At 70.8% G+C, this 115343-nt stretch carries 88 protein-coding genes and 1 tRNA gene (2 of these 89 running past the window's edge); 40 read left to right on the forward strand and 49 right to left on the reverse strand.

What is annotated here, in order from left to right:
- The 5 genes from RUR49_RS20600 to RUR49_RS20620 form a co-directional block, all read right to left on the reverse strand.
- Positions 1-1069: the 5' end (the start) of an aerobic carbon-monoxide dehydrogenase large subunit gene (locus tag RUR49_RS20600; RefSeq protein WP_409148308.1), read on the reverse strand. The gene continues 1352 nt to the left of window position 1, outside the view; 1069 of the gene's 2421 nt are visible here — the first part of the coding sequence; the start codon lies at positions 1067-1069; its stop codon lies beyond the left edge, outside the window.
- Complete coding sequence (locus RUR49_RS20605) at positions 1066-1560, reverse strand: (2Fe-2S)-binding protein (protein ID WP_409148309.1); 495 nt, start codon at positions 1558-1560, stop codon at positions 1066-1068. Before RUR49_RS20605 ends, RUR49_RS20600 begins: the two co-directional genes overlap by 4 nt.
- A 73-nt stretch (positions 1561-1633) precedes the next feature.
- Positions 1634-2503 carry an FAD binding domain-containing protein gene (locus RUR49_RS20610; RefSeq protein ID WP_409148310.1) on the reverse strand — a complete coding sequence of 290 codons (870 nt, stop codon included), beginning with the start codon at positions 2501-2503 and terminating at the stop codon, positions 1634-1636.
- Positions 2504-2880: 377 nt separating this feature from the next.
- Positions 2881-4197 carry an MHYT domain-containing protein gene (locus RUR49_RS20615; protein WP_409148311.1) on the reverse strand — a complete coding sequence of 439 codons (1317 nt, stop codon included), beginning with the start codon at positions 4195-4197 and terminating at the stop codon, positions 2881-2883.
- Between the two features lie 79 nt (positions 4198-4276).
- Positions 4277-5161: a helix-turn-helix domain-containing protein gene (locus RUR49_RS20620; protein WP_409148312.1), complete on the reverse strand. Its 885-nt coding sequence runs from the start codon at positions 5159-5161 to the stop codon at positions 4277-4279.
- A 231-nt stretch (positions 5162-5392) separates the two neighbouring features.
- Between RUR49_RS20620 and RUR49_RS20625 the strand changes: the two genes are divergently transcribed.
- The 4 genes from RUR49_RS20625 (at position 5393) to RUR49_RS20640 (ending at position 9875) form a co-directional block, all read left to right on the forward strand.
- Complete coding sequence (locus RUR49_RS20625; protein ID WP_409148313.1) at positions 5393-7027, forward strand: flavin-containing monooxygenase; 1635 nt, start codon at positions 5393-5395, stop codon at positions 7025-7027.
- A 79-nt stretch (positions 7028-7106) separates the two neighbouring features.
- Positions 7107-8312, forward strand: a complete 1206-nt coding sequence (locus tag RUR49_RS20630; protein ID WP_409148314.1) for a serine hydrolase domain-containing protein — start codon at positions 7107-7109, stop codon at positions 8310-8312.
- A gap of 369 nt (positions 8313-8681) precedes the next feature.
- Entirely contained in the window at positions 8682-9047 is a 366-nt protein-coding gene (locus tag RUR49_RS20635; protein WP_409148315.1) for a DUF423 domain-containing protein, read from the forward strand.
- A gap of 381 nt (positions 9048-9428) precedes the next feature.
- Positions 9429-9875: a helix-turn-helix transcriptional regulator gene (locus RUR49_RS20640; RefSeq protein ID WP_409148316.1), complete on the forward strand. Its 447-nt coding sequence runs from the start codon at positions 9429-9431 to the stop codon at positions 9873-9875.
- Positions 9876-9878: 3 nt separating this feature from the next.
- On the opposite strand, the gene RUR49_RS20645 is transcribed toward RUR49_RS20640, so the two are convergent.
- The 8 genes from RUR49_RS20645 to RUR49_RS20680 form a co-directional block, all read right to left on the reverse strand.
- A complete protein-coding gene (locus tag RUR49_RS20645) occupies positions 9879-10634 on the reverse strand; it encodes an MBL fold metallo-hydrolase (RefSeq protein ID WP_409148317.1) in 756 nt (251 codons plus the stop codon).
- On the reverse strand, positions 10631-11713 hold the full coding sequence (locus tag RUR49_RS20650) for an ABC transporter ATP-binding protein (RefSeq protein WP_409148318.1): 1083 nt from the start codon (positions 11711-11713) through the stop codon (positions 10631-10633). The genes RUR49_RS20645 and RUR49_RS20650 overlap by 4 nt, the downstream gene beginning before the upstream one ends.
- Positions 11710-12507, reverse strand: coding sequence for an ABC transporter permease (locus tag RUR49_RS20655; RefSeq protein WP_409148319.1), 798 nt, complete (start codon positions 12505-12507; stop codon positions 11710-11712). Before RUR49_RS20655 ends, RUR49_RS20650 begins: the two co-directional genes overlap by 4 nt.
- Positions 12507-12701, reverse strand: coding sequence for a hypothetical protein (locus RUR49_RS20660; RefSeq protein ID WP_409148320.1), 195 nt, complete (start codon positions 12699-12701; stop codon positions 12507-12509). Before RUR49_RS20660 ends, RUR49_RS20655 begins: the two co-directional genes overlap by 1 nt.
- Before the next feature lie 71 nt (positions 12702-12772).
- Positions 12773-13636 (reverse strand): ABC transporter permease, encoded by an 864-nt coding sequence (locus RUR49_RS20665; RefSeq protein WP_409148321.1) that lies wholly within the window; start codon positions 13634-13636, stop codon positions 12773-12775.
- 28 nt (positions 13637-13664) lie between these two features.
- A complete protein-coding gene (locus RUR49_RS20670; protein ID WP_409148322.1) occupies positions 13665-14720 on the reverse strand; it encodes a PotD/PotF family extracellular solute-binding protein in 1056 nt (351 codons plus the stop codon).
- A 141-nt stretch (positions 14721-14861) separates the two neighbouring features.
- Entirely contained in the window at positions 14862-15329 is a 468-nt protein-coding gene (locus RUR49_RS20675) for a RidA family protein (protein WP_409148323.1), read from the reverse strand.
- A gap of 182 nt (positions 15330-15511) precedes the next feature.
- On the reverse strand, positions 15512-16663 hold the full coding sequence (locus RUR49_RS20680) for an MFS transporter (RefSeq protein ID WP_409148324.1): 1152 nt from the start codon (positions 16661-16663) through the stop codon (positions 15512-15514).
- A gap of 93 nt (positions 16664-16756) precedes the next feature.
- On the opposite strand from RUR49_RS20680, the gene RUR49_RS20685 reads away from it, so the two are divergent.
- A complete protein-coding gene (locus tag RUR49_RS20685) occupies positions 16757-17647 on the forward strand; it encodes an aldose 1-epimerase family protein (protein ID WP_409148325.1) in 891 nt (296 codons plus the stop codon).
- Positions 17648-17667: 20 nt separating this feature from the next.
- Here the strand turns inward: RUR49_RS20685 and RUR49_RS20690 are convergent, their stop codons facing one another.
- The gene (locus RUR49_RS20690; protein ID WP_409148326.1) at positions 17668-18963 is read right to left on the reverse strand and encodes a DNA polymerase IV; all 1296 of its coding nucleotides are present in this window, start codon (positions 18961-18963) and stop codon (positions 17668-17670) included.
- Between the two features lie 398 nt (positions 18964-19361).
- Between RUR49_RS20690 and RUR49_RS20695 the strand changes: the two genes are divergently transcribed.
- Positions 19362-19976, forward strand: coding sequence for a carboxymuconolactone decarboxylase family protein (locus RUR49_RS20695; RefSeq protein WP_409148327.1), 615 nt, complete (start codon positions 19362-19364; stop codon positions 19974-19976).
- 164 nt (positions 19977-20140) lie between these two features.
- On the opposite strand, the gene RUR49_RS20700 is transcribed toward RUR49_RS20695, so the two are convergent.
- Entirely contained in the window at positions 20141-21181 is a 1041-nt protein-coding gene (locus RUR49_RS20700) for a glutamine synthetase beta-grasp domain-containing protein (RefSeq protein WP_409148328.1), read from the reverse strand.
- 518 nt (positions 21182-21699) lie between these two features.
- On the opposite strand from RUR49_RS20700, the gene RUR49_RS20705 reads away from it, so the two are divergent.
- The gene (locus RUR49_RS20705; protein WP_409148329.1) at positions 21700-21909 is read left to right on the forward strand and encodes a DUF2735 domain-containing protein; all 210 of its coding nucleotides are present in this window, start codon (positions 21700-21702) and stop codon (positions 21907-21909) included.
- Positions 21910-22074: 165 nt separating this feature from the next.
- On the opposite strand, the gene RUR49_RS20710 is transcribed toward RUR49_RS20705, so the two are convergent.
- The 14 genes from RUR49_RS20710 to RUR49_RS20775 all read right to left on the reverse strand — a co-directional run bounded on the left by RUR49_RS20710 (position 22075) and on the right by RUR49_RS20775 (position 46182).
- The gene (locus RUR49_RS20710; RefSeq protein WP_409148330.1) at positions 22075-23364 is read right to left on the reverse strand and encodes an MgtC/SapB family protein; all 1290 of its coding nucleotides are present in this window, start codon (positions 23362-23364) and stop codon (positions 22075-22077) included.
- 3 nt (positions 23365-23367) lie between these two features.
- Complete coding sequence (locus RUR49_RS20715; protein WP_409148331.1) at positions 23368-24888, reverse strand: malonate--CoA ligase; 1521 nt, start codon at positions 24886-24888, stop codon at positions 23368-23370.
- Positions 24889-24908: 20 nt separating this feature from the next.
- Positions 24909-26018, reverse strand: coding sequence for an alginate O-acetyltransferase AlgX-related protein (locus tag RUR49_RS20720; protein ID WP_409148332.1), 1110 nt, complete (start codon positions 26016-26018; stop codon positions 24909-24911).
- The gene (locus RUR49_RS20725) at positions 25984-27453 is read right to left on the reverse strand and encodes an MBOAT family O-acyltransferase (protein ID WP_409148333.1); all 1470 of its coding nucleotides are present in this window, start codon (positions 27451-27453) and stop codon (positions 25984-25986) included. The genes RUR49_RS20720 and RUR49_RS20725 overlap by 35 nt, the downstream gene beginning before the upstream one ends.
- 27 nt (positions 27454-27480) lie before the next feature.
- Positions 27481-30489, reverse strand: a complete 3009-nt coding sequence (locus tag RUR49_RS20730; protein WP_409148334.1) for a tetratricopeptide repeat protein — start codon at positions 30487-30489, stop codon at positions 27481-27483.
- Positions 30486-31625: an alginate lyase family protein gene (locus tag RUR49_RS20735; protein WP_409148335.1), complete on the reverse strand. Its 1140-nt coding sequence runs from the start codon at positions 31623-31625 to the stop codon at positions 30486-30488. Before RUR49_RS20735 ends, RUR49_RS20730 begins: the two co-directional genes overlap by 4 nt.
- A gap of 10 nt (positions 31626-31635) precedes the next feature.
- Positions 31636-35469, reverse strand: coding sequence for a right-handed parallel beta-helix repeat-containing protein (locus tag RUR49_RS20740; RefSeq protein WP_409148336.1), 3834 nt, complete (start codon positions 35467-35469; stop codon positions 31636-31638).
- Between the two features lie 59 nt (positions 35470-35528).
- Entirely contained in the window at positions 35529-36605 is a 1077-nt protein-coding gene (locus tag RUR49_RS20745; RefSeq protein WP_409148337.1) for a PilZ domain-containing protein, read from the reverse strand.
- 142 nt (positions 36606-36747) lie between these two features.
- Positions 36748-38301: a glycosyltransferase gene (locus RUR49_RS20750; protein ID WP_409148338.1), complete on the reverse strand. Its 1554-nt coding sequence runs from the start codon at positions 38299-38301 to the stop codon at positions 36748-36750.
- Positions 38282-39595 (reverse strand): nucleotide sugar dehydrogenase, encoded by a 1314-nt coding sequence (locus RUR49_RS20755; protein ID WP_409148339.1) that lies wholly within the window; start codon positions 39593-39595, stop codon positions 38282-38284. Before RUR49_RS20755 ends, RUR49_RS20750 begins: the two co-directional genes overlap by 20 nt.
- Positions 39596-39828: 233 nt before the next feature.
- Entirely contained in the window at positions 39829-41238 is a 1410-nt protein-coding gene (locus RUR49_RS20760; protein ID WP_409148340.1) for a tetratricopeptide repeat protein, read from the reverse strand.
- Complete coding sequence (locus RUR49_RS20765; RefSeq protein WP_409148341.1) at positions 41235-44105, reverse strand: tetratricopeptide repeat protein; 2871 nt, start codon at positions 44103-44105, stop codon at positions 41235-41237. The genes RUR49_RS20760 and RUR49_RS20765 overlap by 4 nt, the downstream gene beginning before the upstream one ends.
- A complete protein-coding gene (locus RUR49_RS20770; protein ID WP_409148342.1) occupies positions 44102-44758 on the reverse strand; it encodes an alginate O-acetyltransferase AlgF in 657 nt (218 codons plus the stop codon). Before RUR49_RS20770 ends, RUR49_RS20765 begins: the two co-directional genes overlap by 4 nt.
- Entirely contained in the window at positions 44758-46182 is a 1425-nt protein-coding gene (locus tag RUR49_RS20775) for an alginate O-acetyltransferase AlgX-related protein (protein ID WP_409148343.1), read from the reverse strand. Before RUR49_RS20775 ends, RUR49_RS20770 begins: the two co-directional genes overlap by 1 nt.
- Before the next feature lie 224 nt (positions 46183-46406).
- Between RUR49_RS20775 and RUR49_RS20780 the strand changes: the two genes are divergently transcribed.
- Entirely contained in the window at positions 46407-47579 is a 1173-nt protein-coding gene (locus RUR49_RS20780; RefSeq protein WP_409148344.1) for a porin, read from the forward strand.
- A 123-nt stretch (positions 47580-47702) separates the two neighbouring features.
- Entirely contained in the window at positions 47703-49028 is a 1326-nt protein-coding gene (locus RUR49_RS20785) for an alpha/beta hydrolase (RefSeq protein ID WP_409148345.1), read from the forward strand.
- Here RUR49_RS20785 and RUR49_RS20790 read toward each other — a convergent pair.
- The 4 genes from RUR49_RS20790 to RUR49_RS20805 are packed head-to-tail and all read right to left on the reverse strand — an operon-like array spanning position 48960 to position 52933.
- Complete coding sequence (locus RUR49_RS20790; RefSeq protein ID WP_409148346.1) at positions 48960-49889, reverse strand: metal ABC transporter permease; 930 nt, start codon at positions 49887-49889, stop codon at positions 48960-48962. The two genes, RUR49_RS20785 and RUR49_RS20790, sit on opposite strands and share 69 nt — an antisense overlap.
- Positions 49886-51106 carry a metal ABC transporter permease gene (locus RUR49_RS20795; RefSeq protein WP_409148347.1) on the reverse strand — a complete coding sequence of 407 codons (1221 nt, stop codon included), beginning with the start codon at positions 51104-51106 and terminating at the stop codon, positions 49886-49888. The genes RUR49_RS20790 and RUR49_RS20795 overlap by 4 nt, the downstream gene beginning before the upstream one ends.
- A 10-nt stretch (positions 51107-51116) precedes the next feature.
- Entirely contained in the window at positions 51117-51947 is an 831-nt protein-coding gene (locus tag RUR49_RS20800) for a metal ABC transporter ATP-binding protein (RefSeq protein WP_409148348.1), read from the reverse strand.
- 11 nt (positions 51948-51958) lie between these two features.
- Positions 51959-52933, reverse strand: a complete 975-nt coding sequence (locus tag RUR49_RS20805) for a metal ABC transporter solute-binding protein, Zn/Mn family (RefSeq protein WP_409148349.1) — start codon at positions 52931-52933, stop codon at positions 51959-51961.
- Between the two features lie 187 nt (positions 52934-53120).
- On the opposite strand from RUR49_RS20805, the gene recO reads away from it, so the two are divergent.
- The 3 genes from recO to RUR49_RS20820 all read left to right on the forward strand — a co-directional run bounded on the left by recO (position 53121) and on the right by RUR49_RS20820 (position 56109).
- Positions 53121-53867 (forward strand): DNA repair protein RecO, encoded by a 747-nt coding sequence (gene recO / locus RUR49_RS20810; protein WP_409148457.1) that lies wholly within the window; start codon positions 53121-53123, stop codon positions 53865-53867.
- 150 nt (positions 53868-54017) lie between these two features.
- Positions 54018-55145 carry an NAD(P)/FAD-dependent oxidoreductase gene (locus RUR49_RS20815; protein ID WP_409148350.1) on the forward strand — a complete coding sequence of 376 codons (1128 nt, stop codon included), beginning with the start codon at positions 54018-54020 and terminating at the stop codon, positions 55143-55145.
- A 139-nt stretch (positions 55146-55284) separates the two neighbouring features.
- A complete protein-coding gene (locus tag RUR49_RS20820) occupies positions 55285-56109 on the forward strand; it encodes a chromate resistance protein ChrB domain-containing protein (RefSeq protein WP_409148351.1) in 825 nt (274 codons plus the stop codon).
- Positions 56110-56233: 124 nt separating this feature from the next.
- Here the strand turns inward: RUR49_RS20820 and RUR49_RS20825 are convergent, their stop codons facing one another.
- Positions 56234-56515, reverse strand: a complete 282-nt coding sequence (locus RUR49_RS20825) for a hypothetical protein (protein ID WP_409148352.1) — start codon at positions 56513-56515, stop codon at positions 56234-56236.
- A 176-nt stretch (positions 56516-56691) separates the two neighbouring features.
- On the opposite strand from RUR49_RS20825, the gene parC reads away from it, so the two are divergent.
- A complete protein-coding gene (gene parC / locus RUR49_RS20830) occupies positions 56692-58935 on the forward strand; it encodes a DNA topoisomerase IV subunit A (protein ID WP_409148353.1) in 2244 nt (747 codons plus the stop codon).
- Positions 58936-58943: 8 nt separating this feature from the next.
- Here parC and RUR49_RS20835 read toward each other — a convergent pair whose 3' ends face one another.
- The gene (locus tag RUR49_RS20835; RefSeq protein WP_409148354.1) at positions 58944-59450 is read right to left on the reverse strand and encodes a DUF2199 domain-containing protein; all 507 of its coding nucleotides are present in this window, start codon (positions 59448-59450) and stop codon (positions 58944-58946) included.
- A gap of 231 nt (positions 59451-59681) precedes the next feature.
- On the opposite strand from RUR49_RS20835, the gene RUR49_RS20840 reads away from it, so the two are divergent.
- The 3 genes from RUR49_RS20840 to RUR49_RS20850 are packed head-to-tail and all read left to right on the forward strand — an operon-like array spanning position 59682 to position 61786.
- Positions 59682-60014 carry a helix-turn-helix transcriptional regulator gene (locus RUR49_RS20840; protein WP_409148355.1) on the forward strand — a complete coding sequence of 111 codons (333 nt, stop codon included), beginning with the start codon at positions 59682-59684 and terminating at the stop codon, positions 60012-60014.
- The gene (locus RUR49_RS20845) at positions 60004-61287 is read left to right on the forward strand and encodes a type II toxin-antitoxin system HipA family toxin (protein ID WP_409148356.1); all 1284 of its coding nucleotides are present in this window, start codon (positions 60004-60006) and stop codon (positions 61285-61287) included. The genes RUR49_RS20840 and RUR49_RS20845 overlap by 11 nt, the downstream gene beginning before the upstream one ends.
- 31 nt (positions 61288-61318) lie before the next feature.
- Entirely contained in the window at positions 61319-61786 is a 468-nt protein-coding gene (locus RUR49_RS20850) for a hypothetical protein (protein WP_409148357.1), read from the forward strand.
- 116 nt (positions 61787-61902) lie between these two features.
- Here RUR49_RS20850 and RUR49_RS20855 read toward each other — a convergent pair whose 3' ends face one another.
- The gene (locus RUR49_RS20855; RefSeq protein WP_409148358.1) at positions 61903-62289 is read right to left on the reverse strand and encodes a YciI family protein; all 387 of its coding nucleotides are present in this window, start codon (positions 62287-62289) and stop codon (positions 61903-61905) included.
- Between the two features lie 179 nt (positions 62290-62468).
- On the opposite strand from RUR49_RS20855, the gene RUR49_RS20860 reads away from it, so the two are divergent.
- Positions 62469-63641, forward strand: a complete 1173-nt coding sequence (locus tag RUR49_RS20860; RefSeq protein WP_409148359.1) for a TauD/TfdA family dioxygenase — start codon at positions 62469-62471, stop codon at positions 63639-63641.
- Positions 63638-64225 carry an HD domain-containing protein gene (locus tag RUR49_RS20865; protein WP_409148360.1) on the forward strand — a complete coding sequence of 196 codons (588 nt, stop codon included), beginning with the start codon at positions 63638-63640 and terminating at the stop codon, positions 64223-64225. The genes RUR49_RS20860 and RUR49_RS20865 overlap by 4 nt, the downstream gene beginning before the upstream one ends.
- 16 nt (positions 64226-64241) lie before the next feature.
- Here the strand turns inward: RUR49_RS20865 and RUR49_RS20870 are convergent, their stop codons facing one another.
- Together RUR49_RS20870 and RUR49_RS20875 are read right to left on the reverse strand one after the other, a co-directional pair.
- Entirely contained in the window at positions 64242-65183 is a 942-nt protein-coding gene (locus RUR49_RS20870) for a response regulator (protein WP_409148361.1), read from the reverse strand.
- Positions 65176-68595, reverse strand: coding sequence for an ATP-binding protein (locus RUR49_RS20875; RefSeq protein WP_409148362.1), 3420 nt, complete (start codon positions 68593-68595; stop codon positions 65176-65178). The genes RUR49_RS20870 and RUR49_RS20875 overlap by 8 nt, the downstream gene beginning before the upstream one ends.
- A 298-nt stretch (positions 68596-68893) precedes the next feature.
- Here RUR49_RS20875 and urtA point away from each other — a divergent pair, with 298 nt between their 5' ends.
- The 5 genes from urtA (at position 68894) to urtE (ending at position 74589) form a co-directional block, all read left to right on the forward strand.
- Positions 68894-70177 carry an urea ABC transporter substrate-binding protein gene (gene urtA, locus RUR49_RS20880; protein ID WP_409148458.1) on the forward strand — a complete coding sequence of 428 codons (1284 nt, stop codon included), beginning with the start codon at positions 68894-68896 and terminating at the stop codon, positions 70175-70177.
- Between the two features lie 159 nt (positions 70178-70336).
- A complete protein-coding gene (gene urtB, locus RUR49_RS20885) occupies positions 70337-71959 on the forward strand; it encodes an urea ABC transporter permease subunit UrtB (RefSeq protein ID WP_409148363.1) in 1623 nt (540 codons plus the stop codon).
- A complete protein-coding gene (urtC, locus tag RUR49_RS20890; protein ID WP_409148364.1) occupies positions 71956-73116 on the forward strand; it encodes an urea ABC transporter permease subunit UrtC in 1161 nt (386 codons plus the stop codon). The genes urtB and urtC overlap by 4 nt, the downstream gene beginning before the upstream one ends.
- A gap of 5 nt (positions 73117-73121) precedes the next feature.
- On the forward strand, positions 73122-73883 hold the full coding sequence (gene urtD / locus RUR49_RS20895) for an urea ABC transporter ATP-binding protein UrtD (RefSeq protein WP_409148365.1): 762 nt from the start codon (positions 73122-73124) through the stop codon (positions 73881-73883).
- Between the two features lie 4 nt (positions 73884-73887).
- Positions 73888-74589: an urea ABC transporter ATP-binding subunit UrtE gene (gene urtE / locus RUR49_RS20900; protein ID WP_409148366.1), complete on the forward strand. Its 702-nt coding sequence runs from the start codon at positions 73888-73890 to the stop codon at positions 74587-74589.
- Between the two features lie 21 nt (positions 74590-74610).
- Here the strand turns inward: urtE and RUR49_RS20905 are convergent, their stop codons facing one another.
- Positions 74611-75600 (reverse strand): radical SAM protein, encoded by a 990-nt coding sequence (locus tag RUR49_RS20905; RefSeq protein ID WP_409148367.1) that lies wholly within the window; start codon positions 75598-75600, stop codon positions 74611-74613.
- 229 nt (positions 75601-75829) lie between these two features.
- Here RUR49_RS20905 and RUR49_RS20910 point away from each other — a divergent pair, with 229 nt between their 5' ends.
- On the forward strand, positions 75830-77404 hold the full coding sequence (locus RUR49_RS20910; RefSeq protein ID WP_409148368.1) for an FAD-dependent monooxygenase: 1575 nt from the start codon (positions 75830-75832) through the stop codon (positions 77402-77404).
- A gap of 46 nt (positions 77405-77450) precedes the next feature.
- Here RUR49_RS20910 and RUR49_RS20915 read toward each other — a convergent pair whose 3' ends face one another.
- A complete protein-coding gene (locus RUR49_RS20915; protein ID WP_409148369.1) occupies positions 77451-79103 on the reverse strand; it encodes an alpha/beta hydrolase in 1653 nt (550 codons plus the stop codon).
- Positions 79104-79331: 228 nt separating this feature from the next.
- Here RUR49_RS20915 and RUR49_RS20920 point away from each other — a divergent pair, with 228 nt between their 5' ends.
- Positions 79332-80600 carry a methyl-accepting chemotaxis protein gene (locus tag RUR49_RS20920; protein ID WP_409148370.1) on the forward strand — a complete coding sequence of 423 codons (1269 nt, stop codon included), beginning with the start codon at positions 79332-79334 and terminating at the stop codon, positions 80598-80600.
- A gap of 55 nt (positions 80601-80655) precedes the next feature.
- Here the strand turns inward: RUR49_RS20920 and RUR49_RS20925 are convergent, their stop codons facing one another.
- The 7 genes from RUR49_RS20925 to RUR49_RS20955 all read right to left on the reverse strand — a co-directional run bounded on the left by RUR49_RS20925 (position 80656) and on the right by RUR49_RS20955 (position 87465).
- Entirely contained in the window at positions 80656-82248 is a 1593-nt protein-coding gene (locus tag RUR49_RS20925) for an amidohydrolase (protein WP_409148371.1), read from the reverse strand.
- Between the two features lie 119 nt (positions 82249-82367).
- On the reverse strand, positions 82368-84062 hold the full coding sequence (locus RUR49_RS20930) for a B12-binding domain-containing radical SAM protein (protein WP_409148372.1): 1695 nt from the start codon (positions 84060-84062) through the stop codon (positions 82368-82370).
- A 92-nt stretch (positions 84063-84154) separates the two neighbouring features.
- Positions 84155-84898: a 2OG-Fe(II) oxygenase gene (locus tag RUR49_RS20935; RefSeq protein ID WP_409148373.1), complete on the reverse strand. Its 744-nt coding sequence runs from the start codon at positions 84896-84898 to the stop codon at positions 84155-84157.
- Positions 84895-85959 carry a bifunctional DNA-binding transcriptional regulator/O6-methylguanine-DNA methyltransferase Ada gene (gene ada, locus RUR49_RS20940; RefSeq protein WP_409148459.1) on the reverse strand — a complete coding sequence of 355 codons (1065 nt, stop codon included), beginning with the start codon at positions 85957-85959 and terminating at the stop codon, positions 84895-84897. The genes RUR49_RS20935 and ada overlap by 4 nt, the downstream gene beginning before the upstream one ends.
- 173 nt (positions 85960-86132) lie before the next feature.
- Positions 86133-86444, reverse strand: a complete 312-nt coding sequence (locus RUR49_RS20945; RefSeq protein WP_409148374.1) for a hypothetical protein — start codon at positions 86442-86444, stop codon at positions 86133-86135.
- Between the two features lie 343 nt (positions 86445-86787).
- Positions 86788-87081, reverse strand: coding sequence for a hypothetical protein (locus RUR49_RS20950; RefSeq protein WP_409148375.1), 294 nt, complete (start codon positions 87079-87081; stop codon positions 86788-86790).
- 310 nt (positions 87082-87391) lie between these two features.
- Positions 87392-87465 (reverse strand) — tRNA-Cys (locus RUR49_RS20955).
- Positions 87466-87808: 343 nt separating this feature from the next.
- Here RUR49_RS20955 and RUR49_RS20960 point away from each other — a divergent pair.
- Together RUR49_RS20960 and RUR49_RS20965 are read left to right on the forward strand one after the other, a co-directional pair.
- Positions 87809-89902, forward strand: a complete 2094-nt coding sequence (locus RUR49_RS20960) for a putative bifunctional diguanylate cyclase/phosphodiesterase (protein ID WP_409148376.1) — start codon at positions 87809-87811, stop codon at positions 89900-89902.
- Between the two features lie 155 nt (positions 89903-90057).
- Positions 90058-91542, forward strand: a complete 1485-nt coding sequence (locus RUR49_RS20965; protein ID WP_409148377.1) for an amidase — start codon at positions 90058-90060, stop codon at positions 91540-91542.
- A gap of 24 nt (positions 91543-91566) precedes the next feature.
- Here the strand turns inward: RUR49_RS20965 and RUR49_RS20970 are convergent, their stop codons facing one another.
- Positions 91567-92373, reverse strand: coding sequence for a glutathione S-transferase family protein (locus RUR49_RS20970; RefSeq protein WP_409148378.1), 807 nt, complete (start codon positions 92371-92373; stop codon positions 91567-91569).
- 169 nt (positions 92374-92542) lie between these two features.
- Here RUR49_RS20970 and nanR point away from each other — a divergent pair, with 169 nt between their 5' ends.
- The 13 genes from nanR (at position 92543) to RUR49_RS21035 (ending at position 111177) form a co-directional block, all read left to right on the forward strand.
- The gene (gene nanR, locus RUR49_RS20975; protein ID WP_409148379.1) at positions 92543-93253 is read left to right on the forward strand and encodes a transcriptional regulator NanR; all 711 of its coding nucleotides are present in this window, start codon (positions 92543-92545) and stop codon (positions 93251-93253) included.
- Positions 93250-93555: a putative quinol monooxygenase gene (locus RUR49_RS20980; RefSeq protein WP_409148380.1), complete on the forward strand. Its 306-nt coding sequence runs from the start codon at positions 93250-93252 to the stop codon at positions 93553-93555. The genes nanR and RUR49_RS20980 overlap by 4 nt, the downstream gene beginning before the upstream one ends.
- Before the next feature lie 59 nt (positions 93556-93614).
- Positions 93615-94553 (forward strand): HpcH/HpaI aldolase family protein, encoded by a 939-nt coding sequence (locus RUR49_RS20985; RefSeq protein WP_409148381.1) that lies wholly within the window; start codon positions 93615-93617, stop codon positions 94551-94553.
- Complete coding sequence (locus RUR49_RS20990) at positions 94550-95599, forward strand: NAD(P)-dependent oxidoreductase (protein WP_409148382.1); 1050 nt, start codon at positions 94550-94552, stop codon at positions 95597-95599. Before RUR49_RS20985 ends, RUR49_RS20990 begins: the two co-directional genes overlap by 4 nt.
- 201 nt (positions 95600-95800) lie before the next feature.
- The gene (locus RUR49_RS20995; RefSeq protein WP_409148383.1) at positions 95801-97459 is read left to right on the forward strand and encodes an extracellular solute-binding protein; all 1659 of its coding nucleotides are present in this window, start codon (positions 95801-95803) and stop codon (positions 97457-97459) included.
- Positions 97460-97586: 127 nt separating this feature from the next.
- Complete coding sequence (locus RUR49_RS21000; protein ID WP_409148384.1) at positions 97587-98531, forward strand: carbohydrate ABC transporter permease; 945 nt, start codon at positions 97587-97589, stop codon at positions 98529-98531.
- A complete protein-coding gene (locus RUR49_RS21005) occupies positions 98531-99388 on the forward strand; it encodes a carbohydrate ABC transporter permease (protein WP_409148385.1) in 858 nt (285 codons plus the stop codon). Before RUR49_RS21000 ends, RUR49_RS21005 begins: the two co-directional genes overlap by 1 nt.
- A gap of 30 nt (positions 99389-99418) precedes the next feature.
- The gene (locus tag RUR49_RS21010; protein ID WP_409148386.1) at positions 99419-100519 is read left to right on the forward strand and encodes an ABC transporter ATP-binding protein; all 1101 of its coding nucleotides are present in this window, start codon (positions 99419-99421) and stop codon (positions 100517-100519) included.
- Between the two features lie 11 nt (positions 100520-100530).
- A complete protein-coding gene (locus RUR49_RS21015) occupies positions 100531-102489 on the forward strand; it encodes a hypothetical protein (RefSeq protein WP_409148387.1) in 1959 nt (652 codons plus the stop codon).
- A 347-nt stretch (positions 102490-102836) separates the two neighbouring features.
- Positions 102837-104933 (forward strand): glycogen debranching protein GlgX, encoded by a 2097-nt coding sequence (glgX, locus tag RUR49_RS21020; protein WP_409148388.1) that lies wholly within the window; start codon positions 102837-102839, stop codon positions 104931-104933.
- On the forward strand, positions 104930-107584 hold the full coding sequence (gene treY / locus RUR49_RS21025; protein WP_409148389.1) for a malto-oligosyltrehalose synthase: 2655 nt from the start codon (positions 104930-104932) through the stop codon (positions 107582-107584). The genes glgX and treY overlap by 4 nt, the downstream gene beginning before the upstream one ends.
- A 102-nt stretch (positions 107585-107686) precedes the next feature.
- Complete coding sequence (treZ, locus tag RUR49_RS21030; RefSeq protein ID WP_409148390.1) at positions 107687-109582, forward strand: malto-oligosyltrehalose trehalohydrolase; 1896 nt, start codon at positions 107687-107689, stop codon at positions 109580-109582.
- Positions 109579-111177: an alpha-amylase family glycosyl hydrolase gene (locus RUR49_RS21035; protein WP_409148391.1), complete on the forward strand. Its 1599-nt coding sequence runs from the start codon at positions 109579-109581 to the stop codon at positions 111175-111177. The genes treZ and RUR49_RS21035 overlap by 4 nt, the downstream gene beginning before the upstream one ends.
- An 88-nt stretch (positions 111178-111265) precedes the next feature.
- On the opposite strand, the gene RUR49_RS21040 is transcribed toward RUR49_RS21035, so the two are convergent.
- Positions 111266-115343: the 3' portion of a hypothetical protein gene (locus tag RUR49_RS21040; protein ID WP_409148392.1), read on the reverse strand. It continues 3749 nt past the right edge of the window; only the last 4078 of its 7827 coding nucleotides appear in the window; its start codon lies off the right edge, out of view — the gene reads right to left on this strand; the stop codon is at positions 111266-111268.

Genomic DNA, 115343 nt, shown 5'->3' on the forward strand with positions numbered 1-115343 from the left:
TACAGATCGAGAAGAAGCCGGCCGGATACTTGGTCGGGTCGGCGCAGGCGTCGAAGGCGCCGTGGTCGGCGAGCACGTGGCAGTCGAGCGCCGTGATGCGGCCGTCCTTGGTGGCGCCGATGCGGCCGCGCATGTGGTAGTCGCGGGCGAACGCCGTGGTCGACAGGTTCTCGATGCGGTCCTCGACCCACTTCACCGGCTTGCCGGTGACGATCGAGGCGACGATCGCGCAGATGTAGCCGGGATAGACGCCGACCTTGTTGCCGAAGCCGCCGCCGATGTCCGGCGAGACGATGCGGATGTTGTGCTCGGGGATGCCGGAGATGAGGGACGCGACGGTGCGTACCGCGTGCGGCGCCTGGAAGGTGCCCCAGACGGTCAGCTTGCCGTTGATCTTGTCCATCGAGGCGACGCAGCCGCAGGTCTCGAGCGGGCAGGGGTGGACGCGCTGGTAGGTGATCAGTTCCTCGGCCACCACCTCGGCGGCGGCAAGCGCCGCGTGGGTGGCGTCCTTGTCGCCGACGGTCCAGGTGAAGATGTGGTTGTGGTGGTTGCGCGGGCCGTGGGCGCCGGTTGTCTTGCCGGCGAGGTCCTCGCGCAGCACCGGCGCGTCGGCATCCATCGCCTTGAACGGGTCGACGAGGGCGGGAAGCTCCTCGTACTCGACCTCGACGAGCTCCACCGCGTCGGCCGCGACGTAGCGGTCGTCGGCGACGACGAAGGCGACCTCCTGATTCTGGTAGAGCACCTTCTCCTCGGCCAGCACCGCCTGCACGTCGCCGGCGAGCGTCGGCATGTAGTGCAGGCCGAGCGGCTTGAGGTCGGCGGCGGTGAGCACGGCGATGACGCCCGGCAGCGCCTTGGCGGCCTCGGCGTTGATCGACTTGATGCGGGCGTGGCCGTAGGGCGAGCGGACGAAGTCGCCGTAGAGCATGCCCGGCATCTTCATGTCGTCGACATAGCGGCCCTTGCCTTGCGTGAAGCGGGCGTCCTCGACGCGCTTGCGGGAGGAGCCGAGGCCCTGCAGCTTCTCGGCGCGCTCGATCGGGGTGGGGACGGGCGCGTTCATTCGGCGGCCTCCTTGACGGCGGAGAGCTCGTGGGCGGCGGCGAGCACCGCCTTGACGATGTTCTGGTAGCCCGTGCAGCGGCAGAGGTTGCCGGAGATGCCGTAGCGCACCTCCTCCTCGGTCGGGTTCGGGTTCTCCTGCAGGAGCCGCCAGGCGCGGGTGATCATGCCCGGCGTGCAGAAGCCGCACTGCAGGCCGTGGTGCTGGCGGAAGGCCTCCTGCAGCGCGTGCAGCGTGCCGTCGGCGTGGGCGATGCCTTCGATGGTGACGATGTCGGCGCCGTTCGCCTGGGCGACGAACATGGTGCAGGACTTCACCGACTTGCCGTCTAGGTCGATCGTGCAGGCGCCGCAGTGGCTGGTCTCGCAGCCGATGTGCGGGCCGGTGAGTTCGAGGTTCTCGCGCAGGAAGTGGATGAGGAGCGTGCGCGGCTCGGCGAGCGCCTCGACGGCGCGGCCGTTGACCGTCAGCTTGACGTGCATCTTGCCCATCGGGCGGTTCCTCCCGGGTATCGTTGCTTCTTGTGTCGGGCGCTCAGCCGCTGGGGCGAGCGTTCGCGTTCGTTCAGCCGCTGGCGCGTTCGCTTGCGATGGCGATGGCGCGGCGGACCATCTGGCCGGCGACCTTGGTGCGGAAGCGCGCCGGCCCGCGCCCGTCGCTCGACGGCCGCGTGATCGCCTCGGCGGCCGCGACGGCGCGGTCGATGGTGGCGGCGTCGAGCGTGCTGCCGACGAGGATGCGCGCGGCCTCCTCGGCATAGAGCGGCGTGTCGGCGACGTTGGTGAGCGCGATCGAGGCGAAGGTGCAGCGCTCGCCGGAGCGCGTCAGCAGAACGGCGGCTGCGGCGGTGGCGTAGTCGCCGATCTTGCGCTTCTGCTTGACGTAGGCCGAGCCGTGGCCGGTCGGCGGGCGCGGGATGCGGATGGCGGTGAGGATGCGGCCGTCGCCGAGTGCGGTGAAGTAGGCCGCCTGGTAGAAGCCTTTGGCGCAGAGCTCCTCGCTGCCGTCTGGACCCTGGACGACGAAGCTCGCGTCGAGCGCCATCATCACGGCCGGCATGTCGTTGCCGGGGTCGCCGTTGGCGACATTGCCGCCGACGGTGCCGCAGTTGCGGATCTGCGGGTCGGCGATCTGCAGCGCCGTCTCGCGCAGGATCGGACAAATGCGGGCGAGGCTCTCGTCGGCGATCAACTCCGCCTGGGTGACCAGCGCGCCGATCAGCGTGGTGCCGCCGTCGTCGCGGATGCCGGCCTTCAGCTCGGCGACGTCGCGCAGGTCGATGAGGTGCTGCGGGTTGGCCATCCTGAGCTTCATCATCGGGATGAGGCTGTGGCCGCCGGCGACCACCCGGCCCTCGTCGCCATATTTGGCGACCAGCGACAAGGCTTCGGCCACCGACGCGGGCCGGTGATAGTCGAACGATGCGGGGATCATCCCGTCCTCCTCAGCGCTTCCTCGGTGCGCACCCCTTTCTCGACCGGCGACGGCGGAGGGGCGCTGCGTGGAGAAAGTCTAAGAGAGGCGGGCGGCACGGCATCCGACGTGCGTTTGAATGTCAGCGGGCGTGCACGAAATGCGGTCTCATTGCACGAAATGCGGAGGCGGATCGGCCGTCGGCGCGGCGGCCGTCTGGCCGGAATCGCGGCGCCGCGGCGGGTTCTCGACGCGGCGTCACGCGCGCGGTGGCCGTCGGCGGCCCGTCCTCACGCGGAGGCAGGGACCACCCATCGGGCGGATCGAAATGGGGGGCGCGGTCGGTCGGGCGGGCGCGTCCGGGGGAGGAGCGCGGCGGGCGACGCGGGCCTTGCGCCTCACTCCATGCCGAGCAGGCGGCGGATGTCGGCGACGCGGGTGCGGCTGACGGGGACACGGCTCTCGTCGCTCTCGCCGATCAGGCAGAACGCCTTGTCGCCGTCGCGCGAGAAGCCGGTGACGTGGGCGATGTTGACGAGATGCGAGCGGTGGGTGCGCACGAAGCGCTCCGCGTCGACCAGTGTCTCCAACTTGGAGATCGACCACGGGCAGAACAACTCGCTGTCGCCGCGCCGGAGCCAGGTGTAGTGGCCGTCGGCACGGATCGCCGAGACGTCGTCCAGCGCCACGAAGCGGACGGTGTTGTTGAGCTCGTAGGGCAGGCGCCCGGGCGTCGGAGGCGGCGTGGGCTGGGTCGACCGTGCCTCCACCGCCGTCTCGGTGCGGGCCGCGGTTGCGACCCCGCCGACGCCGGCCTCCGGCGTCGGGGTTACCCGCGCCGGCTGGGCGAACGGCGATGCCGTGGCTTCAACGTCACTGGTGCGATGGGCGATGTTGCTGGCTGGGGCGGCGGGGGGCGATGCCCGGCCGACCCCGGCGGTGGCGAGCCCACGCGGCATCGCCGGCGGAGCGCCGCCACCCGACCCGGCGGCGGCCATCGCTGGTGCCTCACCGAGCGGCAGGGCGGTGAGCAGGAACAGCCCGCAGATGACGAAGGCGGCGACCGCCACGATCATCGCCAGCACGCCGCCCGTCAGCGTTGGCTCGGAGATCGGCACGATCTCGGTCAGGAGCGAGAAGCGCGTGTAGATCATCGCCGAATAGTGCATGGCGGAGATCGCGAGCCCGAGCGCCACCGCGCCGAGGGCGAGATGGGCGTGCGGGCGCTCCCGGTAGGCGAGCCAGAAGGCGCCGATCGAGGCGCCGATCGCGATCATCGTCGAGATGACGTACCCCTCCGGCGCGAACAGCGGCATGCAGGTCCCGCCGATCGCCGACATGCCGACATAGTGCATCGAGACGATGCCGAGGCCGGTCATCGTGCCGGCGGCGACGAGGCGGCCGGGGGAGGGCTCGCCGGCGTGCAGCGCGATCAGCCCGAGGCCGGTGATCAGGATGGCGATCAGTACGGAGCCGAGGGTTCGGAGGGCGTCGTACTCGATCGGCACCGGCAGGCTGACGGCGAGCATCGCCACGAAGTGCATCGACCAGATGCCGCCGCCGAGCGCCACCGCCGCCTTGGCGATCTCGATCTTCTGGCGGTGGGCGGACAGCGCGGCGATGCCGGTGGTGACGCGCAAGCCGGTGTACGCCGCCATCACGGCGACGAGCACCGAGGCGACCACCAGCGTCGGATCGTAGGCGACCGGCAACATGGGGCGATTCTAAAGTCGGAGAGGGCGAGCGCAAGCCCGTCCCGTCCCGGAGGAGGCGGCGACGCCGGTCGTGGTGGGGCTATTCCGCCCGCGACTGCCGGAAGGCGGCCGGCGTCACGCCGTAGCGGCGGGCGAACATGCGGGTGAGGTGCGCCTGGTCGCAGAAGCCGCACGCCGCCGCGACCTGCTTGGCCGGCAGGTCCGTCTCCTCAAGCAGGCGGCGGGCGTGCTCAAGGCGCCGCTCGGTGACGTAGGCATAAGGCGCCATGCCGGTGGTGCGGCGGAACTGCCGGGCGAAGGTGCCGGCGCTCATGTTGAGCTCGGCGGCGATCTCGCCGAGGTCGAGCGTGCGGCCGAGGTTCTCCTCGATGAAGGCGCGGGCGCGCTCGCCATGGACGGCCGCGAGCTTGCCGCGCCCCTGGGTCTCGCGCAGGCGCACCGAGGCGTACTTGCGCAACAAGTGGATGACGAGCTGGCGGCCAATGCTCTCCACATAGAGGCCGGCGCCGAACTCCGGGCTGCGAGCCTCGGCGGCGATGGTGTCGATGGCGGCCGTCACGATCGGGTCGTCGGTCCGCAGGATGTCGCCGAACATCACCTCGGCGACGCCGCGGCCGGTGACCTCGGCGGCGATGCCGGCGACGAAGGCTTCGGTGAGGTAGAGGTGGGTGACGGTGACGTCCTCGGTCCAGTGCCAGTGCGACACCTGCGAGCGGGTGAGCAGCGACACCGTTCCCGGTCCGCAGACGGCGCGCGACCAGCGGCCTTCGAAGCGGCGCTGCATCGGCGTGACGCCGACGCGGTAGGAGACGAGCATGAAGTCGCGCATCGCCGGGACCATGACGTCCTGGCCCCGGTAGCCGTAGGTGCGCAAGCCCACGCCCTTCCAGCCGAGACCGTCGCTGCGGGCGAGGATCTGGCCGGGCACGTAGTCGGGCAGGTTCTCCGGTGAGCAAAGCGTCATCGGGCGTCCCTCCGCCGCCGGTCTGTCGCCGACGTGCCCGGATATGGTAGCGCGCGGGTGGCCCGGCGGCAACGAAACCGCAGGTGGCGGCAGGCGCCTGCGGACGCAGTTCGCCCGGAACGTTCAAGCTTTCGACGCGATCGTTCAAGGCAACGCGGCGATCCTTCAAGCTTAGGTGCCGGTGGCGATCCACCCTTCCCGCATAAGAAATGTCAGGGGAGGAGATCCACCATGAATGCCGTGACCGAGACCCGTGCCGCCGCGAAGGACGGCGTCGAACAGCTGGACGCACTGGTGATCGGCGCGGGCGTCGCCGGGCTCTACCAGCTGTACCAGCTGCGCAAGCAGGGCCTGAAAGTGCGCGCCTACGACAACGCCTCCGGCCCCGGCGGAACATGGTTCTGGAACCGCTATCCGGGCGCCAAGTTCGATTCCGAGTCCTACATCTACCAGTACCTGTTCGACGAGGATCTCTATCGCAACTGGACGTGGAGCTGCCGCTTTCCCGGCCAGGCGGAGATCGAGCGCTGGCTCACCTATGTCTGTGACACCCTCGATCTGCGCAAGGACATCCAGTTCGACACGACGATCGTCAGCGCCCACTGGAACGACGACACGCGCCGCTGGCGGGTGACGACGGACACCGGCGCGGTGATCGACACCACCTTCCTCGTCACCTGCTGCGGCATGCTGTCGGCGCCGCTGGAGAAGGTCTTCGAGGGGCAGGAGAGCTTCAAGGGCGAGATCTTCCACACCTCGCGCTGGCCGCGCGGCGGGGTGGAACTCGCCGGCAAGCGCGTCGGCGTTGTCGGCGTCGGCGCCACCGGCATCCAGGTGATCCAGACGATCGCCGACACCGTCGGCCACCTCACCGTCTTCGTGCGCACGCCCCAGTACGTGCTGCCGATGAAGAACCCGGCCTTCGACGCGAAGGGCGATGTCTACAAGAAGCGCTTCGAGGAACTGCGCGAGGTGCTGCCGCGCACCTTCACCGGCTTCGAATACGACTTCGGCCCGTCGTGGGCGGAGCTTTCGCCGGCCGAGCGCCGGGCGCGGCTCGAGGACATCCACGCCGACGGCTCGCTGAAGCTCTGGCTCGCCGCCTTCGCGGAGATCTTCTTCTTCGAGGACATCAACCAGGAGGTCTCCGATTTCGTCCGCGAGAAGATGCGCGAGCGTCTCGTCGACGAGGAGCTGTGCGACCTGCTGATTCCGAAGGACTACGGCTTCGGCACCCACCGCGTGCCGCTCGAGATGGGCTACCTCGAGGTCTACCGCCGGCCGAACGTCACCGCCGTCAATTGCCGGGACGTGCCGATCGCCCGCGTGCTGCCGGAGGGCATCGAGATGTCCGACGGCACGGTGCACGAGCTCGACGTCATCATCCTCGCCACCGGCTTCGACGCCGGCACCGGGGCGCTGACGCGCATCGACATCCGCGGCCGCGACGGCATCTCGATGAAGGAGGAATGGGGCAAGGACATCCGCACCATGATGGGGCTGCAGGTGCACGGCTTCCCCAACCTCTTCACCACCGCCGTGCCGCTCGCCCCCTCGGCGGCGCTCTGCAACATGACGACCTGCCTGCAGCAGCAGACCGAGTGGATCGCCGACTGCATTCAGTACATGCGCGCGAACGGCAAGACGGTGTGCGAGGCGACCGCTGAGGCCGAGGCGGCCTGGGTCGCCCATCACGACGAGACGGCGAACGCGACGCTGATCTCGAAGACCGACAGCTGGTATCTCGGCTCCAACATCCCCGGAAAGCCGCGACGGGTGCTATCCTATACGGGCGGCGTCGGCACCTACCGGCAGAAGTGCGCCGAGGTGGCCGAAGCCGGCTACACGGGCTTTGCCATGCAATGACTCGACGCCCGGCCGCGCGAAACGCCGGGACACCAAGAACAATAGCCGCCAACGACACAAGACCCGTGGGAGGGACGAGATGAACACCAGTGGATGGACTGCCGGCTTCGATGCCGTGCTGGACGGCGTGACGGGCGGCGAGATGGCCGCGCGCGTGCCGGGGGTGGTGGCGATGGTCACCGACGGCAAGGAGAACGTCTACGAAGGCGCGCGCGGCGTGCGCAGCCTCGCAACCAATGAGCCGATGACCACCGACTCGGTCTTCGCCATCTTCTCGACGACGAAGGCGATCGGCGGCACGGCGGTGATGCAGTGCGTCGAGGAAGGCCTCCTCGACCTCGACGCGCCGGCCAAGGACTACGCCCCGGCGATCGGCGAGCTCAAGGTGCTCGAGGGCTTCGACGCCGACGGCAAGCCGCGGCTCAGGGCGCCGAAGTCCGACATCACGACGCGCCAGCTGATGCTGCACACCGCAGGCTTCGGCTACGACTTCTTCAACGAGAACTACTTGAGGATGGCGACCGAGCACGGCCAGCCGTCGGTCGTGACCTGCAGCCACGCCTCGCTGCGCACGCCGCTGCTCTTCGACCCCGGCGAGAAGTGGGAGTACGGCACCAACATCGACTGGGCGGGCCAGGTGGTCGAGGGCATCCGCGGCAAGCGGCTGTCGGCGGTGCTGCAGGAGCGGGTGTTCGCGCCGCTCGGCATCACCGACATGGCCTTCACCCGCACCCCCGACATGAAGGCGCGCACCGCGGCGATCCACGCCCGCGGCGCCGACGGCTCGCTGACGCCGCTCGACTTCGCGCTGCCGGACGACCCGGAAGTCGACATGGCCGGCCACGGCCTCTACGCCTCGGTCGGCGAATACATGAAGTTCATCCGCATGTGGCTGAACGACGGAGCCGGGCCGCACGGTCGCGTGCTGAAGAAGGAGACGGTGGAGCAGGCGATCAAGAACGGCCTGCAGCCGCACCAGAAGGTCGTCATGCTGCCGGGCGTCATCCCGTCGCTGTCGAACGACGCGGAGTTCTTCCCCGGCCTGAAGAAGAGCTGGTCCTACACCTTCATGGTCAACGACGAGGAGGCCCCGACCGGCCGCCCGCCGGGCGCCATCGGCTGGGCGGGGCTCGCCAACCTCTTCTACTGGATCGACCGCAAGAACGGCTTCGGCGGCTTCTGGGCGACCCAGATCCTGCCCTTCGGCGACCCGGTGTCGTTCGGCGGCTACGTCGACTTCGAGACGGCCTTCTACCGCCAGATGAGCCAGGCGAAGGCGGCGTGAGGGGGCTTTCCCTCCCCCCTTGCGGGGGAGGTGGCCGGCAAAGCCGGCCGGAGGGGGCCGCCGCGCGCGAGCGCGGCGGTACGACGTCAGAGATTGCTGCACCGTCGCCCGCCGTCGGCTGACGCCGCCGGCGGCCCTCCCCGGTCCGCCTGCGGCGGCCCGACCCTCCCACAGGGGGAGGGTGGGGTGCGCTCCTTTGATGTCGCGGTTCCTCCTCAGTTCGGGCAGATCGATCGAAGTCCTTCTCCCGGCGCGGCGGGGAGAAGGGGGAGTGCGCGGCGCGCGGCGCGACCCTCCATCAAGGGGAGAGTGCGTCGCCGCTGTCTTGGCCTATAGCTTGCGCGCCGTGCCACCCGGAGCGCCTCACCCATGCCCGCCACCCGCATCCTCCTCTTCCTCGCCGGCCTCGCTGGGGCGGCTGGTGTCGCGCTTGCGGCCGCCGCGGCGCATATGGGCGGGGCGGGGCTCGAGACGGCGGCGATGTTCCTGATCCTGCATGCCGCCGCCCTCGTCGGCGTCACGGCCCTCGCCGCCGGCGCGCCGGGGACGCTCTTCGCCCGCGTCTCGCTGATCGGCGGCTTCGTCCTCCTCGCCGGTCTCGTCCTTTTCTCCGGCGACCTCACTGCCCGCGTGTTCCTCGATGACCGGCTGTTCCCGATGGCGGCGCCGACCGGCGGCTCGCTTCTCATCGCGGGCTGGCTGGTGCTGGCGATCTCGGCCGCCTTCCGGCGCTGAGGGGGTACCAAGGGTCATTCCGGGCCACGGCGTCGTTCGCGCGATCAGCCGCCCCGGCGACACTCTCCCGACCCCTTCCGGCCGCCCCTTCGACGCCGCTCGCCAGCGTGGGCAGCGCCACCGCCGGCAAACTCTCCGGTCGTTCCTAACCGCTACGCTCCTCCCGGAAATCGCCGGAAGCTTCCGGCGACTTCCGGCGGAAGCGAATGCGCCGGCGCGCCGCGGACGCTAGCAAGGTCGGGTGGGACGTTCGAGAGGCGCCACGGCGCCGATCGAGTCGCTTTTTGCGCCACGTCCCACGCCGCGCCGCGCACACCGCGCTGGCGGGCCTGCCGGGCGCCCCGGGTTTGAGGGGGCGCCGCAGCGAGAGGATGTTGCGCCATGACGTTGATTTTCGAGACCGCGATTGCGGGGGAGGGGCGCCGGGCGCCGGGTTCGCCGGCCGAGCGCGCCGATGTCGTTTTCTCCACCGACGTCAGCGCCGTGCGCTGCGACGCCGCCCTGGTGGCGGTCGCCCGCCGGCACCTGCTCGCCGACCTGCGCGAGCCGCCGACCGTTGCCCGGCTCGCCCGTCGGCTCGGCGTCGGCGTGCGGCGGCTTTCCTCTGCCTTCCGGATCGTGCTCGGGCGCGGCGTCAGCGATGTCGTCCGCGAGGCGCGGCTCGAGGCCGCCCGCCGGGCGATCGAGACGCGCAACGCGCCCCTGAAGCAGATCGCCTGGGAAGTCGGCTACGGCGACGTGACGAATTTCATCCACGCCTTCCGCAACCGCTTCGGCGCACCGCCGCGGCGATTCCAGAAGACGGCGCCGCGCCGCCTCGCGGCGTAAGGCTCAGCCGGCGCGCTCCTTCTCGTCGAGCCAGGCGCGGATGAGGGCGCGGTAGCGCGCCCCGTCGAAGCTCGGGAAGTGGCCGCCGTGCACGATCCGCACGTCGAGGTCGAGGAGCCGCTTCATCGAGGCGAGATAGTCGGCGGCGTTGGCGTGATAGGTGTCCTCGATCAGCGGGCCGTCATAGAGGATGTCGCCGGAGAACAGGATGCGCCTCGCCTTCTCGTAGAGCGCGATGCCGCCCGGCGAGTGGCCCGGCGTGTGGATGACCTCGAAGTGCCGGTCGCCGAGGTCGACGATGTTGCCATCCTCCAGGAGCCGCGTCGCCGGCGCCGCCTTAACCGCGTACTCCGTCGACGAATAGGGCAGCGGCGGCAGGGCGGTGAAGATGTCGTCGGTCACGTAGGGGTCGGCGAGCGTGTTGGCGCGCGTCGGGTGCGCCAGCAGGTCGGCTTCGGCGCGGTGGACGCAGCGGTCCTCGAACTCGTGGTGGCAGCCGATGTGGTCGAAGTGGGTGTGGCTCGCCACCGCCACGCAGCGCTTCTCGGTGACGACGGGCACGTGGGCGCGCAGGCTGACGACGCCCATGCCGCTGTCGACCAGCATGTCGCGGTCGCGGCCGCGCACGTGCCAGAGGTTGCAGCGGTAGAACTCCTCGATGTGCGGCTCGCGGATGAAGGTGACGTCGTCGCCGACGCGATCGACGGCCCACCAGTCGGCGGCGGCGATGCGGGGCTTGGCTTGCGGCTTGTCGGTCATGCGGTCTCCGGCAGGGCGACGACGCCGCGCGGGTCGAGGGCGAGGGCAACGCTCTCGCCCGCCCGGCCGGCGAACGCCTGCGGCAGGTGGGCGACCAGCGTCAGGTCGGCCGCCATCGCCGGCCGGAGCCGGCAGCGGTGGTGGGTGCCGAAGAAGGCGATGTCCAGGATCTCCGCCGGCCCGATCGCCACCGCGCCCGAGACGGCGCCCTCGATCGAAAGGTGCTCGGGGCGCACCGCGAGGCGCACCCTGGCGCCGGCGGTGCGGCCGGCGCGCGCGGCTTCGGCCAGCACGACGGTGCCGAGCGGCGTCTCGGCGATGACGAGGCCGCCACTCGCCGCCCCGATCATCGCGGGCACGAGGTTCACCTCGCCCATGAAGGAGGCCGAGAACAGCGACTTCGGGCGGAGATAGATCTCCTCCGGCGGGCCGCGGTCCTCGATGCGCCCCTTGTTCATCACGACGATCAGGTCGGCGATCGCCATCGCCTCCTCCTGGTCGTGGGTGACGTGCACGAAGGTGGTGCCGACGCGGCGCTGGATCGCCTTCAACTCCTCCTGCATCTGCCGGCGAAGCTTCAGGTCCAGCGCCCCGAGCGGCTCGTCGAGGAGGAGCACGTCGGGCTCGACCGCCAGCGCCCGGGCGAGTGCGACGCGCTGGCGCTGGCCGCCGGAGAGCTCGTGCGGCTTCTTGGTCGCCGCCTCCTTCAGCCCGACGAGGTCGAGGAAACCCAAGGCCCGCTTGTCCTGCTCCGTCCGGCCGACGCCGCGCATCCGCAAGCCGAAGCCGACGTTGGCGAGAAGCGTCATGTGCGGGAAGAGGGCGTAGTCCTGGAACATCGTCGTCGTCGGCCGCTTCGCCGGGGCGACGCGCGTGACGTCGCGCCCGCCGATCGAGACGGTGCCGGCGGTCGGCGTCAGAAAGCCGCCGAGGATCGAGAGCAGCGTCGTCTTCCCGCAGCCAGAGGGGCCGAGCAGCACGGCGTAGTCGCCGGCGGGGATGGCGAGGTCGACGCCGTCGAGCGCCGTGAAGGCGTCGAAGCGGTGGGTGATGGCGGTGAGCGCCACATCGGCCGTCATGGGCGTGCGCTCCGGGCGGCGGCCTTGCGGAAGACGAGGAGCTCGAGCGCCAGCACGAGCACGATCGAGCCGAGGAAGACGATGCTGCCGACGGCGTTGGTCTTCGGGTTGAGGCCGGAGCGCAGGAGGCTCCAGATCTCGACCGGCAGCGTCACGTCGAAGCGCGACAGGAGGAAGGCGATCAGGAACTCGTCCCACGAGAAGGTGACGGAGAGGAAGAAGGCGGCGGCGATGCCCGGCGCCAGCATCGGCGCGGTGACGAGCGCCATCACCTGGAAGTCGTTCGCGCCGAGATCGCGGGCGGCGCGCTCGACGTTGACCTGATGCTCACCCATCTGGGCATACAGGATGGCGAAGCAGAGCGGCAAATTGAGCACCACGTGGCCGATGCCGACCGTCAGCAGCGAGCGCGACACGCCGATCATGTTGAAGGAGATCAGCAGGCCGAGGCCGATGATCAGCGTGCTGACGGTGAGCGGCGCCGTCAGCATCGCCCGCGCCAGTCCGCTGCCGCGCGGCCGGAAGCGGGCGAGGCCGTAGGCGGCGAGGAAGCCGAGCAGGCACGCGACCGCCGACGAGACGAGGGCCACGACGAGCGAATTGAGGAGCGCCGAGGTCAGCTTGCCGTCGGCGAAGACCTGCCCGTACCACTGCAGTGACGGGCCGTTGAACGGCGGGATCGGGAACCGCCCGCCCTGGAACGAGAACAGCACCAGCACGACGACCGGCAGGTAGATGAAGCCGTAGAGGGCGGCGGCGTAAAGGGCGGAGAGGGCGGTCGAGGGGCGGGGCATCAGGAGGCTCGCTGGTAGCCGAGCGGAATCCAGATGTCGCGCCGCGTCACGACCCCCATGTTCGGAAGGACGTGGCTCGGATCGAGCGCACGAACGTCGACGTCCTCGATCACCGTCTCCACGTCGAGTGATTGGTCGCCGACTACATGCGTCTGTAGAAGGATAAGGGCGTCGTCGAGGTCGAACGCCGTCACCCCGCATCCCATTCGCAGCCCGGCAAACTGGTCAGCATTCCTGAGGTGAATCCAGTATCTCCGCAGCATCCTCACGCCCTCTCGAGCTTGAGGAAGCGCGCGCAGGCGACGTAGACGAGCGTGACGACCGCCATCAGGATCATCGACAAGGCGGCGGCGGTCGGGAAGTCGGCGCTGCGGCCGATCTGCAGCATGATCACCTGCGGCAGCAGGAGCTCGTTGTTGCCGCCGAGGATCTGCGGCGTGACGTAGTCGCCGATCGCCAGCACGAAGGTGAGGAAGGCGCCGACCATGATGCCGGGCAGCGTCAGCGGCAGCACCACGTGGACGAAGGTCTGGACCGCGTTCGCTCCCAAGTCCGCGGCGGCGCGGCGGTAGTTCGGCGAGAGCTGCACGAGGTTCGCGTAGATCGTCAGCGTCAGCAGCATGACGAAGAAGTGGACGAAGCCGATGACGGTCGCCGTCCGCGTCGCCGAGATCTCGAGCGGCTCGGCGATCAGGCCGAGACCCATGAGCGTCTGGTTGACGACGCCGTTCTTCGACAGCACCAGCAGCCATGAATAGGAGCGCACGACGTAGGACGTCCAGAACGGCAGGATCGCCAAGAGCAGCGCCAGCCGCTGCCAGCGCCGCGGCACCTTCTCGGCGATGATGAAGGCGAGCGGATAGGCGAGCACGACCGAGATCACCGTGACCAGCACGGTGACCTCGAGCGAGTTTGCCAGCGCCTCGACGAAGTGGGGCTTCGCCAGGAACGCCGCGTAGTTGTCGAGCGACCAGTCGCGGACGATGTCGGTGCCGACGCGCTTCCACAGGCTCGCCACCGCCATCACCGCGAACGGCACGGCGAAGAAGGCGAGTGTCCAGAGCAGCGCCGGCGCCACGAAAGCCCAGGCGCGCAAACGCGCGCGCGCCCGGGAAGCCGCCGTCGTCATGTCCGGAAGGGCCGCCGCAGCGCGGCCGTCACTGCTGCAGGAACTCGGTCCAGACGTCCTGCAGCTTGGCGTCGAGCTCGGCGCTCGGCGCCGGATAGAGCTGGGCGCGCTTCAGGTATTCCGGCTGCTCGTCCCAGCGCAGCGCCGCCTTCTGGGCGTCGGTCAGGTGCTCGCCCGCCTTGGCGTTCGCCGGCATCGCCCAGTAGCAGGAGGATGTGGCGAGCCGCGCCTGGCCCTCGGGGCTCAGGATGTACTGGACGAACTTCAGCGCGAGATCCTGCTTCTTGGAATCGGCGAAGACGCCGATCGACTGCGACCAGCGCACGCCGCCCTGCTCCGGCAGCACCCAGTCGAGCGCCGGGTTCTCGGCCGACAGCCCCGCCGTCACCCACTCGCCGCCGCCGACGAGCACGTCGACCTCGCCGGTGGCGATCGCCGTCTGGCTGGAGACGACCTCGCCGACCTGCTTCGCCTGCGCCTTCATCGCGAACAGCTTCTCGCGGATCGCCGGGATGTCGGCCTCCGTCAGCTCAGCGGTCTGCTTGCCGAGGCCCACCGCCACCATGCCGATCACCGGCAGGTAGTAGTCATAGACGGCGATCTTGCCCTTGTACTTGTCGCTCCAGATCACCGACATGTCGGTCATGTCGGCGGGGTCGACCTTCTCCTTGTTGTAGGAGATGGTGTTGTAGCCGAACTTCTCGGTGACGGCGTAGGTCTTGCCGTCGATGGTCTGCTGCTCGGCCATCACCACTTCGGGGAAGATGTCGGCGGTCGGCAGCGCGCCCTCCGGCAGCGGCGCCAGGATGCCGGCGGCGGCGACGCGCGGTACGTCGACCCCGTCCACCACCAGCACGTCCCACTCACCCGGCTGCGACTGCTCGATCAGGGACAGCGCCGTGCCGGTGCCCTCGTATTCCTTCAGGTTCACCTTGACGTCGTTGGCCTTTTCGAACGGCTCGATCAGCGCCGGGTCGGTGTGGTCGCACCAGACGAGGGCGTTCAGCTCCTCGGTCGCCGAGGCGGAGGTGGCGAAGAGGGCGGCGAAGGCGACGCCGGCGGCGAGCGTGGTGCGGAAGGTCATCGTGGAGCGTCCCCTTGGATGGTCGTGGCGGCCGTGGTCGCCCGATCATAGGGCGCCCGCGGCGAAGCGCGACCCCCATGCAAGAAGAGGTCCGGGGAGGGGGCGGCCGCGCACCCGAAGGCGCGCGGCCGGTCGTCTGAGCTACTGCGGCGCGGCGACGGCGGCGACGACGTCGACCTCGAACATCATGCCCGGGCGGGCGAGCGCCACCACCTGCAGGAAGGTGTGCGGCGGCAGCGGGATGCCGTCGAACGTCTCCTTGCGGCAGTCGCGCATCTCCTCGCGGTAACGCACGTCGGTGACGTAGGAGGTCGCCTTGACGATGTCGGAGAGCGTCGCGCCGTTCGCCTCTAGCGCCCTCTTCACCTTGCCCCAGGCCATCCGGCACTGCTCGAGGAAGTTGTCCTTGTGGGCGATCGACCCGTCCTCGGGGACTTCGGAGCCGACGCCGGCGAGGTAGATCATCTTCGCCGGGCCAGTGATGACGACGGCCTCGGAGAAGGCCCCCTTGGCGAACTCGCTGTAGTTGAAGTTCTCCTTCTTGAACTCCTGCGCGACGGCGGGCGTGGCGGCGAGGGCCGCGGCGACGGCGAGTGCTGCAAGACGCATGGCGTGTTTTCCTTTTTGGGAAGGGCACGTCCCCGCCCGGAACGGGCGGTGGCGCAGGAGCGGGACCCCTCAGAAGCGGTCCCGGCCGGCGGGGGCCGGCACCCGTATTATGGTCTGCAGCCCGGTCGCAGGGACAATGCTCCCAAGCGCAACGCAGCGTTCCACCCGCGGCGTCGACGGCCTCAGCGCGTCGCCGCGCGCGCCGACAGCGCGACGCCCACCAGCGCCACGGACAGGCAGACGAACGCCACCGTCAGGCTGGTCGCCTCGGCGAAGAAGCCGATGAAGGCCGGGCCGGCCAGCACGCCCGCGTAGCCCATGGTGGTGATCGCCGCCACCGCGAGGCTCGGCGGCATCGAGGTGTGGTTGCCGGCCGCCGTGAACAGCACCGGCACGATGTTCGCCGCCCCGAGGCCGACGAGGCCGAAGCCGGCGACGGCGACGGGCACGCTCGGGGCGAAGGTGGCGACGAGGTAGCCGGCGGCGGACAAAAGCCCGCCGAAGAGCAGCACCCGCCGCCCGCCGACGCGGGAGACGAAGGCATCACCGGTGAGCCGGCCGATCGTCATGGTGACGGAGAAGGCGGCGTAGCCGATGCCGGCGATCGTCGGTTCGACATCGCGGACGCTGACGAGGAACACCGCGCTCCAGTCGAGAACGGCTCCCTCGGTCAGGAACATGATGAAGCAGAGCACGCCGACGAACAGCACGAAGCCGCGCGGGAGCACGAACAGCGGCCCGCCGCTGTGGCCGCCATAGGGCAACAGGTGCCGCCAGGCGAGCACGAGGAGGGTGATCGCCAGCACGGCGACGAAGATGCCGACCGAGACCGGTGGCAGCCCGAGCGCCAGCAGCCCGACCGCGCCGCCCGCCCCGACGATGCCGCCGACGCTGAAGAGGCCGTGGAAGCCCGACATCATGGCGCGGCCGCTCGCCTTCTCGACGATCACCGCCTGGATGTTGATGGCGACGTCGACCATGCCGAGCCCGGCGCCGAAGACCGCGAGCGCGAGGGCGAGCAGGTAGACGTTCTCCGTCGAGGCGAGCACCGGCGCCGCAGCGGCGAGCGCCAGCGTTCCGCAGGTGATGACGAGCCGGCAGCCGAAGCGCGCCGCGAGCGGTCCCGTCGGCAGCATCCCCGCGATCGAGCCCACCCCGAGGCAGAGCAGCACGAGGCCGAGCCCGGCGTCGTCGAGGCCGGTGCGGGCCTTGGCGAACGGCACGAGCGGCGCCCAGGAGGAGAGCGTGAAGCCGGCGATCAGGAAGCCCACGCGGGTCGCCATCTGGGCGGCGCGGCCGGGCGTCGCCGGGACGACGGGGAGGGGAGCGTTCATGCGGGGAGGTGTCGTTCCGGTGGGTCGGGAGGGTGCCGTTGCACTGTCGTCTGCCGCGTATAGGCTCTCCCGGTCGGCATCGGGAGAGCGCGCATGGCGGAAGCCGTTCAATTCACGATCGCATCGGAAACAATCCGCGCCACGCTGACGCCGCTCGGGGCAGAGATGGTGCGCCTCGAGGGCGGCGGCCGCGACCTGCAGTGGGACGGCGATCCGGCGGTCTGGAACGGCCGGGCGCCGCTCCTGTTCCCGATCGTCGGCGCCCTCGCCGGCGGCCGCTACCGCCTCGGCGACGAGACCTTTGCGCTGCCCCGCCACGGCTTCGCCCGCCGGAGCCTCTTCGAGGTGGTCGAGCAGGGGGCGCGCCGGGCGGCGTTCCGCCTTGCCGCGAGCGAGGCGACCCGCGCCGTCTATCCCTTCGACTTCGCCCTTGTCGTCACCTATGCCGTCGAGGGGGCGGCGCTGTCGGTCGACGTGTCGATCGAGAACCACGGAGCGGGGCCGATGCCGGCGAGCTTCGGCTTCCACCCGGCCTTCCGCTGGCCGCTGCCGTTCCGGCAGGGTCGCGCCGATCACGCGATCCGCTTCGAGCATGAGGAGCCCGAGCCGATCCGCCGCCTCGATGCCGATGGGTGCCTGACGCCGCGGGGGATCCCGTCGCCGGTGGTCGGACGCACGCTCGCGCTGCGCGACGAGCTGTTCGCCGAGGATGCCATCGTCTTCGACCGGCCGGCGAGCCGCCGCGTCGTCTACGGCGCACCCGGCGCGCCGGCGATCGCGGTGTCCTTCCCGGCGATGCCGCACCTCGGCATCTGGTCGAAGGGCGGCGGCGCCGGCTTCATCTGCATCGAGCCCTGGCAGGGCTACGCCGATCCCGTGGGCTTCACGGGCACGCTGTTCGAGAAGCCGGGCATCGTCGTCGTAGCACCCGGGGAAAAGCACGCCTGCGGCATGCGGATCGAGCTTTTGCCGCAGTTCGGCTGAGGCCGGAGGCGCCAGTCCGCTCAGCGTTTCCGCCGCTCGCCCTCGAAGGTCAGCCCGAGGGCGACGGCCTCGTTGCCGAACTTCGCGCGGATCTTGTCCATCGCCTGCTCGGCCTTGGCGCGCTTGGCGCCGCCCACGTCGACGAGATCGGCCGGGTCGGCCGCCGTCGGCGCCTCGAGCTCGGAGACGCCGACGCCGATCAGCCGGTAGGGCCGCCCCGGCGGCTCGCGCGACAGCAGGTCGACGGCGGTGCGGTGGATGCGGTCGGCGAGCATCGTCGGGTCTGAGAGCTGGCGCGAGCGGGTGACGAGGCGGAAGTCCGGCGTCTTCAGCTTCAGGGTCACCGTGCGGCCCGAGACTTCCGCCGCCTTCATCCGTCGCGCCACCTTCTCGGCGAGGCGCCGGAGCCAGGCGGAAAGGTCGTGGGCGTCGGAAATGTCGGTGTCGAAGGTGGTCTCGGCCGAGACGGACTTGCGCACCCCTTCCGGGTTCACCGCCCGGTCGTCCTCCCCCCGGGCGAGCTTGCGCAGGCGGACACCGTAGGCGCCGACGAGGCGCATCAGGTCGGCGGTGTCGCGCACCGCGATGTCGCCGCAAGTCTCAAGCCCGGCCGAGGACAGCCGCGCCGCTGCGGCCTTGCCGATGCCGGGCAGGATCGACGCCGGCTTGCCGGCGAGGAAGGCGACGGCCTCCGCTTTGCCGATCACCGAGAAGCCGCGCGGCTTGTCGAGGTCGGAGGCGATCTTGGCGAGAAGCTTGTTCGGCGCGAGCCCGACGGAGATCGTCACGCCGATCTCCCGCTCCACCCGCCGGGCGAAGGCGGCGAGCGTGCCGGCCGGCGTCATGCCGTGGATGCCTTCCGTGCCGGAGAGATCGAGGAAGGCCTCGTCGATCGAGATCGGCTCGACCAGCGGCGTCAGCGCCTGCATCAGCGTGCGCACCTGACGCCCGACGGCGGCGTATTTCGCCATATCCGGCTTGATGACGACCGCATCCGGGCACAGCGCCTTCGCCTTGAACATCGGCATCGCCGAGCGCACGCCATAGACGCGGGCGAGGTAGCAGCACGTCGCCACCACCCCGCGCCGCCCGCCGCCGACGATCAGCGGCTTGTCGTTGAGGCTCGGATCGTCGCGCTTCTCGATCGTCGCATAGAAGGCGTCGCAGTCGACGTGGGCGATCGAGAGCTGGTCCAGCTCGGCATGGGCGACGAGCCGCGGCGAGCCGCAGTCGGCGCAGCGCAGGAACCGCCCCGCAGCCGCACGCCGCCCGCCGCAGTCACGGCAGAGGACGGGAAGGGGGGCGGGATCGGGCATGGATTCGGCGCCGGTTGGGCGGGAGGAGTGTAGCGCCGAGCGGGGTGCGGCGCACGGCGACGCATCTGAAATCACCGGGAGATCCGAAACGGGCCGGCGCGCACCCCCTCCCCCCTCGTGGGGGAGGTGGCCGGCGAAGCCGGCCGGAGGGGGCCGCCGCGCGAACGCGCGGCGGTACGGCGCCTGAGACTGACGAACCGCCGCACCGCCGGCGGCTTCGCCGCCGGTGGCCCTCCCCGGTCCGCTTCGCGGCCCTACCCTCCCGCAGGGGGAGGGTGGGTGCACTGCGGCAGGGGAGGGACGAAGGGCGCCTGTCAGACAACCCGAACGATCCCGATTGCCCGCTCCCACCCCACGCCGCTACCTTCTCGCCACAACACAAAAGCCGGAGGACCCCCATGGACCAGCGCACCCTGCCGACGCCGCGGCTCGCGCCGCTGCCGCCCGAGCACACGCCGGAACTCGCGGCGCACTTCGCCGCGTCGAAGAGGACGATGGGCTTCGTCCCGAACAGCCATCTGATCATGCAGCGCAAGCCGGCGATCCTGAAGGCGTTCGGCGATCTGGCGCGGGCGATCTGGGACCCGGCCGGCGAGGTCGGCGTGCCGTTCAAGCGGCTGATCGCCCACGTCGCCAGCCGCTCCGCCGGCTGCCAGTACTGCATGGCCCACACGGCCGAGCGCGCCGCCGACCTCGGCGTCTCCGAGGAGAAACTCGAGGCGCTGTGGGACTACCAGACGAGCCCGCTCTACACGCCGGCCGAGCGCGCCGCCCTCGATGTCGCGGTCGCCGCCGGCTGCGTGCCGAACGCCGTCACCGACGCGATGTTCGACGAACTGAAGCGCCACTACGGCGAGGAGGAGATCGTCGAGATCGTCGCAGTGATCTCCCTGTTCGGCTTCCTCAACCGCTGGAACGATACGCTGGCGACACCGCTCGAGGAGGCGCCGACCGCCTATGGCGAGGCGCACCTCGCCACCCACGGCTGGGATGCTGGCAAGCACAGGCGCTGAGCGTCCGCGCGGCGGACCACCCGCTCAGGCAGGTGTGCCGAGACAATGGGACGAGACGCCCGGTGCCGACCGCGAGATGGGCACCAAACGGGACGCCAAAAGGTGAGGGGCGCCGCGTCGGCCGACGCGGCGCCCCTCTCGCTTCGGGAGGAAGCGCGGACTTGTCAGGCGGCGACGGAGGCCTTCTCGCCGGTCGGGACTTCCGAGATCGTCTTCAGCACCTGCGAGGCGATCTGGTAGGGGTCGCCCTGGGAGTTCGGACGGCGATCCTCGAGATAGCCGCGGTAGCCGTTCTTGATGAACGAGTGCGGCACGCGGATCGAGGCGCCACGGTCGGCGACGCCGTAGCTGAAGGCGTTCCACGGCGCCGTCTCGTGCTTGCCGGTCAGGCGCATGTGGTTGTCCGGACCATAGACCTCGATGTGGGCCATCAGGTTCTTCTCGAACTGCGCCATCAGCGCCTCGAAATACTCCTTGCCGCCGACGTCGCGGAGGTAAGTCGTCGAGAAGTTGCAGTGCATGCCCGAGCCGTTCCAGTCGGTGTCGCCGAGCGGCTTGCAGTGGAACTCGATGTCGACGCCGTACTTCTCCGTCAGGCGGAGCAGCAGGTAGCGCGCCATCCAGACCTCGTCGGCGGCCCGCTTCGAGCCCTTGCCGAAGATCTGGAACTCCCACTGGCCCTTCGCCACCTCGGCGTTGATGCCCTCGTGGTTGATGCCGGCGGCGAGGCAGAGCTCGAGGTGCTCCTCGACGATGGTGCGGGCGACGTCGCCGACGTTCTTGTAGCCGACGCCGGTGTAGTACGGGCCCTGCGGGGCCGGGTAGCCGTGCTCCGGGAAGCCGAGCGGGCGGCCGTCCTTGTAGAAGAAGTACTCCTGCTCGAAGCCGAACCAGGCGCCCTCGTCGTCGAGGATGGTGGCGCGGGCGTTCGTCGCGTGCGGGGTGACGCCGTCGGGCATCATCACTTCGCACATGACGAGCGCGCCGTTGGTGCGGGCCGGGTCGGGATAGACGGCGACCGGCTTCAGCACGCAGTCGGAGCTGCGGCCCTCGGCCTGCATCGTCGAGGAACCGTCGAAGCCCCACAGCGGCAGCTGCTCGAGCGTCGGGAAGGACTCGAATTCCTTGATCTGCGTCTTGCCACGCAGGTTCGGGGTCGGCGTGTAGCCGTCCAACCAGATGTACTCGAGCTTGTATTTCGTCATGATGGCTCCTCTCGACATCGGACGCTGCGGTTGACCGATCGTGTCTCCCGCCCGGGGTCCCGTCCCCGGCCGGCGCGGCCTCCGGCGTTCCGCTCGCCCGCGGAATGAAGCATCGGGCGTGCCAATTCCCGGGCAGCCGGACGAGGTGCGTCAGTCCGCCACCGCCTCCCAAGCCTCCGGACGGCGACGCCGCGCTGTTCACGGCCGGCGGACAGAGGACAGGTCCCGCCTACGAAATGAGCGACCACCGATCGGCCGGAGCCTATTTCTGCGGCACCCTTTGCGGTCCGGCCGGGCAGAATCTGGCAGGGATGCTGGAGAACGGGGCAATCTCTATTCTGCGCAAAATGTATGCAGACTGTGCTTTTTTGCTAGGCAAGCAAGCCTCGGGGAACACATATGGAGGAGTGGAGTTGCAGTCTCCGGCAGTGACTCGCCGGACCCATGCGGGCAATCCGCCGCGCCTCCTCCCCTGGGAGACCGCGGAGGGACCCGCCGAGACGGACGTGAGAGAGACCATGAGCAACCTGACCGGCCGCGCGTCGGCCACCATTCACCAGTTCCCCGCCGGCGGACGAGCCGGCGTGGCGCGCTTCGGCGGCGTTCGGGAAAACGGCGAGGCGAACGTCGCCCGGCTGTTCCCGCCGGTCGCCGTCGTCGAGTTCGGCAGCGGCTGGTACCATCAGGCCGCCATCGAGGCGGCGACGGACCCCGCCCGCAAGCACTGACGGCAGCGCAGGCGTGGCTCCGGGCGAGCCTTGCTGCCTGAATGCCGGGTACTCCCGGCCGCCTGATTTCTGTGCGACGGCTGCCTGTTGTGTGGGCAGCGGGCGATGATCGGGGCAGTTCAGGCAGCGAACCGAACTCGTGCGGGAAGGCTGGTGTCCGCGCCGTCAGCCGGCCGATGCCGCTCCGAAGCAGGCTCCGCCCGGGCAGGCGAGCATCGCCGCGCCGCCGACCGCGAGCCCGATCGCCGTCGCCACTGCAAGCGTCACCGCCAGCCGCGCGGTGCCGGCGGTTGCCGCCAGCACCACCTTCACCCCGGAATTGACGGCGGCGGCGATCGCGATCGCGAGCGTCGCCGTCCCCACATCGATGGTGCCGCCGGCCAGCCGCGCCATCGACAGCGTGATGGCGTCGACGTCGGCCAGTCCCGAGGCAGCAGCCACGACGAAGGTGCCGGCCGCGCCGACCCAGTCGTTGACGATCGTCGCCCCCGCCATCACCACCGCCACGAAGGCCGAGAACTTGAGCACGGTGGCGAGCTCGAAGGGGTTCTCGAGCCTCAGCCCGGCCTGCCTGGCGCTGTCGCCGCCGCGGCGCACCAGGGCGAAGCCGATCACCAGGAAGGCGAGCGTCGCGCCGATCACCGGCGGCGCCAGCGACGGCAGCAGCGCCGGCTGCACGGCGCCGGCGATCACGGCCACGCGCACGAGCATCACCGCACCCGCGAGCAGGATGCCGCCGGCGAGCAGCGTCTCGCCGCCGCCGGCCGCCTTCGACATCCGCGCCAGCGTCAGCGTCGTCGCGGTGGAGGAGGCGAGGCCGCCGGCGAGGCCCGCCACGGCGATGCCGGCCCGGTCGCCGACGAGCTTCACCGCCCAGTAGCCCGCGAACGACACTGCCGCCATCAGGATGGCGAACAGCCAGATCTCGCTCGGATTGACGGCGCCCCACGGATCGATCGGCCGATCAGGCAGGATCGGCAGCAGCAGAAACGTCATCGCGAGCAGGATCAGCCCGGCGCGGATCTCCACCCACGACAGCGCCCCCACCCAGCGGTGCAGCGGCTGCTTCAGGGCGAGCAGCGCCGTCATCGCCACGGCGCCGGCCACCGCCACCGTGAGGTCGCCCAGCACCGCATAGGCACCGAGCGCGAAGGTCAGGATGCCGGCGACGACGCCGGTGACGCTGAAATTGTTGTCGCGTGACGCTTCGAGGAAGTGGAAGGCGGTGAAGGCGGCGGTGTAGGCGAGCGCCATCAAGCCGAGCGTCACCGGGGCCGTCACCAGCGTCAGCGCTGCTGCGATACCGCCGAGCAGGCCCGAGAGCGCGAAGGTGCGCAGCCCGGCGGTGCGCTCGCCTTCCGCCTCGGCGCGAAGCTGCCAGCCGCGCTCGATCCCGACCAGGAGGCCGATCGCCAGCGCGACCCCGAGCCTCTGGAAGAGATCGAACACGTCCACCGTCTATGCCCCCTGCGGCTCGTAGAGGGTGGCGTAGGCGTCGCGCAGGGCCTTCTTCTGCACCTTGCCCATGGCGTTGCGCGGCAGCGCGTCGACGAAGATCACCCGTTTCGGCTGCTTGAAGCGGGCGAGCCGGCCCTCCAGCGCATTGCGGATCGCCGCCTCGTCGAGGCTCGCGCCCTTTGACAGGACGACGACGGCGGTGACGCCCTCGCCGAAGTCGGGATGCGGCAGACCGATGACGGCGCTCTCGGCGACGCCGGGGATCTGGTCGATCTCGTCCTCGACCTCCTTCGGATAGACATTGTAGCCGCCGGAGATCACGAGGTCCTTGCCGCGCCCGACGATCGAGACGTAGCCGCGCGCGTCGATCACGCCGAGGTCGCCGGTGATGAAGAAGCCGTCGGGGCGGAAGTCCTCCTTCGTCTTGTCGGGCATGCGCCAGTAGCCCCTGAAGACGTTCGGTCCCTTCACCTCGATCATGCCGATCTCACCCGATGCGACGGGGGCGCCGCTCTCCTGGTCGACGACACGCAGCTCCACGCCCGGCAGCGGGAACCCGACGGTGCCGGGGATGCGGTCGCCGTCATAGGGGTTGGAGGTGTTCATGTTGGTCTCGGTCATGCCGTAGCGCTCGAGGATGGCGTGTCCCGTCAGCGCCTCGAAGCGACGGTGCGTCTCGGCCAGCAGCGGCGCCGAGCCGGAGACGAACAGGCGCATGTGCTTCGTCGCCTCCTGCGTCAGCCCGGCGTGCTCGACAAGGCGGACATAGAAGGTCGGTACCCCCATCATCGATGTTGCCCGCGGCATCAGGCGGAGGATCTCGTCGGCGTCGAACTTCGGCAGGAACAGCATCGTGCCGGCGGTCAAAAGGCTGACGTTGGTGGCGACGAACAGGCCGTGGGTGTGGAAGATCGGCAAAGCGTGGATGAGCACGTCGTCGGGCCCGAACCGCCACAGCGCGGCGAGCGCCAGCGCGTTCGACGTCAGGTTGTCGTGGGAGAGCATCGCCCCCTTGGAGCGGCCGGTGGTGCCGGAGGTGTAGAGGATCGCCGCGAGGTCGTCGGGTCCGCGTTCCACATCGGCGAACAGCGCCGGCTGCGCAGCGGCGAGGTCGGCGAGGCTGCCGCCGCCGTGCTCGTCGAGCGTCTCGATCTCGGCGCCGTAGCGCGATGCGAGCAGGCCGACCGGCTCGGCGCGGGCCGGGTCGCAGACGATCAGCTTCGGCTCGGCGTCGCCGACGAAGTACTCGACCTCGGCGAGCGTGTAGGCGGTGTTGAGTGGCAGGAAGATCGCGCCGGCGCGCACCGTGCCGAGATAGAGCGCAATCGCCTCCGGGCTCTTCTCCACCTGCACCAGCACGCGGTCGCCGGGTGCCACGCCGCGGGCAATGAGCGCGCCGGCGAAACGAGCCGCCATCGCATCGAGCTCGCCGTAGGAGATGACACGGCCGGCGGGCGTCTCGATCGCCGCCTTGGCGAGGTCCGGCATGCGGCCGCGGACGAGATTGTAGAGGTGGTTCATCGGCGCTCCCTAGGCCCTTCTCATTGTCCGGTGAGCGCTGGGGAGAGCTCGCCGGCGTAGTCGTCGAGATAACGTACCGGAATTTCCCAGACGACGAGTTTCGGCGGCGCTTCGCCGGCCGTTTCGGCCAGATAGTCGGCCATGGGCTGGAACGGCCCGCCTGCCTCTTTCGCAAAATTCTGCACGTCCGCCTGCAGCGCGATCTTCAGCGCCGCCTCGAACGAGAAGCGCGGGTCGGCGCTGTAGCTCGTCCCGACCAGCGCCACGGGGGCCGTGGCGGGGCCGCCGAAGAGGGCGTCGGCGTCGACGTCGCCGACGGCGAAGATCGGGGCGAGCGTGTCCGGCGGGGGCAGGCGACCGGCGAAGGGGGCGCGGACATAGCGCATCAGGTCGCCGACGTGCTCCGTCGCCGCCTGCGACTGGGCGGTGAACGGCGTATCGGGCAGATCGACGAGACCGGCCGCTGCCTCCGCCACGGCCCCGGCAGCGCGAAGCGCGCCAGCCGACGTCCAGTGCGTGTCGTTGGTCAGGAACGAGGTGCTCGGCGCCAGCGCCGCGGCGAGGTCCGGCACGGCGATGCCGGCGGCGGTCAGCGCCGCGCGGGCCCGCTCGGTCCGGCTGCGGGGCTCGTCGGGCAGGGGGAACCGCACGGCCTCGCCACCCAGCAGGGCCTTCGGCGGCACCAGGGCGACGACGAGCGCGACGCCGCGCGCCGACAGCAGCCGCGCGACACCCTCGATCGCTTCGACCGCCGCATCGGTGCGCGCGGGCGAGCCTGCGTCAGTCTCGTACTCCTCGCGGCTGAACAGCCAGCCATCGTTGCCGACGACGACGCCTGGACGCCCTTCCTCGAACAGCGCCCACGACAGCGAGCCGAACAGCTCGATGCCGGTGTCGCGGAACGGCAGCGCCTCGTCATAGGCCCGGTCGATCGCCGCCGTCGCCTCGCCGTCGAGCCACTCGGCCGACGTGAAGCTCGACGGCCGCGGCGCCGCGCCCGAGGCCACGAAGGCGAGGTTCACCCACGCGCCGACGGCCAGCGAGGCGGCGAAGCCGAGGAGGGCGATGGCGTGGCGGGCTCTCAGCGCATCCTCCTCAGAACTGGAAATACAGGAACGGCGAATAGGCATCCGCCGAGAGCTTCAGCACCGAGGCCGCCGCCAGCACCACCAGCGCCAGCGAGGCCAGCGCCGCCCGCCGGAAGCCGCCGGCGCCAGCCGCCCAGAAGCGCTTCGTCAGCCTCGGCTCGATGAAGACGATGGCGACGCCGATCGCCAGCACCATCAGGTCGAAGCGGGCGAGGCGCCAGTCGGCGTCCGGCGACAAAGCGATGCCGTTCAGCCCGATCATGCCGCCATAGAGCCCGAAGGCGGAGGCGACGTCTGGCGCCCGGAACATCACCCAGCCGATGACGACGAACAGCAGCGTCAGCGGCAGCGCGATCGCCCGCGGCCACGGGCTGCGGTCACCGGCGCCGCGATGCTGGTCGGCCGTCTCGCCGGCCACCGCGACGCGCCGGCCGGCTCGCGCGCCGAGCAGCCGCTCGATCGCCAGCAGCGCCCCATGCCAGGCGCCCCAGATCAGGAACGTCCAGTTGGCGCCATGCCAGAAGCCGCCGAGAACCATCGTCACGAACAGGTTGAAATAGGTGCGCAGCGGCCCTTTCCGGCTGCCGCCGAGCGGGATGTAGAGATAGTCGCGCAGCCACAAGGACAGGCTGATGTGCCAGCGCCGCCAGAACTCGGTGATCGAGCGGCTGACATAGGGGAAGTGGAAGTTGCGCACGAGCCGGAAGCCGATCATCAGCCCGAGCCCGACGGCCATGTCGCTGTAGCCGGAGAAGTCGAAGTAAAGCTGCACCGTGAAGGCGACCGCTGCCAGCCAGGCGTCCATCAGGCTCGGCGCGGCGAGCGGGAACAGCCCGTCGGCGATCGGCGCGACGCTGTCGGCGATCAGCACCTTCTTGGCGAGCCCGATCATGAACAGCGTGCAGCCGGCGGAGAACTTCGCGACCGTGTGGCTGCGCCGGGTGATCTGGGCGGCGAGGTCCTTGTAGCGCATCACCGGGCCGGCGATGAGGTGCGGGAACAAGGCGAGGAAGGCCGCGAAGTCGACGAAGCTCTCGGCCGGCTCGGCGTCCTTGCGGTAGATGTCGACCATGTAGCTGATCGACTCGAAGACGAAGAACGACACGCCGATCGGCAGGATGACGTTCAGCACGAAGAACGACGTCGCCGGATCGAGGCCGAAGGCCTCGGCGAAACTGACGGCGAAGAAGCCGTAATATTTGAAGTACGCCAGCACCGCGAGGCTGCCGGCGACGCCGATCGCGGTGCGCCTGAGCGCCGAGCGCGGGTCCGGGGCGGCGGCGATCGCTGCGCCGAAGCCATAGGTCCACACCGTCACGGCGGCATAAAGCGCCAGGAAGTCGACCCGCCACCACGCATAGAACGCCCACGAGCCGATGGTGATGACGAGCGAGCGGGCACGCACCGGGACGGCGTAGTAGACCGCCAGGAACAGCGGCAGGAAGACGAACAGGAAGACGGCGGACGAGAAGACCACGTCTGTCTCCGCCCGTCGCCGCGGGCGTCAGTTCGCGACGGCTGCGGGCGCCGACACCGGCGACGCGGTCGCCGATGCGGGGGCCGCGGCCTGGTCGGCACTCGGCACGGACAGCCCGCGCTGGCGGGCCCGTACGCGCCAGCGCTCGGCGCGCGCCGGGTCGATGCTCTCGTCGGTGCGGGCGATCTCGACAAGGCGCGCCAGCGCGTCGTCGTTGGTCTCCGCCGCTCGCTCGAGCCACAGGATCGCCCGCGCCTGGTCGACCGCGACACCGAAGCCCTCGGCGTGGATCTCGTAGAGCTTCATCATCGCCTCGGCGACGCCGGCCTCGGCGGCGCGCTCGAGCAGGCGGATGCCCTCGGCGGTGTTGCGCGTCACGCCGTAGCCCGACAGGAAGGCGCGCGCGAGCTCGAGGTCGCCCTCGCGGTTGCCCGCCTCGGCGGCGCGCGAGAAGGCGACGACCGCGCGCTCCGGGTCGATCTCGCCGCCGAAGCCGGAGAGGTAGAAGCGCCCGAGGTCGACATAGGCGCCGTCGATGCCGCGCGACACCGCCAGAAGCAGCAGCCGCCGCGCCTCGGCCGGGTCGCGTGCCACGCCCGAGCCCTCCGTGTAGGCGGCGGCGAGCGCGGTCAGCGCCGAGGCGCTGCCGGCATCGGCGGCCTTGCGGAAGTACTCGACAGAGAGCGGCAGGTCCTGGGCGGTGCCGCGGCCGTAGCGATAGGCGCGGGCGAGTGCGCCGAGGGCCCGCGCCGAGCCGGGCTCGAACTCCACCGCCTTCTGGTAGAGCGCGAACGCGCGCGCCTGGGCGGCCGGGTCCGGGCCCTGCTTCTCGTAGGCCGAGGCGATGTCGATCAGTGCGTCGGTGACGCCGAGCCGCGCCGCCTCGATCGCCAGTTCCTCGGCGCGGGCGTCGTCGCGGGCGACGCCCCGCCCGTCGCGATAGGCCTGCGACAGGGCGGCGGCGGCAGGTCCGGAGCCACCCTCGGCGAGCGCCTGCAGGGTGGCGAGGCCCTTCTGCGTCGCCTCGATGCGGCCGAGCTCGAGGAGCGCCACCGCGACCGCGATCCGCCCCTGCGCGGACGCCCCGCCGAGCGCCTCGGCGCGGGCGAGATAGGCCTCGGCCGCGTCGACGTCGCGCGGTCCGGTGGTTCCCGACAGGCTGATGAGGGCGAGCTCGACCAGCGCGTCGGGCTGTCCGGTCGCGGCGGCGGCCTCGAGGGCTGCGACCGCCTCGTCGGTGCGGCCGGCGGCGACGAGGGCCTTCGCCAGCCGGTTGGGGGCTTCCGGCACGCCCTTTTCGACGGCCGCGCGCAGCACCCGCTCGGCCTCCGCCGGAGCGGGCGTGTCGCCGAAGGCGCCGGCATAGAAGTCGGCCAAAAGCAGCGGCGCCTTGGTGTCGCCCGCGCGCACCGCCTCCTCGAGGAGCGCGCGCGCCTCGTCCGGGTCGCGCTGCACCGGCCCGCCGCGCATCAAGAGCCGCCCGAGCTTCAGCTTCGCCGAGGGGCTGCCGCGCCCGGCCGCCTCGCGGTAGAGCCCGACGGCCTGCTCGACGTCGACCGTGCCGCCTTCGCCGGACACCAGGATGTCGGCGTTGCGCAGCAGCGCCCCCGTCGAGCGCTCGACCGCGAGCGCCGCCCCGTAGAGCTGCCCGGCTTCCTGGGGCGAAGGGGCCACGAAACGGCCCTGGCGCAGGAAGTCGCCGAGGGTCAGCATCGCCTGCGGGTTGCCGGCCTCCGCCGCCCGGCGCAGCCATGAGACCGCCTGGGCACCGTCCACCGGCACACCGCCGAGTTCGGCCCGGTCGGCCAGGAAGGCGCCGTAGCCGGCCATCCCCTCGATGTTGCCGCGCTCCGCCGCCGCCTTCAGGAGGCCGGCGATCTCGCCCGACAGCGCATCGGCGACGAGCAGGCCCTGGGCCGCGCGGGCAACGGAGAGCGCGTTCGTCAGCGACGGCTCGGAGACCTCGATGGCGCGGCCGACCATCTCGCGCGCCTTGGCGAGGTCGAGCGGCTCGCCGCGGCCGGTCTCGTACATGCGGGCGGCGACCAGGAAGGCGCGATGGTCCTCGACCTCCAGCGCGAAGGCGAGCCAGGCCTTCGCGGCCGCCTCGTCGACGCCCATCGGGCCCTGGTCGAGGAAGTCCTCGGCGAGCCGGATCGCCGACAAGGTCGAGCCGGACCAGGCGGCCTCCTCGAGCACCTGCCGCGCCTCGACCGGGTTGGGCGGCCCGAGCGCCGTCGACAGCAACAGGTCGGCAAGCCGCAGCGCCCCCTTGCCGCTCCCGAGCGCGAAGGCGCGACGGTAGTTCTCGGCCGCCTTCTCGGCATCGACCGGCAGGCCGACCCCGTCGCGCAGGACGTCGCCATAGGCGACGAGCAGGTCGCGCGAGCGCGGCGCAAAGAGATCGAACAGCACCACGCCGGCGCCGACGAGGTCGCGGCCGGCGGTGGTCTCGAGGCCGACGATGCCGGCGAGCGCGAAGGCCGCCGGCGCGTACTGCAGCCGGGTCGCCAGCCGGTAATACTCCTCCGCCTCGCCGACGCGCTCGGCGCCGCCGAGGCCGAGCTGCAGGTCGAAACCGGTGAGATAGGCCCCCTTGCCATAGCCGAGGCGGGCGGCGCGCTCGAGGAGGTCGAGGCCACGGTCGATGTCCTCGCGGCCGCCGTTGAAGCCGCCCTCGCCGGCGAGCATGATCTCGGCGAGGTGCGAGGCCGCCGACGGCCAGATCGGCGAGGGCGCCTTCAGCCCCGCCTCGAAGGCGGCGCGGGCGCCGGCGGGGTCGGGCTTGCGCAGCGGATTTTCCGGCGACACCAGCGTGCCGTCGATGAGGATCTCGCCGAGTTCGAGCAGCGCCTCCGGCGTCTTGTCGTTGACGAGGGTGTCGAGCTGCGCCTTCTCCGACTGGTAGCGCTCGCGCACCCAGCCGAGCCGCGCCTCGCTGTCGGCGGTCTGCGCCAGTGCGGTCAGCGGTAGCGTGGGCAGGGCCATGAGGGCGCAGAGCGCCACCATCGCCACCCGGTGCGCCAGCGGGCTCATTCCTGCGCCCAGAAGCACGTGGCGTTCCCCCCGACATATTCGTCGATCAGCGGCCGCTCGGCGGCGGTGCGGCTGTCGAAGCGGAGCGCGATCAGCCGGCGCGGCGCCGTGCGCGGCGGCAGCAGCCGCACCGCCTCGACGAAGGCCATGTAGTTGCGGCCATGCCCCCGCTCCGCCAGGAAGCCGAGATCCTGGGTGTGGAAGTCGGCGCTCGGCCCGGGGATGACGTTGGCGGCGGCGTAGGTCGCGGTCAGCGCGGGGCTCGCGAGGCCGTTCGTCAGGTAGGACAGCACGAGGTCGAAGCCGCGGCCCTCGACGCTCGCGCCATAGAGATCGTCGCCGTGGGCGCGCGCGATCTCCGCCATGACGACGAGGCTCGTGAGGGCGTGCCGGGTATACCAGAGGGCGCGCGCGCCGCGCCGCGCTTCGAGCGGCAGGCTGCCGTCGTCGCGCGCGTCGGCGAGTGCGGTGCGGTAGCGCTCGATGCCCTGGCGGTAGAGGGCGTCGTCGCCGGTGAGCGCCCCCCAGGCCATCAGCACGCTGTCGGCGAGATAGCGGTGGTTATTGTGGTCGACGTCGCCGTCGAAGGTTCGGTCGACGCGCGGCACCAGATCGGCGAGCCAGTCGTCGATGCGCGTGCGCTCGGCGTCGGCGAGCCCCGGCCGGACAATGGCGTAGGCGACGATCGTCGGCAGCAGCGTGCGCTTCAGCGCGTAGTAGGGATCGTGGCTCACCGGTGTCGCGGCGAGCGCGTCCGCCTCCGCCCAGCGCGTCAGCAGGCGCACGAGGTCGGCGGCCGACGCCTGGTCGCCGGCGAGCGCCCGGCCGCCGAGCACCATCACCGCCCACGAGAACGGTGCCGAGCGGTTGTCCGAGCCGTAGCCGTCGGTCGGCTCCAGCGCCGAGAGCGGCGGCAGGTCCGCCCACGCCGGATCGCGGGCGATCGCCAGGCACGCCTCGCGGGCGGCGGCGCGGTCGGGGCGGGCGAGCTCGGCCGCCCGCACCGCCGGATCGAAATAGACAATGCCGGGCGGCGAGACGGCCGCTGCCGGCGTGCTCGTGACGACCGCGGCGAGCGCCGCGGCGGCCGCGAGCCGCGCGGTGCGGCGGAGGAGGGAGGAGGGGCGGTCGGTCATGGCGCGCCCCTCAGTTCGACGGCTCGTCGGCGGCGGGCGAGGCCTGGTCCTCGCTCGGCGCGGCACTGCCTGCGGGCTTCGGCACGGAGGCGAGGAAGGCGTCGTGCTGCAGCGAGCCCTCGACGTCCGTGCAGTCGCCGGCGGCCGCCGGATCGAAGACGGTGTCGGCGTCATCGCCGGGCAGGAAGCCGCGGTCGCGCAGCGTGCACGCCGCCTCCGGCTTGCGCGGCCGGCACTTCGCCGCGATGCGGACGCCGCTCTTGCCGTTGTGCTGCAGGATCGGCGTCGTCGCCTTGGCGATGTCGCCGCGGAAGATGCGGTTGCGGTGGTTGGTGAAGACGTTGCCGGACAGGCTCGCCACGGTGACGCCGCGCAAGGTCGCGCCGATCGAATTGGCGTCGAGCGTGTTGCCCTCGGCGACGAAGCTCGTCACCGGCACGTAGGGGTCGAGTTCGAAGTCGCGCGTCTCGCCGGCCGCCGAGCCGGCGAGGTCGGCGATGTAGGCGTCGATGCCGGAGCCGCCGTTGTCGGCGATGCGGTTGGCATAGAGCGCCACGTCCCAACTGTTTCGGATGCGGATGCCGGACCGCGCGTTGTCGAAGAAGTCGTTCGCCATCACGAGGTTGCAGGAGCTCTCGAAGAAGGTCAGCCCGTCCTGCCGGTTGTCGAAGGCGGTGTTGGCGTAGACGATGTTCGAGACGGAATCGCGGTCGAGCATGATGCCCGAACCGGCATTGTCGAAGCTGATGTTGCCGATGAGGTAGGAGAAGTCGACCTCGCGCGAGATGATCAGGCCGTGCTTCTTGATCGTGCCGTAGATGGTGTTGAAGGCGATGCGCAGATCCTGCGAGCGGTCGTGCGGATCGATGCCGTAGATGACGTTGTCGCGGTACTCGTTGCCGATGACGTCCACGCCCACGGCTTCATAGGAATAGAAGCCGTAGTAGGCGTTCTGGAACGAGTTATCGACGACGATGCCCGTCGGCGGCTTCGGGGCCGACTGCGTCGCCACCAGGTCCGACGGTCCGGCGGTGAACGAGAGCCCGTAGCCCTTGCCGGCGGGGTAGCCGATCGAGACGATCGTCGAGCCGCCCAGGAAGAGGCGCGAGTCGCTCCAGCCGACGATGAATGGGCGGAAGACGCGGCCGCGGTCGCTGTCCCAGTGGTCCGGACCGCCGGCGCTTTCGGAATAGGCGACGAGCCGCGTGTCGAGGACGTAGAGCGTGCCGGCGACGACGAGATAGGCGCCGGTGTCGCTGCCGAGGCGCATCTCGGCGAACTCCTCGCCACTGACGATCAAGGTCGCGTCGCGGCCGACGAGGATCGGCTGGCGGAACAGGATGCGGTCACCGTCCTCGTGCACGGCGTCCCAGCGGCCGTCGGCGACGAGCTGGTCGCGCACCTGCGAGAGCGTGAAGACGCCGCCGTCGACGTTGATGAAGTTGGGGTTGAGGTCGCCCTGCACGCCGACCTGGATCGACTGCCCCTCGGCGTTCGCCTCCTGCAGGAACTTGAAGTTGAACTTGCTGTAGCGGAGCATCGTCATCTCGACGTCGCCGCGCCGCTGGGACGGCGGCGCCTTGCCGAGCTCCTTGGCGGCGATCAGCGGGTTGTCGTCGACCGCGCCGACCTCGACGCCGCGGGCGCCGGCGCCATCGGGCGCCGGCACCCTGGCGCGCAGTCCGGAGACGTCGACGCCGTCCAGGTCCGGCAGCGGAAACGCCGTCACGCTCGCCAGGCGACCGCCGCCCTCCAGACTCGCGATCATCAACCGCGGGTCTTCCTCGACCGGCGTGGCCGTGGCCGGCGGCGGTGGCGGCGGTGGATCGGCTGCGTCGGCGGGACGGGCGAGCGCGCCGATGCCGTCGAGGGTGCGCGCCTGGTGCTCGGCGATCCGCCGCAGGGCCGCGACGCGGATGGAGTCGCTCACGAGTTCGCGTGCCGCCGCGAGGCCGCCGACGAGATCGCCGTCCCTGGCGCGCCGGACGGCGACGTCGGCCAGCGCGGTTTCGCGGGCGGCGGGGTCGGAGAGCGTCGCGGCCGCGGCGAGCGCGGCCTCGAGGTCGCCGGTGGCGACCCGGCGCGCCACCGTAGCCGCAACGACGCGGTCGAGGTCGTCGGCCTCGGTGATCTGGGCGGCGAGGGCGTCGGCGCGATCGAACGTTCCCGCCTCGACGAGGGCGATGGCGAGATCGCCGAGGATGGCGTTGCGGACGCCTCCGTCCGACGTCTGCAGCGCGAGCGTGCGCGCCCGCTCGAAGGCTTCCTCCGCCGCGGGCCGGCCTTCGCGACCGGCGGCGGCGTGGATCTCCAGCAGGGTGGCGGCCCTGTCACGCGGGTCGCTCATCGCGCCTGCGGCGGCGAGCGCCTCGGCGTCCTCGCCCCCCTTGGCCCGCGCGGTGGCGATGGCGGCGAGCGCGCGGTCGCGGTCGCCCGGAGCCGTCACCTCGTTGAGGAGACCGGTGGCGCCGGCGACGTCGCCGCCCCGGGCGCGCTGGCGGGCGATGGCGGCGATCGGTGCGGAGCGGTCGTCGGGGGCCGTCAGCGTCCGCACCATGGCGAGCGCCGCCTCCGGATCGCCGCGGTCGGCGGTCGCCTTGGCGATGGCGGAGCGGATGCGGTCGCGATCCGGGCCAGCCGGCAGCGACGCGGCGACGGCCTCGGCGCCGGCGGTGTCGTGGACGGCGAACTTGCGGCCGACCGTCACCAGCACGGACGTGCGCCGCGCCGGGTCCTCGACGCCCTCGGCGGCGAACACCGCCTGCCGCAGCGCGCCGAGGGCGGCCGTCTCGTAGCCGCCCGCGCGGAGCTGGTCGGCGACCGCGACGAGGGCGCGGGCCCGGTCGGCGCCGTCGAGGACGAGACCGGCGCGATCGAGGGCCTTCAGGCCCCGGCCGCGATCGAGGGCGTCGTCGATGATCCCGCCGAGGAGGTCGTCCTGTTCGGAGCGGTCGTCGACGGAGGCCGCGATGGCGAGCGCCGCATCACCCTCGCCGGCGGCGAGCGCTGCTGCGAGGAAGCGCTGGCGCAGCGCCGTCGCCGCGGCGTCGTCGGAGGGAAGGACGGTGGCGACGAGGCGCTCCACCGCCGGCCAGAGCGCGCCGGCCTCCAGGCGCGCCACCGCATCTGCGGCGGTGGGCGCGGCGTCGCCGGCATCGGCCGGGCGTACGATCGCGCGCACGATGCCGGCGCGGGCGCGTGCGTCCGGCACGGAGCCGAGCAGCGTGCGCAGGTAGCGGCGCGATTGCTGCGGCGGGAAGGCGGCGACGCGCTCCGACACCGCCCGGAAGGCGGCGATGCGGTCGTCGCCGTCGATCGCCTGCGCCGTCTCGATCGCCCGGCCGACGATGCCGGCCGCGCGGTCGACGTGGCCGCCGGCCGCGGCGGCGTCGGCGAGGAGGAGCCAGCCGGCCGTCTGCCGCGCCGGGTCGGCGATGTCGAGCACGAGGTCGATCGCGACGATCTCTTCATGCGGCTCGCCGCCGCTCATCGCGGCGAGGTGGTGCTCGAGCGCCAGCATGAGCACCACGTCGGCGAGGATGCCCTCCTCGGCGAGCTCGGTGCGCACGGCGCGGGCGGTGGTCGACTGCGTCGCCGCGAGCCGGCGCATCGTTTCCGCCAGGCCATCGAGGGCGGCGGCGCGGCGGATGGCGTCCGGCTCCGACAGGGCGGCGACGTAGGCGGTGCGGATCGTCTCGGCGGTGGGGACGGCAGCCGAGAACGGCTGCGGCGCCTGGGCGGAGGCCGGGAAGGGGAGGAGCAGCGGCACGACCGGGGCGGCCGCGAGCGCGATGAGCGCCGCGAGCCCCGTCGTCGCCAGCCGTCTCCCGAGCCTCGTCGCCATCCGTTCCTCCCTGCGGGCGGCGCCGGCCCGATCGAGAGGCCGACGGAACCGCCGCGGTCTCAGTCGAAGACGCGGCCGATCAGCGACGCGCCGAAGCTGTCGAAGCGCAGCCGCACCGGCGCGCCGTACCAGTCGAGCGGGATCTCCCGGCCCGGATCAAAGGCGACGACCGAGGCGGTCGCGGCCGAGCCCGGCAGCCCGGCGACGCCGAGAGCCCGCGGCGGATGGTCGGTGAGGTTGACCTCCGTCGTCGTGCCGTCGGCGAATTCCAGGCGTGCCACGGTGCCCTCGCGGATGCGGATCAGCGTGTCCTCGTCGACGACCGCGCGAACGAACGGCTTCGCGCCGACGAGTGCCGCCCGCAGCACCGGCGAGCCTTCCGTCACCGTCGAGCCGACCGGCAGCAGCCGCTCGACCACCGGGCAGGCGCACTTCGCTTCGACGAACACCTCACGCTGGCCCCAGTCGCGCACGGCCACGGCCGGGGCGCCGGGGATCAGCTCTGCGCCTTCCGTCACCACCTCGAGCTGGCCGGAGACCGGCGCGGCGATGGTGATGGTGTCGATGCTGATCGCCGCCGAGAGGGCGCGCGAGATGAACAGCCGCTCGTAGACGGCGGTGACGACGAAGCCGCCCAGTGCCAGCGTCGCGATCGCGATGGCGCCGTAGCTCAGCACCGGCCTGAGGCGCTCCATCAGGCGCCCGGCCGCCGTCTGCGGTTCGCTGCGCTTCGGCACCGTGCGCGGCACGGCGGCATGGCTGCGCGCGGTGACGTCGAGGATGTCGCCGAGCGAGACGATCTCGCCGGAGAGGAAGGCGTCGATGATGTAGCGCAGCACGGCGATCTGGCGCTGCGAGGTGTTGACGAACTTGAAGCCGATGCGGCCCTTGCCGGCGTCGACGTTGCGCACCTCGCCCTGGATCGGCAGGACGATGTCGTATTCCTCGAGCGGGAAGACGAGGCGGAACGACAGCACCCGCCTGAGGCTGATGTCCATGCCCGGCGCGTGGATGGCGAAGCCGCCGACCGACCAGTCGATGACGTCGAAGCTCTGGTCGCCGAACTGGCACTGCACCGGCAGGCGGTAGCGCGTGTGCTGACGCTGGACTTCCGACTCGTGAACGATCGCAGCCATCACATTCCCCATGTCCCGGTGCACGGCGGGCGGATCGCCCCGACCGCCGCCACCGACTTCGCGCGCCGCGAGCCCGCCCGCGCCGCTCCCACCCCCGCCGCCCCACCGGCGGGGGTGTCGTCCGCTTCGTTTCCCGGCGCCGTCACGACCACATCTCCGGCCACTCTAGCAGCCCGAGCAGCACCGCGATGGCGACGGCGAAGAACGAGAACGTCAAAACGTGCATATAGGTCGACGTCCAGGCCGGCAGCCGGCCGGCCACGCGCCCGCCAGCGAGCTTCGTCCGCTGCCGGGTCCACCCCTGGCGGTCGAGCCGGAAGAAGATGAACGTCTTGATCGCCGACCCGTACACCTGGTTGAAGAACATCAGGAACGGGTAGAGCACCGAGATGCGTGGCCTGGCCGACAACAGCAGTACGGTCAGCGCGTAGCGCGACATCAGCACCCAGACGATGTAGAGCAGCAGCATCTGCGACGAGACGAAGATGGCGCCGATGATCGCGAAGGTCGGTCCGGTCAGCGATGTCCACATGGTGACGCGCTGGTCGAGCACCGTCCACCAGGTGAAGTAGCCGATGCGGTTCGGGCCGAGCGCCAGCGCGCGGTGGTTGTTGCGCAGCATGTTGCCGAACCACCGCACCATCAGCATCGCCGAGGCGCGGAAGAAGTTGGACGACGGTGGCGTCTCGATCGTCGCGACGCTGACGTCGGGGATGTAGAGCATCTTGTAGCCGGACTTCAGCATCCAGAACCACGTCGACTTGTCGTCGCCGGTGAGGAAGCGGAAGCGCCCGAGCCGCCAGTGGTCGAGATAGTCGACCTCGATCATCTCGATGAAGGAGTGGTCGCAGGCGAGGCCGGCCCGGAACGCCGACATCCGGCCCGTCAGCGTCAGCACCCGCTCCGACAGCCCCATCGAGCTCATCAGGATGTGGCGCTGGGCGAAGCGCAGCGAGTACCAGACGTCGAAGATCTTGGAGCCCTCGACCCTGGACGTCTCGTCGGTGGTGAGCGCCCCAACGTCGTCGCGGAAGCGGAGGAACGGCGCGATCTTCTCGACGAGGTCGGGCTGGACGATGCTGTCGCCGTCGATCACCGCGACGATGTCGTCGTCCTTCGGCATGTATTTCTGGATCGCCCGGAGCCCGTAGGCGAGGCCGTCGCGCTTGCCGGTGCCGGGAATGCGCACCAGCACCAGCCGGACGTTGCCGGGGTCGTCGCCGACGACGGACTGGAACAGCTTCTTCGCCAGCCGCTCGTCGCCCATCTCAACGATCGAGGCCACCACCGTGGCGCCGCCGGGCGAGCGCCGGGCCGCCTCGAAGGCGGCGGCGAACACCTGGATCGTCGTCTCGGTCGGGATGCGGAAGCTCGTCACCAGAAGGTAGGCGTGCGGCGGCGGCGTGCCCTCTTCCGCCGCCTCGGCCTGGCGTCGCAGGCGCGGGAAAGCGAAGCGCACGTAGAGCTGCGCCCGGACGAAGTGCAGCAGCGCCCAGCTGTAGCGCCAGATGCCGATGAAGCCGATTACGATGACCGCCGTCGTGCCGATGCCGACGAGCGGGTTCGGGTTGATGATGACGGCGAACGAGCCGGTCAGGAGCACGTAGAGGGCGTGCGCCCAGTACGTCTCGGACCAGTGGACCGGTTCCGGCGCCGCACCGGCGGCGACGGTCGCCTCACCAGCAGATGCCGTCATAGGATCCATCGCTGCGCTTCATCGCGTTCACCCGCACGAGGTCGATGATCGGCGTCTTGCCTCCCAGGCGCTCGACCAGTCCTGCGGCCGCCGCGTCCTTCTTGCCGATGATGATCGCCTGCGCTCCCTGACACATGTCGTCGACCGAGTCGACGAGCAGCCGGCTGAGGTGCGGCAGATGCGACATCACATACTGGAGATTGGCGCCCGTCAGCTCGCCGTAGCTGACGTTCGGATCGTAGATCTTCAGCATGTAGCCCTTGCCGAGGAGGCGCTCGGCGAGCTCGACGAGCGGGCTCTCGCGCAGGTCGTCGGTGTTGGGCTTGAAGGAGAGACCGAGCAGCCCGAGCCGGCGGGCGCCGGTGCTGGCGACCATGTGGTAGGCGCGGTCGAGCTGGATCTCGTTGGCGGTCATCGCAGCGTCGAGCACGGGCGTGGCGACGTCGATGGTACGCGCCTTGTAGCGCAGCGCCCGCAGGTCCTTCGGCAGGCAGGAGCCGCCGAAGGCGAAGCCCGGCATCAGATAGGCCGGCGAGATGTTGAGGCGCTTGTCGCTGCACAGGATGCGCATCACCTCGTGGCCGTCGATGGCGGTGCCCTTGCAGACGTTACCGATCTCGTTGGCGAAGCTCACCTTGAGGGCGTGCCAGGCGTTGTTGGTGTACTTCACCGCCTCGGCGGTGGTCATGTCGACGACGATCGGCTCGACGCCGATGCGCGCCACCAGCGACCTGAGCTTGAGGATCGTGTCCTCGTCGAGCTTGCCGAAGACGATGGTGCCGGGATCGTAGTAGTCGGCGATCGCCGTGCTCTCGCGCAGGAACTCGGGATAGTAGGCGACACCGAAATCGCGCCCGGCGACGCCGCCGGCGGCCCGCTCCAGCGCCGGGATGACGGTTTCCACCATCGTGCCGGGCAGGATCGTCGAGCGCATCACCACGTGGTGGCGCTCCTTCTTGGCGGCGATGGCGGTGCCGATCTCCTCGGCGACCTTCAGCACGTAGCGGGTGTCGAGGGAGCCGTTCAGACGGCTCGGCGTGCCGACGCAGATGATCGACAGCTCAGTGCCGTGGACGGCTTCGTCTGAGCGGTCGGTGGCGCGCAGGCGGCCCCCCGCGACCGCATCCGCGATCAGGGCATCGAGCCCAGGTTCGGCAATCGGCGCCAGGCCGTCATTGATTTCGTTGACCTTGACGTCGTTGACGTCGACGGCGACGACGTGGTGCCCGTCCTTGCACAGACAAGCGGCCGTGACGGCCCCCACGTAGCCGATCCCGAAGACGCTGATACGCATACATGACCCCCAACTCGGGCAACGGGTTGTTGCGTCCCCGTGTCCCGTTCGTCCCCGCGAAGCGCTGAACTCTCCTCTCCAGCGCCGTAGCGGCTCCCCCCGCCGCCGACCGCAGAGCGATGGGCGACCGGAGCGAGCCGTCCATCGGCCTCCCCCGGCGCTACTCTTTAGACGGTGCAGGGATGCGTGCAAGCCGCCGCTGGAAAGAAGCTTACCGGCGCATCACCGCGGCTTCACTGCGTGGCCGGCGCCGCCGGGGCGGGTGCGGGTGCCGCCGCGCCGCCGGCAGGAGCCGGATCGAGCTGTTGCAGGGTCGTCTTCGCCATTGGATGCCCCGCCGCCGCCGCCTTCTGCAGCCACGCGCGGGCGGCCGCCGGGTCGGGTGCCACGCCCACACCGCCCGAATAGGCCATGCCAGTGCGGAACTGCGCATCGGTGTTGCCGGTCTCGGCGGCGCGGCGGTACCAGTCGGTCGAGGTCGCGAGGTCGGTGTCGACCGGACCGCCCGACGAATAGAGCCGGCCGAGGGCGGCCATGGCGTCGCCACTGCCCTTGTCGGCGGCTGCCTTCAGCGTCGTCACGGCAGCGGCCGCTGCCGGGTCGGTCGGCGCGACGGTGCCAACGGCTCGAACCAGGCCGTCGCTGACGTCGGCGCGCCCGCCGCCGACGGCGGTGACGCGGAGCGTGACCACCTCGGCCGGCGATCCCGGCGCGAGGCCCGCCTCGATGGCGTCGGCGAGTCGGGCGGCGGCCGCGGCGTCACCGCCCGCGGCAGCGCGCTGCAGGCGCGCGAGCTCGGCGGGGCTGCGGGCAAGGTCGTCGAGGCCGGGCAGGCTCGTGCGGCCGGCCGTCTCGCTGCGCTTCGTCCTCGTCGTGGCGCGCGGCTCCGCCCGGGCCGTTCGCACCACGCCGCCGCGGGCTGCCCACTGGGCGGCGGCGCGGGTGTTGCGGGGCACGCCGGCGCCGGTGGAGAGCGCGGTGGCGATCTCGCGGTAGGCCGAGGGGCGATCGGCGGCCGGCAGGCCGGCGACGGTGGCGAGCGCCGCCGCCTCGTCGCCGCGTGCGGCCTGCATCACCGCGAGCCGCTTGGTGCCGGTGATGCTGTTGCCGGCGGCGGCCTTCGCGTACCAGCGCTCGGCGGCGGCGGGATCGGGCCGGCCGAGGGCGCCGGAGCGCTGCATGTCGCCGAGCAGCACGGCGATCGAGCTCGAGCCGCTGTTGGCGGCGATCTCGTAGGCCTTGACCAGGCGCGGCAGATCGCGCGGCCGGTAGCGTCTATCCTGCTGGGCCGCGGCGAGGTCGCGGATGGCCGGGCGCCAGCCGGCATAGGCCGCCTGTTCGAGGTTCGCCCAGCCCTGCGCGGCGCCGCCCGGAAAGCGCCCCGACAGTTCACCCACCGCGAGCGTGTAGAGCGCCTCGCCCTTGTCGCGGCGATCGCCGGCGTTGCGGGCCGCCGCCTGCAGGGCCGCGTAGGCGCCGGCCGCGTCGCCGCGCTGCTGCAGCACGTAGGCGCGCACGATGTAGTCGCGGGCCGAAAGGCCCTGGGGCTCAGCGGCCAGCGCTGCCAGCGGCAGCATCGCCGTGAACAGGGCTGCCGCGGCGATGCGGCGGCCCGCGTGGCCCCACCCGGGTGTCACGGTCATGGCTCGTACCCCGCGCGCTGCGCCGCCTCGAGCAGTTCTTCCGCGCGCTGCGGATCGGTGCGGCCGCCAAAACCGGTCTGGTAGACGAGGGCGAGCTCGTACATCGCCCGTGCCTCGCCGCGCGCCGCCGCCTTCTCCAGCCACATGACGCTGTCGGGTGGCGAGAGCGGCACGCCGAAGCCAGCGGCATAGGAGCGGGCGATCTCGCGCATCGCCTGGCTGTCGCCGGCTTCCGCCGCCTTCTTCAGCCACGCTGCGCCGGCGACCGGGTCGGCCGCAACAGCGGAGCCGAGCTGCAGGCGCACGCCGGCCTCGCGCATGGCCTCGGGCGCACCGGCGTCCGCCGCCTTCAGCAGCCTCGCCCAGGCGCGCTTGCGGTCCTCGTCGGTGACGGTCTGGTCGATGACGACGAGGCGGAAGAGGTCGGCGGCCGCACCGCCGTCGCCGGCGTCGGCGGCCCGCTCGTACCAGCCTATCGCCGCCCGCGTGTCGGCGGGGACGCCGTCACCGGCCACCAGCACCTCTGCGAGCGATTTCATGGCGGGGATGTAGCCGGCCTCGGCGGCGATGCGCAGCAGCGTCGCCGCCTGGTCGGGGCGCTCCGCCGGCAGGATGCCCTCGCGGATACCCATGGCGACGCGGTAGACCACCTCCGGCTCCTCCGGCGCCGCCAGCAGGGCGCGCGCATAGAGCACGGAGGCCTTTTCCCGGGCGACGGGCACGAGGTCGACGAGTTTGGCGTAGGCGTCGGCGACGGCGACGAGGGCCTCGCCGTCGCAGCCGGCCTTGATCTCGCGGCGGGCGAGGTCGGCGAGCATTTCCTGCTCGCTGCGCTGCTGCTCCGAGCCGGTGACGACCTCGACCGCGGTGCTCTTCTGCATCGCCTCGGCGATCAGCTCCGCCGCCGTCAGGTCACCACCCGAGACGCCTGCGTCGAGGAGGTCGCGCAGGCTTTCGGCCGCCTCGGCGAGACCGGCACCGGCGGCGTCGCGGATCAGGCGGACACCGCGGGCCGGATCGCGCGGCGGGCCGAACTCGTCCGAGAGCAGGAATTCGCCGAGCTCGAGCATGGCGACGGGCTCGCCACCGGCCGCGCCCTGTTCGAGAAGCGCCTGCGCCTTGTCCGGATCGCGCCGGCCGCCGAGGCCCTCGAGCCAGGCGCGGGCGAGCGCCACGTAGCCCTTGCCGGCTTCCTCGCCGGGCTCGATGGCGCGATCGAGCCAGAGCTGCCCGCGCGCGGGATCGCGCTCGGTGCCGCGACCCTGGTCGTAGGCGAAGCCGAGCAGCACCATCGCCCGCCGGCTGCCGGCCGCGGCGGCCCGCTTCAGATAGCGGAAGCGCGCCTCGTCTCCCTCCGCCGAGGCCTCCATGGCCGCCCGGTCGGCGAACTCCATCAGGAAGCGCTCGCTGCCGCCGACGGCGGCGCGCTCGCGCCAGAGGTCGGCGACGCGGGCGTCTGGGACGACGCCGAGGCCGCAGCGGAAGATGTCGGCGAGCCGCTCGCGTGCCTCTTCCGGCCCCGCATAGGCCGCCTGGCGCAACAGCCGCACGGCGACGCGGGGATCGGCCGGCACACCATCGCCGGCGATGTAGGCGTCCGCCAGCGTCAGCATCGCGAGCCCATCTCCGAGGTCGACGGCGCGGGCGAGCAGGCCGGCGGCGCGACTCGGATCCTCGGCGACGCCGAGGCCGTCGGAATACATGCGGGCAAGCTCGATATAGGCCTCCGGCAGCGGCCGCGGCAGCTCGGTGGCGGCCTCGAACAGCGCCACCGCCTCGGCATAGTTCGCCGTGCCGCCGAAGTCGCCGCGGGCGATGCGGCCGCGCTGGATCATCGAGAAGCCGTCGAGGATCCTGATGCCGCGATCGTAGATTTCCGCCGCCTTGGCGAGGTCGGCGGGGAGGCGCTCGCCGGCGATGTAGACCTCGCCGAGCTCGTGCGTAGCCTGCAGGTTGCCGCGCCGGGAGGCGAAGTCGAGCAGCGCGAGGCCGCGCGGCAGGTCGAGTGCCACCTCGTCGCCGGTGGTGAGCCTGCGTGCCATCTGCGAGGCGGAGACCATGGCCTGGTAGACGAGGGAGTCGACGCTCTTCTGCTGCCACGCCATGCCGAGGTCGATGTCGCGGAACACAGCGAAATCGTCCAGGTAGGCGACGCCGATCGAATAGAGCTCGTTGCAGCGGCCGGCGGCGACGTCGCTCATCAGCAGCGTCATGCCGACCTTCCAGAAGCGCTCGGCAGCGTCTGCGCTGGGTGCTGCCACCGCGCCCTGGCGATAGAGGCGGGCAAGGGCGATGGCGGCGCGGCCGCTGCCGCCGGCCAGAGCGCGCTTGTAGAGGCTCTCGGCGCGGTTCATGTCCGCCTCGACGGCGCCGCCACGTTCGAAGACGCCGGCGAGCGGCAGCGCGGCGCGCACCTGGCCCTGGTCGAGCGAGCGCTCCAGCAGCGCCACCCCGCGCACCACCTGGTCGGGATCGAGCTTGTCGTCGATGAGGATCTCGCCGAGCATCCGGCGCGCCTTCGCCGCCTCCGGCCCGTCCTGCTCGATGACGTATTCGAGCAGCCGCTTGGCGGTCGGAATGTCGACGGGCTGCTCGGGATTGATCACCTGCAGGCGGTCGGCGTCCTCGATCATCACGAGCGTCGAGGCCCCGGGCGGGCCGTCGGTCCACGTCCGCCAGTCCCGCGACGGCGGCTCGTAGACCCACGGCTTGCACAGGGCGGTAACGTCGAGCGCCCCCGGCTCGAAGCGCAACTCCCCCGGCACGATCTCGGCCCGCGCGACGCCGGCCGCGAGCAGCAGCGCGAGACCGGCCAGCAGGCCGCGCGCGACGCTCGAACGGTGAGGGCGGTGGGCGGCGAACGTCATCGCCGGACGACCGTATTGTCGACGAGCACGGCCCGCGGCGCCTCCGCCGTGCCCGTGACGATCACCGAGACGGCCTGGCGGCGGTTGATGCCGCGCTTCGGGAACGTGGCGATGCTGCGGTCGCCGGCGCGAACCTCGAGCACCAGCGCTCCCTCGCCGAAGGCTCGGCCCTTTGTGGTGCCGGAGGCCACGTCCTCGACGACGGTGCGGCCGAACTCGGGCGCAAACAGCGTCACCGCGGGCACGGCCGACAGGTTGTAGACGTGGATGCCGGAGGCCTTCGGGCTCGCCAGCGGCTCGTCGGAGAGCACGGCGAGGCGGCCATCGGCGCCGAGGACGAGCGTCGTGAAGGAGCCAGCCGCCACCGCGAGCTCCGTGCCGCCGGCGGGATAGCGGCCCGCCTTGAAGATCGCATAGGGCGAGACGCCGTCCGCGCCGGTGGCGAGCATCCGGTCGTCGATTTCTACCGTTGCTCCGGCCCGCCCGTCGGCGGCAACGACGCGGATGAACCCGGCGTCGGCGGGGATCGGCGCATCATAGAGGCCGGCGTCCTGCGCCCGGCTGGCGACGGGGATCGCAATCGCGACGACGCCGAGGGCGAGCGCGGCGAGGCAGATGGTGGCGAGGGCGCGGGCGTTCGGCGGTCGGCGCATCACGAGGCTCCCTGTCGTGCCCGGCAGATCGACGCGCTGATCGGCAGGGCGCGGTCGTCCGGCAGCCCGCGCACCCGCACCGCACGTACCGGCGCGCTGAAATCGCCGGAGAACTCCAGGAAGAAGCGCGACGAGGACGCGTAGGGCGGTGCCTGGTCGATGGTGACGATGTCGGCGTCGCGGTCGGCATACTCGATCTCGACGGTGAAGCGGCGCACCGTCCGGTCGGGGATCTCGAGCCCGAGATAGCCGGCCTGGCCGATCACCGGCGGGGCATTCGGCGGCACCGCGATGACCTCGCCGGCGCCGGTCACGTCGACGAGGCTCTCGGCGACGAGCCGATCAGTGCCGGTGCAGGTGCCCTGGGCGGCGCCGATCATCTGGCGGAAGGCGACCGCGTCGTCGGCGAAGGCGTGGTAGGCGAGGAACTCCCAGAGCAGCACCTGCGGCGGGTCCCGGTCGAAGTCACTCGTCTCGAGATAGGAGAGCAGGGACGTCGACAGCCCGCCGGCGCTGATCGAGTAGTCGAGCACGCTGCGCCCGAGCGCTTCCGACAGGAAGCCCGGGAAGTTGAACGTCGCCGTGGCGCTGAAGCTCGTGCCCGCGAGCACCACCTGCGGCCCGCCGTCGCCGGCGTCGCCGAACAGCGCCTGCTCGGCATCGTCGCTCGGCCCACCGTCGCCGCCCTCGCGCACCGTCTGGAACACCGCGAGTTCCTGCGCCGGCACCGGGTCGTCGCAATACTGGTTGATCATCGCCTGCAGGCGGCCGGTCATCGGCTCGGTGCGCACCTGCCGCGTCGCAAACCGCGCCCGGCCCTCGCCGGCCTGCGAACCGAGCAGGCGGTCGATGTCGGCGGCGGCGAGTTGTGCCGTGAACTTCGCACCTTGCGGCGTCCAGTGAAGGTCGCGCTTCAGATAGTAGGCCGGGCCGATGCGGGCGCGGATCATCTCCGGATCGAGGTCGACGACGTCGAGCCCGACGGAGCGGAAGCCCTTCACCGTGGCCCGGTACTCGGCCAGCGCGTCGCGACGGGCGTAGCGGCCCTGCAGCGGCACGCCCGCGTCCATCTGGTCGTAGGCGACGAGGCCGCGGGTCGGCACCGGCATCAGGAGCAGGCGGGTGCCGCGGCCGCGCAGCGCGGCGCCGAGCCGGGCCATCGCCGACAGGCTCTCGCTGTCGAGCACGAAGAATTCATCGAGGTCGGTGTTCTCGGCGCGGAAGAACCAGCCGTCCCGGCCCTGGGACAGCACGTCGTCCTCCTCGCCGCTGAGGGCGGCCTGCGCATCGAGGCGGTCGCAACGATAGTGTGGCTCGGCGGCGATGGCGGGAGCCGCGACACTGACGCCGGCCAGCAACAGGGCGCCGGCGACGGCCCGCCGCCCGGCGGCCGACCATCCGCGCGCTCTCACCGGCCGTGTCATCGGCGTTTCCCTGCCCTCGCTGACGCCTCGCCTCGGCGCCCGCCGTCGCATCGTCCCCGGCAGGCACGAAGACCGCAACACCCGCCTCCGTCAAGGCCGGATGTCGCCCGGTCACCCCGTGCACCCGGCAAGCATCGGAAAAGTATGCTTAACGGCGCATTAAGCAGTCCGTCGTTAACCATGCGAGACCCGCACTTTCGCGGGGCGGGGTCGAGTGGGTAGACATGGATCGGCGTGTATTCGCCCTGGTTGTACTGCTGCCCGTGGTCAGTCCCGCGGTGCAGGCCGCCGACGCGCAGCCGGCGCAGCCGCTGCCGGCGGAACCGACCCGCTATGTGCGCACCTGCGATCTCTACGGAAACCGCTACATCAACGTCGATGGCGGCAACACCTGCATCCGCATCGGCGGCTACGTGCGCGCCGACTACACGGTGGCGAAGCCGGAACTGCGCGGCAGCCACTACGACTTCCAGACGCGCACCGTCATGCTCTACGACGCCCGCACGGCGACCGAGCTAGGTACGCTGCAGACCTATGCCGCCATCCGCGTCGACAGCTCGACCCTGCGCGGCACCGACGACGGCAGTCGAGACTCGCAGACGCGCCTCGATCGTGGCTACATCAACTATGCCGGCTGGACGTTCGGCCTGACGAAGTCGCTGTTCGACCTCGACGTCAACTGGAATTTCTTCGGTTCGCGGGCGGCCGACCGCAACACGCTTTTGATGACCTACACCTACTTCCTGCCGAACGGCTTCTTCATCGCCGGCTCGCTGGAGGACGGCACCAACCGCCGTGGCTCGATCCAGGGCCGTCGCCGCAGCCACGACTATGGCGGCGCGCTCATTCCCGACATCGTCGCCGCCGTCGGCCAGGACGGCGAGGGCTACTATGCCAAGCTCGCCGGCGCCTTCCGCGAGGTGAGGCCGCGCAACCCGAACAAGTTCGACACCGAATACGGCTTCGCCGCCCGCGCCTCGCTGGTGGCGGAACTGCCCTCCGGCGGCGGCCGCGACCGGCTCGGCCTCGCCGCCGTCGTCGGCACCGGCGCCGCCTCCTACATCGGCTTCGACGACGACATCGACGGCTTCGCCGCGTCGAACCGCTTCGACGGCAGCACCGGCTATTCCGGCATCGTCTCGCTGCAGCACTGGTGGGACGAGACATGGTGGTCGGCCGCCACCGTCGCCGCCGGCCAGCTCAATCGCTCGAACCGCTCCGGCCAGGGCGACCGCACCTATGTCGAGACCGCCGCCAACCTCGTCTGGCAGCCCTATGACGGCTTCTACATCGGCGCCGAGGGCAAGTATGTCTGGGACCGCAACGGCCCGCCGGGCCAGGCGGATTTCGGCGACGAGGGCTGGTCGGGCCTGCTGCGCGCCTACCGTTCCTTCTGAGCGGGCCGGGCCGCGCCGGGGCTCCGCCGCGACCTTCACCCTGTTGCACCCCTGCCAGCCCAGCGCAGGCCGGGACGTGCTATAGCCTGCGATCGCCGATGGGTCGGCGGTCGTAGGTCGAACATGCGTCTTTCTCGGGTCGTGGCGGTGGTGTTGGTGGCGGCGCTCGTCGCCGCCTGTGGCGGGCGTCCCCGCGGCGTGCTGGAACCCGTCGCGGCGACGGCGCCCGGCACCAGCAGCGTCGAGATGGTGGTGGCCACCACGCGCTCCGGCGAGGGCGTCAGCCGTGCCGAGCTGTTCTCCGGTGAGCGCGGCCAGCTCGCCTTCGCCGACATCACGGTATCCATTCCGCCCGAGGCGGTGCGCAAGGTCGGCGAGGTGCAGTGGCCGACGCAGCTGCCGGGCGATCCCGCCCGCGATTTCGTCACCATCCGCGCCGACCTGATCAGCCGCGAGCAGGCCGTCTCGATCGTCGACGCGGTGGCGGCGAAGTCGAAGCCGCGGCGTGTCCTCGTCTTCGTCCACGGCTTCAACAACCGCTTCGAGGACGCCGTCTACCGCTTCGCGCAGATCGTGCATGACTCCAACCTGGACGCGGCGCCGGTGCTGTTCACCTGGCCCTCGCGCGGCCAGGTCTTCGCCTACGGCTACGACCGCGAGAGCTCGAACTTCTCCCGCGACGCGCTGGAGGCGGTGCTGGCGGCGCTGGTCGCCAACAAGTCGGTCGACGAGATTTCCATTCTGGCCCACTCGATGGGCAACTGGGTGACGCTCGAGGCGCTGCGCCAGATGGCGATCCGCAACGGCCACATCCCGGCGAAGATCAACACGGTCATGCTCGCCGCCCCCGACGTCGACGTCGACGTGTTCCGCACCCAGATCGAGTCGATCGGCAAACCGCGGCCCGAGTTCACTCTGTTCGTCTCGCGCGACGACCGGGCGCTCGCGGTATCGCAGCGCGTGTGGGGCACGACGGCCCGGCTCGGCGCGATCGACCCGACGGCGGAACCGTTCAAGACGGAGCTCGAGGGGCAGGGGATAGACGTCATCGACCTGACGGAGGTGCAGGGCAGCGACGCCCTCAACCACGCCAAGTTCGCCGAGAGCCCGGAGGTCGTGCGCCTGATCGGCAGCCGCATTGCCGGCTCCGATCTCACCGAGACGCGCATGGGGGTCGGCGATCACATCGGCCAGATCACCACGGGCGCCGCCACCACCGTCGGCGCCGCTGCGGGCCTCGTGCTGACCGCGCCGATCGCCATCTTCGACGGCCAGACGCGCGAGAACTACGGCAACCGCGTCAACGAGCTCGGCCACACGGTCTCGGGGACGGCGGGTGCGACGGGCAATCTCATCACCGCCCCGCTCGGCGGCACGACCTCAGGCGGTCGCGCCGCTGCGCCCGCTGCCGCGGCGGCGAGGCCCGACGAGGCAGGCGACGGCAAGTAGCAGGCCGGCGACGGTGGCGATCATGCCGGCGGCGCTGACCGAGGCGTCGAAGCCGAGCCACAGCGGGCCATAGCCGGCGAGCACGTAGCCGGCGATGCCTGACGCCGCCGCAAATCCGATCGACCAGGCGATCTGCGGCAGCAGCCGGTCCGTCATCAGGCGGGCGGCGGCCGGCGGGCAGATGAACATCGCGATGACGATGATCGAGCCGACCGCGTCGAAGGCGGCGACGGCGGCGACCGCCACGGCGACGACGAGCAGGAAGCCGGTGAGGGTGGGGCGCGCCCCGACGCTCTCGGCAAAGCCGGCGTCGAAGGTCGACAGCACCAGCTCCTTCCAGGTGACGACGGTGAAGGCGACCATCGCGACGGTGACGACGGCGAGCCTTGCCAGCTGCGGCGGCAGGTCGGCGAGCGCCACCGGGTCGAACAGCGAGCCCCAGTCCTCGGCGGCGAACCAGACGAGGCTTTCGAGGTTGCCGTAAAGCGCGTGCTCGACATCGAGGTGGACGCCGCTGGTGTCGGACTGCTCGATCATCAGCACGCCGGCAGCGAACATCGTCGTGAAGATCACGCCCATCGCCGCCCCCGGCTCGATGCGGCCGACGCGGCGGACGAACTCGATCAGCACGACGGCCACCACGGCCGCCGCGGCGGCGCCGACCAGCATGGCGGTGGCCGCCACGGTGCCGGTGACGAGGAAGGCGGCGACGATGCCCGGCAGCACGACGTGGCTGACGGCGTCGCCGATCAGGCTCTGGCGGCGCAGCACCAGGAAGTTGCCCGGCAGGGCGCAGGCGATGCAGGCGAGCGTGCCGACGAGGAGCGGCACCAGGCTCAGCTGCAGGAATTCCGCGCTCATGACGGCTGCACCGCGGACACGGCGACGCGCGGCAGCGCGCGGTCGAGGGCGGCGACCGTCTCGGGCGGCAGCACCTCGGCGATAGGGTTGAGTTCCAGCGCAGGCGACACCGCCGCCGACTGCGGGTGCTCGCGGCGATAGAGCGACCACAGCGCCTCCTCGCGCTGGGCGGCGGCCGCCGCCGCGCGGCCCTGGAGCGTCGCGACGCCGTCGGCGCGGATGTGGCCGGCCCGCCGCAGCACCCGGAGCGTCAGGCCGTCATAGATCGGCTCGCCGCGGGCGAGCGCCAGCAGCCCCTGCCGCTCGTGCACCTTGCGCGACAGCCGCATCCGCTCCAGCCCGCCAGCGACGACGCCGCGCACCGGCGAGACCAGCAGCGAGACGACGAAGAGCGCGAAGGCGGCGAGCACGATGACGGCGCCGGTCGGCAGGTTCGCAGCACTCGCCGAGATCGAGGTGCCGACGAAGCCTGCTACGGCGCCCAGCACGGCTGCGATCATCACCATGTGCGGCGCCCGGTCCGTCCAGAAGCGCGCCGCGACCGGCGGGATGATGGTGAGCGCGACGATCAGCACGAGGCCGGCGACCTTCAGCCCGATGACGGTGACGGCGAGCAGGATCGCCATCAGCAGAAGGTCGGTGCGGCGGACGTTCACCCCCCGCACCGCCGCGTACTCCGGATCGAAGGCGACCAACGTGAACGGCCGGCGCAGGATGAAGACGGCGAGCGCCACGGCGAAGGCGGCGACGGCGATCGTCTCGGCCTCCGAGCGCAGCATCCCGGCGGTGGAGCCGAGCAGGTAGCCGGCGATGCCGGCCTGTCGGCCGGTGTCGAGCGACTGGATGACGGTCAGAAGCACGATGCCGAAGCCGAAGAACACCGACAGCACGGCGCCGATGGCGGCGTCCTCGCGCAGCCGGGTGTTGTGGGTGATCCAGTCGACGGCGAAGAGGCCCAGCGCCGCGCTGATCGCCGCGCCGGCCAACAGACCCGGCAGAATGCGGCCGTCGCCGAGCGTCATCGCCATGATGATGAACGCGGCGGCGAGGCCCGGCAGCGTCGCGTGGCCGACGGCATCGGAGACGAGCGAGCGCTTGCGCAGGAGCACGAAGGCGCCGACGGCGCCGGCGGCGGCGCCGAGGAAGCCGGCGCCGATCGACACCACCGCGGTGTTGTAGCCGGCCGACAGCATCAGCGCGGCGAGGAAGGTTTCCATTAGTCCCGCCTCAGGAGGCGGCGGCGGTGCGCCGGCCGGCGAGCGCGGCGGCGATGTCGTCGAGCTGTGCCGGCGCGAGGCGGCCGCCATAGGTGGTCTGCAGATGCTCCGGCGTGAACGTCGTCGCTACCGGCCCGTCGGCGACGGCGCGCACGTTCATCAGCAGCACGTGGTCGAAGTAGACCGGCACGGTCGCGAGGTCGTGGTGGACGGCGACGATCGTCTTGCCCTCCGCCTGCAGCGTCCGCAGCACCTCGATGATCGCCCGCTCGGTCGCCGCATCGACGCCGGCGAAGGGCTCGTCCATGACGTAGAGCTGGGCGTCCTGGGCGAGCGCGCGGGCGAGGAAGACGCGCTGCTGCTGGCCGCCGGAGAGCTGGCCGATCTGCCGGCCGGCGAAGCCCGCCATGCCGACGCGCTCGAGGCAGGCCATCGCGGTGGCGCGGTGGCGGCGGCCGGCAAAGCGCAGCAGCCCGATGCGGCGGTAGAGCCCCATGACGACGACGTCGAGCACGGTTGCCGGGAAGTCCCAGTCGACGCTGGCGCGCTGCGGCACGTAGGCGATGCGGTCGCGCACCTTCGCCACCGGCTCGCCGAAGGCGGTGACGTCGCCCGAGAGCCGCGGCACGATTCCCAGCGCCGCGCGGATCAGCGTCGACTTGCCGGCGCCGTTCGGGCCGACGATCGCCATCATCGAGCCGGCCGGCACGGTGACATCGACGGAGAAGACGACGGGCTTGCCGCTGTAGGTGACGGTGAGGCCGGTGATCGACAGCGGGCTTGCGGTGTCGCCGCGCTTCAGGGTGCGGCCGTCGATGGCGACCAGCTCGGCGGGGTGCACGGGGCGCGTCCTCAGTTGGTGGTGGCGAGGCGGCCGTCGAGGCCACCCTGCGGCACGGGCGCGCCGAGAGCGCCTGCGATGGTGGTGACGTTGTGGTCGATCATGCCGAGATAGGTGCCCTCGTAGGTGCCGGGCGGGCCCATCGCATCGGAATAGAGCTGGCCGCCGATCTTCACCGGCCAGCCCTGCGCCGCCGCACCCTCGATGAGCGCCTTGACGTTGCGGTCGGAGACCGAGGACTCGACGAAGATCGCGCCGATCTTCCGGTCGACGAGTACGGCGACCATGTCCTCGATGTGCTTGAGGCCGGCCTCGCTCTCGGTCGACATGCCTTGAACGCCCAGCACCTCGAAGTCGTAGGCGCGACCGAAATAGCGGAAGGCATCGTGGGCGGTGACGACGACGCGGGCGTTCGGCGGCACCTCGCCGAGCACCTTGCGCGAGTAGGCGTCGAGACGGTCGAGGTCAGCGATCATGGCGTCGGCGTTCGCCCGGTAGGTCTCCGCCCCCTCGGCGTCGAGCTCGATCAGGGCGTCGCGGGTCGCCGCGACCACGAAGCGCCACAGCGTGGGGTCCATCCAGACGTGCGGGTCGTAGCGGTCCTGGTAGTCGTCGTGGGCGAGGCGGCGGTCGACCGGAACGCCCTCGCCGACCGCAAACACCGGCTTGCGCTTGGCCAGGCTCGCGAAGAAATCCTCGAGCTGGGCTTCGAGATAGAGGCCGTTCCAGAACACGCCGTCGGCCGACGTCATCTTCGCGATGTCCGAGCGCGTCTGGCGGTAGGTATGCGGATCGACGCCGGGGCCCATCAGCGCCGTCACCTCGGCGCGGTCGCCGGCGACGCGGGAGACGGTGTCGGCGATCATGCCGGTGGTGGCGACGAGCTTCAGCGGCTCGGCCGCGCGGGCCGGCGCCGCGTGCGTGGCACCAAACACGGCGAGGGCGGCGGCGGCTGCGATGACAAAGCGGCGGCTGAGACGGAACACGGGTGCGGACCTCTGACGCGATACGGGCGAACCACCTGTCTGGATTGCAAGTAGTTCGCATCTGCATCAAACGCTTCCTGCGAACCGCTGTCAACACCATTCTCGAATAAGTCGAATGTGCAATCGCAGGATGGACTCTGCGTCAGCGCGTTGGCGCCGGGGCGGGGAGGCGGTGTATCAATCGGCGATGCAGTGGCAGGACACCGGCATCGTGCTGTCGACGCGGCCGCACGGCGAGACGAGCCTCGTCGTCGAGCTGATGACGCGCGGCCACGGCCGCCATCTCGGGCTCGTGCGCGGCGGCCGCTCGCGCCGCCATGCCGCGGTGCTGCAGCCCGGCAACGGCGTCGAGGCGGTGTGGCGGGCCAGGCTCGACGACCAGCTCGGCTCGTTCACGCTGGAACCGGCGGCAATGCGGGCGGCCCGGCTGATCGACACGCCGGCCGGCACCTTCGGCGTCCGCACGCTCGCCGCCCACCTGAAGCTCCTCGCCGAGCGCGAGCCGCACCCGCTGCTGCACGACCTCCTCGCCGTCGTTCTCGATCATGTCGACGACCCGCTGGAGGCGGGGGCCCTGATGGTGCGCTTCGAGCTCGTTCTCCTCGACGAGCTCGGCTTCGGGCTCGACCTGACCGCCTGCGCGGTGACGGGGGAGACCCACGACCTCGCCTTCGTCTCCCCGCGCTCCGGCCGGGCCGTCGGCCGCGTCGCCGGCGCCGACTGGGCCGACCGGCTGCTGCCGCTGCCGCGCTTTCTGGTGGACAGGACGGTCAACGCCCGCCCCGACGCCGCCGAGATCGCCGAAGGGCTCGCGCTCGCCGCCTTCTTCCTCGACCGCAGCGTGCTCACGCCGCGCGGCCTGACGCTGCCGCCGGAGCGCGAGCGGCTGGCCGCGGCGCTCGCCCGCGGCCACGCCGCCGCCGCGGCACCCTGACGTCTCGACCGTGATCACGGATCGCGGATCATGGACGGGAGGGGTGAAGGCGGATCGCGGCTCGCCGAAGCGGCATCGTGATCAGAGATCGCCGATCATGGTTCGCGTCCCCGACGTCGCGGACCCAGACAAAAGGACGACGACCGGCTCATGACGTCTGACCCGCATGCCGCTTCCCACCCGCACGTCATCGTCGTCGGCTCCGGCATCGTCGGCGCCTCGATCGCCTGGCACCTCGCCCGCCGCGGCGCGCCGGTGACGCTCGTCGACGCCGGCCATCCCGGCGGCGTCGCCACCGCCGCCTCGTTCGCGTGGATCAACGCCAGCTGGGGCAATCCCGAGCCCTATGTCCGCCTGCGCATGGCGGCGATGGCGGGCTGGCGCGGCCTCGACGCCGAGTTGCCGGCGCTGAAGGTCGCCTGGACCGGCGGCCTGCTGTGGGATCTTCCCGAGGACGAACTCCGTGCCTTCGCAGCCGGCCACGCCGCCCTCGGCTACGACATCCACCTCGTCGGCAGCTCGGAAGCGGCGCGGCTCGAGCCGGCCGTCGCGGCGCCGCCCAACCTCGCCGTCCACACATCCGGCGACGCCGCCGTGGAGCCGGCCGCCGCCGCCGGCGTGCTCGTTGCCGCCGCCGCCGAAGCCGGCGCGATCGTCCACCTCGATGCCGCCGTCACCGGCCTCGTCTTAACGGATGCCGGTGCCGCGGGTGCGGTCCTCGCCGACGGGACGCGGCTTCCGGCCGATGTCGTGGTGGTCGCCGCCGGCGTCGCCACGCCGCGCCTCGTCGCGCCGGCGGGGGTGGAACTGCCGCTGTTCGATCCTGCGGGGCTCCTCATCCGCACCACGCCGCTGCCGAAGCTGTTGAAGGGCCTCGTCATCTCCCCGGCGGTGCATGTGCGGCAGAGGGCGGACGGCCGGCTCCTCGCCGGAGCGGATTTCGGTGGCGGAGACCCGGGCACCGACGCGGCGGAGACGGCGGACCGCGTCTTCGCGGACCTTCGGGCGCTGCTGCGGCCGGAAACGCCGCTCGCCCTCGAAGGCTTCACCGTCGGCCGCCGCCCGACCCCGGCGGACGGCTTCCCGGCCGTCGGCGGCGTCACGGACGTGCCGGGGCTGTTCGTGGCGGTGATGCACTCCGGCGTGACGCTCGCCCCCGCCGTCGGCGCGTTCCTGGCGGGCGAAATCCTCGACGGCACCCGCGAGCCGCTGCTCGCGCCCTACCGGCCGGAGCGGTTCGTCCCCGGCAAGGTCTGGTCGGCGCCGCCCGTCATCTAGGAGAGGCGGTCCTCACCGCCGTCATTGCGGGCGGCCGTTGCGGGTGGCATGCTGGCTGAACGGGGAATTGCAGGCTTCCCGTCAGACGGTCGACTGTCCAGGCCCTGCGCAACACTCGTTCGCACGAGGGGATTGCGCCATGGACGACGACCACCCCGCCTCCGACCCCTTTGTCCTTTCGCCGCCGGATCTCGCCGAGCGGCTCGGCACGTCGCAGACGCCCCTTCTCCTCGACGTCCGCCGTGGGCCGGCGTTCGACGACAGCGAGGTGATGATCGTCGGCGCCGTGCGTCGAGCGCCCGAGACGCTGGGCGAGTGGGCGGCGGAGCTGCCCTGCGACCGGCCGGTGATCCTCTACTGCGTCCACGGTCACGAGGTGAGTCGCACGGCGGCGGCGGCGCTGCGCGACCTCGGCGGCGACGCCCGCATCCTGGCCGACGGCATCGCGGCCTGGCAGGCCGCCGGCCTGCCGACGCGCCGCAAGCTGCCGTTCGGGCCTCGCTGGGTGACGCGCGAGCGACCGAAGATCGACCGCATCGCCTGCCCGTGGCTCGTCCGCCGCTTCATCGACCCGGAGGCGACGTTCGACTACGTGCCCGCCGCCAGCGTCCTCGCGGTCGCAGCGGCGACGGGCGCCACCCCATACGACGTCCCCGGCGTCGTCTTCACGCACGCCGGCGTGGACGGCGAACTCTGTTCGTTCGACGCCTTCCTTGCGCTCTACGACATCCGCGACCCCGCACTCGACAGGCTCGCCACGATCGTTCGCGGCGCCGACACGGACCGCTTCGACCTCGCGCCACAGTCGGCCGGGCTGTTCGCCATCTCGCTCGGGCTGTCGGCGCTGATCGCCGACGACCGGGCGATGCTCGAGCAGGGCATGGTGCTTTACGATGCCCTCTATGTCTGGTGCCGGTCGGGGCAGCACGAGGGGCATGCGTGGCCGCCGACGATGGCGGCATGACCGGGGCCGCGAGGCGGCCGCCCGTCATTCCGGGCCAGTGGCGCCGTCTGTTGCCGGTGGCGGGTCGCCGCCGTACCGGTTGACCGGTGTCTGCAGCCGCGTCGCCGTCGCGAAGGCCCGCCGCTCAGGCCTGATTGCGCTTGCGGGCCTTGCGGGCGGCCTTGTTGCGGGTCCGCTGCGCCTCCTTGGCGGCGTCGGCCTTGCTGATGGGCGCGGGGGCCCCGGTGCGGCCGCTGGCGGTCTTCGCGGCCGCCTTGCCGGCGGCCTTGGCTTCAGCCTTGCCGGCGATCTTGGTCTCTGCCTTGGCGGCGCCTTTGCCGCCGGCACTCTTCGCGGCCGGCTTGGCGGCTCCCTTCGGCGCGTCCTTCTTCCCGAAAAAACCCAGCACCTTCGACAAGACCGACATCGTTCTCTCCCACGTCCCGCCGGCCTTCTGACGGCAGCCCATCGCTCTCATAGCATGCTGTTCGGCGGCGCGTTCGTGCGTCCGTCGATCGCACGCGGGGGAGAAGCGCGCCTTTTCCGGGGATGCCGCCGCGCTGGCGCTTGCCCGCCGCGCCGTCGCCGGTTATCCCGGAACCTATGGTGAACAAGCCGAATCCGCCCGACGCCGTCATCGAGCCCGTCGACCTCAAGTCGGCGCTCGAGGAGCGCTATCTCGCCTACGCGCTGTCGACGATCATGCACCGGGCGCTTCCGGACGTGCGCGACGGCATGAAGCCGGTGCACCGGCGCATCCTCTACGCCATGCGCCAGCTGCGCCTCGACCCAGACGCGGCCTTCAAGAAGTGCGCCCGCGTCGTCGGCGACGTCATCGGCAAGTATCATCCGCACGGCGACCAGTCGGTCTACGACGCCCTCGTCCGCCTCGCCCAGGACTTCGCGGTGCGCTATCCGCTTGTCGACGGCCAGGGCAACTTCGGCACGCTCGACGGCGATGGCGCGGCGGCGATGCGCTACACCGAGGCGCGGCTGACCGACGTCGGCGCCCGGCTGCTCGAAGGCATCGACGACGACGCGGTGGACTTTCGCGCCACCTATGACGGCTCCGAGGACGAGCCGATCGTGCTGCCCGGCGCCTTCCCGAACCTGCTCGCCAACGGCTCGAGCGGCATCGCGGTGGGCATGGCGACGTCAATCCCGCCGCACAACGTCGCCGAGCTCGCCGCCGCCGCCCTCCACCTGATCCGCACGCCGCAGGCCGAGCCCGCCTCGCTGATGGCGTTCGTGCAGGGGCCGGACTTTCCGACCGGCGGCATCGTCGTCGACCCGCCGAACGAGATCGCGCTCGCTTACCAGACCGGCCGCGGCGGCTTCCGCGTACGGGCGCGCTGGCACACCGAGGACCTCGGCCGCGGCACCTACCTCGTGGTGGTCACCGAGATCCCCTACCAGGTGCAGAAGGGCAAGCTCGTCGAGCGCATCGCCGAGCTGATCGAGGCGAAGAAGGTGCCGCTGCTCGCCGACGTGCGCGACGAGTCGGCCGACGACGTGCGCCTGATCCTCGAGCCTCGCGCCCGCACCGTCGACCCGGCGGTGATGATGGAGCAGCTGTTCCGCGCCACCGATCTGGAAGTGCGCATCCCGCTCAACATGAACGTGCTGGTCGGCGGCCAGGTGCCGATGGTGATCGGCCTGAAGGCGGCGCTGCAGGCCTGGCTCGACCATCGCAAGGACGTGCTGGTCCGCCGCTCGCGCCACCGCCTCGCCAAGGTAGACGCGCGGCTCGAGATCCTCGACGGCTTCCTGATCGTCTATCTCGACCTCGACCGCGTCATCCAGATCGTCCGCGAGGAGGACGACCCGAAGGCCGAGCTGATCGCCGCCTTCACGCTGACCGAGACGCAAGCCGAAGCCATCCTCAACATGCGCCTGCGCAGCCTGCGCAGGCTCGAGGAAATGGAGATCCGCAAGGAGCACACGGCGCTTTCGACCGAGAAGGCGGGGCTCGAGGCGCTGCTCGGCTCCGAAACGCTCTTGTGGAAGCGCGTCGCCGAGGAGGTGAAGGGCATCGCCAAGGCCTACGGGCCGGAGACGCCGCTCGGCAAGCGCCGCACCACCTTTGCCGAGGCCCCGGTGGCCGCCGCCGCCGAGGCGCTGGAGGCGGCGGTGGAGCGCGAGCCGATCACCGTCGTTGTCTCCAAGCTCGGCTGGATCCGCGCCCTGAAGGGCCACGGCGCCGACACCTCCGCGCTCGCCTTCAAGCAGGGCGACGAGCTGAAGGCGGTGTTCCCTGCCAGCACCGCCGACCGTCTCCTGGTGCTCGCCACCGGCGGCAAGGTCTACACGCTCACCTGCGACAAGCTTCCCGGCGGGCGCGGCCACGGCGAGCCGATCAAGCTGATGGTCGATTTCGAGGCGGGCAGCGACGTCGCCGGCGTTGCCGTCTACCGGCCGGGCGCGAAGGCGCTCGCCGCCTCCAGCGACGGCCGCGGCTTCGTGGTGGAGGAGGACGACCTCGTCGCCTCCAAGCGCACCGGCAAGCTCCTGATCACGGTCGCCGGCACCGAGACGGCACAGGCGCTGGTGCCGGCCGACGGCGACATGGTCGCGATCATCGGCGAGAACCGCAAGCTGCTGGTCTTCCCGCTGTCGCAGGTGCCGGTGATGGCCCGCGGCCGCGGCGTCCGCCTGCAGCGCTACAAGGACGGCGGCCTGTCGGACGTGAAGGTGTTCAAGGCCGAGGCGGGTCTCACCTGGACCGACGGCTCCGGCCGCCAGTTCACCCGCACGATGGCCGAACTCGCCGACTGGACCAGCGACCGCGCCACGGCGGGCCGGCTGCCGCCGCCGGGCTTCCCGCGGACGAACAGGTTCGGGGGGTAGGGGCGGCGTCAGCCGTGCAGGGCGACGGCGTAGATCTCCGCGAGGCGGGTGGCCGAAATGCCGTCCTGCTCCGCGGCGATCGGATGGTGCGTGTCGCCGGCGAGGACGATCGGCCGCTGGCCGCCGTTCTGCATCCACACGGTGACGGGGACCCCCAGTGTGCTTGCGGAATATCCTGGCAGGTTGCTGTTCAACCCACCGGAAAGGGGACCGAGGCTTTCGCGGTCGTCGGTCTCGTGACCATCGAGCCAGGTCATGAAAGCCTCTCGATCACACTCCACCCAGACGATCCAGGCGAAGGGTTCGTCCTCGTCGGCAACCGGAATGACGTAAAGGCCGCGGACGAAGAAACGTTTTTCGTCGATGATGCATTCTTCGTCGCTCAGCTCGGCGCGGCTGGCTCGCTCATGCTCGGAAAGGCGGTACCAGGCGTCAGGCGCCGGAGCCCCGAGGGCCGGCATTCCGTTGTGCACCTCGTCGCAACTCGCGCAACGGAAAGAGAACGCCATCGCCATGGCCCCTGACAGTCCAGACCAATCGTAGGCGATGAACGCACCGGTTGTCGACGAGCCGGAACTGCACTCCCTGCCGGCCGGCACTGGCCGGCCCGACTGCCGTCGAGCTCGCGCGGCACTTTTGTACGGCCGAAGGAGCCGCCGAGCGGTGTTCCACATCCCCCAATGACCGTTGCGGCAGTCAGGAATGCTCATTATGACTGTTTAAACGGTCATTGTTGGATCCGCTCCATGGCGCCCCGCCTGCGCACCTACTCTCGCGCCACACTGGAGGCCCTGAGGCTGCTCGGGGCGCAGATCCGGCTCGCCCGCAAGCAGCGTGGCCTCACCGAGGCCGATCTCGCGGCTCGGATCGGCATCGCCCGCAGCACCCTCCAGGCAATCGAGAAGGGCGAGCCCGGCGTCGAGATCGGCCTCGCCTTCGAGGCGGCGACGCTCGTCGGAGTGCCGCTGTTCGATCCCGAGGGCGGGCCGCTCGCGCCTCACATCGCGCGGATCGAGGACACCCTCACCCTTATGCCCCGCTCCGTCCGGCCGCGCCGGGAGGTGAAGGATGACTTCTGAGCCAGCGGAGCGGCCGACGGAGGCGTTCGTCTGGGTGTGGCTGCCGGGCGCGACCGACCCGGTGGTGGCCGGGCGTCTTGCCGCGGAGAGAGGCGCGTTCGTCTTCAACTACGGCCGCTCCTATCTGGAGCGGCCGGAGGCGATCGCGCTATATCTGCCAGACTTGCCGCTTCGGCCCGGCGCCATTGCGCCACCGCCGCCACTCGGCATCGCCGGCTGTCTGCGCGACGGCGCGCCGGATGCGTGGGGGCGGCGGGTGATCGTCAACCGCCTGACCGGGCTCGCGGGCGAGGCGGCCGGCCGCGTCGACTTCGACGAGTTGACATTCCTGCTCCACTCCGGCTCCGACCGCGCCGGCGCGCTCGATTTCCAGGCCTCGCCCCACGCCTACCGGCCGCGCGACGCGGAAGGTGCGCCCCTCGAGGCGCTGCTGGACGCCGCCGGCCGGGTGGAGCGCGGCGAGCCTGTGCCGCCGGACCTCGACCGGGCGCTGTTCCACGGCAGCTCGATCGGCGGCGCCCGGCCGAAGGCGCTCATCACCGACGGATCGCGCAAGCTGATCGCCAAGTTCTCGGCGAGCAACGACTTCTATCCCGTCGTAAAGGCGGAGTATCTCGCCATGCGGCTCGCTGCCCGCGCCGGCCTCGACGTGGCGCCGGTCGAACTCGTCGAGGCCGCCGGCAAGGATGTTCTTCTCGTTGAGCGGTTCGACCGCGCCTTGACCTCCCCCGGCTGGACGCGGCGCGCGATGGTGTCGGCGCTGACGATGCTCGGGCTCGACGAGATGCAGGCGCGCTACGCGAGATACGGCGATCTCGCCGACCTGGTCCGCGCCCGCTTCACGGCGCCGCGCGAGACGCTGCGGGAGCTGTTTGGCCGCCTCGTCTTCAATGTGCTGACCGGCAACACCGACGACCATGCCCGCAACCACGCCGCCTTCTGGGACGGCGCGGTACTGAGCCTGACGCCGGCCTACGACCTCTGCCCGCAGGCGCGCAGGGGGCGGGAGGCGAACCAGGCGATGCTGGTCGACGGCAATGACCGGCGCAGCCGGCTGGAGACCTGTCGCAGGGCCGCGCCACGCTTCCTGCTGAAGGACGCCGAGGCTCGCGCGATCATCGACGCACAGGTCGAGGCGATCCGCCGGGACTGGGACGCGGCCTGCGAAGAGGCGCGCCTCAGCCGCGTCGACCGCGCCTTCTTCTGGCGCCGGCAGTTCCTCAACGACTATGCTTTCGAGGACTACGCCGGCGGCGCGGTCGCCGGCGCCTGATGTCGTCTGTAGGTCACCCCAAGAGAGGCCGATGCACCTTCCAGCCAATGATGAACCCCTGATCCTCAATGGCTTCTTGGTCGACCCGCGCTTGGCGGCGCTGATGCGGCGGCCGGACTGGGCGGGCGAGCACCAGAGCGAAGTGTGGCTCAGAAGATTTCCCGTCCATCCGCTTTCCGATCGGTCTCAAGTTCCATTTGTACATTTTTTTGACGTGAGCACGATATTTTATCAAAATGAGATTATGCGTGATCCAGGCTCAAAAATTCTTTGGGGGCAGCCATGCGATGAATATCCCCCAGGAGATATCGATCTCACAGCAGGGTACGTCATCGGTTGGGTCTATCCAACGGAATTTTATATCTCAGTAGATCTTCGCTCAAGTGTCGGTCCAAGGATACTGTCGGAAATGATCGGGCCGAAAGAAGCAATATACACGGCGGCGTTCTCAGACTTGGAAGAATTTGTCGACTTTTATATCGCGCAGCACGGCATCTGAATCGCTGTGGCTGCCACAGGTTTTCCGTCGGTCGAGCGGATCAGTTTTCGAACCCGGTTCCCAGGGCACCGGTCATTCATTGTCGCCTTGCGCCACACGCGCAGCGCGGCTGCCCCCTACACCTCGGCCTCGCTCGGCTCCAGCGTCTCCCCCGGCAGCATCAGCCGCACCGGCCGGATCTCGTAGACCGCCGTCGGGTTCGCCCGGTGGAGGTCGCGGGCGGCGGCGATGGCGGTGGACTGGTCGGGGCAGTCGTAGAGGTAGAGGCCGAGGAGCTGTTCCTTCGTCTCGGCGAACGGGCCGTCGAGGACGACGCCCTCGCCGGGGCCGCGCAGCGTTACCGCGTTCTTCGTCGCGCCGAGGCGGGCGGCGGGGCCGAGGGTGCCCTTCTCGCGGACGCGGGCGTGCGCCTCCCGCAGGCCGTCCATGACAGCCGCGTCCTCCTCCGGCGTCCACGACGTGACGATGTGTTCCTCGTGATAGGCCAGGATCGCGTAGAGCATCGGGACCTCGCGGGTTGGGGGCGACCATCAAGGACGCCTGAGACCAGCCGATCCCGACACGGGACGCAACCCCGCGTGGCTTGTCTTCCTCGTCGGGGTGCTCCGGGGAGGCGCCGCCTCCCGTTCACCGCACCGTCACGGCGTGGCAATAGTGCTGTGACGGAGCGCGGGGGCGGGCGATGCGACTGAGCGGGGCGGAGGTGATCGACGGCGGGGCGGCGGCGCGGCTGACCTGGGAGGTCGGCGGCACCGCGCGCTTCCACGCGCTCTGGCTGCGCGACAATGCGCTGGACGCCGGGACGCGAAGCCCGCGCAACGGCCAGCGGCTCGTCACCATCCTCGACATTCCGGAAGCGACGACGATCGCCGACGTGGCGGTGACGACCGAGGGCGGTCTCGCGGTGCGCTTTGCGCCGGACGGAACGGCGGCGAACGGCGACGCTGCCGACGGCAGGACGGTCGAGTTCCCCGCCGCCTGGCTCCATGCCCGTCGCTACGACCGCCCGGTCGACCGCCGGCCGGGGCGGGTCGACGAGGGTGTCGAGACCTTCGATGCCGCGCGCTCCGGCGCCGTCACGCGCGCCGACTTCGCCGAGATCTCGGCCGACCGCGGCGCACTGGCGGTATGGCTTGCCGGCGTGCGCCGGCACGGCGTCGCGATCCTCTCGGGCGTGCCGCGCGAGCCGGGCAGCGTCTGCGGCGTCGTCGAGCTGTTCGGCTATGTGCGCGAGACGAATTACGGCCGCCTGTTCGACGTGCGGGCCGAGGTGAACCCGACCAACCTCGCCTATACGAACCTCGGCCTGCAGGCCCACACCGACAATCCCTACCGCGACCCGGTGCCGACGCTGCAGTTGCTGATGTGCCTCGAGAACACCGTGGAGGGCGGCCTGTCGACGGTGGTCGACGGCTTCCGCATCGCCGAGCGGCTCCGCGACGAGAGCCCGGCGCTGTTCGAGGCGCTGACGACCTTCCCGGCGCGCTTCGAGTACGCCGGCGAGGCCGGGGTGCGGCTCTCGTCGCGCCGGCCGGTGATCGAGCTTGCGCCCGACGGGCGGCTCACGGCGATCCGCTTCAACAACCGCTCGGCCGCCGCCGTCACCGACGTGCCGTTCGACGAGATGCCGCGCTGGTACGCGGCGCTGCGCCGCTTCGCCGAGATCCTGGAAGACCCGGCGATGGCGGTGTCGTTCCGGCTTGCGCCAGGCGAGCTCTTCATCGTCGACAACACCCGCGTGCTGCACGCCCGCACGGCCTTTTCCGGCAGCGGCGAACGCTGGTTGCAGGGCTGCTACGCCGACAAGGACGGGCTGTTGTCGACGCTCGCCGCCATCGAGGAGGACGCCGCGTGACCACCGACAGCACCGCGCCGACGCGCGAGACCATCGTCGCCGTGCTCGCCGACATCTTCGCCCGCCGCGGCGCCGAGGAATATCTCGGCGAGCCGGTGACGGTGGCCGAGCACATGCTGCAGGGCGCCCATTTCGCCACGCTGGAGGGGGCGGACGAGGAGCTCGTCGCCGCGGCGCTGCTGCACGACATCGGTCACTTCACCAGCGAGTTCGGCACCTACACGCCCGACGACACCCACGATCGCCACCATGACGAGGCGGGGGCGGCGGTGCTGGCGGGCTTCTTCCCGCCGCGGGTCGTCGCATGCGTGAAGCTGCACGTGGCGGCGAAGCGCTATCTCTGCGCCACCGACCCCTCCTATTTCGGCAAGCTCTCGGCCGCCTCCGTCCACACGCTGTCGCTGCAGGGCGGGCCGATGAGCGCCGACGAGGTGGCGGCCTTCCGCACCGATCCCTTCCACGCCGACGCCGTGCGCGTGCGGCTGTGGGACGAGGCGGGCAAGGAGCCGGACCTGGCCACCGCGCCCTTCGACCACTACCGGCCGCTGCTGCAGCGCGTCGTCGACCGGCATCTCGCCGCCTGACGACGACGGCGACGCCTCAGCCGCCGTCCAGCGCGCGGGTGGCGGCGACGGCGGCCGACGCCCGGTTCTCGACGCCGAGCTTCATGTAGATCTGCTCGAGGTGCTTGTTCACCGTGCGGGGGCTCAAGGAGAGGATCTCGCCGATGTCCCGGTTCGCCTTGCCGCGGGCGATCCAGAGCAGCACCTCCGCCTCCCGCGCGGTGAGCTGGAAGCGCTGACGCAGCGCCGCCGTCTGATCCGCGCTGTCGTCGCCGACGAGGCGGAAGAGGAGCTCGTCCTCGCCGGTGGTGCCGAGGAAGGACAGCGTCAGCGCCGCGCCGTCGCGGCCGGCGAGCGACACCGACGGGGCCGCACTGCCGCCGCGGTCGGCGGACGCCTTGTCGCCGGCCAGCGCGGCGATCCACAGCCGCACGGCGATCGGGAGCGCGACGACGCCGCCCTCGCCGGTGAGCGCCGTGCCGAGCAGGCGGATCGCCTGCGGCGTGCACCAGCGCACCGTGCCGTCGCGGCCGGTCGCGACGAGGTAGCGCCCGGCGCTGTCGAGCGCCGCGCGGGCGCTGGCGGCGGCACGGGCGTTGGCGATGTGGACGCGGATGCGGGCGAACAGCTCGTCGAGCACGATCGGCTTCGTCACGTAGTCGACCCCGCCAGCGGCGAGCGCGCGGACGATGTGCTCGGTCTCGGTGAGGCCGGTCATGAAGATGACGGGGACGTGGGCGACGGCGCCGGCGGCCTTCAGGCGCCGGCAGGTCTCGAAGCCATCGAGGCCGGGCATGACGGCGTCGAGCAGGATGACGTCGGGGGTGATGCGGCCGGTCAGGTCGAGCGCCGCCTCGCCGTCGGTGGCGACGAGCACGGTGGCGCCCGACTGCTCGAGCGCGTCGGTGAGCATCCCGAGCGTCTCGGGGGAATCGTCGACGACCAGCACGATGTCCCGAGACGTCAGCAGCTCACTCATCGGCGTCGATCGACTCCAGGGTGGCGGTGAGGCGGCGGAAGTCGAAGCGGCCGAGATGGCCGCGCACGGCTTCGACGAAGGGCTTGTTGTCGGGATCGGCGTCGAGCTCGGCGAGCTTTTTCTCGATGCCGCGGACGTAGCCGATCCGGCCGAGGCGAAGCAACTCGGCGACGTGCTCGTCGCCGGGACTGCGCAGGGCGGAGGCGGAGGCGCCGGGCTGCGGCGGGGCGGCGACAGGCGGCTCGTCGATCCACTCCAGCGTCAGCAGCGTCTGCAGGCGGTCGAGGAGCTGCGCGAGGTCGAAGGGCTTGCCGAGGGTCTCGTCGTGGAAGGCGCGCTCGCCGCCGGGCGGGTGGAGCTCGCCGATGTTGGCCGACAGCATGACGATCCCAGCCTCGCGGTGGCCGGCGCTGCGCAGCGCCGCGGCAAGCGTCCAGCCGTCCATGCCGGGCATGGCGATGTCGAGCAGGAACAGGTCGGGCTTCAACTCGGCGGCGAGCATCAGGGCGCTCGGCCCGTCGGGGGCGGCGAGGACGGTGAAGCCGATCGGCTCCAGCAGTTCGCGCATCAGGGCGCGGTGGTCGGCGTCGTCGTCGACGACGAGGATGGTCCGCCGCGGCCCGGCGTAGCCGCGGACGCTGCGGGTCGGGCGGACGGCGACGGGGTGGGCGACGGCCGACAGCATCAGGCGGACGGTGAAGGTGCTGCCGGTGCCGGGGGTGCTCGCCACCGTCACCTCGCCCCCCATCAGTTCGGAGAGCAGCTTGGTGATCGTCAGCCCGAGGCCGAGGCCGGGGACGGCGCGGGCGGCGAGGTCGGCGCCGCGCTCGAACGGCTCGAAGATGCGCTTCAGGTCCTCCGCCGGGATGCCGGGGCCGGTGTCCTCGACGGCGATGGTGGCGACCTGGTTGCGGTAGCCGATGCGCAGCGAGACTGTGCCGGCCTCGGTGAACTTGATGGCGTTGGAGAGGAGGTTGATGAGGATCTGCCGGAGCCGCTTCTCGTCCGTGGTGACGACTTCGGGAAGGGCGTCGCGGCGCTCGAAGACGAAGGCGAGGCCCTTCGCCTCGGCCTGCGGGCGGACCATCTCGACGAGCTGGTCGAGGAAGTCGGCGATGCGCACCTCGTTGCGGTAGAGCTGCAGCCGGCCGGCCTCGATCTTGGAGATATCCAGCAGGCCGTCGATCAGGCCGGAGAGGTGCTCGGCGGAGCGGCGGATGACGCGCACGCCGTTCTGCCGCTCCGGCGGCACGGCGCCGTCGCGCTCGAGGATCTGGGCGTAGCCGAGCACGGCGTTGAGGGGCGTGCGCAACTCGTGGCTCAGGCCGACGACGTAGCGGCTCTTGGCGAGATTGGCGGCCTCGGCGGTCTCCTTGGCGCGCTGCAGGGCGGCGTCGGTCTTGCGGTGGGCGTCGATCTCCTTCAGCAGCAGCGTCGTCTGGCGGGCGGATTCCTCCTGGGCGACGTGGCGGCTCTCCTGCGCCAGCACGAAGAACCACGCCACGATGCCGGCGAGGATGAAGAGGATGAAGAAGGCCGCCCACAGCGCCTGCTCGATGACGCCGGCACTCGCCGCGGCGAAGCTCGTCGTCTGGAAGTGGATGAGCAGGAGCACGATGCCGATGACGGCGGTGAGCAGTGCCAAGAGCCCGGCATACTGGGCGATGCGGATCGAGAAGCGGGCGGCGAGCGGGGCGGGCAGCAGCGCCCGCACGACGGTGAGGAGCTGGTTCTCGAGGCGCGCCTTCGGCTTGCAGAGGTCGTGGCAGCGGGCGTCGAGCGAGCAGCAGAGCGAGCAGATCGGCGCCGCATAGGCCGGGCAGTAGGCCATGTCTTCGGGCTCGAAGGGGTGCTCGCAGATGCGGCACTGGAGCGTCGACATCTTGAGCCAGGCGGCGCGCGGCTTGCGGGCGAGGTAGTAGCGGCCGCCGGTCGCCCAGGCGATCGCCGGCGCCGCGACGAAAGCCGTGCCGAGCGACAGGAACGGCGCTAAGGCCTGGGCGATCTCTCCGAGCACGCCGGTGTAGGCGACGATCGCCACCGTCGCGGCGATGCCCATGGCGCCGACGCCGACGGGGTTGATGTCGTAGAGGTGGGCGCGCTTGAACTCGATGCCGGGCGGCGACAGCCCGAGCGGCTTGTTGATGGCGAGGTCGGCGACGATGGCGCCGAGCCAGGCGACGGCGACGATGGCGAACAGGCCGAGTGTCTGTTCCAGCGCCTGGTAGATGCCGAGCTCCATCAGGAGCAGCGCGATGGCGACGTTGAAGATCAGCCAGACGACGCGGCCGGGGTGGCTGTGGGTGAGGCGGGAGAAGAAGTTCGACCACGCGAGCGAGCCCGCATAGGCGTTCATCACGTTGATCTTCAGCTGCGCGACGACGACGAAGGCGGCGGTGAGGAGCAGCACCGCGTTCGGCCACGGCAGCACGTAGCCGAAGGCGAGCTGGTACATGTAGGCGGGCTCGGCGGCGTGCTCCGGCGAGACGCCGTGGGTGAGCGCCAGGTAGGCGAGCAGCGAGCCGAACAGCAGCTTCGGCGCGCCGAGGATGATCCAGCCGGGGCCGCCCCACAAAAGCGCCCAGCGCCAGCTGCGGCGGGCCTTGGCGTCGCCGGGGGCACCGCTGCCGGGCGACTTCGCGTCGCCGGATGCGCCCGGCGGCAGGAAGCGCAGGATGTCGACCTGCTCGCCGATCTGCGGCATCAGCGCGAGAATGACGGAGGCGGCGGCGCCGAACTTCAGGATGTCGAGGCCGTCGACCTCGCCGGCGGCTTGCGCAGCCAAGCCCGGGAAGGCGAGCCACGCCTCCACCGACGGCCAGTCCTGCATCAGGATGAAGCCGACCGGCAGCAGGTTGAGGACGATCCAAAGCGGCTGCGTGACGATCTGGAAGCGGCTGATCCAGGTGACGCCGTGGGTGACGAGCGGGATCACCGCCACCGCGCTGACGATGTAGCCGAGCCACAGCGGCATGCCGAAGCACAGCTGCAGCGCCGACGACATGATCGCCGCCTCGATGGCGAACAGGATGAAGGTGAAGGTCGCGTAGATCAGCGAGGTGATCGTCGAGCCGATGTAGCCGAAGCCGGCGCCGCGGGTGAGGAGGTCGATGTCGACGCCGTAGCGGGCGGCATAGTGGCTGATCGGCAGGCCGGTGAAGAACAGGATGATGCCGACGACGAGGGTCGCGAGCATCGTGTTGGCGACGCCGTAGGAGAGCGTGATGGCGCCGCCGATCGCCTCCAGCGCCAGGAACGAGATCGCCCCGATGGCGGTCTGCGCGACGCGGCCCGACGCCCAGCGCCGCGAGCTCTTCGCCGTGAAGCGAAGGGCGTAGTCCTCCAGCGTCTGGTTGGCGACCCAGCGATTGTAGTCCCGCCGGACCGGTAGGATGCGCTGCCGTCCCGCCATGAGCCCGTCGTCGTTCCCCGCTTCGGGGACGCGCGCCCCCACCGCGCGACCAGCAAGAATGGTGCCGCGGGCGCCCCCGGGCGCTGGCGGCTGGTGGTGCCGCCGCACGCCGGTACGTCAATCGACGTATATGCCCATTTGGCGGTCATGGTCACAGTCGAGGCAGGCGGCAACGGGGCTCGGTGCCGCTTCCAGAACCCAGATCAGAGTGAGGACTGCCATGTCTCTAGGCCATCGCGAGGCGGCACGGACGCTTGCCGATACGGCAACGCGCGCCGTTGCCGCGCTTCCCGCTTCGATGCTCCGCGCCGGCCGTGCCCTCGGGCTCGCCGCCGCCGTCTCAGCCGCCGCGTTCACGGCGGCTTCCGCGCAGGAAGAGACCATCAAGGTCGGCGTCCTGCACTCGCTCTCCGGCACGATGGCCATCTCCGAGACGACCCTCAAGGACGTCATGCTGATGCTCATCGAGGAGCAGAACAAGAAGGGCGGCCTGCTCGGCAAGCAGCTCGAGGCGGTCGTCGTCGATCCGGCCTCCGACTGGCCGCGTTTCGCCGAACTCGCCCGCAAGCTGCTGACCGAGGACAAGGTCGCCGCCACCTTCGGCTGCTGGACCTCGGTGTCGCGCAAGTCGGTGCTGCCGGTGTTCGAGGAACTGAACGGCATCCTCTTCTATCCGGTGCAGTACGAGGGCGAAGAGTCCTCGAAGAACATCTTCTATACCGGTGCCGCCCCGAACCAGCAGGCGATCCCGGCCGTCGACTACCTCGCCGCCGAGGGCGTCGAGCGCTGGGTGCTCGCCGGCACCGACTACGTCTATCCGCGCACGACCAACAAGATTCTCGAGGCCTACCTGAAGGCCCAGGGTGTCGCCGACGAAGACATCATGATCAACTACACGCCGTTCGGTCACTCCGACTGGCAGAACATCGTCGCCGACATCAAGAAGTTTGGCTCCGCCGGCAAGAAAACGGCGGTGGTATCGACCATCAACGGCGACGCCAACGTGCCGTTCTACAAGGAGCTCGGCAACCAGGGCATCAAGGCGACCGACATCCCGGTGGTGGCGTTCTCGGTCGGTGAGGAAGAGCTCGCCGGCCTCGACACCCAGCCGCTGGTCGGCCACCTCGCCGCCTGGAACTACTTCATGAGCGTCGACACGCCGGAGAACGAGGAGTTCATCAAGACCTGGCAGGCGTTCATCAAGAACGACAAGCGCGTCACCAACGACCCGATGGAAGCCCACGTCATCGGCTTCAACATGTGGGTCGCGGCGGTCGAGAAGGCCGGCACCACGGAGCCCGACGCGGTGATCGACGCGATGATCGGCGTCGCTGTGCCGAACCTCTCCGGCGGCCTCTCGGCGATGATGCCGAACCACCACATCACCAAGCCGGTGCTGATCGGCGAGATCCAGGGCGACGGCCAGTTCGACGTCGTCTGGGAGACCTCGGGCCTCGTCGTCGGCGACGAGTGGTCGGACTACCTGCCCGACTCCAAGGACCTGATCTCCGACTGGCGGGCGCCGATGAAGTGCGGAAACTTCAACGTCGCGACCGGCAAGTGCGGCGGCGCCACCCAGTGATGTGAGGCATCCCCACGCGCCCATGGGGTGGGCGGCGCGGGGATTGCTTCGGGGGACGTCGACCACATCCGGCGGCGGGCGGATCTTCTTCCGCCCGCCGCCATCCCCGGCCCGCCTCGCGGCGCCGGATGGTTCTTGAAGGCCGGGAGCGCTCTCCGCATGTCCATGTTCCGTACGGCGCTGACGACCCTCCTCGTGATGCTGGCGCTGGTCGCCGCTCCGGTGATGGCGCAGACATCGACCGAGACGCTCCGCCCGCTCGTCGACGCGCTCGGCCAGGGCGGCTTCGACGGTGCCGAGAAGGCGATCGCCGCGCTCGCCGCCACCGGCGATCCCGCCGTGCTGCCCATTTTCGAGGCACTGGGTGCCGGCAGCCTCAATGTCCGCAAGGCCGACAAGCGCGTCGTGCTGGTGCGCGAGGAGGGCGGCGCCGACGTCGCCGTCGACCCGCTGACCGGCGAGGTGCTCGGCCCGGTCGGCCGCCGCGACACCGATCGGCTGCGCGTCAACAACCGCCTGCGCAGCGCCATCGCCGCCGCCGTCGCCGGCCTCAGCCTGCGCGCCACCGACCCTCAGGTGCGCATCACGTCTGCCGAATCGATGTTCAAGGCGGCCGACCCGGCGATGATGCCGGCGCTCGCCGCCGCCGCGGCCGACGAGGACAATGCCGCCGTCCGGGCCCGCCTCGAGCAGGCGCTTGCGGCTTCGGTGCTGCGCTCCGACGCGTCCGACGACGAGAAGATCGCCGCCGTCGGCATCGTCGCCGCGCGCGGCGACCGCGACGCCCTCTCGCTTCTGAACAGCATCGCCAGCGGCACGCCGGGGCCGGTGCAGCAGGCCGCTACCGAGGCGGCCGCAGGCATCGAGTCGAGCCTCGCCGTCTGGGGGGCGGCGCAGAACGTCTGGTACGGCGTCTCGCTCGGCTCGGTGCTGCTGCTCGCCGCGATCGGCCTCGCCATCACCTTCGGCGTGATGGGCGTCATCAACATGGCGCACGGCGAGATGGTGATGATTGGCGCCTACACGACCTTCGTCGTGCAGGAGATCATCCGCACCTCGTTTCCCGGGCTGTTCGACTGGTCGCTGGCGATCGCGCTGCCGCTCGCCTTCTGCGTCTCGGGCCTCGTCGGCATCGCGATCGAGCGCTCGGTGATCCGCTGGCTCTACGGCCGGCCGCTCGAGACGCTGCTCGCCACCTGGGGCATCTCGCTGATCCTGCAGCAGGCGGTGCGCACCGCCTTCGGGCCTTCGAACCGCGAGGTCGGCAACCCGTCGTGGATGTCGGGGTCCTTCGAGATCGGCCAGCTGTCGATCACCTACGGGCGGCTGTGGATCGTCGTCTTCTCGCTCTGCGTCTTCGCCGCCCTGATGCTGCTGATGCGCTACACGCCGTTCGGGCTGCAGATGCGCGCCGTCACCCAGAACCGCCGGATGGCTTCGGTGATGGGCATCCGGACGCCCTGGGTCGACGCCATGACCTTCGGCCTCGGCTCGGGGATCGCCGGCATCGCCGGGGTGGCGCTGTCGCAGATCGACAACGTCAGCCCCAATCTCGGCCAGAGCTACATCATCGACAGCTTCATGGTGGTGGTGTTCGGCGGGGTCGGAAACCTCTGGGGGACGCTCGTCGGCGCACTGACGCTCGGCGTCGTCAACAAGTTCCTCGAGCCCTATGCCGGAGCGGTGCTGGGCAAGATCCTGGTGCTGGTCTTCATCATCCTGTTCATCCAGAAGCGTCCCCGCGGGCTGTTCGCCCTCAAGGGCCGGGCGGTGGAAGCATGATCGCCCGCAAGCTCCTCGGCGACGGCGGCGTCCTCCTGCTGGTCGCGCTCCTGGTGGTGGCGGCGGTGCTGGTGCCGCTCGCCAACCTGTCGCTGCCGCCCGACAGCCCGCTGCACGTCTCGAACACCTCGGTGCAGCTGTTCGGCAAGTACCTCGCCTTCGCCATGCTGGCGCTGTCGGTCGACCTCGTCTGGGGCTATTGCGGCATCCTCTCGCTCGGCCATGGCGCCTTCTTCGCCCTCGGCGGCTACGCCATGGGCATGTACCTGATGCGGCAGATCGGCGACCGCGGCGTCTATGCCAACCCGGATCTGCCGGACTTCATGGTGTTCCTCAACTGGCAGGAGCTGCCCTGGTACTGGTACGGCTTCGACATGTTCTGGTTCGCCATGCTGATGGCGATGGTGGTGCCGGGGCTGCTCGCCTTCATCTTCGGCTGGTTCGCCTTCCGCTCGCGCGTCACCGGCGTGTATCTTTCCATCATCACCCAGGCGATGACGTTCGCGCTGCTGCTCGCCTTCTTCCGCAACGACATGGGCTTCGGCGGCAACAACGGCCTGACCGACTTCAAGGACATCCTCGGCTACAACATCCAGGCCGCGACGACGCGCGCGGCGCTGTTTTCGGCGACGGCGCTGACGCTCGCCGGTGCGCTCATCGTCTGCCGCTTCATCACCCGCTCGAAGCTCGGCAAGGTGCTCGTCGCCATCCGCGACGCCGAGAGCCGGACGCGCTTCATCGGCTACCGGGTGGAGCACTACAAGCTGTTCGTCTGGACGCTGTCGGCGGTGATGGCCGGCATCGCCGGGGCGCTGTACGTGCCGCAGGTCGGCATCATCAATCCGAGCGAATTCGCACCGGCGAACTCGATCGAAGCGGTGATCTGGGTGGCGGTCGGCGGCCGCGGCACGCTCGTCGGCGCGGTCATCGGCGCCTTCCTGGTCAACTGGGGCAAGACGACGTTCACGAGCGTGCTGCCGGACTTCTGGCTGTTCGCGCTCGGCGCCTTGTTCGTCGCCGTGACGCTGTTCCTGCCGAAGGGCATCGTCGGGCTGATCGCCAAGCTGACCGCCAAGCGCGCGAAAAAGCCGGCGCCGCCGGTCGACACCGAGGCCGGCGTCGGCACCGCCGCTGACGCCCGCGCCGCGGCGGAGTGAGATCCATGACCGACACCGCCGTCATCGCCGAGGATTCGCTCCTCTATCTCGACCACGTCTCCGTCTCCTTCGACGGCTTCCGGGCGCTGAACAACCTGTCGCTCGTCCTGCAGCCCGGCGAGATGCGGGCGATCATCGGCCCGAACGGCGCCGGCAAGACGACGATGATGGACGTCATCACCGGCAAGACGCGCCCCGACGACGGCGACGTCGTCTTCGACGGGCGCGTCGATCTCCGCAAGCTCGACGAGGCCTCGATCGCCAGCCTCGGCATCGGCCGCAAGTTTCAGAAGCCGACGGTGTTCGAGAGCCAGACGGTCGAGGACAACCTGCTGCTCGCGCTCAAGAGCCCGCGCTCGCCGTGGGCGAGCCTGCGCCATCGCCTGTCCGGCATCGAGCGCGACCGGCTGGAGGAGCTTCTCTCGCTCATCCGCCTGACGCACAGGCGCGCCGCGCTCGCGGCCGACCTCAGCCACGGCCAGAAGCAGTGGCTCGAAATCGGCATGCTGCTCGCCCAGGAGCCGAAGCTGCTCCTCGTCGACGAGCCGGTGGCCGGCATGACCGACGCCGAGACGGCGGAAACCGCCTCGCTGCTGGTCGAGATCAACAAGACCCGCTCGGTGGTGGTCGTCGAGCACGACATGACCTTCGTGCGCGACCTCGGCGTCAAGGTGACGGTGCTGCACGAGGGCTCGGTGCTGGCCGAGGGCTCGCTCGACCACGTCTCGAACGACCAGCGCGTCATCGAAGTCTATCTGGGGAGGTGAGGGCGTGCTTCAGGTCCAGTCCGTCAACCTCCACTACGGCGCCGCGCAGGCGCTGAAGTCGGTGTCGCTGAAGGCCGAGGTGGGGAAGGTCACCTGCATCCTCGGCCGCAACGGCGTCGGCAAGACGTCGCTGCTCCGCGCCATCGCCGGCGTGCAGCCGATCTCGGCCGGCACGATTGACTGGGAGGGCACGCCGCTTGGGCGCATCCCGCCCTATGACCGGGCGCGGCGGGGCATCGCCATGGTGCCGCAAGGCCGCGAGATCTTCCCGCTGCTGTCGGTGAAGGAGAACCTCGAGACAGGCTACGCGCCGCTTTCCCGCCGCGACCGCACCGTGCCGGACACCATCTTCGAGCTCTTCCCGGTGCTGAAGTCGATGCTCGGCCGGCGCGGCGGCGACCTCTCGGGCGGCCAGCAGCAGCAACTCGCCATCGGCCGGGCGCTGGTGACGCGGCCGCGGCTCCTGCTGCTCGACGAGCCGACCGAGGGCATTCAGCCCTCGATCATCAAGGACATCGGCCGCGCCATCGAGTGGCTGCGCGACCAGGGCACGATGGCGATCGTGCTGGTCGAGCAGTACTTCGACTTCGCCCGCGACCTCGCCGACGACTTCGTCGTTCTCGACCGCGGCGAGGTTGTTGTGGCCGGCGACCGCGCCGTCATGGCGCGCGACGAGGCGGAGGTCAGGCGCCACCTGACGGTGTGAGCGGATTGCCGGCGAAGACGGTCAGGCCGTCGCCAGGGCTGGCGCCGCGGCCGGCACGGGCGCCGCTGCCGGAGCGCTCGGCTGCGCGATGAGGCCCAGAAGTCGCAACCGATGCAGGTCGATCCTCGCCGGGTTGCTCATCCGGGCGATCTCCACCTGGATTCCCCGGATCAACTCTTCCTTCACCTCGGGATTGTCCGCGAGATAGGCCGGCACCTTCTTGTCGTAGCCGAAGTTGATGTATTCGAAGCCGAACTCATCCTTCTTGCGGATGAATTCTGGAATCTCGTGGACGTTCTCCACCACGATGGTCATGTGGCCGACGATGACGACCTTCGTCTTCAGTTCCTTCTTCGCCTCGGTCATCCGCCCGACATTGCGGATGACCTTGTCGAAGCGCGATCCGGCATTGACGATCTCGTGGATCTCCTTGGTCGCGGCGTTCAGCGAGAACGAGATCGTGCTGAAGTTCGCGGCGATCTTCCGGGCCATCTCCTCGCTCAGCGCCGTCCCATTGGTCAGAAGCGCCATCTTCGCGCCATGGCCGGCCCAGTGATCGATGAACTGTTTCGCCGACTTCAGGATCAGCGGCTCCCCGCCAAGCAGGGTGACGGTCGGCCTGGATTTCGGGATCTCGATGTTGTTCAGAATGACCTCGTCGGTGAGCTCGACGCGACTGTCGTGATTCTGCGAGCACATGATGCAGCGGATGTTGCATTTCTCGCCGAAGCTCAGCATCAGCCGCTTCAGGTCCTGGTCGTAGTCGTGCTCCAGCGTGGGCTCAACGGGCGACACCTGCGGCAGATTACAGGTCTTGACGCACTTGAGCGTGCCGTCGATTTCCTGCTGCCGGAACGCCTTGACGCGCTCGTCATTGTAGATGGTCTTCAGGCTCGTCTTGTAGATGTTGCCGATGTTGCCCGGCTGCAGGTGGCAGCAGGGAAACACGTCGCCGTTCTCCTTGATGTACAGGCTGTCGTGCACCCAGGTGCAACGCTTTCGCTCGGTCATCAGGCGCTCCGGGTGAGGGAGAATCTCCCGGTTTCTGTCGGAGTTTGCGCGGCAGGCATCCTCGGGGACCGAGCCTAAGCGGCCTCGGCGTGGAGTTCAATCTCCAACGGCGACGGCTCCGATCGCCGCTCGTCAGGCCGGGGCAAGCTCCATCTGCTCCGCTGCGCCGCGCCTTGACGCTCCCTCCGGGGCGTGCGCCAATCCGGGCTCTCTCTGGGGGAGAACAGCCATGTCGACACGCCTGCCCGTCCTCATCGCCGGTGCCGGCCCGACGGGGCTGACGTTGGCGCTCTCGCTCGCCCGCCACGGCATCGCCTGCCGCGTCGTCGACAAGAACCCGCAGCCGACCGAGGTGTCGAAGGCGCTCGCCGTGTGGAGCGGCACGCTGGAGGCCTTCGCGGCGCTCGGGGTAATCTCTTCGTTCCTCGATGCCGGGCTGCATCTGACCGAGCTCAAGGTCAGCGACGGCGGGCGCCAGCTCGCGGCCCTGAAGGTCGCCGAGGGCGTCGACAGCGCCTATCCGTTCACGATCATCGTGCCGCAGTCGAAGACCGAGGCGATCCTGGCCGAGCACCTCGCCGCCGCCGGCGTCCGGATTGAGCGGCCTGTCGAACTCGTCGCCGTCGAGCCCGCCGGCGAGATCGTGCGGGCGGTGCTGAAGCACGCCGACGGCACCGAAGAGACGGTGGAGGCGGACTTCGTCGTCGGCTGCGACGGTGCGCGCAGCACGGTGCGCGGCGTCCTCGGCGTCGAGTTCGACGGCATCACGGAGCCGCAGACCTTCATCCTGTCGGACACCCGCATGGCGGGCGATCTCGACCCGACGTCGATCTACATCAGCTGGGGCCCCGGCGGCAGCGTCGCGCTGTTCCCGATCGGCGGCGACGTCTGGCGCACCTTTGCGATGCGCGACCAGCCGGCCGGCGACGCGGCGCCGACGCTGGAAGAGATCCAGGCGCACCTGACGGCGAACGGCCCGCCGGGGATCGTCGCGAGCGACCCGACCTGGCTGTCGACCTTCCACGTCAACGAGCGGCTCGCCTCCGGCTATCGCAAGGGCCGCGTGCTGATCGCGGGTGATGCCGCCCACATCCACAGCCCGGCGGGCGGGCAGGGCATGAACACCGGCATCCAGGACGCCTTCAATCTCGGCTGGAAGCTCGCCGCCGTCATCCGCGGCCACGGCGAGGCGGCGGCCCTGCTCGACTCCTACGAGGCCGAGCGGCGGCCGGTGGCCTATGGCGTGGTGACGCGCGCGACGCAGCTCCTGCGCGTCGGCATGGTCGCCCACGGCACCGCCGTTCGGCTGGCTCGGGAAGCGATGGTGACGATCATTTCGCACATCCCGGCGGCGCGCCGGAAGCTGCAGGCGCAGATGTCGGAGACGGAGATCGTCTACGCGGACGGGCCGCTGGTCGAGATCGGCAAGAGCACCAGCGGCCACGGCGAGCCCGCCGTCGGCGCGCGTGCGCTCGATGCGGAAATCGTCGACCCCGCCACCGGCACCCGCGGGCGGCTTTGGCCGCGCCTGTCGGCGGTGCGCCACACGCTGCTGGTCTTCGGAGACGCAGGCCTGCAGTCGGCGCTGATGGCCGAGGCGGTGTCGCACGTCGACACCGTGGAGATCGTCGTGCTCGACGGCACCTCGGACCCCGACGGCGTCGCCGCCGAGCGCTACGGCATCAGCACCGCCGGCTGGGTGCTGGTGCGGCCGGACCAGTTCGTCGCCGCCCGCGGCGCCGCCGGCGAGACGCGCGCCTTCAGCGCCTACGCCGGGCGGGCGCTGGAGCGGCGGGCGGCCTGACGATCCGAAGGACCCCGGCCAAGCCGAACGCGCGCCCGCGCCGGCGTCACGGCGCGACGTTGCCGATCGTCGTCTTCAGCGCCTCGAGTCCCTCCGGCGTCCAGCCGGGCGCGTCGGTGAGGGACGCCCACGCATCGACATAGTGCGGGAAGGCATAGACGTGGCCGTAGCCCTTCGGGGGCACCACGGCCATCATGATGTCGGCGATCAGCTGCAGCTGCGTCACGACGGGGATCCAGACGAAATCCGGCGAGACGTCCGGTCCGATCGGGTCCGCCATCCAGTCCGGTTGGCGCCACGCCGCGTGCGGGTCGAAGAAGGTCACCGCGTCGCTCGCGTATTGCAGGTAGATCACCCGGTAGGGCCCCCAAGGCGCAGTGGCGTCGTCGAGGTGGTTCTTCTGGGCGGTGAAGCGGATCACCGAGCCGTCGCGGAAGGTCGGCAGCCATTCCGGCGTGCCGGCGTTGCGCTCGGCCGTCACGGCCCGCCAGGTGCGGCTGTTGAAGGGCGGGCCCGACCACAGCGCCCCCTGGTAGGGATCGCCGATCACCTGGTGAAGGTCGTGGCTGCGGTCGGAGTTGAAGGCGCCGAGGCTGAGGCCGTGGAGATAGAGGCGCGGGCGCGTCTCGGGCGGCAGCGTGCGCCAGTGGTCGTAGAGGGCGGCGAACACCTCGCGCGCCGTCTCCACGCCGTAGTCGGGATCGGCCAGCATGGCGATCCAACTCGCCACGTAGGAGTACTGCACCGCGACGCTGGCGACGTCGCCGCGCAGCACGTATTCGAGCGCCGCCTGGCTCTCCGGGTCGACCCAGCCGGTGCCCGTGGGCGTGACGATGACGAGGTTCGCGCGCTCGAAGGCGCCGATGCGGATCGCCTCCTCGAGCGCCAGCGCTGCCCGCGCGGCCGGCGTGTCGGCTGAGTTGAGCCCGACATAGACGCGAAGCGGCTCCTGTGCGGGCGCGCCGGCGACCGCCTCGATGGCGGCGCGGTCGGGACCGGCAGCGACCATGCGCCGGCCAGCGCGTCCGAGGCTGTCCCACGCGACGAAGGACCCGGGGCCGCCGGACTTCGCGGCGTCGGTCGGCTCCGGGCTGCCTTCCTCGAACTGCTGGTCGAGCTCGGCATAGATGCCGTCGAGAAAGCGCAAGGCGCCGTCGACGAGCAGGCCGTTGCCGATCGACCAGAACACCAGAGCGGTGACGGCGAGTGCGAGGAGGATCGCCTGCCGGCGCGGGATGAAGCGCGCGAGCGTCTCGGACAGGCGGCGGGCGGCGAGACGGAAGCCGCGGGCCAGCAGAAGCAGCAGGACGAAGACGCCGAGCGCGGTGGCGGCGATCGTCAGCGGCCCGGCACTGTCGATCGCCGGCATCTCCATCAGGGCGCGCAGCCGGTTCTGCCAGCCCGTCGCCCACCAGAGGCAGAGGCCCGCCGCGATGGCGCAGACGACGAGGGCCGCTGCGATGCCGGCGCGGCGGGAGCGGTCGGGGAGCACGGGAAGCTGCAGCCAGAGCCAGGCCTCGCGAATGAGCACGCCGCAGCCATAGCCGACGGCGAAGCCGAGACCGGCGAGCGCGCCCTGCACGACGGGCGGACGGGGCACGAGGCTCGGCGTCAGCGAGGCGGCGAAGCACAGCGTGCCGAGTACCACGCCGAGGGCTGAGATCGACAACAGTCCGGGCTTTCCGGAACGCTCGGGCATTGGCACCTCGCCTGACTGCAAGCGGCGCCGGCCGGCGGTCGCCGAATCGCGGGGCACACGCCTGCAGATTAACGGAGATGGGCCGCGCATGCCGTCGCGGGCGTTCGCGTCGACCCGGAACGGCCGCGCCGCTGCGACAGGCTGGCGCAAGCCAGACCCGCCATCACCGTACTCGAAGCTGGAAAAATCCATCACCGGCGAGCGGGGCGCGACGAGCGGGGAGGGCAGATGTCGACGGCACAAGCAGCCAAGCACGAAGGCGACCGGCACAGTTCATCCTCGACCATCCAGGCACCGCCGGCAAACCCTGCTGCGCTGGCGGCGGCGGTCGACGCGTCCGTCAATCTCAGCGACGTGCTGTGCCTGATGGCGTGGTCGAGCGGCAACGCCCGCAAGCTCAGCGGCGAGACCGCCGCCGCCTCCGCCAGTGTCGCCGATATCGCCAGGACCATCGACGACATCGCCGACCTCGGCGGCGTCGCGGAACATCGCTCCGCGGAGGCGCGCAAGCTCGTCGTCGACGGCGCCGCCCGCACCCGCTCGGCCGGGACGGCGATGGCCGGCATCGCCGACGCGTTCGGCAATCTCGAGGACCGGCTCGGCGAACTGCGCACCGCCACCGACAGCATCGGCGGCTTCGCCCAGGCGATCGCCAGCGTCTCCCGGCAGACCAAGCTGCTCGCCCTCAACGCCACCATCGAGGCGGCGCGCGCCGGCCAGGCCGGCCGCGGCTTCGCCGTGGTCGCGGCCGAGGTGAAGGCCCTGTCCGAGGAGGCCTCGACGACGACCAACCTCATCCGCGAGCAGCTCGAGACGCTGACGCGGGTGATGACCGGCATGCTGGGAGCGATGGCCTCCGGCGCCGCCAAGGTGCGCGAGGGCCGCGAGGCCGTCGACGCCGTGGTCGGAAACATGGACGGCATCGAGGGCCGCGTCGGCGAGACCGCCGATGGCGTCGGCCGCATCGCCGGCATGCTGGGTGATCGCCGCCAGGCCCTGCGCGACCTCGCCGACCGCCTCGTCGAGATCGCCCGCCTCGCCAGCCAGAACGAGACGGACTCGCGCTCCGCCGCCGAGATCGTCGGCCGAACCGACGCGATCGTCACGAACCTGATCGAGGACAGCACCGGCGGCGTCGCCGGCGCGACGCAGCGCCTGCGGGCCGACCACATGGTCTGGAAGCGCTCGCTCGCGGAAGTCCTCGCCGGTGTCCGGTCCGCCGCCTCGTTCCCCACGGCCGAACGGCGCGAGCCGCTCGGGGCCCACTTCCGCGACATCGCCGATCCGGCGCTCGTGGCCTCGCCGGAGGTCCGGCGTCTGCGCGATCTCGCCGCGACGCTCGCCGGGCTCGGCACCGGCATCGTCGAGAAGACCGGCAAGGGCGACATCGGCGGAGCGATCGACGCCTACATGGAGATGGAGACGCTGTCGGGCGAGGCGATGGGGCTGATGGCGACGCTGGCCGGCACGCCCGGGTCGACGGGCTTTCGACACTGAGGAGTGCCGGCGCCGGCCGTCCTGCCGCAGCCGGTTCGACGCAACGCTCCGCGGGTCAGCGGTAGACGTATTCCGTCCGGTAGAGCTGGTCGACGAACTCGCCGGTGCCGTCGCGCAACAACAGGTGCTCGGGGATGCCGTCCGGCCGCTTGCGCTCGGGCGGGATCGGCGGGACGTAGGCTCGGCCGCCGCGACGGCGGTCGAAGTCGGCGCGCGCCGCGGCGCGCAGGTCCGCGTCCGTCATCAGGTCGTAGCCGACGCCGGCCATGACGCGGGCGGTGTCGAGCGAGGCCTTGTCGCCGATCGACATGCCGCCGCAGGCCGTCACCGGCCAGGTGTGCAGGCCGACGCCGAGCGGCATCGTCGTCCAGCCGAACAGCCCCGTCGGCGTGTTGTAGGAGACGTCGCCGACGTCGGTGCCGCCGCCGGTGGTGATCTCCGGCAGCATCGGCAGGATGTCGGTGGCGAGCCCCTTTTCCGGCAGCCCGGAAGCCGCCTGGCAGGCGCGCGCGAAGGCCTGCTCCTCGTCCGTCCAGTCGAGGCCGACGGCGTGGAGGTGACGGTTGATCTGCCCCGCCAGGGTCTCGTTCGGCAACAGGTCGTGCAGGCCGAAGAAGTGGTCGACCTCGGCGCGCGTCTGCGTCGCCATCGCGGCCGCCTCGGCGATCTGGCGGACCCATGCGGTCATCGCCACCACCCGCTCGCGATCGGCGTCGCGGATCATGATCAGCGCCTGGGCGCGGTCGGGGACGACGTTCGCCGCCTCGCCCATGCGCGGGTAGACATAGTGGAGCCGTGACGTCGGCTCGATGTGCTCGCGCATGAAGTTGACACCGATGCCGAACATCTCCGCCGCCTTCTGGGCGCTGCGGCCCTCCCACGGCGCGACGCCGGCGTGAGCCGTGCGGCCGTAGAAGTCGATGCGGACGATGTCGGCAGCCGCCGTGCGCAGGAGCCCGGTCGCGGTGATCGGCGCCGGATGCCAGGCGAGGCAGGCGTCCATGTCGTCGAACAGGCCGTCGCGGGCCATGTAGACCTTGACACCCTGGGTCTCCTCGGCGGCGCAGCCATAGACCCGGATGGTGCCGGGCGTGCCGCTATCCGTCATCATCTGCTTCAGGGCGAAGGTCGCCCCGGTGCAGCCGGCGCCGAGCAGGTTGTGGCCGCAGCCGTGGCCGACCTCGACGCCCGTGGGGCCGGGGGTCTCGCGGGGCTCGGCGGCATTGCCGAGGCCGGGCAGCGCGTCGTACTCGGGCAGGAAGCCGATCTTCGGGCCGCCCGTGCCCTGCGTCCACTCGGCGACGAAGGCAGTCGGCGTGCCCGACGTGCCGATGCTGACGATGGTGAAGCCGGCGGCGCGAAGCTCACGAAGATGAATCTCCGCCGACTTCTCCTCCTCCAGCGACAGCTCCGGCGTCGCCCAGACCTCGCGCGAAATGCGCAGGATGGCGTCGCTGACGGCATCGACGGCGGCGGAAGCCTTGGCTGCGGAGGCGGGTGGGGGCGGCTCCGCGGCAGCGGCGGCCGTGTCGGCCATGGAGGCGGCGACGCCGGTCGCCGCGGCGACGACCGTCGGCGCGCCGGCGACGGCGAGCGAGGCCTTGAGGAAATCCCTGCGGCCGAAGCCGTCGCGGCGGTGGCTCTTCACGGGCAGTCTCCCGATCGGCACGCGCGGCGTTGCGCATGCCGTCAGGGTAGCCGATCACAACTGGCGCGACGAGTGACCCGGTCCCACACCTTCGTGAGCGCCGCGCGAGAGCGATGTCCTCAGGCGGCGGAGACGGCCGCTGCCTGCGCGTGTGCCGGTACATGGGCGGCGGGCGCATGGGCCGCTGCGGGAGCGGTCCCCGGCAGCGCCGTTGGTGCCGTCCAGGCGCCGCTTTCGACGGCCTCGATCTTCTCGCCGATCGCCGAGACGACGTGGCGCGAGAATGGGCCGAGGTGGGCGTAGAGGGCCGACATCTGCAGCACCGCCTTCAAGGCCAGCGGGTTGCGCAGCGCCGTCAGCACGATCGTCTTCCAGAACTCGCCGCGGAACTGCGGCTTGCGCAGCGTGATCGCCGTCATCAGGCGCACGACCTGCACGCAGTCCTTCCAGGCGGCGCCCGGATTGATGTCGCCGGCCGACATCTGGATCTTCAGCGCCTGGCCGACGCGGCGGACGCGGCCGAAATAGTTCTTCGGCGAGTAGACGGCGTCGACGACGGCGCGGTAGTCGGCGAGGATCTCGGCGCGCGGGCGCAGCGTGTCGAAGTTCAGTCCCGACAGGCACTGGTCGGCCGAGCCGTCGTCCATGTCGACGCCGTGGTCGGGATGGAGGCGGCCCTCCTTGGCGAGGCGGCGCGTCAGCTGCGTGTTCGGCAGGGCGTAGAGCATGCCGACCATGGCGACCGGGATCGCCGCATCCTCGATGAGGTCGTTGATCGGGGCGGAGACGCGCCCCTTCTCGCTGTCGAAACCGACGATGAACCCGGCGAGCACGAACATGCCGGAGCCATAGATCTTGTGGACGCTCTCGGAGATGTCGCCGCGGGTGTTCTGCTTCTTGCTCGTGGCGGCCAGCACCTCCGGGTCCGGGCTCTCGATGCCGACGAACACCGAGAAGAAGCCGGCGCCCCGCATCAGCTCCATAAGCTCGCGGTCCTCGGCGAGGTTGAGGGAGGCTTCGGTCGAGAGCTCGAAGGGGTGGCGGTTCTTCTTCTGCCAGTCGGCGAGATGCGGCAGGAAGGCCTTCACCGCCTTCTTGTTGCCGATCAGGTTATCGTCGACGAAATCGACGTGGCCGCGGTAGCCGAGGGCATAGAGCGCGTCGAGCTCGGCCAGCATCTGCGGCGTCGTCTTCATCCGCGGCCGGCGGCCATAGAGCTCGATGATGTCGCAGAACTCGCAGGTGAACGGGCAGCCGCGCGAGAACTGCACGCCGACATGGAGATAGCGGTCGAGTTTCAGCAGGTCGAATCGCGGCACCGGGCTCGCGGTCACGTCGGCCTGGAACTTCGGCGCGACGAAGTCGCCGCGGCGCGTGCCGGCGGCCCAGGCGGCGAGGAACTCCTCGATGACGCTCTCCGCCTCGCCGAGCACGCGGATATCGGCGATCGCATAGATCTCGGGGCTCGAGGTGACGTCCGGCCCGCCGACCACCACCGCCTTGCCGCGGGCCTGCGCCCGCTCGATCAGCATCAAGCAGTCGCGCTGCTGCGGGAGCATGCCCCCGGTCATCACCATGTCCGCCCAGTCGAGGTCGGCGTCCTCCAGCTCCTCGACGTTGCGGTCGACGAGGCGGACGTTCCACGACTTCGGCAGCATGGCGGCGACGGTGATGAGGCCGAGCGGCGAGGCGGGGTACTTCGCCCCCACCATCTCGCAAGTCTCTCCGTAGTTCCAGAACGACGCTGCGTTGAACTTCGGATAGACGAGGAGGGCGTTCTGGGCTTCGGCCGTCAAGAGGCGGTCTCCTCGCATTGCTGCGGTTCGATTGAGCATGGCGCCCGAGAATCTTACGCCATTGCGAAGAGCAGCGCCAATAAGGCCGAAGCGCGGCAGCCACTCAAGGCTCAGACAGCGTCGTGGAAGATGACGCCGAGCGTGTGACGCCGGCCGGAACGGATGCGGCTGACGCCGTGGCGCAGCGTGACCCGGTAGTCGCCGCGGGTGCCGGCGGCCGGGCGGTGGCTGACGGCGAAGACGACGCCCTCGCCGTGCGCGAGCGGCACCACCTCGGCCCGCGACTGCTGGCGCGGCCGCTGCTCGGTCAGCACGAACTCGCCGCCGGTGAAGTCGCGCCCCGGCTCCGACAGCAGGATCGCCACCTGCAGCGGAAAGACGTGCTCGCCGTAGAGGTCCTGGTGCAGGCAGTTGAAGTCGCCGGGGCCGTAGCGCAGCAGCAGCGGCGTCGGGCGCGTCTGGCCGGCCTCGTGGCAGCGCGCGACGAAGTCAGCGTGGGTGTCGGGATAGCGCACGGGGCTGCCGAGCCGCTCGTTCCAGCCGTTCGCGATCGGCACGAGGCGCTCGTAGAGCCGCTCCCGAAGGGTGGCGACGGTCGGCGGCAACGGGCGGCTGAAATACTGGTACTCGCCGCTGCCGAAGCCGTGTCGGGCCATGACGATGCGGCTGCGGAAGCGGCTCACGTCGTCGTAAAGCGCGGCCAACATCGCGCACTCGTCCGGCTTCAGGAGACAACCGGTGGCGGCGGCGCCGTGGGCGTCGAGGCCAGCGGCGATGGCGGTCCAGTCGAGGCCGTCGATGCGATCGGCGAGCGGCGTGCGCACCGCCGGCTGGTGGGCGGTCAGCAGCGTCACCTTGCGCCCTCGCGCTCGAGGAGGGCGCGCTTGCGCTCGACGCCCCAGCGGTAGCCGGAGAGGCTGCCGTCGGTGCGCACCACCCGGTGGCAGGGGATGGCGATGGCGGCCGGGTTGGCGCCGCAGGCCTGCGCCACCGCGCGCACCGCCTTCGGCATCCCGATCGCCACCGCGATCTCCGTGTAGGTGGCGGTGCGGCCCGCCGGAATGGCGCGGAGCGCCCGCCAGACGCGCTCCTGGAACGCAGTGCCGCGCACGTCGAGCGGCAGGTCGAGCCCGCTCGCAGGCGCCTCGACGAAGCCGACGACCTTCGCCACCAACGCCTCGAAGCCCTCGTCGCCGCCGATCAGCGTCGCCCGCGGGAAACGGTCCTGCAGGCCTTCGACGAGCTGTTGCGGATCGTCGCCGAGCTCGATCGCCGCGATGCCGCGTTCACTCGCCGCCACGATGATGGCGCCGAGTGAGCAGCGGCCGACGGCGAAGCGCAGCACGGCATCGCGCCCACCGTCGCGGAAGGCGGCCGGCGTCATGCCGAGGCGCTCGCTGGCGTGTTCGTAGAAGCGGCTGCTCGAGCCGTAGCCGGCGTCGAAGATGGCGTCGGTGACGCGCTCGCCTTGCTCCAGTCCGGCGCGCAGGCGGGCGGCGCGGCGGGCGCTCGCATAGGCCTTCGGCGTGACGCCCGTCGAGGCCTTGAAGACGCGGTGGAAGTAGTAGGGCGACATCCCCGCCGCCTCGGCCAGAGCGGCGAGGGACGGGGCCTCGTCGGCCTCCTCGATCGCCCGACAGACGGCGGCGATAGCCGTGGCGTGTCGTGCGGCGAGGGGTGGCTCGTCGGGCCGGCAGCGCTTGCAGGGTCGGAAGCCGGCCGCGCGCGCCGCGGCGCCGTCGGCATGAAAGGCGATGTTCTCGCGGCGTGCCGGCCGGGCGGCACAGGATGGACGGCAATAGACGCCCGTGGTGGCGACGGAATAGACGAACCGGCCGTCGGCAGCGGCGTCGCGGGCACGCACGGCAGTGAGCCGCGCCTCGTCGGAGCCATAGGACTGCGACGGCGGGTGCAGGGACGCCGCGGGGGCCGTGACGATCGAGGGAGCGGGCGAGGGGGGCACGGGGCGTCTCCTGGCAGCGCCGGCGCGATGACGCCGGACACCCTCACCATGACGCGTCCGCCGCCCCGCTGCACTCCGGGCCTTGCGCTCGAATTCGGCGACCGACCGGGAGCGGCGACCGTGTGTCAGCGGTCCTCGCTCGGCATGATGTCGACGCCCGCAATCGCGGCCGAGATGCCACGGTCGGCGGCGCGGTGCTTCACCTCGTCGGCGTCGCGGGCGCTGTCGGCCTGCTTGCTCTCGTCCTCGCCGTGGGCGTCGTCGCCCCGATGGCGGCGGGTCGGCGGCACGTCGGCGAGAAGGGCGCTGTCGCGCCCGTCGCTCTCGGCGGCCGCGGAGCCTGCGCGCGGGGTCGGCCGCTGCGGCGTGCCGGCGTCGCCCGGCTGCGGGCGATCGTCGGCCGGATCGGGCCGCGGCGGGGTGCTGTTCGAGGTCATCGGCGCTCTCCCGTGCGGCGGCGGTGGGGCCGGTCGGCCCGACGTCGCGCCGCGCTCCCATCAACGCCGCGGGCGGTCACGCGTTCCGCACCCTCGGGCCGCATAAAATCACTCCGATTTGACGATCAAAATGGTTGTGATCGGGGAATTCTATGGTTTGATGGGAATCGGCTATCGACGCCTCTCCCAAGGCGTCTTCGGCCCGGCCTGGCGCGGCGCAAGCCTGCAGCCGGCCGCACTCTTCCGAACGGGGGTGGCGTGAGCACGGCTCGCCCGCCCCCGTTCGTCGTTCCAGACGATGGATCGTCAGAAGATGCTGGGGGCAGGACGACGGCCGCCCGAATCAGCCGGAGGTGAGGCGGCGGTGGTTGGCCTTCACGGCGCGCCGGTAGGGGCGGAAGGCGGCGGCGGCCACTGCCTCGCTGCCACGCCCGCTGGCGATGGCGAGGCCAGCTGCGACCTGTGAGCGCCAGACCGCCTCGGCTTTCTCGGAGATCATGCGCTGCGTCTCCACCGCGGCCTCGCTGCCACCGGCGGAGATGCGCAAGAGCCGCAGGGCCATGACCGACTGCACCTGGAAGGCGAACTCGAAGGCCTCGAACATGGCGGCGGCGGGGTGGGCGGACGGTCGGCGCATGGCGAACTCCTGGCCGCACCCCGGTGGCGCCGGCAATGGCCGGCCCGGACGTGGGGTCTGTCGAAAGGGGAAAGATGCGCGCTGGCAGGCTGTCGGGCGGGATCGGCGACGGCCAAGCGGATCGGAGCCGCTACGGCCATCGTTGGTATGACGGGATGATGTGTCCGAAGGAGGCGCCACGCAAGCCCGCTCGGAAGCCGGAGATGAAACGCGCAAGTCCGACGCAAGCTCCCGGCGCGGGGCGCGGCGATTGCGCACGGCGGCCTCGGGACGGGAGAGGATGGCGCGAGGTGGTGCGTGGCGCAGCGCTTGGAGGCGACGGCCGGAATCGAACCGGCATACACGGATTTGCAGTCCGCTGCGTAACCATTCCGCCACGTCGCCAACGGGGCGGATGATTACGGCAGGCCAGACACGCAGACAAGGGGGCATCGCATCGGGCGCATGGCGTTCGGAGGTTCGCAACGGCGTAGGTGTCGGCCAGGGAGGCGGCGCGGACCGCCGCGGCAGCCCGCGCCGTCGAAGTCCTGCGATGGATGTGACCGGGCGATCCACTTTACTGAATAAGATCCAGGCTACGTTGTTTGCGGTCGCCTCGGTGTTGCCAGAGAGGCGACTTGCCCGCAGCCTGTAGTGGAATTATGTTTCAGGGCAACATCTGCTGGCAGAGCCGCTTTCCGCGCCATTTGGATGACCCAATCCAGCGGCTGCGAGGCAATGGCCGACCATGCCAAACCGCGTCTTGATCGTCTCGGCCGATGCGGAAACGTCCCGCTCCCTGCGCGAGCTTCTTGCAGATCAGAAAGCCGACCCGTTCTCGGTCGAAACCTCGGGCAACCTGTCTGCCGCGATCACGTCTCTCGGCTCCGGTGATCCGGATGTCGTCGTGGCCGATCTCCACATGCCGGGTTGCCAGGGCATCGAGGCGTTCGACCGCCTGTTCTCGGCGGCGCCGCACACGCCCATCGTCGTGATCTGCCGAGACGAGGAGGTCGGTCTCGCCGACCTCGCCGTGCAGAACGGCGCCCAGGGCTTCTTCTTCAAGAGGGACTTCCAGAGTTCGCTGACGGCGCAGATGTTGCGCAACGTCATCAAGAGAAAGGCCGTCGAGGCTGCGATGTTCCTGGAGAAGGCGCGCGCCGAGATCATGCTCAACTCGATCAGCGACGCCGTCATCGGGACGGATATGGCGGGGAACGTCGAATACCTGAACGTAGCGGCCGAGAGCATCACCGGCTGGTCGCGGGCGGAGGCGCATGGCCAACAGATCGATCAGGTGATGAGGATCCTCGACGGGGGAACCAGGCGGCCTATTCGCAATCCGGTCGCGCTCGTCCTCCAGGAGGACAAGCCGATGGGGATGGTGGCGGGCACCGTCCTCGTGCGGCGCGACGGCCAGGAGGTGACCATCGAGGACTCTGCCTCGCCGATCCACGACTACGACGACAAGATCTGCGGAGCCGTACTCGTCTTTCACGATGTGACGGTCGCCCGGGCGATGTCGCTGAAGATGGCGCACCTGGCGCAGCACGACTACCTGACGGACCTTCCCAATCGGTCGCTTCTGAACGATCGCCTCCTGCAGGCCATCGCGCTCGCCGAGCGACACGCCGGGCAGGTGGCGATTCTCTTCCTCGATCTCGATCGGTTCAAGGAGGTCAACGATTCGATCGGGCATGCGGGCGGCGACCTGGTCCTGCAGGCCGTCGCCAAGCGACTTGAAGGATGTATCGGTCGCACGGACACGGTGAGCCGCCATGGCGGCGACGAGTTCGTCGTTCTGCTTTCCGAGATCGAAGGGCCGGCGCAGGCGGGCATCCTGGCGGAGCGGATGCTTCAGGAACTGAAGCAGCCCATATTCGTCAAGGACCGAAAACTTCAGATTACTGGGAGCATTGGTATCAGCGTCTATCCTGAGGATGGCGAAAAGCCGAACATACTACTCCATTGCGCCGATGCTGCGATGTACAAGGCAAAGATCAATCACAGGAACACGTATCAATTTTACAGCCGTGAGATCATGGCGAAGGATATCGAGCGAAAGCGCATCAGCGATGCTCTCGAGCTGGCGCTGGATCGAGACGAATTCGTCGTCCTGTATCAGCCCAATGTGAACTTGTTCGACTGCACGGTGGTCGGGGTCGAGGCGCTGCTGCGCTGGAACAGTCCGGGTCTGGGGATGCAGTCTCCCGGTCTGTTCATTCCCGTCGCCGAGGAAACGGGGCTGATCCTGCCGATCGGCCACTGGGTTCTCCGCGAGGCCTGCGCACAAGGCAAGCGGTGGGAGGCGGAGGGGCTGAAAGTCGGGACGGTCGCCGTGAACATCTCGGCGCTCGAATTCCGCCAGAAGAACTTCGTCGCCGACATCCGTTCCGTCCTGGAAGAGAGCGCGTTCGATCCCGCGGCCCTGCAACTCGAGATCACCGAGAGCGTGCTGATGAACGACGTGGAGGAGAGTGCCAAGATCCTATACGAGATCAAGGAAATGGGAATCCGGATCGCGGTCGACGACTTCGGTATCGGGTATTCTAGCTTGAGTTACCTCAACAGATTTCCGGTCGACATCATCAAGATCGATCAGTCATTCGTGCGCTGCCTGACGCCGACGAGCGGCGACGGGATCATCGTCACCGCCATCATAGCGATGGCGAACAGTCTGAAGATCGCCGTCATCGCCGAGGGGATCGAGACGAAGTTCCAGCTCGATTTCCTCCGTCGGCGCGGCTGCAGGGAAGGGCAGGGCTTCCTCTTCAGCACGCCGCAGCCGCCCGAGGACATCTCGAGACTTGTCATCAGCAGCTTTCCCCAACCGCAGTCTTGAGAGCCTGCGCCGAAGCTCGAGCCTGGGCCGGCCGCACCGGCGGCGGCGCGTCGTCGCACGGGCCGCCGGCGTCCGGAAGACGGCTGCGGCGATAGTGCGGGAGGGCGGGCGACCCTGTAGCAAGGGGGACGGGTTCTGCTGAGAGGACAGCCGAGATGACCAAGGCGGGCGACGACGCGACGGGTTCGGCTCGAAGCGTGGCGAAGGGGCGTGAGGCAGCACCGCCGGCAAGCGCGCACACGGACGACCTCGCTCACATGCCGGCGCACCGGCTGGCCCCGCTGATCCGCACCGGTGCGGTTTCGCCGGTGGAGAGCGTTGAGGCGGTCCTCGCCCGCATCGAGGCGGTGGAGCCCACGATCAACGCCTTCGCAGTCGTCACCGCCGATACGGCGCGGGCGGAGGCGAAGCGGGCGGAGGTGGTGGTCAGCGCTGGCGAGCGGGTCGGGCCGCTGCACGGCGTCACGGTGACGATCAAGGATCTCGCCGGCATCACCGGCCTGCCGGCGGCGCGCGGCTCGCACATCTTCGCCGGCGAGATCGCCTCCCGGGACGCTCCATTCGTGCAGCGCCTGAAGGCGGCCGGCGCCATCGTCGTCGGCAAGACGACGACGCCGGAATGCGGCTGGATCGCGCTCGGCCGCAGCCCGCTCACCGGCGACACCCACAATCCCTGGAAGCACGGTTTCACGCCCGGCGGCTCGTCGGCCGGTGCTGCGGCCGCCGCCGCCGCCGGTTGCGGGCCGCTGCACCAGGGCACCGACGCGGCGGGTTCGATCCGCGTGCCGGCGCACTTCTGCGGGCTCGCCGGACTGAAGCCGAGCTACGGGCGCATTCCGATGGTGCCGGTCGGGCTGCACGACCTTGCCTCGCACGGCGGCCCGATGGCGCGCACGGTGCGGGACGTCGCGATGATGCTGTCCGTCATGTCCGGCCCGCACCCTGAGGACCACACCTGCCTCGACTCGGCCCCGGCCGATTATCTCGGCCGCCTCGGCGAGGGCATCGCCGGCAAGCGCATCGCCTTCAGCCCCGATCTCGGCCACGTCCGCGTCGATCCGGAGGTCGCGGCGCTGGTGCGGGCGGGGCTTTCGGCCTTTTCCGAGGCCGGCGCCATCGTCGAGGAGCCGGGGACGCCGTGGGGCACCGGCGGTATCGATCTCGCCCGCTTCTTCTGGAAGGCGCACTTCTCGGGCTTCGCGCGCTTCCTGCCGGAGTTCCGCGACCGCATGGACCCCCACCTCGTTGCCTGCATCGAGGACGGCATGGCGGTGACCGCTGCGGACTATCAGCTGCAGCGTGAGCGCAAGTACGCGTGGTGTTCCGAGATCGGCCGCTGGTTCGGCGACTGGGATTTCCTCGTCACGCCCACCGCCTCGGTGGCGACGTTCCCGGTCGGGCAACTGGCGCCCGACGGCTGGGCGCAGCATCGCTGGGACTGGATGGAGTGGGCGGAGTTCTCCTACCCGTTCAACTTCACCGGCGCGCCGGCGGCCTCGGTGCCGTGCGGGCTGACGGCGGACGGGCGGCCGGTGGGGCTGCAGATCGTCGGCCGCCGCTTCGACGATCTCGGCGTGCTGCAGGCCGCCGCCGCCTTCGAGGCGGCGCGGCCGTGGGAGCACCTGCGCCCGCCGCTGTAAGGCGGGGGCTACTCGGCCGCGGCGCTACTCCGCCGCGGCGGCGAGTTCCGGCTGACGCTCGCGCGCGTCGGTGCCGCGGCCGAGGCCGAGGTCGGGGAACTGGTCGGAGAGGCGGCTGCCGGGATAGTAGGCCTGGGCGTAGGCCGGGCGGGCCTGCAGATCGGCGAGCCATTGCGCCACGCGCGGATACCGGCCTTCCCACAGGTAGGCGAAGCCGAGGTCCTCCATGCGGTCGATCAGCGGCGCCACCGCGAGGTCGGCGAGCGTCAGCTGCTCACCCATCAGGAAGGGCCCGCCGTTCTTCTCGAGCAGAAGGTCCATGCGGCCGGCGGTCTTGACGATGTCGGCGAGCGCCTTGTCGATGTCCTCGCGCGGGAAGCCGGTGCGGCCCATGCGCTTGTAGAACTCGCCCTTCAGCGGCCGGAGCGCGACGCTCTCGGCGAACTCGGCGTCCGTCATCGCCAGGAACTTGCGGATCAGGCCGCCATACTGGAACGACGGGTAGCGCACCGCCGGCGTCGGCACCGCATCGACGAAGGCAAGGAAGGCGCGCATCTCGGCCCGGGCGAGCGGCGTCGGCGGCGTCAGCGACACGGGCGGATAGATCTCGTCCAGGTACTGCACGATCACCGAGGACTCGATCACCGGCGTGCCGTTGTGGATGAGCGTCGGCACGACGCCGTTCGGGTTGAGCTTCAGGTACCAGTCCGAAAGGTGGTCCTGGTTCTTGGAGACGAGCACCCGGTCCACCCACTCGATGCCCTTCTCGTGCATGGCGAGGCGGACCTTCAGGCTGCAGGTGGACTGCGCGAAGTTGTAGAGCTCGAGCATCGGGCGCCTCCCATCATATTGTCAGATCGTCATACGCCGACCGGTCGATCGGGTCCAGTTTCTGGCCGCGATCGGCCGTCGTCGCCTTCGCGACTGCAGCACCGAATCTCTCTTTACGAGCGACCGGCCCGGGCGTAGCGTCCGCTCAACTGGTATGACAGGTATACCAATGCTCGACACGGCGGTTCGCCAGCGCAAGCTCTATGAGGAGGTCGCCGCCCGGCTGGAGCGGATGATCGCCGAGGGGCACTACGCCGCCGGCGACGCTCTGCCCTCGCAGCGGACGCTGATGGAGACGTTCGCCGTCGGCCGCCCGGCGATCCGCGAGGCGCTGTTCCACCTGCAGAAGATGGGGCTGATCGACATCCGGTCCGGCACCCGGGCGATCGTGACGCTGCCGACGCCGGCCTTCGTCGTCGACGCGCTCGCCGTCACCGCCCGCCACATGCTGGCGGCGCCGGGTGGCGTGCAGAACTTCCAGAGCCTGCGCGTCTTCTTCGAGGTCGGCCTCGCCCGCCACGCCGCCGAGCACGCCACGGCGGACGATCTCGCCCGCTTCCGGGCGGCGCTCGACGAAAACCGCGCCTCGCTCGGCGACCTCAAGCGCTTCGAGCGCACCGACGTCGACTTCCACTTCGTGCTGGCGGTGATCCCCCGCAATCCGATGTTCACGGCGATCCACGCCGCTCTCGCCGAGTGGCTGCTCGAACAGCGCCAGACGACGCTCGCGCCCGGCGAGGACAAGGTCGCCTACGAGGCGCACCGGGCGATCTTCGAGGCGGTGGCGGCGCATGACGCCGACCGGGCGGAGGCGGCGATGCGCGCCCACCTCGACTACGTCACCCGGCGCTACAACGCGGTGGTGGAGAAGCGGCGATGAGCGGCTACGTCATCCTCGTCGACTTCCAGGTGGTGCCGGGCGAGCGCGCGGCCTTCCGCCGCCTGATCGACGAGAACGCCCGCGAATCCTGCCGCACCGAGCCCGGCTGCCGGCGCTTCGACGTGCTGGAGCCGGCCGGCGAGCCCGACCGGGTGCTGCTCTACGAGATCTACGACGACCGGGCCGCCTTCGAGGCGCACACGCGCACCGGCCACTTCGCCCGCTTCGACGCCGCCAGCGCGGCGCTGGTCGCGGCCAAGGCCGTCACCGAATGCGCCCTCGTCTGCGAGGGCGGCGCATAGATCGAGACACCTTCGACCCGGCCGAAGAGCCCGGGCGGACGACGACAGGGAGAGAATGCATGGCGGGCGAGAGTTCGGTGGGTCCGGGCCTGAAGGCGATGGCCGGCACACGGGCGCCGAAGTTCGGGCACTTCATCGTCGAGTTCGCGACGCCGGGGATCGGCCACATCCTGAAGTCGGCCGGCTGCGACTTCGTGCTGTTCGACCTCGAGCACTCCGGCTTCGGCTTCGAGACGGTTAAGAGCGCCATCCGCTATTTCGAGGCGGCGCAGGTGCCGGTGATCGTGCGGGTGCCGTCGAAGGAGTACCACCACATCGCCCGCGCCATGGACATGGGCGCCGAGGGGCTGATGGTGCCGATGGTGGGCTCCGCCGAGGAGGCCCGCCAGATCGTCCACTCGATGAAGTATCACCCGCAGGGTGGCCGCGGCGTCGCCCTGCAGGTGGCACACGACCGTTACCGGCCCGGCGCGGTCGCCGACAAGTTCACCGCCACCAACGCCCGCACCACGCTGTTCTGCCAGATCGAGACGGCTGACGGCGTGAAGAACTGCGAGGAAATCGCGGCGGTCGACGGCGTCGATTGCCTTTGGGTCGGCCACTTCGACCTGTCGGTCGGCCTCGGCATCCCCGGCGAGTTCGAGCATCCGGAGTTCAAGGCGGCGATCGACAAGACGGTGAAGGCCGCCCGCAAGCACGGCAAGGCGATGGGCCGGCTGGTGCCGACGGTCGAGGTCGGCATCGAGCTCTACGACGTCGGCTTCGACTTCATCTGCTATTCGGGCGACGTCTGGGTGCTGCACAACGCACTGGCCGAGGCGATCGGCAAGCTGCGGGAAGGCACGAAGGGTAGTGCAGCGGCGCACAAGGCAGCCGCCACGAAGGCGAGCGCGAAAGCCCCGGCGAAGGCCTCCGTCAAGCCTTCCGCGAAGCCGGCCGTCAAGGCGCCCGCCAAAGCCCCGTCCAAGGCCCCGGCCACGCGGAAGGCGCGCCCATGAGCGGACCGTTCCGCGTCGCGCTCTCCGGCGACTTCAAGAAGCCGGACGGCTCGCCGACCTACCCGGACTTCGACCTCGCGCCGCTCAGGGCCGCGCCGAATGTCGAGGTCGCGTTCCTGGACGTGGCGAACCCACTCAGGGCCGAGCAACTGGAGGACTTCGACGCCCTCATCCTGCTCACCCATCGCTTCGGCCGCGAGAGCGTGCCGAAGAGCGGCCGGCTCGCCGTCATCGCCCGCTTCGGCGTCGGCTACGACACCGTCGACGTGCCGGCCTGCACGGACGCCGGCATCGCGCTGGTCATCACGCCGGACGGTGTGCGGCGGCCGGTGGCGGTCTCGATCCTGGCGCTGATGCTGGCGCTCACCGGCAAGATGATGGTGAAGGACCGGCTGACGCGGGAAGGGCCGACGGGCTTTGCCCAGCGCTCCGACCACATGGGCGTCGGCCTCGTCGGCCGCACGCTGGGCTCGGTCGGCATCGGCAACATCGGCGCCGAGTTCTTCCGGATCGCCAAGCCGCTCGACATGCGCTTCATCGCCCACGACCCCTTCGCCGACAAGGCGGTGGCGGCCGAACTCGGCATCGAGCTCGTCAGCCTCGAGGAGGTGTTCCGGCAGTCCGACGTGCTGTCGGTGAGCTGCCCGCTGACGCCGGAGACGCACCACCTCGTCAACGCCGAGCGGCTCGCGCTGATGAAGCCGACGGCCTACCTCATCAACACCGCGCGCGGACCGATCGTCGACCAGAAGGCGCTGACAAAGGTCCTGGCCGAGCGCCGCATCGCCGGCGCCGGGCTCGACGTGCTCGAGCAGGAGCCGCCGGACGCGGACGACCCGATCCTGAAGCTCGACAACGTCATCCTCGCGCCGCACGCGCTGTGCTGGACCGACCAGTGCTTCGCCGGCAACGGCGCCGCCGACGTCAAGGCGGTGCTCGAGGTACAGCACGGCCGCGTGCCGCGCGGCGTCGTCAACCGGGCGGTGCTCGAGACCGCGACGTGGAAGCGGCGGCTCGCCGACTTCCACGGCCGTTTCGGCGACTAGATCGAGAGGGCGGAGGGTAACCGCCCCGTCAGCAAGGGAGTGCCTCGAGACCGGACCGCCGGGCGGCGGTCCCCAATTCGGCAAAGTGACGGCTCGCCGGGGCGCCCGCGCCGCGAGCCACCGGAGACCGCCGGCGAGAACGCCCGGACAGACCCGTCCGCGCCGTCCGACCGTGCGGCCCTTTAGGGAGGAGTGAGGACCATGAACGATCGCGAAAGGCGTGACTTCGAAGCCGGCCTCGCACAGGAGGTCGATGCTCTGCTGCGCGGGGAACCGACGCGGCGCACCTTCATCACCCGCTTCGGCCAGATGACGGGCATGCTCGCCCTCGGCGGCCCGATGCTCGGCGCGATGACCGACTGGGCGCTCGCCCAGGCCAATCTCGAGCTCGCCGACCCGTCGACGCCGCTCGGCAAGGCGCAGGCGCTGGCGCTCGCCGCCTCCACCGAGGGGCCGACCGACGGCTCCGCCTACCGCGCGGTGCAGGCAGCGAAGCAGTATTCCGGCGTCACGCTCTCGATGACCTATGAGGCCGGACTGCAGGCGCTCGACCCGCGCAACTTCTCCGGGCCGATGTGGGAGCAGCTCACCGGCATCAAGTCGAATGTCGTCGAGCTCTCCAACCCGGACCAGTACTCGAAGGCGGTGGCCGAGCACATCGCCGGCTCCGGCGCCTTCGACGTCCTCGACATCTCTCCGGCCTGGACCCCTTCGCTCGCCGACGGCGGCGTCATCGCCCCGCTCGACGACTACATCAAGGAGTACATGAACCCGGCCGACCTCGAGGACTACCATCCGCTCTACCGCGCCCTGCCGACCTACAAGGGCAAGATCTGGGGCTTCTTCGACGACGGTGACATGTTCGCCCTCTACTACCGCAAGGACATCTTCGAAGACCCGAAGCTGATGGCGGCCTACGAGGCGAAGTTCGACAAGAAACTCGAGGTGCCGAAGACGTGGGAGGACTACGCCCAGGTGGCGCAGTTCATCACCGACCAGATGGCGCCGAACGTCTACGGTGCCGGCCACTTCCGCAAGGCGGGCAGCCCGGGCAACCAGTTCGACTTCCTGCAGCAGTTCCGCGCCAACGGCGGCCAGCTCTTCGACGACAACATGAAGGCGCAGCTGGCCTCGCCCGCCGGCGTCAAGACGCTGCAGAACATGATCGCGGCGAACAACGCCTCGATACCCGGCAACAACGAGCTCGACGCGGTGTCGCTGTGGGCCGCCTTCCTCACCGGCAAGGTGGCGATGATCTACTCGTGGCCGCCGTCGGGGCGCATGGCCGCGAACTACTCGCAGACGGCGACGGCGATCAACTTCATTCCGCAGTCGCAGATCGCCGGCAAGGTTGGATATGCCGTGGTGCCGGGCAATCCGGAGCACGCCACCGGCTTCAGCAAGGCGCTGTCGGCCGACAGCGCCAACCCCGTCGCCGCCTACCTGTTCATGCAGTGGGTGACGTCGCCGCCGGTGTCGCTTGCCCGCGTCATGCTGCCCTACGCGCTGCGCGATCCCTACCGCCTTTCGCACTTCAAGTCGGAGCTCTATGCCGATCTCTTCCCGGGCGCGAAGGACTACCTGCGGACGCTGAACAACTCGGCGAACGTCGGCCTGCTCGATCCGATCATGCCCGGCGCACAGGACTACTTCCTGAGCCTCGATCGCATGGCGACGGCGGTGTGGGCGGGCGCCGACCCGCAGCAGTCGCTGGAGACGGCAGCGGCGGAATGGGACGCCACCACCGAGCGGCTCGGCGTCGACAGCCAGAAGGCGTTTTATGTCGAGTTCCTGAAGCTGCCCGGCTCCACCGCCGACAACACGGTGGAGAAACTCGGCCAGGCCGTCGTTATCGACTGACGGGGGGAGGCAGCGGCGCCGTCGGGTGTCCGGCGGCGCCGCACCGTCACGCGCCGCGCGTGGGCTCCGGCCCGCGCGCGGCGGTCGACCTTGACCGGCGACCCGCCGGTTTCGACCCGGGAACGAGATGGCAGAGACGCTCACCACTTTCCGCCAGATGCCGCTTCGCCACCCGCGGCCCCGCACCGCGGGCTTCTCGGCGTGGTGCGACCGGCACTTCAAGTGGCTCCTCGTCGCGCCGGCGGTGGTGCTGATCCTGGCGCTGTCGATCTATCCGCTGCTGTTCTCGCTCGTCGTCTCGTTCATCAACTACGACTTCCAGGTCCCCGGCCACGCCTTCGTCGGGCTGAAGAACTTCGAGCGCGTCGTCTTCGATCCCGTCGCACGCTGGTCGCTGGTGCTGACGGCGGCGCTGTCGTTCTCGTGCGTGGCGATCGAGTTCCTGCTCGGGCTCGCCATCGCCATGGCGATGGTGAAGAGCTTCCGCGGCCGCGGCCTCGTCATGTCGATCCTGATCGTGCCCTTGTTCATCAGCCCGGTGATCGTCGGGCAGGCGTGGACGCTGCTGCTGCAGCGCCCGTTCGGCCCGACCAACTACATCCTGACGCAGCTCCTCGGCCAGGAGGTGACGATCAGCTGGCTGACCGAGCGGCCATGGATCTACATCTCGCTGATCATCGCCGACGTCTGGCAGTGGACGCCGTTCATGTTCGTCATCCTGCTCGCCGGGCTGACCTCGATCCCGCCCAACCTCTACGAGGCGGCCGAGCTCGACGGCGTCGACGGCTGGCAGGCGTTCACGGCGATCACGCTGCCGCACCTCGCCCCGATGATCCTGCTCGCCATCACCTTCCGCCTGCTCGACGCGATCCGCTTGTTCGACACCATCTTCATCATGACGGGCGGCGGGCCGGGGACGCAGACCTATACGGCGTCCTACTATCTCTACACGGTGGGCTTCACGCAGTTTCACCTGTCGCAGGCAACGGCCGGAAGCTGGCTGTTCCTGATCTTCACCGCGGCGGTGGTGACCTTCCTCGTCCGCCGCCTGCTCAAGGCGGAGGTGGCGTGATGGCGGTCGCGGCTGCCCCCCGCCCGCGCCGCCGCCGGCGGTTCCCGACCGCGACGATCGCCCGCGTCCTCTTGCTCGGCTTCTTCCTGATCTTCGTGCTGTGGCCGATCTACTGGATGTTCAACACGTCGATCAAGCCGAGCGACGATTACCTGGCGATCCCGCCGGTGTGGTTCCCGGACGAACCGACGATCATCCACTACACGGCGGCGCTGTTCACCTACCGGGGCCTGCAGGGTCTCATCAACAGCCTGATCGTCTCTTCAGCGGCGACGGCTCTGTCGGCCCTGCTCGGCACGCTGATGGCCTACAGCCTGGCGCGCTTCAACACCGGCGGGCCGCATCTGTCGTTCTGGGTGCTGTCGCAGCGCTTCCTGCCGCCGATCGCCATCGTTCTGCCGATCTTCCTGATCTACCGCAACATCGGCATCTACGACACCCACATCGGCCTGATCCTCGCCTATACGGTGTTCACCCTGCCGGTGACGGTGTGGATGATGTTCGCCTACTTTCGGCAGATGCCGCGGTCGATGGAGGATGCGGCACTCGTCGACGGCTGCACGCGCTGGCAGGCGTTCTGGAAGGTGGCGGTGCCGCTCGCCGCCCCCGGCATCGTCGCCGCCGCTGTGTTCGCCTTCATCGCCTGCTGGACCGAGTTCTTCTTCGCGCTGCTGCTCACGAGCCGCGATGCCTTCACGCTGCCGACGGTGTTCCGCGCCTTCATCGGCTTCCAGGGCGCCCAGTACGGCGAGGCGGCGGCGCTCGCCATCGTCTCGCTCGGGCCGTCGATCGCACTCGGCGTGCTGGCGCAGCGCCACCTCGTGCGCGGGCTGACCCTCGGCGCCGTGCGCGGCTGACCGCAACCCACAGGGAGGAAGACGCCGCCGATGGCCCCCGTTCGTATCGTCGGTCTGCACAAGCGCTATGGCGGCTTCCATGCCGTCCGCGGCATTGACCTCGACATCGCCGACGGCGAGTTCACCGTGCTCGTCGGCCCGTCCGGCTGCGGCAAGAGCACGTTGCTGCGCACCATCGCCGGGCTGGAAGACATCAGCGAGGGCGAGATCTGGATCGGCGGCGAGGTCGTCAACGACATGCGCCCGCGCGACCGCGACGTGGCGATGGTGTTCCAGGACTACGCGCTCTACCCGCACATGAGCGTCGAGAAGAACATCGGCTTCGGCCTCAAGGCCCGCAAGCTGCCGAAGGCCGAGATCGACACGCGCGTCGCCGCGGCGGCGAAGATGCTCGGCATCGTGCCGCTGTTGCAGCGCCTGCCGCGGCAGCTCTCGGGCGGACAGCGCCAGCGCGTCGCCATCGGCCGGGCGATCGTCCGCGACCCGCAGATCTTCCTGTTCGACGAGCCCCTCTCCAACCTCGACGCGCAGCTGCGCGACGAGATGCGCGGCGAGATCAAGCGGCTCCACCAGGAGATCGGCACGACGATGATCTACGTCACCCACGACCAGATCGAGGCGATGACGCTCGCCGACCGGATCGTGCTGATGCGTGACGGGGTCATCGAGCAGCAGGGCTCGCCGCTCGACTTGTTCGAGCGGCCGGCGACGCGCTTCGTCGCGGGCTTCCTCGGCTCGCCGAAGATGGGCTTCCTGCCCGGGCGGCTGGCGCGGGGCGGGGAGGGGGACCGCGTGGTGCTCGCCGACGGGGCGACCTCGCTGCCGCTGCCGGTCGGCCGCATTCTCTACGGCGCCGCCGACGGCAGCCCCGTGCTGCTCGGCCTCAGGCCCGAGCACATGACGCGGGCGCAGGGCGAGGCGCCGCCGCCGGGCGTCGCCCGCCTCGACGCCACCATCGAGCTCATCCAGCCGACCGGCTCGCGCAGCTACGCGACGTTCCGGCTCGGTGGCGAGCCCGTGATGGCCGAGCTGCAGGCCCACGACGTCAGCCGGCCGGGCGAGCACGTCGCGATCGACATCAACCTCAACCGTGCCGCCGTCTTCGATGCGGCGAGCGAGCGGGCGCTCTAGGGGAGGCGAGGATGCAGCCGGACACGAGCCGCGCGGTGCGCCTCTGCGGCACCGAGACGACCGACCCGCCGACGCGCACGCTGCACGCGGGGCCGCTGTCGGCCGAGTTCGAGAACGGCGCGCTGCGGACGATACGCATCGCCGGCGTCGAGGTGATCCGCGCCATCGCCTTCCTGGTGCGCGACGAGAACTGGGGCACGTTCACGCCGGCGATCGACGGGCTCGCCATCGAGGAGGACGACACCGGTTTCCGCGTCCACTACCGCGCCACCTGCGCCGATGCGAAGCGCAAGCTTGTCTATTCGGCGGCAATCGTCGGCACGCCCGACGGCTCGCTTTCCTTCTCCGCCGTCGCCGAGCCGGTGACGGACGTCGAGACCAACCGCACCGGCTTCATCGTGCTGCATCCCGTCGAGGGCGTATCCGGCCGGCCGGTGAAGGTCGAGCACACGGACGGGAGCACGGAGGTCTCGACGTTTCCGGCGCTGATCGACCCGGTGCAGCCCTTTCTCGACATCCGCGCGCTGTCGCACGAGGCGCTGCCCGGCGTCTGGGTGACCTGCCGGATGGAAGGCGACGCCTTCGAGATGGAGGACCAGCGCAACTGGAGCGACGCCTCCTACAAGACATACGTCCGCCCGCTCGCCCGCCCGTGGCCCTATGTGCTGAAGGCCGGGGAGGCGCTCCGGCAGTCCGTGACGCTGACGGTGTCCGGCACGCTGCCGGCCGTCACGGCCGCCGGTTCGGACGGACTCGTGGTCGAGATCGGCGGCGAGAGCGGCGGCACGATGCCGGCGATCGGCCTCGGCGTGCCGGCGGCGGAAGCCGAGAACGCGCTCGCGGTTGCGCCGCTCGTGCGGGCGCTTGGCCCGCGACACCTCGTCTGCGCCTTCGATGCCCGCGGCAACGGCGCCGACGTGCTCACCGCCTATCGCGACCTCGGTGAGAAGACCGGTGCGGCGATCGTCCTCGAGGCCGTGATCGCCGGCGACGATCCCAACGCCGAGCTCGCGGCGCTGGCGGAGGCCGTGCGGTCGGCTGCGCTGCCGCTCGCCGGGCTGACGGTGTCGCCGGCGGCGGACCTGCGCTCGATCCTGCCGGGCACGCCGTGGCCTCCGGTCGCCCCGGCTGAGGCGATCGCCGCTGCGGCCCGCGCGGCCTTCCCCGGCGTGCCGCTCGGCGGCGGCATGCTGTCCTACTTCACCGAGCTCAACCGCAAGCGCCCGCCGGCGGGGCTGCTCGACTACGTCACCCACACGACGTGCCCGATCGTCCACGCCGCCGACGACCGCTCGGTGATGGAGACGCTGGAGGCGATGCCGTCGATCCTCGCCTCGACGCGGGCCTTCATCGTCGACACGCCCTATCGCATCGGCCCGTCGGCCATCGGCTGCCGGCAGAACCCGTACGGCAAGGCGACGACGCCGAACCCGCGCGACGAGCGCGTCTGCCTCGCCGAGAATGACCCGCGCCAGCGCGGCCTGTTCAACGCCGCCTGGACGCTCGCCTACGTCGCCGCCTGCGCCCGCGGCGGTGTCGAGGCGGTGGCGATGAGCGCGCCGACGGGACCGTTCGGCGTGCTGCACCGGAAGGGCGAGGCGCCGAAGCCGGGCTTCGACGGCACGGCCGATGCGCTCTATCCGGTGTTCCACGCGCTTGCAGCGCTGGCCGGCCTGTCGGGCAAGCCTCTGCTCGAGGCGACGGTGTCACGGGCAGGGCGAGTGGCGGTCCTTGCCGTGGCCGACGCCGACGGTGGCAAGACGCTGCTTCTCGCCAACCTGACGGCCGTGCCACAGACCGTGCGCCTGGCGTCTGCCGGCGCCGGCGCGACGGCCGCCGTGCTCGACGCCGACAGCCTCGCCCGCACCACCGGTGACCCGGCGGCACTCGCCACGCTTGCCGGGCCCCTCGGCGACACGCTGACCCTCGACGCCTACGCGGTCGCGAAGGTGCGTCTGCCGGCGGTTTGAACCGGCGAGCTACACCCGCCCCTTGAGGGGGTGGGTCGACGCGCGGAGCGCGGCGGGGCGGGGTGACCCGCGGGCGGGAGCCCGCGCATGACCCTCAAACCTCGCCGATGTCGCAGCTTTTCCCGCCGCCTCCCGGCGGCGCCACCCCACCCCGGCGACCTTTGGTCGCCGACCCTCCCCCTCAAGGGGAGGGTGGCCTTGTGCATCTTGCGCTGGGTCGGCGCTCTTCTCGCGACCATCACAAGCCGCCTAAACCTCCCCCACCACCCCACGGAACCGCCGCGGCTCCGGCTGCGTTTGCGATGCGCCGTGTGCGCTGCAGCAGCGCCGGCTCCGAGGGGACACCGATGCGCACCGATCCGATTTCGTCGACCGCCGGCTCTGCCACCACCATCGAGCCGGGCGAGCCCTATCCGCTCGGTGCGACGTCCATCGAGGGTGGTACCAATTTCGCGGTGTTCTCCGACCATGCCGAGCGCATCGAGCTCTGCCTCTACAGCGAGGACGGCGCGACCGAGGTGGCCCGCTACGACCTGCCGGAGTGCACCGACGGCTCGTGGCACGGCTTCATCCCCGGCGTCGGCGCCGGCACGACCTACGGCTACCGCGTCCACGGCCCCTGGGCGCCGGAGGCGGGCCACCGCTTCAATCCGGCCAAGCTGCTGATCGACCCGTACGCGCGCGAGCTCGTTGGTCCGCTCACCTGGGACGACGCGCTGTTCGGCTACACGGTCGGGCCTGATCCGGACGCCGACCTGACGCGGGACGATCGCGACAGTTCGAGGTTCATCCCGAAGGGTCGCATCGACGGCACGCTGCAGCGCCGGCGGCCGCCGCGCCGGGTCGCCTGGTCGCAATCGATCGTCTACGAGGCGCACGTCCGCGGCCTGACGATGCGCCATCCGCTGATCGCCGAGGACATCCGCGGCACCTTCGCTGCGCTCGGCGCCCCGCCGATGGTCGAGTACCTCAAGCGTCTCGGCATCACGACGCTCGAGCTCCTGCCGGTGCAGGCCTTCCTGCAGGATCGCCACCTGCTCGAGCGCGGCCTGTCGAACTACTGGGGCTATAACACGCTGTCCTTTTTCGCACCGGAGCCGCGCTATCTCGGGCCGGGCGGGCGCGACGAGATCGTCGGGGCGGTGGAGCGGCTGGCGACGGCCGGCATCGAGGTCATCCTCGACGTCGTCTACAACCACACCTGCGAGGGCAACCACCTCGGGCCGACGCTGTCGTGGCGCGGGTTCGACAACACCGCCTACTACCGGCTGATGCCCGACCAGCCGCGCTACTACGACGACCTCACCGGCACCGGCAATTCGCTCGATACCAACCACCCGCGCGTCCTGCAGATGGTGATGGACAGCCTGCGCCTGTGGGCGAGCGAATACGGCATCGGCGGTTTCCGCTTCGACCTCGCCACCACCCTCGGTCGACGCCCGGACGGGTTCGATCCCGGCCATCCCTTCTTCCACGCCATCCTGCAGGATCCGCTGCTGGGGCGCCTGAAACTGATCGCCGAGCCGTGGGACGTCGGCCCGGGCGGCTACCAGCTCGGCAACTTCCCCGCCGGCTTCTCGGAGTGGAACGGCGACTACCGCGACGTCGTGCGCGACTTCTGGAGCGGCCGCGACGGCACCATGCCGGACTTCGCCCGCCGCTTCGCCGCCTCGAGCGACCTCTTCGCCGACAACCGGCGGCGGCCGTGGTCGAGTGTCAACTTCGTCACCGCCCACGACGGCTTCACGCTCGCCGACGTCGTCTCCTACAACGAGAAGCACAACGAGGCGAACGGCGAGGACGGGCGCGACGGCCACGACGACAACCGCAGTTGGAACTGCGGCGCCGAGGGTGAGACTGACGACGCCGGCATCATCGCGTTGCGCAACCAGCAGAAGCGCAACTATCTCGCCACCCTGATGCTGTCGCAGGGCGTGCCGATGCTGCTCGCCGGCGACGAATGCGGCAACTCGCAGGGCGGCAACAACAACGCCTACTGCCAGGACAACGAGATCGGCTGGATCGACTGGCACGACGCGGATCCGGATCTGATCGCCTTCGTCCGCAAGCTGATCGACTTCCGCCAAAGCCGCTCGGCGATCAACCGCTCGGAATTCCTCACCGGCTCCCGCGACGACCGCGGCCGGCCGGACGTCACCTGGTACTCAGCCGGTGGTCAGCGCATGAGCGAGGAGGAGTGGCAGAACTCGCACGTGAAGTGCCTGTCCGTGCGGCTGTCGCCGAAGGACGTGCGCGAGCCGATGGTGCTCGTGATGCTGAACGGCGCCCACAACGGCGTCGAGTTCACCGTGCCCGGCAGCGACACCCGCTGGCATCTCGTCATCACCACCGTCGACCGCGAGGCGCACGGTGAGAACCGAGCCTCCGGCGAGACGGTGACGCTGGCCGGACGCTCGCTGGTGGTCTGGGAGCAACTGGCGTGACGGCGGCGGCCGCTGCCGCTGCGTCGGCGGGCCATCGCCCGCTGACGATGACCTATCGCCTGCAGTTCGGTGAGGATCTCGGCTTCGACGCCGCCGCCGACCTCGTGCCGCATCTCGAGCGCCTCGGCGTCAGCCACGTCTACGCGTCGCCGATCGCCAAGGCGCGGCCGGGCTCGACGCACGGATATGACGTCATCGACCCGACGGTGGTTTCGCCGGTCCTCGGCGGCCGCGAGGCGCTGGAGCGATTTGTCGAGCGACTGCATGCCCATGGCATGGGGCTGATCCTCGACATCGTGCCGAACCACATGGCGGCGCACCCTGACAATGCGGCGTGGGTGGAAACCCTGGAGCTCGGGCCGTCATCGCCCTCGGCCGCGGTCTTCGACTTCGACTGGTCGTTGCCGCAGATCGACCTGCCGCGGCTCGAGGCCGACCTCGCTACGTGCCTCGCGACGGGCAGCCTGACCCTGCGGCTCGACGCGTCGCGGGGGCGCGTGCTGCTCGTCCATCACGATACGCGCCTGCCGCTGCGGCCGCGCACCGTCGCGACTCTGATCGGGGAAGCGGCGGACGGGGACGACGATGGCGACCTGCGGGACGCCGCCGGCGCGTGGGGAAGCCTCGACGGCAACGCCGCGGACGCGGCGACGGTCCAGATGACCCGGGCCCGGCTCGGCGTGGCGCTCGCCGCCGCGCCCGACGCGGCCGGCCGCATCGAGCGCCGCCTCGCCGCTCTCGCCGAGAGGGAGCAACCGCGCCTGCTGGCGATGCTCGATGACCAGCACTGGCGCGTCGACGACTGGCGCTCGCGCAGCGAGGCGATCGGCTACCGCCGTTTCTTCGAGATCGACGATCTCGTCGGCGTCCGCGTCGAGGACCCCGCGGTGTTCGACCTGATGCATGCCTTGCCGATCGACCTCGTCCGTAGCGGCCTCGTCGACGGCCTGCGCGTCGACCATATCGACGGCCTCGCCGACCCGGCCGCCTATGCCGCCACCCTGCGGCGTGCCGTCGGAAACCGGGCCACGGTGCACGTCGAGAAGATCCTCATCGGCGAGGAGGACCTGCGGCCGTGGCCGGTCGACGGCACCACCGGCTACGAGACGCTGAACTGGATCAACGGCCTGTTCGTCGATCGCGCCGGCTACGACCGGCTGGTGCAGGCGGCGCGCGAGGACGTTCCGGACCTCGCGGACCCCGCCCGCGTCTATGGCGCCAAGCGCGAGATGCTCGACCGTGCCTTCCGGCCGGACCTGCTCCGCCTCTCGGCGCTGGCCGCCAATGCGCTGGGCGAAAACGATGCCTCGGCCATCGAGGAAGCCGTCGCCGCCCTGGCCTGCGCCTTCCCCGTCTATCGCAGCTATCTCGTCGGGGACCACCCCGCCGATGGACCGGACCTCGCCCTCCTGAACGACGCTCTGGAGGCGGCCTGCCGCGAGGCGCCGGACCATGAGGAGGCGATCGAGCGGGTGGCGCGGCTGCTCGCGATCGGCAAGGGCGAGGCGGCCACGGCGTTCCGCGTGCGCTTCCAGCAGTTCACCGGCGCGCTGATGGCGAAGGGCTACGAGGACACTGAGCTCTACCGCAGCGTCGCGCTGGCGTCGGCGAACGAGGTGGGTGGCGAAATCGTCGCCCCCGCCCTGTCGCCCGACCAGGCACACGCCCACTTCGCCGCCCGCCAGCGCGACTGGCCGCGGGCGCTGACGCCGCTGTCGACCCACGACACCAAGCGCAGCGGCGACGTGCGCGCCCGCCTCGACGTGCTGACGGAAGAGCCCGATAGGTGGCTCTCGACGGTCGAGCGTTGGCGGGAGATGACGGCAAAGTTCGTCACTGACGGTGTCGATGGCCGGATGCCCGACCGGCTCGACCAGTCGATCATCTTCCAGGCGCTCGCCGGCGCCTGGCCGATCGACAGCGAGCGGCTCTCGGGCTTCGTCGTCAAGGCGCTCAGGGAAGCCAAGCGCCGCAGCGACTGGATCGACCCCAACGAGGACTACGAGAAGGCGGCCGTCGCCTTTGCCACGGCGCTGGTCGACGATCCCGCGGCGGAGGCCTTCCGGTCCGACTTCACAGCCTACCTGCCGGCGCTGGTGCGGGCCGGGCGCGCGAACAGCCTCGCCCAGACCGTCATCCAGATGACGGCGCCGGGCGTCCCCGACCTCTTCCAGGGCACCGAGCGCTTCGACCTGTCGCTGGTCGATCCGGACAACCGCCGGCCGATCGACTGGGCTCGGCTGTCCGCCGCCGACTTCGACGCCGCCCCCGACGATGTCCGCGACGACGTGGAAGGGCTCTCCAAGACGTCGACGATCGCCGCTCTCGGTGCGCTCCGCCGCCAGCGCCCCTCGCTGTTCGAGGGGGGCGCCTATGTCCCGGTGGAGGCGACCCGCGACGGGGCGGCGAGCGGCGACGTGTTCGCCTTCGCACGCACCGACGAGGCGGGCGCCGTGCTCACCGTCGCGGCCCTGCGCGGCCGGGCGGCGGAGAACGGGCTCCTCGCCGAGACGGCGCTCGCTCTGCCGGAGGACCTGCACGGGACCTGGCAGGACGTGGTCAGCGCGCGCCCGATCGTACTCGGGCCCAACTCGCCGCTCTCGGCGCTGCTCTCGCCCGGCCGACCCGCCGCCGTGCTCCTGCGCACCTGACGGCGGGGGCGTCGACGGCACCCGCCGCGTGGCGGGCAACGATCGGCCGGCCCGCGGGTTTGGTTGCTACCCTTCGCTTCCCCCGTGCTTGCCGGAGCCGACATGAACCACCAGGCCACCTGTGAACAGGACACCCGTGACGCCGCGCGCTCCCCGACGTTCGGCGACCCGCCGATGACCTACGGCGCCCACCTGACCGGAGCCGGATGCCGCTTCCGTGTCTGGGCTCCTGACCACGCCGCCGTCTCGGTGGTGGTCGATGGGCAGCGCCACCCGCTCCGGCGGGATGCGGACGGCACCCACTTCGGCGAGGTCGCGGGCGTCGCCGCCGGCGCCCGCTACGGGTTCGCCTTTGGCGACGGCGAACAGGTGCTGCCCGATCCGGCCTCCCGCTCGCAACCGGACGGCCCTCACGGCCTCAGTGCCGTGGTCGATCCGACGACGTTCGCCTGGACCGATGCGACCTGGCGCGGCATCGAGCTGCCGGGGCAGGTGCTGATGGAGGTCCACATCGGAACCTTCACGGGGGCCGGGACGTGGGCGGCGGCGGCTGAGCGGCTGCCGGACCTCGTCGACGTCGGCGTCACCGTGATCGAGATGATGCCGGTGAACGATTTCCCCGGCCGCTTCGGCTGGGGCTACGACGGCGTCGGCCTCTACGCGCCGGTGGCGCTCTATGGCGAGCCTGACGACCTGCGCCGTTTCGTCGACCGCGCCCACGCCCTCGGCCTCGGGGTCATCCTCGACGTCGTCTACAACCACCTCGGCCCCGACGGCAATTATGTGCCGCAGTTCGGCAAGTCGATCTTCAACGACCGCCGCAACGACTGGGGCGACGTCCTCAACTTCGATGCGGGCGACGTGGCGCCGATCCGCCGCTTCTTCATCGACAACGCCGCCTACTGGATCCGCGAGTTCCACTTCGACGGCCTGCGGCTCGATGCGACGCAGGAGATACACGACACCTCGCCCGTGCACATCGTGGCGGAGATCGGGGCGGCGGCACGGGCCGCGGCGGGCGAGCGCTCGATCATCCTCGTCGCCGAGAACGAGCCCCAGGACAGCCGCCTGCTCGCCCCGATGTCGCAGGGCGGCTGCGGCCTCGACGCGCTGTGGAACGACGACTTCCATCACGCAGCCCACGTCGCCCTCACCGAGCGCCGGGAGGCCTACTATTCCGATTATGACGGCAGCGCCCGCGAGATCGCCGACAGCCTGGCCTACGGCTTCCTGATGCAGGGCCAGCGCTCGTCGTGGCAGAAGAACCCGCGCGGCACCCCCGTCCTGCGCACGCCGCCGATGCGCTTCGTCAGCTTCCTCGAGAATCACGACCAGGTCGCGAATTCCGGCGACGGCCGGCGCCTCTCCGATCTCGCCCAGCCGGCCCGGCTGCGCGCCTTCACCGCCGTCATGCTGCTCGGCCCGCAGACGCCGATGCTGTGGCAGGGGCAGGAGTTCGCCGCCTCCACGCCGTTCCTCTACTTCGCGGATCATCCCGGGGCGGTGGGCGAGGGGGCCCGCAAGGGCCGCCGCGAGTTCCTGACCCAGTTCCCGTCGCTGATCGGCGCCGACCTCGACGACCCCGTCGCCGAGGAGACCTTCCGGCGCAGCGTCCTCGACTGGCGCGACCGCGACCGCAACGCCCACTGGGTCGCCCTTCACCGCGAACTGCTGCGCCTGCGCCGCGAGGATCCGGTGCTGCGCCTGCAGGGCGCGGCAGGGCTGCTCACCAGCGCGGAGCGCGACCTGGCGATCATCCGGCTCCTCGGCGAGGACGCGGCGGACGACCGGCTGATCGTCGTCAACCTCGGCGTCGATGCGCCGGTGCCGATCTCGACGCCGCTGCTCGCCCCGCCCGACCGCGCGGGCTGGCGTCTTCTCTGGTCGAGCGAGGACCCCGCCTATGGCGGCGGTGGCACGCCGGCCGAACCGTTTTCGGCGGACTGGCGCTTCCCCGGAAACTCCACCCTGCTGTTTGCCGGAGTATCGAGCCGATGACCGAAGACGTCCCGCGCTGGTGGCAGAGCGGCCTCATCTACCAGATCTACCCGCGCTCCTTTCAGGACAGCGACGGCAACGGCATCGGCGATCTCGTCGGTATCCGCCAGCGCCTCGATTATCTGCAGGATCTCGGGGTCGACGCGATATGGCTGTCGCCGATGTTCGTCTCGCCGATGAAGGACTTCGGCTACGACGTCGCCGACTACTGCGCGATTGATCCGCGCTTCGGCACCATGGAGGATTTCGAGGCGCTGCTCGCGGATGCGAGGGGCCGCGGCATCCGCATCATCCTCGACCTCGTGCCGAACCACACCTCCGACCAGCACGCCTGGTTCAGGGAGGCACGATCGTCGCGGGACAACCCCAAGCGCGACTGGTACCTGTGGTCCGACCCCGCCCCGAACGGCGGACGGCCCAACAACTGGCTGTCGGAGTTCGGCGGGCCGGCGTGGGCGTTCGATGCGGCCACCGACCAGTACTACTACCACGCCTTCCTGCCGGAGCAGCCGGACCTCAACTGGCGCAATCCAGACGTCCGCGCGGCGATCTACGATGTCATGCGCTTCTGGCTCGGCAAGGGCGTTGGCGGCTTCCGGGTCGACGTGCTGTGGCATTTGCTGAAGGATGACGCGCGCCGCGACAACCCGGCCAACCCCGGCTGGCACGAGGGCATGTCGCCGACGCAGCGACTGCTGCCGATCTACACCACCGACCTGCCGGACATGCAGAGCATCGTGCGGGAGATGCGCGCGGTCGTCGACGAGTTCGACGAGCGCGTGCTGATCGGCGAGCTCTACCTGCCGATCGAGCGGCTGGTGCGCTACTACGGCGAGGAGTTGGATGGCGCGCACCTGCCGTTCAACTTCGCGCTGATCGAGGCGCCCTGGCACGCCCGCGAGCTTGACCGCCTGATCCGCGACTACGAGGCGGCGGTGCCGCACGGTGGCTGGCCGAACTGGGTGCTCGGCAACCACGACAAGCCGCGCATCGCCGGCCGTGTCGGCGTCCGGCAGGCGCGTGTCGCCGCCATGCTACTGCTAACGCTGCGCGGCACGCCGACGCTCTACTACGGCGACGAGATCGGCATGCCGCAGGCGACCCTGTCGGGTGTCGAGTCCCGCGACCCGGTGGAGCGCAACGTCCCCGGCTTCGGCCTCGGCCGCGACGGCTGCCGCACGCCGATGCAGTGGGACACGTCGCCCAATGCCGGCTTCACCACCGGCACCCCGTGGCTGCCGATCGCCACCGACGATCCCGCCGTGACGGTCGCCGGCCAGGCCGGCTATCCCGGTTCGATGCTGGCGTTGCACAAGCGGCTGATCGACCACCGCCGGCGCCACCCGGCGCTGTCGGTCGGCGGCTTCCATCCGCTCGCCGCGGATGGCGACGTCCTGCTCTATCAGCGCGAGCACGGCGGTGAGCGGTTCCTGGTGGCGCTCAACCTCGGCCCGACCGAGGCCGACGTGGGGCTGGAAACCTCGGTGCGGGCGCGGGTCGCAATCGCCACCGAGCCGCAGCGTGAAGGCGAGACGATCGCCGGAACGTTCACGCTCGGCCCCGACGAGGGCCTCGTCCTCGAACTCCTCGACTGACGCTCCCCGACACGGCCGACGGCACGAACGAGAAGGGCGGGAGGCCATCGGCCTCCCGCCCTTTTTCATTGGCCCGATGGGCGCGCGGTCAGCCGAAGCGGCCACTCGCGTGGGCGAGCAGGGTGTAGACCTTGCCCGTGTCCGAGGCGAGGTAGCCGCGGCGGCGGCCGTCGCTGTCGGCGGCCCCGTCGAGATCGTCGAGCAGGCGGTCGAAGTCGTCCACATACTGGTCTACGACGGCGCGGAACTCCTCGTTGCGGGCGTACTTGCGACGGATCTCGTCGAAGGTCTGCTGGCCGCGCATCGTGTAGAGGCGACGGGTGAAGACGCCGGCCTCGCCATGCTCGTAGCGCGCCCACAGGTCGGCGTAGCTCTCGTCGTCGATGGCGCGGGCGATGTCGCCCGAGACGCCGTCGAAGGAGGGCACCACCGGGGCGCGGTCTCCGTCGCGATCGGCGACGATCGGCGGCGGTGCCTCGTCCTCGGCCGACTCGTCCTCGAAGGGCGGATCGGAGGCGCGGCGGAGCAGGTCGGTGATCCAGCCGCGGCCGCCGGTCGGACGGTCGTCCTCCTCGTCCTCGTGGGCGGGCGTCGTCAGCACCGGACGCGGCGGAACCGGCTCGGGGGCGATCGGCGGGGCAACGCGGGCGGGCTCGCGCGCCGGGCGGGCGGGGCGCGGCTCGTCGATCACGGCGGACGTCACGTTCGCCGGACCGGTGATGCGGCCTCCGTCGGGACCAGCCACGGCGAGCGCCGCGCTCTGGCGGGAGACGATGCCCGACAGCATCTCCAGCGCCTGCAACTGGCCGGACACGGCCTTCCGCATCGCCTCGGTGCTCTCGCGCGCCTCCTCCGGCAGCTCGAACAGGCCGCGACGGATTTCCGCGCGGGTCGCCTCGAGCTCCTGGCGCATCTCGGTGGCGCCGCGCTCGAGCTGCTGCGCGAGCTCGCTGTAGCGCTCCGTGATCTCCGAGATCGCCCGCGTCGTCTCCTCGACGATGGTGATCTGGGCGAGACGGATCGCCTCGCGGGCCCGCTCGCCTTCGCGATCGGCCGTCTCCTGCATTCCCTCGAGGCCGGTGCCAAGCGACCGCGTCGCCGACTCCGCACTCTCGGTGAGGGCGCGCGTCGCGGTCTCCGTCAGGTCCTCGATGCTGCGGGCGACGGTGTCGGTCGCCCCGTGCAGGGCGGCCGTCGCACCCGTCACCGAGTGCGTGATCGCCTCGGCGGTGCAGCGCGCCTTCGCCTCGGCAGCCGCGATCGCCTCGCCGACCTGGCCCGCGAAGGACCGCATCAGCGCCTCGATCGACTCCGTCTTGAAGAGCAGCGTCGAGGCGAGGTCGTCGATGGCGACGCGACGATCCTCGAGCGTCTGCTCGACGGCGCGGTTCGACGATTCCAGCCGGCGGGCGGCGTCCATCAGGGCGACGCGGCCGTTCTCCAGCGTCGCCTCGAGCTGGCGGTGGGTGCCCTCGATCTCCTGGGCGGCGTCACCGAGGACGCGGTTCTGCGCCTCGATGCGGTTGGCGACGGCAGTGAACTCCTTGAGCGACGTCGAGGCGACGGCGTCGAGGCGGCCGGTCTCCTCCGCCATCGCGGCGGCGGAGCGGGCGGCACCCTCGACGGCCCGGCCGACGACGTCGCCGAAGCTCGCGGCCTGGCGGCCGATCTCGCCCTCGACGCCGCCGAGGTCCTCACTGGCGGTCGCGACCGCCTTCTCGAACGAGCCGGTGACCATGCGCAGGTCGGAGAGCACCCGCTCGATCTGGCCCTGGGCCCGCGCGGTGGCGTCGGCGACGCCGGCGAGCGACGCCTCGCCGGTCTGCGACAGCGCCCGGGCCGCTTCGGCCGAGTGGGTGCGGATGCGCTCGACCAGGGCGTCGCCCTCGTTGCCGATCTCGCGCGCCACGACCTCGCGGGCGTTGGCGATCTCGTCGCGGAAGCGCTCCGTAGACTGCCCGATCGCCTCGACCAGCACGCTGTCCTCGGCGTTGAGCAGGGTGGCGAGCTCGCCGGCGCGGGCGGCCAGCATCGCATCGACCGAGTGCGACGACTGCGCCAGACGACGGGCGAGCTCCTCGAGCGCCGAGCCGACGAGGGCCCGGGCGCGGCTCGTCTCGGAGGCGAGCACCTCGGCCGCCTCCCGCGAACCGTCCTCGAGGGTGGTGCGCATCCGCTCGACCTCGGCGCCGATCACCGCGGCGGCGCTCTCGGCGTCGCCGGTGACGGCGGCGCGGACGCGCTCGCTCTCGTTCGCCAGGAGCTCGGACGCCTCGCGCGATCCGTCCTGCAGGGCTGCGCGCATGCGCTCGACCTGCTCGGCGATCACCTCGGCAGCGGCCGATGCGTCGCCGGTGACGGCGGCGCGGGTGCGGTGGCTCTCGGTCGCCAGCACGTCGGCGGCGAGCTGGGCCCCCTCGGTGAGGGTGGAGCGGACGCGCTCGCTTTCCGCCGTCAGGAGGTGGGCGGCCGTCTGCATGTCGTTCGTGACCGAAGCCCGGACGCGGCTGCTCTCCTCGGCGAGGATGCCGGCGGCGGCTCGCGCCTCTTCGCCGAGGAGGCCGCGGAGCCGGTCGCCCTCGGCGGCGAGGATCGCCGCCGCGGCGCGGACCTCGTCCGTGACACCGGTGCGCATGCGGTCGCCCTCGGAGCCGAGCAGGTCGGCGGCGACGCGGATGTCGTCGGTGACGGTGGCGCGGACGCGGTCGCTCTCGGCGGCCAGGATGTCGGCGGCGGCCCGGATGTCGTCGCCGACCGTGGTGCGGACGCGCTCGCCTTCGACCGACAGCAGCTCGGTTGCGGCGCGAAGCTCGCCGACGACGCCGTGGCGGACCCGCTCGCCCTCGCTGACGAGCAGGCGGGCGGCGGCCTGGGTCTCCGCCGTGAGGGCGGTCCGGGTCTGCTCGCCGGCATTCGCCATCAGCTCGACGGCGCTGCGCGTCTCTTCGCCGACGGTGGTGCGCAGGCGCTCGCTCTCGGACGCCATCGTCTCGACGGCGGCGTGCGCCTCGTCGGTGAGCGTGCGGCGCGCCCGGTCGGATTCGACCAGGAGAGCCTGCACGACCTCGCCGGCAGCGGCGATGAGGGTGCGACGGGTCTCGTCGGCACGCGCCGTCAGCGATTCCGTCATCGCGTTCAGCGTGCCTTCCAGCGCCGACCGGGTGCGGTCGGTCTCGCTGCCGATGTTGCCCAGCACATGGGTGACCGACGCCTCGGTGCGGTCGGCGCCGTCCGTCAGGGCGGCGATGATCGCCTCGGTGCGGTGGCGCAGCGTGCCTTCGAGCGCCACGGCGCGGGCTTCCACGGTATCGGCCGTGGCGGCGAGCTCCTCGGCGAGGATCTGGCGGATGCGCTCGACGCGTTCGCCGAAGGTGCCGCTGATCGATTCCGCATGGCCGGCGAGCGTGGCGTTGACCCGCTCGAAGGTCGAGGTGAGCGTCGTCTCGAGGTCGGTGTGGCCGGAGGCGACCGCCTGCACGAAGTCGCGGGTGCGGGCGAGCAGGGTCTCGCTCAGCTCGCGGGCGCGGCTGTCGAGGGCGTCCTCGACCCGGCGCGTCCGCGTCTCGATGATCGAGACGACGTTGTCGCTCGCCGTGGCCATGCGCGAGGCAAGCGATTCGGTGCGGGCCTCGATCGCCGCGTCGAAGGCCTCGGCGCGCTCGGCGATGGCGCTGTCGAGGGCCTGGGTGCGGTCGGAGAAGGCCGTCTCCAGCGACGTCGTACGGGCGCCGAGGATGCCGTCGAGGCGGCCGACGCCCTCGTCGACCGTGCGGTTGAGGGTGTCGATGCGGCTGTCGACGAGGCGGGCGACGTCGGTCGAGAACTGCTCGATCGGCCGCCCGATCGCGTCGGTGCGCTCCGACAGCGTCTGCTCGAGGATGACGAGACGGTCGGAGAGGATGCGGTCGAGCTCCTCGGTGCGCATGCCGAGCGTGGCCGTGAGGCCCTCGGCGCGCACCGTGATGAGCTCGCGCAGCGTCTCGACGTCGCGCGAGATGCGGTCGCCGATCTCGCCGGAGCGGGAGGCGAGCGTCTCGGCGGCGGCGGTGGCGGCGGTGGTGATGTCCTCGGTGGCGCGGTGGCTGCGCTCGCCGATGAGGCGGGCCACCTCGGCGCCGGCCGTGCCGAAGACGTGGGCGACGTCGGCGGTCTGGCGCGACAGCGTG

Origin of the sequence: Pseudoxanthobacter sp. M-2, from assembly GCF_046156265.1 — a bacterium.
Classification (GTDB): Bacteria; Pseudomonadota; Alphaproteobacteria; order Rhizobiales; family Segnochrobactraceae; genus CAMDHY01.

Excerpts from the sequence above, each read along its gene's own strand:
- RUR49_RS20605 (WP_409148309.1), bottom strand. The coding sequence starts at position 1,560 with ATGGGCAAGATGCACGTCAAGCTGACGGTCAACGGCCGCGCCGTCGAG.
- RUR49_RS20610 (WP_409148310.1), bottom strand. The coding sequence starts at position 2,503 with ATGATCCCCGCATCGTTCGACTATCACCGGCCCGCGTCGGTGGCCGAA.
- RUR49_RS20615 (WP_409148311.1), bottom strand. The coding sequence starts at position 4,197 with ATGTTGCCGGTCGCCTACGATCCGACGCTGGTGGTCGCCTCGGTGCTC.
- RUR49_RS20620 (WP_409148312.1), bottom strand. The coding sequence starts at position 5,161 with ATGACGCTTTGCTCACCGGAGAACCTGCCCGACTACGTGCCCGGCCAG.
- RUR49_RS20625 (WP_409148313.1), top strand. The coding sequence starts at position 5,393 with ATGAATGCCGTGACCGAGACCCGTGCCGCCGCGAAGGACGGCGTCGAA.
- RUR49_RS20630 (WP_409148314.1), top strand. The coding sequence starts at position 7,107 with ATGAACACCAGTGGATGGACTGCCGGCTTCGATGCCGTGCTGGACGGC.
- RUR49_RS20635 (WP_409148315.1), top strand. The coding sequence starts at position 8,682 with ATGCCCGCCACCCGCATCCTCCTCTTCCTCGCCGGCCTCGCTGGGGCG.
- RUR49_RS20640 (WP_409148316.1), top strand. The coding sequence starts at position 9,429 with ATGACGTTGATTTTCGAGACCGCGATTGCGGGGGAGGGGCGCCGGGCG.
- RUR49_RS20645 (WP_409148317.1), bottom strand. The coding sequence starts at position 10,634 with ATGACCGACAAGCCGCAAGCCAAGCCCCGCATCGCCGCCGCCGACTGG.
- RUR49_RS20650 (WP_409148318.1), bottom strand. The coding sequence starts at position 11,713 with ATGACGGCCGATGTGGCGCTCACCGCCATCACCCACCGCTTCGACGCC.
- RUR49_RS20655 (WP_409148319.1), bottom strand. The coding sequence starts at position 12,507 with ATGCCCCGCCCCTCGACCGCCCTCTCCGCCCTTTACGCCGCCGCCCTC.
- RUR49_RS20665 (WP_409148321.1), bottom strand. The coding sequence starts at position 13,636 with ATGACGACGGCGGCTTCCCGGGCGCGCGCGCGTTTGCGCGCCTGGGCT.
- RUR49_RS20670 (WP_409148322.1), bottom strand. The coding sequence starts at position 14,720 with ATGACCTTCCGCACCACGCTCGCCGCCGGCGTCGCCTTCGCCGCCCTC.
- RUR49_RS20675 (WP_409148323.1), bottom strand. The coding sequence starts at position 15,329 with ATGCGTCTTGCAGCACTCGCCGTCGCCGCGGCCCTCGCCGCCACGCCC.
- RUR49_RS20680 (WP_409148324.1), bottom strand. The coding sequence starts at position 16,663 with ATGAACGCTCCCCTCCCCGTCGTCCCGGCGACGCCCGGCCGCGCCGCC.
- RUR49_RS20685 (WP_409148325.1), top strand. The coding sequence starts at position 16,757 with ATGGCGGAAGCCGTTCAATTCACGATCGCATCGGAAACAATCCGCGCC.
- RUR49_RS20690 (WP_409148326.1), bottom strand. The coding sequence starts at position 18,963 with ATGCCCGATCCCGCCCCCCTTCCCGTCCTCTGCCGTGACTGCGGCGGG.
- RUR49_RS20695 (WP_409148327.1), top strand. The coding sequence starts at position 19,362 with ATGGACCAGCGCACCCTGCCGACGCCGCGGCTCGCGCCGCTGCCGCCC.
- RUR49_RS20700 (WP_409148328.1), bottom strand. The coding sequence starts at position 21,181 with ATGACGAAATACAAGCTCGAGTACATCTGGTTGGACGGCTACACGCCG.
- RUR49_RS20705 (WP_409148329.1), top strand. The coding sequence starts at position 21,700 with ATGAGCAACCTGACCGGCCGCGCGTCGGCCACCATTCACCAGTTCCCC.
- RUR49_RS20715 (WP_409148331.1), bottom strand. The coding sequence starts at position 24,888 with ATGAACCACCTCTACAATCTCGTCCGCGGCCGCATGCCGGACCTCGCC.
- RUR49_RS20720 (WP_409148332.1), bottom strand. The coding sequence starts at position 26,018 with ATGCCTATTCGCCGTTCCTGTATTTCCAGTTCTGAGGAGGATGCGCTG.
- RUR49_RS20730 (WP_409148334.1), bottom strand. The coding sequence starts at position 30,489 with ATGAGCCCGCTGGCGCACCGGGTGGCGATGGTGGCGCTCTGCGCCCTC.
- RUR49_RS20735 (WP_409148335.1), bottom strand. The coding sequence starts at position 31,625 with ATGACCGACCGCCCCTCCTCCCTCCTCCGCCGCACCGCGCGGCTCGCG.
- RUR49_RS20740 (WP_409148336.1), bottom strand. The coding sequence starts at position 35,469 with ATGGCGACGAGGCTCGGGAGACGGCTGGCGACGACGGGGCTCGCGGCG.
- RUR49_RS20745 (WP_409148337.1), bottom strand. The coding sequence starts at position 36,605 with ATGGCTGCGATCGTTCACGAGTCGGAAGTCCAGCGTCAGCACACGCGC.
- RUR49_RS20750 (WP_409148338.1), bottom strand. The coding sequence starts at position 38,301 with ATGACGGCATCTGCTGGTGAGGCGACCGTCGCCGCCGGTGCGGCGCCG.
- RUR49_RS20755 (WP_409148339.1), bottom strand. The coding sequence starts at position 39,595 with ATGCGTATCAGCGTCTTCGGGATCGGCTACGTGGGGGCCGTCACGGCC.
- RUR49_RS20760 (WP_409148340.1), bottom strand. The coding sequence starts at position 41,238 with ATGACCGTGACACCCGGGTGGGGCCACGCGGGCCGCCGCATCGCCGCG.
- RUR49_RS20765 (WP_409148341.1), bottom strand. The coding sequence starts at position 44,105 with ATGACGTTCGCCGCCCACCGCCCTCACCGTTCGAGCGTCGCGCGCGGC.
- RUR49_RS20770 (WP_409148342.1), bottom strand. The coding sequence starts at position 44,758 with ATGCGCCGACCGCCGAACGCCCGCGCCCTCGCCACCATCTGCCTCGCC.
- RUR49_RS20775 (WP_409148343.1), bottom strand. The coding sequence starts at position 46,182 with ATGACACGGCCGGTGAGAGCGCGCGGATGGTCGGCCGCCGGGCGGCGG.
- RUR49_RS20780 (WP_409148344.1), top strand. The coding sequence starts at position 46,407 with ATGGATCGGCGTGTATTCGCCCTGGTTGTACTGCTGCCCGTGGTCAGT.
- RUR49_RS20785 (WP_409148345.1), top strand. The coding sequence starts at position 47,703 with ATGCGTCTTTCTCGGGTCGTGGCGGTGGTGTTGGTGGCGGCGCTCGTC.
- RUR49_RS20790 (WP_409148346.1), bottom strand. The coding sequence starts at position 49,889 with ATGAGCGCGGAATTCCTGCAGCTGAGCCTGGTGCCGCTCCTCGTCGGC.
- RUR49_RS20795 (WP_409148347.1), bottom strand. The coding sequence starts at position 51,106 with ATGGAAACCTTCCTCGCCGCGCTGATGCTGTCGGCCGGCTACAACACC.
- recO (WP_409148457.1), top strand. The coding sequence starts at position 53,121 with ATGCAGTGGCAGGACACCGGCATCGTGCTGTCGACGCGGCCGCACGGC.
- RUR49_RS20815 (WP_409148350.1), top strand. The coding sequence starts at position 54,018 with ATGACGTCTGACCCGCATGCCGCTTCCCACCCGCACGTCATCGTCGTC.
- RUR49_RS20820 (WP_409148351.1), top strand. The coding sequence starts at position 55,285 with ATGGACGACGACCACCCCGCCTCCGACCCCTTTGTCCTTTCGCCGCCG.
- RUR49_RS20825 (WP_409148352.1), bottom strand. The coding sequence starts at position 56,515 with ATGTCGGTCTTGTCGAAGGTGCTGGGTTTTTTCGGGAAGAAGGACGCG.
- parC (WP_409148353.1), top strand. The coding sequence starts at position 56,692 with ATGGTGAACAAGCCGAATCCGCCCGACGCCGTCATCGAGCCCGTCGAC.
- RUR49_RS20835 (WP_409148354.1), bottom strand. The coding sequence starts at position 59,450 with ATGGCGATGGCGTTCTCTTTCCGTTGCGCGAGTTGCGACGAGGTGCAC.
- RUR49_RS20840 (WP_409148355.1), top strand. The coding sequence starts at position 59,682 with ATGGCGCCCCGCCTGCGCACCTACTCTCGCGCCACACTGGAGGCCCTG.
- RUR49_RS20845 (WP_409148356.1), top strand. The coding sequence starts at position 60,004 with ATGACTTCTGAGCCAGCGGAGCGGCCGACGGAGGCGTTCGTCTGGGTG.
- RUR49_RS20850 (WP_409148357.1), top strand. The coding sequence starts at position 61,319 with ATGCACCTTCCAGCCAATGATGAACCCCTGATCCTCAATGGCTTCTTG.
- RUR49_RS20855 (WP_409148358.1), bottom strand. The coding sequence starts at position 62,289 with ATGCTCTACGCGATCCTGGCCTATCACGAGGAACACATCGTCACGTCG.
- RUR49_RS20860 (WP_409148359.1), top strand. The coding sequence starts at position 62,469 with ATGCGACTGAGCGGGGCGGAGGTGATCGACGGCGGGGCGGCGGCGCGG.
- RUR49_RS20870 (WP_409148361.1), bottom strand. The coding sequence starts at position 65,183 with ATGAGTGAGCTGCTGACGTCTCGGGACATCGTGCTGGTCGTCGACGAT.
- RUR49_RS20875 (WP_409148362.1), bottom strand. The coding sequence starts at position 68,595 with ATGGCGGGACGGCAGCGCATCCTACCGGTCCGGCGGGACTACAATCGC.
- urtA (WP_409148458.1), top strand. The coding sequence starts at position 68,894 with ATGCTCCGCGCCGGCCGTGCCCTCGGGCTCGCCGCCGCCGTCTCAGCC.
- urtB (WP_409148363.1), top strand. The coding sequence starts at position 70,337 with ATGTCCATGTTCCGTACGGCGCTGACGACCCTCCTCGTGATGCTGGCG.
- urtC (WP_409148364.1), top strand. The coding sequence starts at position 71,956 with ATGATCGCCCGCAAGCTCCTCGGCGACGGCGGCGTCCTCCTGCTGGTC.
- urtD (WP_409148365.1), top strand. The coding sequence starts at position 73,122 with ATGACCGACACCGCCGTCATCGCCGAGGATTCGCTCCTCTATCTCGAC.
- RUR49_RS20905 (WP_409148367.1), bottom strand. The coding sequence starts at position 75,600 with ATGACCGAGCGAAAGCGTTGCACCTGGGTGCACGACAGCCTGTACATC.
- RUR49_RS20910 (WP_409148368.1), top strand. The coding sequence starts at position 75,830 with ATGTCGACACGCCTGCCCGTCCTCATCGCCGGTGCCGGCCCGACGGGG.
- RUR49_RS20915 (WP_409148369.1), bottom strand. The coding sequence starts at position 79,103 with ATGCCCGAGCGTTCCGGAAAGCCCGGACTGTTGTCGATCTCAGCCCTC.
- RUR49_RS20920 (WP_409148370.1), top strand. The coding sequence starts at position 79,332 with ATGTCGACGGCACAAGCAGCCAAGCACGAAGGCGACCGGCACAGTTCA.
- RUR49_RS20930 (WP_409148372.1), bottom strand. The coding sequence starts at position 84,062 with ATGCGAGGAGACCGCCTCTTGACGGCCGAAGCCCAGAACGCCCTCCTC.
- RUR49_RS20945 (WP_409148374.1), bottom strand. The coding sequence starts at position 86,444 with ATGACCTCGAACAGCACCCCGCCGCGGCCCGATCCGGCCGACGATCGC.
- RUR49_RS20950 (WP_409148375.1), bottom strand. The coding sequence starts at position 87,081 with ATGCGCCGACCGTCCGCCCACCCCGCCGCCGCCATGTTCGAGGCCTTC.
- RUR49_RS20960 (WP_409148376.1), top strand. The coding sequence starts at position 87,809 with ATGCCAAACCGCGTCTTGATCGTCTCGGCCGATGCGGAAACGTCCCGC.
- RUR49_RS20965 (WP_409148377.1), top strand. The coding sequence starts at position 90,058 with ATGACCAAGGCGGGCGACGACGCGACGGGTTCGGCTCGAAGCGTGGCG.
- RUR49_RS20970 (WP_409148378.1), bottom strand. The coding sequence starts at position 92,373 with ATGCTCGAGCTCTACAACTTCGCGCAGTCCACCTGCAGCCTGAAGGTC.
- nanR (WP_409148379.1), top strand. The coding sequence starts at position 92,543 with ATGCTCGACACGGCGGTTCGCCAGCGCAAGCTCTATGAGGAGGTCGCC.
- RUR49_RS20980 (WP_409148380.1), top strand. The coding sequence starts at position 93,250 with ATGAGCGGCTACGTCATCCTCGTCGACTTCCAGGTGGTGCCGGGCGAG.
- RUR49_RS20985 (WP_409148381.1), top strand. The coding sequence starts at position 93,615 with ATGGCGGGCGAGAGTTCGGTGGGTCCGGGCCTGAAGGCGATGGCCGGC.
- RUR49_RS20990 (WP_409148382.1), top strand. The coding sequence starts at position 94,550 with ATGAGCGGACCGTTCCGCGTCGCGCTCTCCGGCGACTTCAAGAAGCCG.
- RUR49_RS20995 (WP_409148383.1), top strand. The coding sequence starts at position 95,801 with ATGAACGATCGCGAAAGGCGTGACTTCGAAGCCGGCCTCGCACAGGAG.
- RUR49_RS21000 (WP_409148384.1), top strand. The coding sequence starts at position 97,587 with ATGGCAGAGACGCTCACCACTTTCCGCCAGATGCCGCTTCGCCACCCG.
- RUR49_RS21005 (WP_409148385.1), top strand. The coding sequence starts at position 98,531 with ATGGCGGTCGCGGCTGCCCCCCGCCCGCGCCGCCGCCGGCGGTTCCCG.
- RUR49_RS21010 (WP_409148386.1), top strand. The coding sequence starts at position 99,419 with ATGGCCCCCGTTCGTATCGTCGGTCTGCACAAGCGCTATGGCGGCTTC.
- RUR49_RS21015 (WP_409148387.1), top strand. The coding sequence starts at position 100,531 with ATGCAGCCGGACACGAGCCGCGCGGTGCGCCTCTGCGGCACCGAGACG.
- glgX (WP_409148388.1), top strand. The coding sequence starts at position 102,837 with ATGCGCACCGATCCGATTTCGTCGACCGCCGGCTCTGCCACCACCATC.
- treZ (WP_409148390.1), top strand. The coding sequence starts at position 107,687 with ATGAACCACCAGGCCACCTGTGAACAGGACACCCGTGACGCCGCGCGC.
- RUR49_RS21035 (WP_409148391.1), top strand. The coding sequence starts at position 109,579 with ATGACCGAAGACGTCCCGCGCTGGTGGCAGAGCGGCCTCATCTACCAG.